The 98810-nt window shown below is 67.7% G+C and carries 92 protein-coding genes, 3 tRNA genes, 2 pseudogenes and 1 riboswitch (1 of these 98 only partly in view); of the genes and pseudogenes, 50 read left to right on the top strand and 47 right to left on the bottom strand.

Going from position 1 to position 98810, the window contains the following annotated elements:
* Window positions 1-117 precede the first annotated feature (117 nt).
* On the bottom strand, window positions 118-984 hold the full coding sequence (locus tag AC3A84_RS04795) for a SirB1 family protein (protein ID WP_487968504.1): 867 nt from the start codon (window positions 982-984) through the stop codon (window positions 118-120).
* Window positions 985-1038: 54 nt separating this feature from the next.
* A complete protein-coding gene (murJ, locus tag AC3A84_RS04790) occupies window positions 1039-2604 on the bottom strand; it encodes a murein biosynthesis integral membrane protein MurJ (protein WP_487968503.1) in 1566 nt (521 codons plus the stop codon).
* 120 nt (window positions 2605-2724) lie between these two features.
* Here murJ and rpsT point away from each other — a divergent pair, with 120 nt between their 5' ends.
* Entirely contained in the window at window positions 2725-3024 is a 300-nt protein-coding gene (rpsT, locus tag AC3A84_RS04785) for a 30S ribosomal protein S20 (RefSeq protein WP_092940402.1), read from the top strand.
* 320 nt (window positions 3025-3344) lie between these two features.
* On the top strand, window positions 3345-5051 hold the full coding sequence (gene mqo, locus AC3A84_RS04780) for a malate dehydrogenase (quinone) (RefSeq protein ID WP_487968502.1): 1707 nt from the start codon (window positions 3345-3347) through the stop codon (window positions 5049-5051).
* A gap of 97 nt (window positions 5052-5148) precedes the next feature.
* On the opposite strand, the gene AC3A84_RS04775 is transcribed toward mqo, so the two are convergent.
* From AC3A84_RS04775 to budC, 4 genes are all read right to left on the bottom strand, one after another.
* Entirely contained in the window at window positions 5149-5637 is a 489-nt protein-coding gene (locus AC3A84_RS04775; protein ID WP_487968501.1) for a DUF4174 domain-containing protein, read from the bottom strand.
* A gap of 145 nt (window positions 5638-5782) precedes the next feature.
* Entirely contained in the window at window positions 5783-6835 is a 1053-nt protein-coding gene (gene cobT / locus AC3A84_RS04770) for a nicotinate-nucleotide--dimethylbenzimidazole phosphoribosyltransferase (protein ID WP_487968500.1), read from the bottom strand.
* An 82-nt stretch (window positions 6836-6917) separates the two neighbouring features.
* A complete protein-coding gene (locus AC3A84_RS04765; RefSeq protein WP_487968499.1) occupies window positions 6918-8432 on the bottom strand; it encodes a cobyric acid synthase in 1515 nt (504 codons plus the stop codon).
* Window positions 8433-8601: 169 nt separating this feature from the next.
* Entirely contained in the window at window positions 8602-9429 is an 828-nt protein-coding gene (budC, locus tag AC3A84_RS04760; RefSeq protein WP_487968498.1) for a meso-2,3-butanediol dehydrogenase, read from the bottom strand.
* Between the two features lie 370 nt (window positions 9430-9799).
* Here budC and AC3A84_RS04755 point away from each other — a divergent pair, with 370 nt between their 5' ends.
* Window positions 9800-10945 carry a porin gene (locus AC3A84_RS04755; RefSeq protein WP_487968497.1) on the top strand — a complete coding sequence of 382 codons (1146 nt, stop codon included), beginning with the start codon at window positions 9800-9802 and terminating at the stop codon, window positions 10943-10945.
* Window positions 10946-10954: 9 nt separating this feature from the next.
* Here the strand turns inward: AC3A84_RS04755 and AC3A84_RS04750 are convergent, their stop codons facing one another.
* The 10 genes from AC3A84_RS04750 to AC3A84_RS04705 form a co-directional block, all read right to left on the bottom strand.
* Window positions 10955-12004 carry an aminotransferase class I/II-fold pyridoxal phosphate-dependent enzyme gene (locus AC3A84_RS04750; RefSeq protein ID WP_487968496.1) on the bottom strand — a complete coding sequence of 350 codons (1050 nt, stop codon included), beginning with the start codon at window positions 12002-12004 and terminating at the stop codon, window positions 10955-10957.
* A gap of 5 nt (window positions 12005-12009) precedes the next feature.
* On the bottom strand, window positions 12010-13002 hold the full coding sequence (gene cbiB / locus AC3A84_RS04745; RefSeq protein ID WP_487968495.1) for an adenosylcobinamide-phosphate synthase CbiB: 993 nt from the start codon (window positions 13000-13002) through the stop codon (window positions 12010-12012).
* Window positions 12995-13747 carry a 5,6-dimethylbenzimidazole synthase gene (gene bluB / locus AC3A84_RS04740; protein ID WP_487968508.1) on the bottom strand — a complete coding sequence of 251 codons (753 nt, stop codon included), beginning with the start codon at window positions 13745-13747 and terminating at the stop codon, window positions 12995-12997. The genes cbiB and bluB overlap by 8 nt, the downstream gene beginning before the upstream one ends.
* A 35-nt stretch (window positions 13748-13782) precedes the next feature.
* A complete protein-coding gene (gene cobO / locus AC3A84_RS04735) occupies window positions 13783-14352 on the bottom strand; it encodes a cob(I)yrinic acid a,c-diamide adenosyltransferase (protein WP_487968494.1) in 570 nt (189 codons plus the stop codon).
* Window positions 14353-14419: 67 nt separating this feature from the next.
* On the bottom strand, window positions 14420-15214 hold the full coding sequence (locus tag AC3A84_RS04730) for an ABC transporter ATP-binding protein (RefSeq protein WP_487968493.1): 795 nt from the start codon (window positions 15212-15214) through the stop codon (window positions 14420-14422).
* Window positions 15211-16248: a FecCD family ABC transporter permease gene (locus tag AC3A84_RS04725; RefSeq protein WP_487968492.1), complete on the bottom strand. Its 1038-nt coding sequence runs from the start codon at window positions 16246-16248 to the stop codon at window positions 15211-15213. The genes AC3A84_RS04730 and AC3A84_RS04725 overlap by 4 nt, the downstream gene beginning before the upstream one ends.
* Complete coding sequence (locus AC3A84_RS04720; RefSeq protein WP_487968491.1) at window positions 16245-17129, bottom strand: ABC transporter substrate-binding protein; 885 nt, start codon at window positions 17127-17129, stop codon at window positions 16245-16247. Before AC3A84_RS04720 ends, AC3A84_RS04725 begins: the two co-directional genes overlap by 4 nt.
* A gap of 598 nt (window positions 17130-17727) precedes the next feature.
* Window positions 17728-18327 carry a bifunctional adenosylcobinamide kinase/adenosylcobinamide-phosphate guanylyltransferase gene (locus AC3A84_RS04715; protein WP_487968490.1) on the bottom strand — a complete coding sequence of 200 codons (600 nt, stop codon included), beginning with the start codon at window positions 18325-18327 and terminating at the stop codon, window positions 17728-17730.
* Window positions 18324-19769, bottom strand: a complete 1446-nt coding sequence (locus AC3A84_RS04710; protein ID WP_487968489.1) for a cobyrinic acid a,c-diamide synthase CobB — start codon at window positions 19767-19769, stop codon at window positions 18324-18326. Before AC3A84_RS04710 ends, AC3A84_RS04715 begins: the two co-directional genes overlap by 4 nt.
* Window positions 19754-21619, bottom strand: coding sequence for a TonB-dependent receptor domain-containing protein (locus AC3A84_RS04705; protein ID WP_487968488.1), 1866 nt, complete (start codon window positions 21617-21619; stop codon window positions 19754-19756). The genes AC3A84_RS04710 and AC3A84_RS04705 overlap by 16 nt, the downstream gene beginning before the upstream one ends.
* A gap of 94 nt (window positions 21620-21713) precedes the next feature.
* Window positions 21714-22000, bottom strand: a riboswitch (cobalamin riboswitch).
* Window positions 22001-22034: 34 nt separating this feature from the next.
* Here AC3A84_RS04705 and AC3A84_RS04700 point away from each other — a divergent pair.
* Entirely contained in the window at window positions 22035-22256 is a 222-nt protein-coding gene (locus tag AC3A84_RS04700; RefSeq protein WP_487968487.1) for a DUF904 domain-containing protein, read from the top strand.
* Window positions 22253-22648, top strand: coding sequence for a cell division protein ZapA (locus AC3A84_RS04695; RefSeq protein ID WP_487968486.1), 396 nt, complete (start codon window positions 22253-22255; stop codon window positions 22646-22648). Before AC3A84_RS04700 ends, AC3A84_RS04695 begins: the two co-directional genes overlap by 4 nt.
* A gap of 364 nt (window positions 22649-23012) precedes the next feature.
* On the opposite strand, the pseudogene AC3A84_RS04690 reads toward AC3A84_RS04695, so the two are convergent.
* The 4 genes and pseudogenes from AC3A84_RS04690 to hemN form a co-directional block, all read right to left on the bottom strand.
* Window positions 23013-25480 (bottom strand): annotated as a pseudogene (locus tag AC3A84_RS04690) (EAL domain-containing protein).
* A gap of 5 nt (window positions 25481-25485) precedes the next feature.
* Window positions 25486-26886, bottom strand: coding sequence for a cyclic di-GMP phosphodiesterase (locus tag AC3A84_RS04685; protein ID WP_487968485.1), 1401 nt, complete (start codon window positions 26884-26886; stop codon window positions 25486-25488).
* A 74-nt stretch (window positions 26887-26960) separates the two neighbouring features.
* The gene (locus tag AC3A84_RS04680) at window positions 26961-27692 is read right to left on the bottom strand and encodes a sulfite exporter TauE/SafE family protein (RefSeq protein WP_487968484.1); all 732 of its coding nucleotides are present in this window, start codon (window positions 27690-27692) and stop codon (window positions 26961-26963) included.
* Between the two features lie 13 nt (window positions 27693-27705).
* Window positions 27706-29088 (bottom strand): oxygen-independent coproporphyrinogen III oxidase, encoded by a 1383-nt coding sequence (gene hemN / locus AC3A84_RS04675; protein ID WP_487968483.1) that lies wholly within the window; start codon window positions 29086-29088, stop codon window positions 27706-27708.
* A 211-nt stretch (window positions 29089-29299) separates the two neighbouring features.
* Between hemN and fnr the strand changes: the two genes are divergently transcribed.
* On the top strand, window positions 29300-30025 hold the full coding sequence (gene fnr, locus AC3A84_RS04670; RefSeq protein WP_487968482.1) for a fumarate/nitrate reduction transcriptional regulator Fnr: 726 nt from the start codon (window positions 29300-29302) through the stop codon (window positions 30023-30025).
* 53 nt (window positions 30026-30078) lie between these two features.
* Here the strand turns inward: fnr and AC3A84_RS04665 are convergent, their stop codons facing one another.
* From AC3A84_RS04665 to AC3A84_RS04625, 9 genes are all read right to left on the bottom strand, one after another.
* Window positions 30079-30366: a hypothetical protein gene (locus tag AC3A84_RS04665; protein WP_092940412.1), complete on the bottom strand. Its 288-nt coding sequence runs from the start codon at window positions 30364-30366 to the stop codon at window positions 30079-30081.
* 28 nt (window positions 30367-30394) lie between these two features.
* Window positions 30395-30679: a FixH family protein gene (locus AC3A84_RS04660; RefSeq protein WP_487968481.1), complete on the bottom strand. Its 285-nt coding sequence runs from the start codon at window positions 30677-30679 to the stop codon at window positions 30395-30397.
* 78 nt (window positions 30680-30757) lie between these two features.
* Window positions 30758-32188, bottom strand: coding sequence for a cytochrome c oxidase accessory protein CcoG (gene ccoG / locus AC3A84_RS04655; RefSeq protein WP_487968480.1), 1431 nt, complete (start codon window positions 32186-32188; stop codon window positions 30758-30760).
* 141 nt (window positions 32189-32329) lie between these two features.
* Window positions 32330-33250, bottom strand: a complete 921-nt coding sequence (ccoP, locus tag AC3A84_RS04650; protein ID WP_487968479.1) for a cytochrome-c oxidase, cbb3-type subunit III — start codon at window positions 33248-33250, stop codon at window positions 32330-32332.
* Window positions 33251-33325: 75 nt separating this feature from the next.
* On the bottom strand, window positions 33326-33463 hold the full coding sequence (locus tag AC3A84_RS04645) for a cbb3-type cytochrome oxidase subunit 3 (RefSeq protein ID WP_092940380.1): 138 nt from the start codon (window positions 33461-33463) through the stop codon (window positions 33326-33328).
* Window positions 33464-33497: 34 nt separating this feature from the next.
* Window positions 33498-34130, bottom strand: coding sequence for a cytochrome-c oxidase, cbb3-type subunit II (ccoO, locus tag AC3A84_RS04640; RefSeq protein ID WP_487968478.1), 633 nt, complete (start codon window positions 34128-34130; stop codon window positions 33498-33500).
* 18 nt (window positions 34131-34148) lie between these two features.
* Complete coding sequence (gene ccoN / locus AC3A84_RS04635) at window positions 34149-35588, bottom strand: cytochrome-c oxidase, cbb3-type subunit I (protein ID WP_487968477.1); 1440 nt, start codon at window positions 35586-35588, stop codon at window positions 34149-34151.
* Window positions 35589-35791: 203 nt separating this feature from the next.
* Window positions 35792-35935: a cbb3-type cytochrome oxidase assembly protein CcoS gene (ccoS, locus tag AC3A84_RS04630; RefSeq protein ID WP_487968476.1), complete on the bottom strand. Its 144-nt coding sequence runs from the start codon at window positions 35933-35935 to the stop codon at window positions 35792-35794.
* Window position 35936: 1 nt separating this feature from the next.
* Window positions 35937-38330 carry a heavy metal translocating P-type ATPase gene (locus AC3A84_RS04625; RefSeq protein WP_487968475.1) on the bottom strand — a complete coding sequence of 798 codons (2394 nt, stop codon included), beginning with the start codon at window positions 38328-38330 and terminating at the stop codon, window positions 35937-35939.
* A gap of 126 nt (window positions 38331-38456) precedes the next feature.
* Here AC3A84_RS04625 and AC3A84_RS04620 point away from each other — a divergent pair, with 126 nt between their 5' ends.
* Window positions 38457-38900, top strand: a complete 444-nt coding sequence (locus tag AC3A84_RS04620) for a universal stress protein (RefSeq protein ID WP_487968474.1) — start codon at window positions 38457-38459, stop codon at window positions 38898-38900.
* A 290-nt stretch (window positions 38901-39190) separates the two neighbouring features.
* On the opposite strand, the gene AC3A84_RS04615 is transcribed toward AC3A84_RS04620, so the two are convergent.
* From AC3A84_RS04615 to AC3A84_RS04585, 7 genes are all read right to left on the bottom strand, one after another.
* On the bottom strand, window positions 39191-40789 hold the full coding sequence (locus tag AC3A84_RS04615; RefSeq protein ID WP_487968473.1) for a malonate--CoA ligase: 1599 nt from the start codon (window positions 40787-40789) through the stop codon (window positions 39191-39193).
* A gap of 66 nt (window positions 40790-40855) precedes the next feature.
* On the bottom strand, window positions 40856-41719 hold the full coding sequence (locus AC3A84_RS04610) for an enoyl-CoA hydratase/isomerase family protein (RefSeq protein WP_487968472.1): 864 nt from the start codon (window positions 41717-41719) through the stop codon (window positions 40856-40858).
* Between the two features lie 29 nt (window positions 41720-41748).
* Window positions 41749-42819 (bottom strand): Bug family tripartite tricarboxylate transporter substrate binding protein, encoded by a 1071-nt coding sequence (locus tag AC3A84_RS04605; protein ID WP_487968471.1) that lies wholly within the window; start codon window positions 42817-42819, stop codon window positions 41749-41751.
* A 123-nt stretch (window positions 42820-42942) separates the two neighbouring features.
* Window positions 42943-44409 (bottom strand): malonyl-CoA decarboxylase, encoded by a 1467-nt coding sequence (locus AC3A84_RS04600; RefSeq protein WP_487968470.1) that lies wholly within the window; start codon window positions 44407-44409, stop codon window positions 42943-42945.
* Entirely contained in the window at window positions 44406-45098 is a 693-nt protein-coding gene (locus AC3A84_RS04595; protein WP_487968468.1) for a GntR family transcriptional regulator, read from the bottom strand. Before AC3A84_RS04595 ends, AC3A84_RS04600 begins: the two co-directional genes overlap by 4 nt.
* A gap of 489 nt (window positions 45099-45587) precedes the next feature.
* On the bottom strand, window positions 45588-46421 hold the full coding sequence (gene lgt, locus AC3A84_RS04590) for a prolipoprotein diacylglyceryl transferase (RefSeq protein WP_487968467.1): 834 nt from the start codon (window positions 46419-46421) through the stop codon (window positions 45588-45590).
* A gap of 79 nt (window positions 46422-46500) precedes the next feature.
* Window positions 46501-47217 carry an MgtC/SapB family protein gene (locus tag AC3A84_RS04585; RefSeq protein WP_487968466.1) on the bottom strand — a complete coding sequence of 239 codons (717 nt, stop codon included), beginning with the start codon at window positions 47215-47217 and terminating at the stop codon, window positions 46501-46503.
* 313 nt (window positions 47218-47530) lie between these two features.
* Here AC3A84_RS04585 and bfr point away from each other — a divergent pair, with 313 nt between their 5' ends.
* Window positions 47531-48013: a bacterioferritin gene (gene bfr / locus AC3A84_RS04580; RefSeq protein ID WP_487968465.1), complete on the top strand. Its 483-nt coding sequence runs from the start codon at window positions 47531-47533 to the stop codon at window positions 48011-48013.
* A 215-nt stretch (window positions 48014-48228) separates the two neighbouring features.
* Here the strand turns inward: bfr and ilvD are convergent, their stop codons facing one another.
* Window positions 48229-50088 carry a dihydroxy-acid dehydratase gene (ilvD, locus tag AC3A84_RS04575; protein ID WP_487968464.1) on the bottom strand — a complete coding sequence of 620 codons (1860 nt, stop codon included), beginning with the start codon at window positions 50086-50088 and terminating at the stop codon, window positions 48229-48231.
* A gap of 209 nt (window positions 50089-50297) precedes the next feature.
* Window positions 50298-50540: a TIGR04438 family Trp-rich protein gene (locus tag AC3A84_RS04570; protein ID WP_487968463.1), complete on the bottom strand. Its 243-nt coding sequence runs from the start codon at window positions 50538-50540 to the stop codon at window positions 50298-50300.
* Between the two features lie 111 nt (window positions 50541-50651).
* On the opposite strand from AC3A84_RS04570, the gene AC3A84_RS04565 reads away from it, so the two are divergent.
* A complete protein-coding gene (locus AC3A84_RS04565) occupies window positions 50652-50957 on the top strand; it encodes a c-type cytochrome (protein WP_487968462.1) in 306 nt (101 codons plus the stop codon).
* A 121-nt stretch (window positions 50958-51078) separates the two neighbouring features.
* Here AC3A84_RS04565 and AC3A84_RS04560 read toward each other — a convergent pair whose 3' ends face one another.
* Window positions 51079-51597 (bottom strand): LapA family protein, encoded by a 519-nt coding sequence (locus AC3A84_RS04560; RefSeq protein ID WP_487968461.1) that lies wholly within the window; start codon window positions 51595-51597, stop codon window positions 51079-51081.
* A 227-nt stretch (window positions 51598-51824) separates the two neighbouring features.
* Window positions 51825-53819, bottom strand: coding sequence for an acetate--CoA ligase (gene acs, locus AC3A84_RS04555; protein ID WP_487968460.1), 1995 nt, complete (start codon window positions 53817-53819; stop codon window positions 51825-51827).
* 264 nt (window positions 53820-54083) lie between these two features.
* On the opposite strand from acs, the gene AC3A84_RS04550 reads away from it, so the two are divergent.
* The 8 genes and pseudogenes from AC3A84_RS04550 to AC3A84_RS04515 all read left to right on the top strand — a co-directional run bounded on the left by AC3A84_RS04550 (window position 54084) and on the right by AC3A84_RS04515 (window position 63264).
* Window positions 54084-54689: a TIGR00645 family protein gene (locus AC3A84_RS04550; RefSeq protein ID WP_487968459.1), complete on the top strand. Its 606-nt coding sequence runs from the start codon at window positions 54084-54086 to the stop codon at window positions 54687-54689.
* Window positions 54690-55390: 701 nt separating this feature from the next.
* Window positions 55391-56683 (top strand): glycine betaine/L-proline ABC transporter ATP-binding protein ProV, encoded by a 1293-nt coding sequence (gene proV / locus AC3A84_RS04545; RefSeq protein ID WP_487968458.1) that lies wholly within the window; start codon window positions 55391-55393, stop codon window positions 56681-56683.
* Window positions 56680-57921 carry a glycine betaine/L-proline ABC transporter permease ProW gene (proW, locus tag AC3A84_RS04540; protein ID WP_487968457.1) on the top strand — a complete coding sequence of 414 codons (1242 nt, stop codon included), beginning with the start codon at window positions 56680-56682 and terminating at the stop codon, window positions 57919-57921. Before proV ends, proW begins: the two co-directional genes overlap by 4 nt.
* Window positions 57922-58060: 139 nt before the next feature.
* Window positions 58061-59053, top strand: a complete 993-nt coding sequence (gene proX / locus AC3A84_RS04535) for a glycine betaine/L-proline ABC transporter substrate-binding protein ProX (protein WP_487968507.1) — start codon at window positions 58061-58063, stop codon at window positions 59051-59053.
* A 335-nt stretch (window positions 59054-59388) separates the two neighbouring features.
* On the top strand, window positions 59389-59541 hold the full coding sequence (locus AC3A84_RS04530; RefSeq protein WP_487968456.1) for a hypothetical protein: 153 nt from the start codon (window positions 59389-59391) through the stop codon (window positions 59539-59541).
* Between the two features lie 67 nt (window positions 59542-59608).
* Window positions 59609-61195 carry an ATP-binding protein gene (locus AC3A84_RS04525; RefSeq protein ID WP_487968455.1) on the top strand — a complete coding sequence of 529 codons (1587 nt, stop codon included), beginning with the start codon at window positions 59609-59611 and terminating at the stop codon, window positions 61193-61195.
* Window positions 61192-61961: pseudogene (locus AC3A84_RS04520) on the top strand (response regulator). The gene AC3A84_RS04525 and the pseudogene AC3A84_RS04520 overlap by 4 nt, the downstream one beginning before the upstream one ends.
* Before the next feature lie 136 nt (window positions 61962-62097).
* The gene (locus AC3A84_RS04515) at window positions 62098-63264 is read left to right on the top strand and encodes a DNA topoisomerase IB (protein WP_487968454.1); all 1167 of its coding nucleotides are present in this window, start codon (window positions 62098-62100) and stop codon (window positions 63262-63264) included.
* A 24-nt stretch (window positions 63265-63288) separates the two neighbouring features.
* Here the strand turns inward: AC3A84_RS04515 and fumC are convergent, their stop codons facing one another.
* Window positions 63289-64674 (bottom strand): class II fumarate hydratase, encoded by a 1386-nt coding sequence (gene fumC / locus AC3A84_RS04510; RefSeq protein WP_487968453.1) that lies wholly within the window; start codon window positions 64672-64674, stop codon window positions 63289-63291.
* A 218-nt stretch (window positions 64675-64892) separates the two neighbouring features.
* Here fumC and AC3A84_RS04505 point away from each other — a divergent pair, with 218 nt between their 5' ends.
* From AC3A84_RS04505 to murI, 3 genes are all read left to right on the top strand, one after another.
* Complete coding sequence (locus AC3A84_RS04505; protein ID WP_487968452.1) at window positions 64893-67073, top strand: putative bifunctional diguanylate cyclase/phosphodiesterase; 2181 nt, start codon at window positions 64893-64895, stop codon at window positions 67071-67073.
* A gap of 134 nt (window positions 67074-67207) precedes the next feature.
* Entirely contained in the window at window positions 67208-68767 is a 1560-nt protein-coding gene (locus AC3A84_RS04500) for a fumarate hydratase (protein WP_487968451.1), read from the top strand.
* Between the two features lie 161 nt (window positions 68768-68928).
* Entirely contained in the window at window positions 68929-69798 is an 870-nt protein-coding gene (gene murI, locus AC3A84_RS04495) for a glutamate racemase (RefSeq protein ID WP_487968450.1), read from the top strand.
* A gap of 69 nt (window positions 69799-69867) precedes the next feature.
* Here murI and AC3A84_RS04490 read toward each other — a convergent pair whose 3' ends face one another.
* The 6 genes from AC3A84_RS04490 to AC3A84_RS04465 form a co-directional block, all read right to left on the bottom strand.
* A complete protein-coding gene (locus tag AC3A84_RS04490; protein WP_487968449.1) occupies window positions 69868-70395 on the bottom strand; it encodes a M48 metallopeptidase family protein in 528 nt (175 codons plus the stop codon).
* Window positions 70396-70575: 180 nt separating this feature from the next.
* On the bottom strand, window positions 70576-71214 hold the full coding sequence (locus AC3A84_RS04485) for a DUF6806 family protein (protein WP_487968448.1): 639 nt from the start codon (window positions 71212-71214) through the stop codon (window positions 70576-70578).
* Between the two features lie 13 nt (window positions 71215-71227).
* Window positions 71228-71319 (bottom strand) — tRNA-Leu (locus AC3A84_RS04480).
* 141 nt (window positions 71320-71460) lie between these two features.
* Window positions 71461-71536 (bottom strand) — tRNA-Gly (locus tag AC3A84_RS04475).
* A gap of 114 nt (window positions 71537-71650) precedes the next feature.
* Window positions 71651-71724: transfer RNA gene (locus tag AC3A84_RS04470), tRNA-Cys, on the bottom strand.
* Between the two features lie 668 nt (window positions 71725-72392).
* A complete protein-coding gene (locus tag AC3A84_RS04465) occupies window positions 72393-72551 on the bottom strand; it encodes a hypothetical protein (protein WP_023095533.1) in 159 nt (52 codons plus the stop codon).
* A gap of 29 nt (window positions 72552-72580) precedes the next feature.
* On the opposite strand from AC3A84_RS04465, the gene AC3A84_RS04460 reads away from it, so the two are divergent.
* From AC3A84_RS04460 to pilL2, 30 genes are all read left to right on the top strand, one after another.
* Entirely contained in the window at window positions 72581-73336 is a 756-nt protein-coding gene (locus tag AC3A84_RS04460; protein ID WP_023095532.1) for a hypothetical protein, read from the top strand.
* Between the two features lie 119 nt (window positions 73337-73455).
* Window positions 73456-73668, top strand: coding sequence for an AlpA family transcriptional regulator (locus AC3A84_RS04455; protein WP_023095531.1), 213 nt, complete (start codon window positions 73456-73458; stop codon window positions 73666-73668).
* A gap of 42 nt (window positions 73669-73710) precedes the next feature.
* A complete protein-coding gene (locus tag AC3A84_RS04450; protein WP_023095530.1) occupies window positions 73711-74586 on the top strand; it encodes a ParA family protein in 876 nt (291 codons plus the stop codon).
* Entirely contained in the window at window positions 74570-74818 is a 249-nt protein-coding gene (locus tag AC3A84_RS04445; protein WP_023095529.1) for a hypothetical protein, read from the top strand. The genes AC3A84_RS04450 and AC3A84_RS04445 overlap by 17 nt, the downstream gene beginning before the upstream one ends.
* On the top strand, window positions 74811-76445 hold the full coding sequence (locus tag AC3A84_RS04440) for a ParB family protein (protein ID WP_023095528.1): 1635 nt from the start codon (window positions 74811-74813) through the stop codon (window positions 76443-76445). The genes AC3A84_RS04445 and AC3A84_RS04440 overlap by 8 nt, the downstream gene beginning before the upstream one ends.
* 15 nt (window positions 76446-76460) lie before the next feature.
* Window positions 76461-77021, top strand: coding sequence for a DUF2857 domain-containing protein (locus AC3A84_RS04435; RefSeq protein WP_023095527.1), 561 nt, complete (start codon window positions 76461-76463; stop codon window positions 77019-77021).
* Between the two features lie 3 nt (window positions 77022-77024).
* Entirely contained in the window at window positions 77025-78287 is a 1263-nt protein-coding gene (locus tag AC3A84_RS04430; protein ID WP_023095526.1) for an STY4528 family pathogenicity island replication protein, read from the top strand.
* 445 nt (window positions 78288-78732) lie between these two features.
* Complete coding sequence (locus AC3A84_RS04425) at window positions 78733-79515, top strand: PFL_4669 family integrating conjugative element protein (protein WP_023095525.1); 783 nt, start codon at window positions 78733-78735, stop codon at window positions 79513-79515.
* Window positions 79512-80039 carry a DUF3158 family protein gene (locus tag AC3A84_RS04420; protein WP_023095524.1) on the top strand — a complete coding sequence of 176 codons (528 nt, stop codon included), beginning with the start codon at window positions 79512-79514 and terminating at the stop codon, window positions 80037-80039. The genes AC3A84_RS04425 and AC3A84_RS04420 overlap by 4 nt, the downstream gene beginning before the upstream one ends.
* 73 nt (window positions 80040-80112) lie before the next feature.
* Window positions 80113-80565 (top strand): single-stranded DNA-binding protein, encoded by a 453-nt coding sequence (locus AC3A84_RS04415; protein ID WP_023095523.1) that lies wholly within the window; start codon window positions 80113-80115, stop codon window positions 80563-80565.
* Between the two features lie 273 nt (window positions 80566-80838).
* Window positions 80839-82860, top strand: coding sequence for a DNA topoisomerase III (locus AC3A84_RS04410; RefSeq protein WP_023095522.1), 2022 nt, complete (start codon window positions 80839-80841; stop codon window positions 82858-82860).
* Window positions 82861-83391: 531 nt separating this feature from the next.
* Window positions 83392-84000 carry a DNA cytosine methyltransferase gene (locus tag AC3A84_RS04405; RefSeq protein WP_023095521.1) on the top strand — a complete coding sequence of 203 codons (609 nt, stop codon included), beginning with the start codon at window positions 83392-83394 and terminating at the stop codon, window positions 83998-84000.
* Entirely contained in the window at window positions 83984-84541 is a 558-nt protein-coding gene (locus AC3A84_RS04400; protein WP_023095520.1) for a hypothetical protein, read from the top strand. Before AC3A84_RS04405 ends, AC3A84_RS04400 begins: the two co-directional genes overlap by 17 nt.
* A gap of 329 nt (window positions 84542-84870) precedes the next feature.
* Complete coding sequence (locus AC3A84_RS04395; protein WP_023095519.1) at window positions 84871-85083, top strand: hypothetical protein; 213 nt, start codon at window positions 84871-84873, stop codon at window positions 85081-85083.
* Window positions 85084-85104: 21 nt separating this feature from the next.
* The gene (locus tag AC3A84_RS04390; protein ID WP_023095518.1) at window positions 85105-85497 is read left to right on the top strand and encodes a hypothetical protein; all 393 of its coding nucleotides are present in this window, start codon (window positions 85105-85107) and stop codon (window positions 85495-85497) included.
* Window positions 85498-85707: 210 nt separating this feature from the next.
* Window positions 85708-86445 carry a DUF5983 family protein gene (locus tag AC3A84_RS04385; protein WP_023095517.1) on the top strand — a complete coding sequence of 246 codons (738 nt, stop codon included), beginning with the start codon at window positions 85708-85710 and terminating at the stop codon, window positions 86443-86445.
* Between the two features lie 92 nt (window positions 86446-86537).
* On the top strand, window positions 86538-86816 hold the full coding sequence (locus tag AC3A84_RS04380) for a hypothetical protein (RefSeq protein WP_023095516.1): 279 nt from the start codon (window positions 86538-86540) through the stop codon (window positions 86814-86816).
* A gap of 435 nt (window positions 86817-87251) precedes the next feature.
* Window positions 87252-88619, top strand: a complete 1368-nt coding sequence (gene ltrA, locus AC3A84_RS04375) for a group II intron reverse transcriptase/maturase (RefSeq protein WP_108233196.1) — start codon at window positions 87252-87254, stop codon at window positions 88617-88619.
* A gap of 392 nt (window positions 88620-89011) precedes the next feature.
* Entirely contained in the window at window positions 89012-89926 is a 915-nt protein-coding gene (locus tag AC3A84_RS04370; RefSeq protein WP_033999126.1) for a DUF3577 domain-containing protein, read from the top strand.
* Window positions 89927-90074: 148 nt separating this feature from the next.
* On the top strand, window positions 90075-90902 hold the full coding sequence (locus AC3A84_RS04365) for a DUF932 domain-containing protein (RefSeq protein WP_023095514.1): 828 nt from the start codon (window positions 90075-90077) through the stop codon (window positions 90900-90902).
* Between the two features lie 95 nt (window positions 90903-90997).
* Window positions 90998-91687 carry a DUF3275 family protein gene (locus AC3A84_RS04360; protein WP_023095513.1) on the top strand — a complete coding sequence of 230 codons (690 nt, stop codon included), beginning with the start codon at window positions 90998-91000 and terminating at the stop codon, window positions 91685-91687.
* 94 nt (window positions 91688-91781) lie between these two features.
* Window positions 91782-92123: a hypothetical protein gene (locus AC3A84_RS04355; RefSeq protein ID WP_023095512.1), complete on the top strand. Its 342-nt coding sequence runs from the start codon at window positions 91782-91784 to the stop codon at window positions 92121-92123.
* 103 nt (window positions 92124-92226) lie between these two features.
* On the top strand, window positions 92227-92634 hold the full coding sequence (locus AC3A84_RS04350) for a hypothetical protein (protein ID WP_018715756.1): 408 nt from the start codon (window positions 92227-92229) through the stop codon (window positions 92632-92634).
* A gap of 16 nt (window positions 92635-92650) precedes the next feature.
* The gene (locus AC3A84_RS04345; RefSeq protein WP_018715755.1) at window positions 92651-92911 is read left to right on the top strand and encodes a hypothetical protein; all 261 of its coding nucleotides are present in this window, start codon (window positions 92651-92653) and stop codon (window positions 92909-92911) included.
* A 77-nt stretch (window positions 92912-92988) separates the two neighbouring features.
* Entirely contained in the window at window positions 92989-93636 is a 648-nt protein-coding gene (locus AC3A84_RS04340; protein ID WP_054667822.1) for a hypothetical protein, read from the top strand.
* A gap of 25 nt (window positions 93637-93661) precedes the next feature.
* On the top strand, window positions 93662-94810 hold the full coding sequence (locus AC3A84_RS04335; protein WP_256959041.1) for a DUF6094 domain-containing protein: 1149 nt from the start codon (window positions 93662-93664) through the stop codon (window positions 94808-94810).
* Between the two features lie 49 nt (window positions 94811-94859).
* Window positions 94860-95180, top strand: coding sequence for a hypothetical protein (locus AC3A84_RS04330; protein WP_003050315.1), 321 nt, complete (start codon window positions 94860-94862; stop codon window positions 95178-95180).
* An 89-nt stretch (window positions 95181-95269) separates the two neighbouring features.
* A complete protein-coding gene (locus AC3A84_RS04325; protein WP_013520771.1) occupies window positions 95270-95575 on the top strand; it encodes a hypothetical protein in 306 nt (101 codons plus the stop codon).
* Window positions 95576-95707: 132 nt separating this feature from the next.
* Complete coding sequence (locus AC3A84_RS04320) at window positions 95708-97987, top strand: helicase-related protein (protein ID WP_247723500.1); 2280 nt, start codon at window positions 95708-95710, stop codon at window positions 97985-97987.
* 227 nt (window positions 97988-98214) lie between these two features.
* Window positions 98215-98810: the 5' portion of a PFGI-1 class ICE element type IV pilus protein PilL2 gene (gene pilL2, locus AC3A84_RS04315; protein WP_023095504.1), read on the top strand. The gene runs 4 nt beyond the window's last position; the window shows 596 of its 600 coding nt (coding positions 1-596); the start codon lies at window positions 98215-98217; the stop codon falls past the right edge of the window.

The following is a 98810-nucleotide window of genomic DNA, read 5'->3' as shown; positions in this document are numbered from 1 at the left end:
CTGCGCTGGCTTCGGCTGCGCCCCCGCGTGCCGCCGCCCCCGCGGCAAAGAGCGAGGACGACTGGGAAACGTTCTGACGCGCCCGCGCCCGGATGCCTCGGCCCGGCCCCGTGAACTTCAGTGGGACCCGGGTTGGCCGCGGCGCAGCATGCCGACCCGCTCGGCGATGCGATCGGTGTCCGTCCCGTGCTCCGCGCGTGCCAGATAGGTTTCCAGATCGTCCAGCGCCTGCCGGGTGTTGCCCTGCTCCGCATGGGCCAGGCCCCGGTCGCGCCATTCGGCCCAGGCCTCGGGCAGCAGCAACAGCAGGCGGTTCTGCACGGCGATCAGCCGCGCCCAGTCCTGCTGGGAACGGTGGATTTCCTTGAGATTGCGCAACATGCGCGCCAGGATGTCGCGCGCCGGCGCCGCCTGCAGGTAAAGGCCCAGCGGCACCTCGTCGTCCGCATCGCGCTGAGGCCCGCCATTGCGCTGGAAAGGTTCGAGCCGCTCGCTCAGGTCTTCACGCGATAGCGACTGCCCTGTCATCGGGTCCATCACCACCTGGCCGTTGGGCAGCAGCACCTTGAGCATGAAATGGCCCGGAAACGCGACGCCGTACGCCTGCAGGCCCAGGCCCTGGGCGAGCTCCAGCCAGAGCACGGCCAGCGAGATGGGAATGCCTCGCCGCGTGCGCAGCACGGCATTCAGATAGCTGTTGTCGGGGTCGTAGTAGTTGTTGAGATTGCCGGCGAAGCCCAGGTCGCTGAAGAAGAACTGGTTGAGCGTGCGCAGGCGCTGCAGCGCGGATGCATCAGCTGGCAGGCGCCGCTGCACGCGGGCCTGGAGCTGATCGACGTCGCCCAGCAGCTGCTGCACGTCCAGCTCGGGGTATTCGTCGTGCGCAATCGCGGCGGCGGCCTCCAGCAGCGGAATCTCTTCGCCCTCCTGCACCAGGGCAGCGAAATATTCGAGCGGGGTCGGAAGGTCGTAGCGAAGGGGCATGGCGAGGGTTGTACGGTCAGCGCAGCGGCAGCGTCAAGCCCGACGGGGCCTGCGTCATCGCCGCAGGAGTTCCTTCAGCCGCAGGCCCGAAGCAGCCAGCGCGCCGAAATACAGCACCGCCGCCCCCGCCAGCCAGAGTGCAAGCAGGCCAGCGCGCCGCCCCCCCTGGGCTCGCAGGGCCAGCCAGTCGAAATGCTGGGAGCCCCAGGCGAGGAAGATCGCCAGCAGCGCACTGGCGGCCACGACCTGCAGCGAGAACTTGTACCAGCCCGGCGCGGGCCGGTAGCTGCCGCGCCGGCGCAGCCCTATCAACAGCCACAGCGCGTTCAGCAACGCCCCCAGGCCGATCGACAGCGCCAGCCCAGCGTGCGCGAGCCAGGGCACGAAGGCCAGATTGAGCAGCTGCGTACAGATCAGCACCGCGATGGCGATGCGCACCGGCGTGCGGATATCCTGGCTGGCGTAGTAACCCGGCGCCAGTACCTTGATGGCCACCAGCCCCAGCAGGCCCACGCCATAGCCGGCCAGCGCCAGCGCGATCTGGCCCACGTCGCGATCCTGCAGCGCGCCGTGGTGGAACAGCGTGGCCACCAGCGGTTCGGCGAAGGTAAGCAGCGCCACGCCGCTGGGCACGGCCAGCAGCACGACGATGCGCAAGCCCCAGTCGAGCATGGAGGAATAGCGTTCGGCATCGCCCGCCGCCTTGGCGGCCGACAGCTGCGGCGTGAGCACCACGCCCAGGGCCACGCCCAGCAGCGCGGTCGGGAACTCCATCAGCCGGTCGGCATAGAACAGCCAGGTGACGCTGCCCGGCGCCAGGTACGAGGCGATCTGCGTATTGATCATGAGCGAGATCTGCGCCACACCCACGCCCAGCAGGGCCGGCGCCATGAGGCGCAGGATCTGCCGCACGGCCGGATCGGCCAGCGCGACGCGCACACCGCTCCAGGTGACGGCGATGCGCGGCAGCAGCCTGAGCCGGTGCAGCGCGGGCAGCTGCAGCGCCAGCTGCAGCACGCCACCGGCCATCACGCCGGCCGCCATGGCGTAGATGGGTTCGATGCCGCGCGCGGCGAACTGCGGCGCCACGAACCACGCCGCCAGGATCATGCAGACATTGAGCAGCACCGGCGTGGCGGCCGGCACCGCGAAACGCTTCCAGGTGTTGAGCACGCCGGCTGACAAGGCCACCAACGACATGAAGCCGATATAGGGGAACATCCAGCGCGTCATCAGGACCGCCGCGTCGTAGGCGCCGCCATCCTGCCGCAGGCCGCTGGCCAGCAGCCACACCAGGAGCGGCGCGCCCAGCACGCCCAGCACGCAGGTCAGCAACAGGGCCCAGAAGAGCACTGTGGCCACGTGCGCGACGAGCGCGCGCGTGGGCTCTTCGCCCAGGCGTGCCTTGTGGCCGGCGAGCACCGGCACGAAGGCCTGGCTGAATGCGCCCTCGGCGAACAGACGGCGGAACAGGTTGGGGATGCGGAAGGCGACGTTGAAGGCGTCGGTGAGCGCGTTGGCACCGAACATCGACGCCATGAGCAGGTCGCGCGCCAGGCCCGTCACGCGGGAGGCCAGGGTCAGCAGCGAAACGGTGGAGGCAGATTTGAGCAGGGACACAGGGCGCGAGTGTATGCGCTCAAAGGCTCAGCCCGAGGGCGGGCAGCCCTCCGCCGGTGGGCTGGGCTATAATCGCCGGCTTTGCTGACAACATCCGCAGACATTTAAGGAATCCATACCATGGCATCTGCCAAGCCCAAGAAAAAGAACCCCCGTCTGGCGTCTGGCCGCAAGCGCGCCCGCCAGGACGTCAAGCTGAACGCCGCCAACACCTCGCTGCGTTCCAAGTACCGCACCGCCGTCAAGAATGTCGAGAAGGCCGTCGTGGCCGGCGACAAGACGAAGGCCACCGAACTGTTTGCGAAGATGCAAGCCGTTGTCGACACCATCGCCGACAAGGGCATCTTCCACAAGAACAAGGCTGCTCGCGACAAGAGCCGCCTGTCCGCCAAGGTGAAAGCCCTGGCCCTGGCCGCCTGACCCTTCAGGCAAACAGCCCGGGCGGCCCTGCCGCCCGCCGTTTGTAACGGGTGCGCTGTCAGCAAAGAAAAACGGAAAACCGCCTTCGGGCGGTTTTTTCGTTGGTGCCTCCTTTCACCCCCGGGGGGGAGGAAAGTGCGAACCCCAGTCAACTGCCGAAAAAAATCACGGGCAAGCTCCGCATTAGTACCAATTGACTATCGTCAAAACTTCGTCGTTTAGGCAAAATCGCGCGCTCACAAAGGCTCGTGTTGTCGCGCCTCCGAAGAAGCCTGCACGCGCTGCCTGCAGGCTTTTTTTCACTTTGCCTGGAAGAAGTCATGAAGAAGTCGATCAAAGCCGTACTGGCCGCCCTGGGCGTGCTGGTTCTGGCCACGGTACTGTTTTTGTTTTGGCCGCTATTCCCCCGCTCCGTGCCGGCCGCGGAGAACGACAAGCCCGTCGATGTCGTGATGATCGGCGCGGGCGTGATGAGCACGACGCTCGCCACCTACCTGCAAGAGTTGCAGCCGGACTGGAAGATCGAAGTCTTCGAACGCCTGGACGGTGTGGCGCTGGAAAGCTCCAACGGATGGAACAATGCCGGCACAGGCCATTCGGGCTTCGCCGAGCTGAACTACACGCCTGAACTGCCCGACGGCTCCATTGAAACCAAGCGTGCCGTGGGCATCGCGGAGCAATTCGAAGTGACGCGCCAGTTCTGGGCCCACCAGATCGCTCGCGGCCACATGCAGCAGCCCCAGACCTTCGTGAACCCCACGCCGCACATGAGCTTCGTGTGGGGCGACGCGAACATCGAATACCTGAAGAAGCGCCATGCCGCGCTGACCAAGAATCCTCTCTTCTACGGCATGGAGTTCTCACAGGACCAGGCCAAGATCAAGGAATGGGCGCCGCTGCTCATCGAAGGGCGCGACCCCGCCCAGAAGGTGGCTGCCACGTACATGCCCATCGGCACCGACGTGAACTACGGCGTGGTGACCAACCAGCTGATGCAGAGCCTGCAAAAGAGCTCCAACTTCACGCTGAAGCTGCAGCATGAAGTGCGCGCGCTGCGCCAGAACGACGACAAGACCTGGAACGTGACCGTAGCCGACCTGGCCGACGGCGCCAAGGAAAAGACCGTGAAGGCGAAGTTCGTCTTCGTCGGCGCGGGCGGTGCGGCACTGAAGATGCTGCAGGCCTCGGGCATCCCCGAGTCGCGCAACTACGCCGGCTTCCCGGTGGGCGGTGAATGGCTGGCCATCGAAAACCCCGCCATCACCGCGCGCCACGATGTCAAGGCCTACGGCAAGGCGGCCGAAGGCTCGCCGCCGATGTCGGTGCCCCACCTGGACGCCCGCAAGCTCGACGGCAAGGACGTGGTGCTGTTCGGCCCCTTTGCGCTGCAATCCACCAAGTTCCTCAAGCAGGGCTCCTGGTTCGACCTGTTCTCCTCGATCAACCACGACAACATCGGCGGCATGCTGCGCGTGGGCATCCACAACCTGGATCTGGTGAAGTATCTGGTGCAGCAGGCAGCGCTCACCGACGAAGACCGCCAGCAGGCAGTGAAGGAGTACTTCCCGAACATCAAGCGCGAAGACTGGCGCCTGGCCGTGGCCGGCCAGCGCGTGCAGGTCATCAAGCGCGACCCCAAGGAAGGCGCCGTGCTGCAGTTCGGCACCGAGATCGTGACCGACAAGGACGGCACCATCGCGGCGCTGCTGGGCGCATCTCCGGGCGCCTCCACCGCGCCGCACATCATGATCAACCTGCTGACCAAGGCATTCCCGGCGCAGATGACCGACGCGGGCTGGAAGCCGCGCCTGAAGGAAATCGTGCCCTCCTACGGCCGCAAGATCAACGAGTCGCCCGAGGTGACCAACGAGATTCGCCGCATGACCAGCACGGCGCTGCATCTGCCCTACCTCGAAGTGCCGGCCGACGTGGCCACGCGCGCACCGGCCATCGCCGCCCCGGCCAAGGCACCGGCCGCGCCCGCAGCCAACGGCGGTGCGCTGAACAAGGAAATGCAGGCACTTTGATGGCTTGAGAGGCGGGCCCTCCAAGCTCGCCGCGCCAAAGAAACGACGCCCCGCCCTGCCTCATGGCAGCGCGGGGCGTCGTGTTTTGGGCCCCAGTTCAGTCCTGCCGCTGGCTGCGGCGCATGGGCATGCGGTCGATCTCCTCGAAGACGGCCTGCAGATCGACACCGGCGCCCTCGCGCAGCTTCACGCCGCCGTCCTTGCCCACCAGCACGAAGGCCGCCGGGCCCCGCGCATCGAGTGCCAGCGCCTGCAGCAGCGCGCGGGTCTCGCCCGCCGCCAGCGGCACGCCGTTGCGTGCTCCATTCCCGGCCACCACGGTGTAGAGCGCCATGTCGCGCTCGCGGAAGGCCTCGCGCGTGGCGGTTTCATCCAGCGCGCCGCGCAGCCGGGCCAGCAGTGGGTCACCCTCCTGCGGCACGACGACGATCACCGGGCGCGTCTTCCAGCGCTCGCCCTCCAGCGGGTTGGCGCGGGACTGCGGCGGGCCGCCTGCGAAGGCGCTGCAGGCTAAGGCGGCCAGGCCCAGAGCCGCAGCAGCGGCGGCCGCGGTACGAATCAAGGAAGGACGGTGCAGAAAGCTCATGCCGCCAGTGTCTTCAGGCGGCGGCATGGCAGACGTCGGACATCTTCCGCAAAGCGGCGGACGAACGGCAGACGAGCGGCGGCATTCCGCTACTGATTTGATAGCCACATACCCACATCGCGCCTGCGCAGCGGGCGGTTTTTCCTCAAACCGGGCCGGCCACGCCCGCCGATTCGAAGCTCGCCATCTCGCGCAGCACGGCGCAGGCCGAGACCAGCAGCGGCCAGGCCAGCGCAGCACCGGAGCCTTCGCCCAACCGCAGGCCCAGGTCCAGCAGCGGATCGGCCTGCAGGTGCTGCAGCATCAGCGCATGGCCGCGCTCGCCCGAGCGGTGCGAGAACACGCAGCGCTGCAGCACACGCGGCTGCAGCCGGCTCGCGACCAGCACGGCGGCGCTGGTGATGAAGCCGTCCACCACGATGACGCGGCGCTGGGCCGCGGCCTCCAGCACGGCGCCGGCCAGCGTGGCGATCTCCAGGCCGCCCAGGGCCGCGAGCGCGTCCATGGGTTCCGTGGCGCCGGCGTTCGCGTCCAGCGCCTGCTGCAGCACGGCGCGCTTGCGGGCGATGCCGGCATCGTCCAGGCCGGTCCCCGCGCCCGTGCATTCGTCCAGGCCCACGCCGCACAGGCGCGCCAGCAGCAGCGCGGCGGCCGAGGTGTTGCCGATGCCCATCTCGCCCAGCAGCAGCGCGTTACCGGGCAGCGAGCGCACCACGGCGCGGCCGTTGGCGATGGCTTGGGCGCACTGCGTGGCCGTCATGGCGGGGCCGGCCGATGCATCGGCCGTACCGGCCGCCACACGGCAGGCGATCAGGCGCGGCTCGCCCGGCACGTGGCGGCGCGGTGCGAATTCACGCGCCACGCCGCAGTCGGCCACCGTCAGTGCCAGGCCGTGCTGGCGCGCCAGCACGCTCACCGCCGCGCCGCCGGAGAGGAAGTTGGCGACCATCTGCCAGGTCACGTCGCTGGGGTAGGCCGAAACGCCGCGCGCCGCCAGGCCATGGTCGGCCGCGCAGACCAGCATCTGCGGCTGGTCGAGCACGGGCGCTTCGGTGCCCAGGATGAGGCCGATGCGCAGGGCCAGGGCCTCCAGCCGGCCCAGGGAGCCCAGCGGCTTGGTCTTCTGGTCGAGGCGGTGCTGCAGGCGGGCGGCGAGCGCCGCATCGTCGATGTCTGCGAGGGTGTCGGTGGAACGCATATCGTGGGGGTAGGAGAAGGTGAAAGCGGCAGCGCAGGCAGGGGGCGGCGCTACCGAAAACGAAACTGCATGCCCTGAAGGATCACGCGCGGCTGCCCTTGGTTCCGGGTGCGGCGAGGCAGTCCAGCACGCCCGGCGCGAACCAGTCGTCCAGACCCGCAGCCAGGCGGTCGAAGACCGTGTCCAGCGTGGGCGCCGCGGCACCGAACAGGGCGCGCAGGGCCTGCGGATCTTCGAAGAGGCCGTGCAGGTAGAGGCCCAGCACGTTGCCCTGGGTGTTCTGCCAGGCGAGACCCGGGATGACCTCCCGCGCCACATCGCCCGCCGCCGCCATGGCCGGGTGCTGCGCCGTCTGGCCGTGGTGGATTTCATAGCCCGCCACCGCCACGCCGGCCAGCGCCTGCCAGGCGCCCTGCACGGCACCGAAGGCCGTGCGCGTGTGTCGCACGGTCTTGTCGGCAGCGAAGGCGGTGACCAGGGGCAGGAGGCCAAGGCCGGGGGCGTTGCCGTCCACGCCATGCGTGTCGATCAGCGCCTCGCCCAGCATCTGCAGGCCGCCGCACACGCCCAGCACGCGGCCGCCGCGCGCCGCATGGGCGGCGATGGCCGCATCCAGGCCCTGGGCGCGCAGCCAGGCCAGGTCGGCCGCCGTGGCCTTGGAGCCGGGCAGCACGACCCAGTCGGCGCCGCCCAGGTCGGCCGGGGAGCGCGCCCAGAGCAGGCGCACACCGGGCACGCCCTTGAGCGGCTGGAATTCATCGAGGTTGCTGAGGCGCGGATAGGCCACCACCGCCACCGTGGTGTGCAGCGCGCCCTGGGCGCCGGCGGCCGGGGTGTGGCGGGCGGCATCGTCGAACACGCCGTCTTCCTCGGGCAGGCCGTGGCCCCACTGCATGGGCACGGTGGCCACCACGGGCACGCCGGTGCGCTCACGCAGCATCTCGGGCGCGGGCGCGAGCAGGGCCGCGTCGCCCCGGAACTTGTTGAGCACGAAGCCGTGGATCAGCGCCTGCTCTTCGGGCGGCAGCAGCGCCCAGGTGCCGTAGAGGTGGGCAAAAGCGCCGCCACGGTCGATGTCGGCCACCAGCAGGCAGCGGGCGCCGGAATGCCGGGCCACGCGCATGTTGACCACGTCGCTGGCATGCAGGTTGATCTCGGCCGGCGAACCCGCACCCTCGATCACCACCACGTCGTTCTCCGCGCGCAGCGCGTCCAGCGCGGCGGCGATCTGCGGCCACACGCGGGCGCTGCGGCCGCGCCACGGCAGGGCCGACAGTTCGGCACTGACCTGGCCCAGCAGCACGACCTGGCTGCGCGTGTCGGCCTCGGGCTTGAGCAGCAGCGGGTTCATGCGCACCTCGGGCGCGGTGCGCGCGGCCAGTGCCTGGAAGTACTGCGCGCTGCCGATCTCGCCCCAGGTGCCGGCGGCCGCTCCATCGCTGGAGGCCACTACGCGGGCGTTGTTGCTCATGTTCTGCGCCTTGAACGGCGCGACCTTCAGCCCCTGGTTGCTGTACCAGCGGCAGAGCGCCGTGGTGAGCCAGCTCTTGCCCGCTCCGCTGGACGTGCCCAGCACCATCACGCAACGCGCGGCCATGTCAGAAAGCCCCGGCGCGGCGCAAGGCCCGCGTTGAAAGGGAAGGAAGCGAGGGGTCGGCGGGCAGGCAGGCGTTCACGGGCGATGTTCAGGAGGCGCGCAGGCAGAGCCCGCCATTGTCACTGCTGGCGGCCCTACGCCTCGCTGCCCGCGCCCCGAACGTGCCGGCTCAGGCTTGGGAGGGCTGGCCGTTGGAGGCCGACACGCCGCCATCGACCGGCAGGACGACTCCGGTGACGAAGCGCGCATCCTCGCGCGCCAGGAAGACGATGACGGCGGCGATCTCTTCGGGCTCCGCGCCCCGGCCCAGCGGAATGCGCTCGGCGAACTTGGCCAGCAGTTCGGGGTTGCTCTTGATGTCTTGCGTCATGCCGGTGAAGGTGAGGCTGGGCGCCACCGCGTTCACGCGCACGCCGTCCTTGCCGTGGTCCAGCGCCAGGGCGCGAGTGAAGTTGGAGACCGCGCCCTTGGAGGTGTTGTAGAAGCTCATATCCCAGTCACCGCCCAGGCCCGACACCGACGAGGTGTTGACGATGCAGCCGCGCGAGCGGATGAGGTGCGGCAGCGCGGCGCGCGCGCCGTGGAACACGCCCGACACGTTGGTGGCCAGCACGCGGTGCCAGTCCTCGAGGCTGGCCTCGGTGGCCTTGCCCTGCACGGCGATGCCGGCGTTGTTGACCATCACGTCGAGCCGGCCGAAGCGCTTGACGGTGGCCTCGATCAGCGCCTGCACGGCCTCCCACTGCGACACGTCGGCCGGGTGGGCCAGCGTGCGGTCTTCGGGCAGATCGGCGCGGGTGGCGGCGAGCTTGTCGTCGCTCAGGTCGGCGATGGCGACCATCGCGCCTTCCTGCGAAAAGCGCCGCGCGGTGGCCGCGCCGATGCCGGAGCCCGCGCCGGTCACGATGACGACCTTGCCGGCGAAGCGCTGCGCGGCCAGCAGTGCCGCGGACGGGAAATCGGTGGGGTGGGTGGACGAGGTGGATGCAGAGCTCATGGTGGCGGTTCCTGTCGAAAAACGGTGGGACGGGTGCCGGCCAGGGCGGCGCCTTGGCGGGCGTGGACGCTCCATCCTCTGCGGGCCATGCCCCGCCATGCGGCCGACAGCTCCTCATCGGGCTGTCAGCCACCGCGCCATGGCGGCGTGCGCGCGGGCAGCGCTGCTGGGCGCCGCACGCCTTCGCCCCACCCTCGCGCATACCCTGAAAGCATTCGATCAGCGAACGACCACGCGCGATCATCGTTCGCAACGGCTGCGCGCTGGATTGTGGGCAGATGTATCCGGCTGTTAGCTTCCCGACCCGGGCGGCCCGGCCCTGCCCGGCATGCCGACATCCATAACGACATCACAACGCAAGGAGCACCGAATGACACCCTTTTCCCCCCGGCCCGCACGCCGCCTGCCCTGGATCGCCCTGGCCGCGCTGGGCGCCGCCTGCAGCGCCCACGCCCAGCAGGCCGCCAGCTCCAGCGTCACGCTCTACGGCAGCATCGACCAGTACCTGAACTACATGCACAGCAGCTCCGGCGCCACGGTCAAGAGCCTGGAAGACGGCGCCCTGCTGCGCAGCCGCATCGGCGTGCGCGGCAGCGAAGACCTGGGCGGCGGCTATGCGGCCAAGTTCAACCTGGAAGGCGGCCTCAGCGCCGACACCGGCGCCAGCGCCGACAGTTCGCGCTTCTTCGACCGGCAGTCGTGGGTGGGCGTAGCCACGCCCGTAGGCGAATTCCGCCTCGGCCGCCAGAACGGCCCCATCCTCACGCGCGGCGGCTACATCGACTTCACCACGCGCACGCTGGGCTCCATGGTCAACAACTTCGGCGTGCCCTCGCGCTACGACAACGACATCGCCTACCTCTCGCCGCGCATCGGCGGCGTGGCCGGCGAGGTGCACTTCGCGCTGCCCGAAGTGCCGGGCAGCGTGGCGCGCCAGTCGGTGATCCAGGGTGCCGTGGACTACATCAACGACTACATGCGCCTGGGCTACATCGGCCTGCGCGGCAGCGCCCCCGCCAACGCGCCCTTCCCGCGCGACGTGGTGTACGACAACCTGTTCGCCAACTGGATGTACGGCAAGGGCACGGTCTATCTGACCTACGTGCGCAGCAACAACAGCACGGCCAACGCCGTCAGCAACAACGCCGGCAGCATCCTGGGCAACGTGGGCGGCGTGGTCGCGGGCACCAACCCCGACGTGAACCGCTTCTACCGCATCTGGCAGGTCTCGGCCGACTACCAGGTCACCGCCAAGCTGCGCGTGGGCGCGCTCTGGGGCCGCATCGAAGACACCTCCGGCAGCGGCCGCAACGCCAACGGCGGCGCCATCGGCGCCTACTACGACCTCTCCAAGCGCACCACGCTGATCGCCCTGGTGGACACGCTGCGCAACGGCGCCAACGGCGGCTTCCGCCCCTCTGGCTCGGCAGGGCTCAAGACCAACTTCGGCACGCCGAACGACGTCAACGGCCGCAGCATCAACGGCGTGCAGCTGGGTGTGCTGCACCGGTTCTGATCGCAGCGATCAGCGGGCGGCCACCAGCCACGCCGCCCGCAGCGCCGCCTGCGATGCCGCCCGCAGCGCCGCCTGCGATGCCGGCGGCAGCACGCCCAGCCGCACGCAGCCGGGCAGTCCGAAAGATGCACAGTCGCGCAGCTTGATGCCCTGGGCGCGCAGGGCGGCCAGCAGCGCCGGCACGTCGTGCGCGCAGGCCTGCGGCAGGCGGGCGGTGAAGTAGTTGGCCAGGCTGCCGGGCAGCACGGCCCAGCCGAGTGCTGCGCAGAGCGCGGCCTGCGCGGCCTTCCATTCCCCCAGCGTGCTGCGGGTGGCGGCCAGCCATTGCTGGGTGGCCGGATCGGCCCAGGCCTGGAGCAGCGCGACGCCATGCGCGCCCAGCGGCCACGAGGGGGCCAGGCGCTGCAGCGCCGCGGCATCGGCCGCTGCGGCATCGCCTTCCGGCGCGATGGCATAGGCGGCGCGCACGCCCGTGAGGCCCAGGGCCTTGTTGGGCGTCCAGAGCTGCCAGGCGCGGGGCGGACAGGGGCGCGGGGTGGCGTGCAGGCTCAAGGGGCGGTAGGCGCAGTCGATCACCTGCCAGCCTGCGGCAGGGGTACCGCCATCGGCATCCAGCGCCGGATCGGTGCGGCCCAGCGGGCTGGAGGGCTCGCAGGCCCAGTGCAACACGGGGCCGGCATTCCGTTGCGCGTCGCCCTGCCCCGCACGCTCCACGCGCAGCCCCCAGGCCTGGGCGGCGCGGGCGTAGTCGCCATAGCTGTGCGCGGGCAGCAGCGCGGCCTGCACGCCGCGCTGGGCCGCCAGGGCCGTGACGCGGTGGATGAATTCGCTGGCGCTGGCGGCGATCACGATGCGTTCTGGCGCCACGCCGTGGAAGGCGCCCAGGCGCTCGCGCAGCGCGGTATAGGCCGGATCGGGGTAGCGCACGGCATCGGCCGCCTGCAGCGCGGCCAGGGCCTGCGGACTGGGGCCGCACGCGTTGGCGTTGGTGGAAAAGTCGTGCAGCGGCACGCCCAGGGCGTCGGGGCCGCCGTGTTCGGGGGACGTATCTGGCGTCACCGTTTTCACAGAAATCTCGCTATCAAGAAGATAGCTATCAGCGCAAGCGGGACAAGCGCCAGCACCACATTCGACGCCCAATGCGCGGCCTGGTGCGTGTCGGTGGGGCCGGCAGCGCGGCCGGCCGCGTTCAGCACATAGGCGCCGGGCTTGCCCAGCCGCACGCCCAGCGCCAGCGCCATGGCGGCCATGGGCCAGCCGCTGTTGGGCGAGGGGGTCTGGCGCGCCTGCTCCGCCAGCTGCGGCCAGCGGGCGCGCGGCAGCGGGCTGCGTGCCAGCGCCCACAGCAACGCAGCGGTGAGCCGGGCGGGCAGCCACGAGAGCACGTCGTCGGCCCGCGCTGCCCATTTGCCGGCCCATTGCCACCAGCGCCCGCCGCGCTGGCCGGGGTAGCCCCACATGGCGTCGGCGGTGTTGGCGAAGCGGTAAAGCGCAGCGCCTGGCAGGCCCAACAGCGCGAACCAGAAGAGCGGCGCGACCACGGAATCGTTGAGGTTCTCGGCCAGCGACTCGATGGCGGATTCGCGCACCTGCACCGCGTCCAGCGCGGCCACGTCGCGGCTGACCAGGCGCGAGAGGCGCAGGCGGCCCGCGTCGAGCGATTGCGCGAGTGCCGCCTCCACGGCCAGCACCTCGCCACGCAGCATGCGCCAGGCCAGCAAAGGCTTGAGCAGCAGGCCGATGAGCAGCGCCGCACCCCAGGCCGGCGCATGGCGCAGCAGGGCCCATTGCAGGCCCCAGGCCGCTATGGTCACGATAGCGGCCAGCGCGCACCAGGCCATGGCTGCGAGCCCAAAAGCCTTCAAGTCACGGCCCGGCGGCGCGTGGGCGGCCTCGGGCGCCACGCGCTCGCCGGCCCACTGCAGCGCGTTGCCCATCCAGACGACGGGGTGGCAGCGCACGGGCGGCTCGCCCAGCAGGCGGTCGATCAGCAGGGCCACGGGCACGGCGGCGGCCAGCGCCCAGGCGGTGTGGGCGGCGTAACCCGCGTCAGCCATGGCCGGCACCCTCCTCCTGGGCCGGCGCGGCTTCTTCGCCGGGGCCGGCCTGCAGCCAGGGCGCAGGCGCGCCCCAGGTGCCCTCGAACACCACCGAGGCCAGCGGCGCGCGGCGCGCCCAGCGTTCGCGCTGCAGCATGGGCTCTTCGTAGAAGCCCTGCACCGGCCCCAGCGAGATCAGCGCCACGGCCTGCGCGCCGGCCGGCAGGCCCAGCAGCGTGCCGACCTCATCCGGGTCGAACATGGAGACCCAGCCCATGCCCAGCCCCTCGGCGCGGGCGGCCAGCCACAGGTTCTGGATGGCGCAGGAGACCGAAGCCAGGTCCATCTGCGGCAACGTGCGCCGGCCGAAGACATGGGCCTCGCGCCCATCGGCCAGGGCCACGGCCAGCAGCTCGGCTGCGTCGCACAGGCCCTCGACCTTCAGGCGCATGAAGGCATCGCGCCGCTGGCCCAGGGCGTCGGCGGTGCGCTGGCGCTCCGCTTCCACGGCCGCCTGCAGGCGCCTACGCAGCGCCGCATCGGCCACGCGGATGAAGCGCCAGGGCTGCATGAAGCCCACGCTGGGCGCGTGGTGCGCGGCGGCCAGCAGGCGCGAGAGCACCTCGGGCGCGACCTGCCCGCCCGCGAAGTGGCGCATGTCGCGCCGCTCGCGGATGGCACGGTAGATGGCGGCGCGGTCGGCGGCGCTGTAGGCCGTGCTGGCGGTGGCGTCTGCAGGGGTGGTCGGTTCAGGCATGGGCATCAAGGTGCGCTCGGGCACGCGGTCGTTGGTCTCCATCAGTCCTCGATGCCGCGCTGAGCGGGGACGCCGGCCTGATAGGCATGCTTGACGAGCGCCATTTCGGTCACGGTGTCGGCCAGGTCGATCACTTCCTGCGGGCAGCGCCGGCCGGTGAGCATGACGTGGACATGCCCAGGGCGGGAGCGCAGCGTCTCCAGCACCTCTTCGAGCGGCACCCAGCCGTAGATGAGCGGATAGGTCACCTCGTCGAGCACCACGAGGAAGAAGTCGCCGCCCAGGATGGCCTCGCGCGCGCGCTGCCAGCCGGCGCGGGCCAGGTCGGCGGAATGGTCCAGGTCGCGGCTCTTCCAGGTGAAGCCGTCGCCCAGGCCTTCGATGGGAATGCCGATCTGCTCGAACATGCGGTGTTCGCCGAAGCGCGCCGTGGGCACCTTCATGAACTGGAAGATCTTCACCGCCTTGCCGCGCCCGTGCGCGCGCAGCGCCAGGCCGAAGGCCGACGTGCTCTTGCCCTTGCCGTTGCCGGTGTTGACCAGCACCAGGCCGCGGCGCTCGCCTTCGGGCTTGGCGGATCGTTTTTCGGCGGGTGGGGTTTCGATGTCCATGGGATGGGTCCGGAGTCGGTTGAAGAGAGAGAGAGAAGAGGAAAAAAGGAGCAGACGGAAAGCCGGGCTAGATGCAGGGCAGCGCGATCCACTGCCCTTCCACCTGCCGCACGCGGATGCGATGGTCGAACACGGCCTCCAGCGCGGCATGCGTGGCGGGGTCGGCGCAGTCGCCCTGGTGGCGCACGCGGCCGTCCGCGACGATGACCAGCGCATCGGCCTGCAGCGCCATGGTCACCTCGTGCAGCACGCTGACCACGGTGGCGCCGCCGGCGACGAGCGCGCGCACGATGCGCAGCCAGTCGGCCTGATGCGGCGGGTCCAGGTTGGCCAGGGGCTCGTCCATGAGCAGCACGCCGGCCTGCACGGCCAGCGCCCGCGCCAGCAGCACGCGCTGGCGTTCGCCGCCCGAAAGCTGGGCCAGCGGCCGGTGGCGCCAGTCCCAGGCCTGGGTGGCGCGCAGCGCCCATTCGGTGGCGGCATGGTCGGCAGCGGAAGGCGGCGCCAGCCAGCCCTGGTGCGGCAGGCGGCCCAGCAGGGCCACTTCATAGGCGGGCAGGCCGTCGGCGGCGGCCTCTTCGTTCTGACCCAGCCAGGCCAGCTGGCGGGCACGGGCGCGCGCGGGCAGCTGCGCGATGGGGCGGCCGGCCAGCAGCACCTGGCCTTGCACCTGCACGCCGCCGGCCCCGCTGCGCAGCACGCCGGCCAGCACCTTGAGCAGGGTGGACTTGCCAGCGCCGTTGGGGCCGACCACGGCCGTCCAGCGGCCCGCGGGCAGGTTCAGGTCGATGCCCTGCAGCACCGGGGTGCTGCCGATGCGCACGCCGATCTGGCGGGCGCTGAGAGCGATGGGGTCCTTCATGGCCTTCCGCCCCCCGCCATGGCGCGGCCGCGGTGCATGAGCCACAGCAGATAGCTGCCGCCCAGCGCGGCCGTGAGCACGCCGACGGGCAGCTCCTGCGGCGCCAGCAGCCAGCGCGCCAGGATGTCGGCCGCCAGCAGCAGCACGGCGCCCATCAGCGCCGAGAGCAGCACGTGCCCCCGGTGCGTCACGCGCACCAGGGATCGCACCAGGTGCGGCGAGGCCAGCCCCACGAAGGCGATCAACCCGGTCTGCGCCACGGCCGCGCCGGTCGCCAGCGCCAGCGCGGCGATCAGCCCGGCGCGCAGCGGCACAAGCGGCAGGCCCAGGCTGGCGGCGGTGGCCTCGCCCAGCGTGAGGCCGTCGAGCGCGCGCGCCAGCGACCAGGCGGCGAGCGCGCACACGGCCAGGGCGGCGCCCATCAGCGCGCAGCCCGTCCAGCCGACGAAGCTGGTGCTGCCCAGCGTGAAGGCCTGCATGGCCTGCAGGATGTCGGGCGAAGCCAGCTCCACCAGATCACGCACCGCGCCCAGCACCACGCCCACGATCACGCCGGCCAGCAACAGCCGCAGCGTGTGCTGCACGCCCCGCGCCAGTGCCAGCGTGAGCAGCACCGCCCCGGCCGCGCCGATGAAAGCCATGCCGGTCACGCCCAGCCGCGCCAGCCATGTGGCGCCCGCCGCAGCGGAGGCGCCCATCAGCACCATAGCCAGCGCCCCGCCCAGCGCCGCGCCCGAGGCGCTGCCCAGCAGGTACGGGTCGGCCAGCGGATTGCGAAAGAGCCCTTGCGCGAGGGCGCCCGCCAGCCCCAGCAGCGCGCCAGCCAGCCAGGCGCCCAGCGTGCGCGGCAGGCGGATCTGCGCCACGATCTGCAGCGCCACCGGGTCAGCGTCACGCAGGCGCAGCACGCTGTCGAAGCCGGTGCTGCCCACGCTCGTGCCCAGCAGCGCGAGCACCAGACTGGCGGCCACCAGCGCGCAGGCCAGCAGCCAGGCGCGGCGCCCATTGCCGAACGAGACACCGGCAGCGTTCACGGCGCCTTCTCCGCCAGGCAGCGAGCCATGATGCGCGCCGCATCGGCCATGCGCGGGCCGGGGCGCACCAGTACGTCGGCCTCGTCGGGCCCGAAGACGCAGATGCGGTGGTCGCGCACGGCAGGCAGGCCCTCCCAGCCCGGGTACGGCGTCATCGCCTGCATGCTGCGGTTGCCGATGAGGATCACGTCGGGCCGCGCCCGCACGACGAATTCAGGATTGAGCCGCGGGAATGGCCCCAGGGCCGCCGGCACCACGTTGCGCGCGCCCAGGCGCTGCAGCGTCTCGCCGATGAAGGAGGTCTCGCCCGCCGCATAGGGGCCCCGGCTGACCTCGAAATACACGCGCACGCCGCGCGCCCGCGCCGGCAGCGACTGCGCGGCGGCCTGCACGCCGGCCTCGATCACGCGCCAGAGCCGCTCGGCGCCCTGCTCTGGCGGCACGCCGAGCAGTTGCCCCAGCGTGCCCAGAACGCGGCGCACGTCGGCCTGCGTCTTGGGCTCGAGCGCGACGACCTTGATGCCCAGCGCTTCCAGCCGATCACTGGCGCGCGAGCTGGTGGCCAGCAGCACCACGTCGGGCTTCAGGGCGACGATGGCCTCGATGTTCGGATCGATGCCGCCGCCCACCTGCGGCAGGCGCTGCACGGCGGCGGGCCAGTTGGAATAGCGGTCCACGCCGACGAGGCGCTGGCATTGGTCCAGGGCGCAGACGCTTTCGGTGAGCGAGGGCAGGAGGCTGACGATGCGTTCGGGGGGGCGGGGGAAGGTTTGGGTGCGGCCGCGGGCGTCGGTGATCTGGAGGGGGGCTGCTGCTGCGGGGAGGGAGGCGGCGGCCAGGAGGATCAGGGTGGTCAGAAGGTGGATGAATTTGCGGGGCATGGGGTTCAGGCCTTCTGGATGTTGGTGGGGCTGGCGGTGCGGGCTTCGGCTAGGAGGTTGTTTCCCGGGGATCGGGATGTGCGCCCGACAGCGCACTCACTTTCTTTTGCTTCGCCAAAAGAAAGTAAGCAAAGAAAAGGCGCAGCCAGCAGGGGTGGGAACCCGCACACGGGCCATTGCTTCGCTCGGCCCGCATCGCGCGCGCTTCGCGCTGCGGAGCCTGCAATGCGCAGTGCGCTCCCAGGACTGGGCCGAGCGCAGCGACGGCCCGGCTGTTTCCCCCAACCCTTCTGTGCGTGCCGAGAAGCGCAGGGCGGCGGGTGTGTGCGTGTGCCGAAGGACACACGCACTTCGTGCTCTGACTTGCCGCAGCATGTTTGAACGGAGCGCACGCAGTGCGCGCAGTGAGTTCTGCGGCAGCACCCGCCGACCGAGCATCGCAGGTTGCCCGTAGCGCAGCGGAGGGACACGCACAGTAGGGTCGCCTTTCTTTGGGGTACTTTTCTTTGGCGAAGCAAAGAAAAGTACCTCGCCCGCCGGGGCGAGACCCGGCCCCGGAAAGCAACCACCCAGCACATGCCAAAGCAGCCACCAAGCATCAGGCACCCTTCAAACACAACCCCACACCCGCAACCACCAAAGTCACCCGCTCACACACCTCAGCCACCCGCTGATTCACCCCCCCCAACGCATCCACAAACGCCCTCACCTCCCGCCCCAGCGGAATCACCCCCAAGCCGATCTCATTGCCCACCACGACCACAGGCCCGTCAGCCTGCTGGATCGCTCCTGAAAAGAGAGCGCACTGCCCTTGAAAATCAAGGGCCAGCGTCCGATTCACTTCTACATCAGACAAATCAGCGCCCAACGGCATCAGCCAGTTGGTCACCCAGAGCGTGAGGCAATCCACCACGATCAGCGTGCGCGCATCCGAATGCCTTGCCAGCGCGCCTGCCAGATCGCGGGGCTCTTCCAGCGTGGCCAGGCCCGGCACACGCTCGGCGCGGTCGCGCTGGTGGCGGGCGATGCGTTCGCGCATCTCGTCGTCCCAGGGCTGGCCCGTGGCGATCAACAGGGCCCGGTGATCGGGCGAGTCCTGCAACCACTGGCGGGCCAGCAGTTCGGCGCGGCGCGACTTCCCGCTCTTCTGGCCGCCCAGGATGAATTCGCTGCGGGCGATCGGGGTCTGGGGCGTCATGCGTCAACCGCCGCGCCCAGCAGCCGCGCCGTGGCGCACGGGCTGGAGGCGAACCAGGCGTGGAAATAGCTCGCGTGGATGCTCCCGTGGCGATAGAGCGCCTCGCCCGCGTTCTCGGCCGGCAACTGGCCCGGCCGCGCCGTGCGGGCGATGACCTCGGCCGGGCTGCGGCTGGTGGAGTAGTGGAAGGTGTGGCCGCGCAGCACATCGCCACCTTGGCCGCCTTCGCCTTCCCCTTCACCCCCCGGCAGCTCCAGCTGCTGCGGGCCCAGCGCCGCCAGGCGCGGCTGCATGGTGACCTCGCCGGGCAGCAGGCCCCAGAGCGGCACGCTGCGGCCATCGCGCAGGGTGATCGATTCGAACAAGGCCATCATGCCGCCGCACTCCGCCCACACGGCCCGGCCGGCGGCGACGTGATCGCGCAGGCTCTGCGCCATGCCCTGGTTGGCTGCCAGCGCCTCGGCATGCAGCTCCGGGTACCCGCCGGGCAGCCAGACGGCATCGCAAGCGGGCAGCGCGGCGTCGTGCAGCGGCGAAAAGCGCACCACCCGCGCGCCCATTTCGGCCAGGGTCTGCAGGTTGGCGTGATAGACGAAGCAGAACGCCTCGTCGCCCCCCACGGCCACGGTGCGGCCGGCCAGCAGCGGCGCCGCGATGGCCGCAGTACCGGCCACTTCGGCCGGCACGGAGAAATCGACGCACCAGCGCTCCCAATCGGCGGGCCCCATGCGGCCCAGCGGCGTGTGGCTGGCCAGCGCGTCGGCAGCGGCATCCAGGCGTTGCAGGGCGTCTTCCAGTTCCTGCGCGACGACTAGGCCCAGATGGCGCTCGGGCAGCAGGCGCGGGCCGCTTTCGCCGGCCAGCGTCACGCGCGGCAGCGCGCCCAGCCAGTCGGCCGGGTCGGCGATGCCGCTGCGCAGCAAGCTGGCGTGGCGTTCGGTGGCCACGCGGTTGGCGAGCACGCCGGCCCATGGCAGGCCGGGGCGGTAGTGGCGCAAGCCGTGGGCGATGGCGCCCAGCGTGCCGCCCATGGCCGATGCATCGACCACCGCCAGCACCGGAATGCCGAAGCGCTGGGCCAGGTCGGCCACCGGCCGCTCGCCGTCGAACAGGCCCATCACGCCCTCGATGAGCAGCAGGTCGGCCTCTTGCGCGGCGGCATGCAGGCGGCGCGCGCAGTCGGCCTCGCCGGTCATCCACAGGTCGAGCTGCTGCACCGGCGCGCCACTGGCCAGCTGCAGCCAGTGGGGGTCGAGGAAATCCGGCCCGCACTTGAAGACGCGCACACGCCGGCCCTGGCGCGCATGCAGGCGTGCCAGGGCGGCGGTGACGGTGGTCTTGCCCTGGCCCGAGGCCGGCGCGGCGATGACGATGGCCGGGCAGGAAGCCGTGGCCGCAACGGCATCGCCGGTGATCTCACGCAGGCTCATTGAGGCGCCCATTTCAGTGCCACGTACAGCGTGCGGCCGGCCGTGGCATAGGTGCTGGCCGTCTCGTAGCGCTTGTCGTTCAGGTTGTCCACGCGGGCCAGCAGGGTGAAGTCGCGCGCCACGCGGGTGCTAGCGTAGAGGTTGACCAGCCCGTAGCCGCCCAGCACCTGGACGGCACCACCCGTGTAGTCGTAGCGGCGGCCCGAGGCCTGCAGCTCGGCACCCCAGGCCCAGCCGGCGAACTGCGTGTCGGCCCCCAGCACGGCGTGGTGTTTGGCCCGGCGTGCGAGCTGGCGGTCGCGGGTCAGGTCACGCGGGTCCTGCCAGTCGAAGGAACCGCGCAGGTTGACGGCGGCCAGGCGGTGCGTGGCGGACAGGGTGACGCCGCTGTATTCGGCCCGGCCCACGCTCTCGTAGCAGCCGAAGGCGCTGGCGCAGGTGCCGGTCGCGCCGAAGTTGATGAGGTTGCGCACGCGGTTGCGGTAGGCCACCACGCCCACGCTGCTCGCGCCCTCGGTCCAGCGCAGGCCGGCCTCGACGTTGCGGCCGCTTTCGGGCTGCAGCGTGGCCACGCCGTATTCGCTGAAGCGCTGGTAGAGCGTGGGCGCGCGGAACGAGGTGCCGGCCGACACGGTGGCGCGCCACTGCGGCGTGACGGCGAAGCCGTAGGCCAGGCTACCGGTGGTCTTGCCGCCGAATTCGCTGTCGTCGTCGCGGCGCAGGTGGGCCTGCAGCGAATGCGCCCCCGCGCTGACGCCGTATCCCAGGGCCAGCGCGTTCTGCGAGCGCTTGCCGCGCAGGTCGGTGGTGAAGTCGGTGGCGGGGTTGTGCAGTTCGTCCTCCCGGCGCTCCAGCGCGGCGGTGAAGGTCTGCGTGCCCACGCGCCATTCGTTCTGGAAGAGGTAGTTGCGCAGTGTGGTGTCGGTGAGGTACTGATCCGGTTCCGTGGCATAGCTGCTGCGGGACGCTGTGGCCTGAACACGTGTGGTGTAGGCATCGCTCCAGCGCGCCGTCCAGGTCAGGCCGCCGGTGCGCAGCTGGTGGCGGCTGACGTCGTCGCCCCCCGGCGTGAAGCCGTCGTACTGCGACCACAGGTTGCTGGCCAGGAGCGTGCCGTCGATGCGGTGGCGCGCATCGATCTGCAGCCCCACGCGGGCGTTGCCCGAGGTGCGGCGGTAGCCGTCGTCGTCAGGGTTGGCGGTGGGGATGGGGCCGGCGTTGAAGCCGTCGCTGCGCTCATGCGAGATGCCGAGCGAATAGTCCAGCGCGCCCGCGCCGCCGCTCACGCCGGCCTGGGCCGTGCGTGTGCCGTGGCTGCCCAGGCCGACCTGGGCGTAGGGCGCGGCCGGGCCTTCGCCCTTCTTGGTGAAGAGCTGCACCACGCCGCCGACGGCGTCGGAGCCATAGACGGCGGCCGCCGGGCCGCGCAGCACTTCGATGCGGTCAATCTGCGCCAGCGGGATCTGCTCCCACGGCGAGCCGCCGGTGGTCTGCGTATCGACCCGCACGCCGTCGATATAGACGGCCGTGAAGCGGCTCTCCGCCCCGCGCAGGAAAACGCTGGTGGTGCCGCCGATGCCGCCGCTGCGGGCGAACTCCACCCCCGGCAGGCGTGCCAGCAGGTCGGCCACGCCCACGGCGCCGCTGCGCTCGATGGCGTCACGGTCGAGCACGGAAACGTCGGCCACCAGGTCGGCGAGCGGGCGTTCGGTGCGCGTGGCGGTCACCACGGTCTCGCGCAGCTGGGCGGTGGTGGCGGCTTGCGCCAGCAGGGTCTGGGCAAACGAAAGCGCAGGCCAGGCGGCGCCCAGCAGCAAGGGCAGCGCGGCCAGGCGCGCAGGGATCGAACGATGGGTTTTCATGGGACAAGGGCACAGAGGGAATCACCCTGACCGGCCTCCCCGCCGGTCCTTGGGCATCACGGCCACCCGTACGCCGCCCAGGGGCAGACGATGTGGGGTGGCCACCGTGTTGGCCGGTATCCGGGCTGGCGGCACACATTCCACACGCCTTCCCAGGCGCTTGTTCAACGCGCCCAGTGGCTTCGTGCGTGGATTGGGAAGCGCCCTGTGCCGCTTCGTCGCTGCCGCAGGGCGATTCGTCCGCTGACCGTTGCGGGGGCAGCGCAGGCACGGCGGGCCTGGCGGGAGACGTCTTCACGATCCCGGCGGCGCACCTCCCTGCTTCCCGTTGAACTGCGTCATGCGAACCACGCCGCGAGCACCAACGGCGCGGATTTTACGGCCCTGGCGGCCCAACCCTACAATCCGAGGCTCTATGGCACACACCACCTCCATCGATGAGATCGCCGAGCGGGTCGAGCGGCTGCTGCAGCGGCACGCCGAACTCCAGCGCACCAACACGCTGCTGACGCAGCAGGTGACGGAGCTCACGCGCGAGCGCGACTCGCTCAGGTCGAGACTCAGCGCGGCGCGCGCGCGCGTCGATGCCCTGCTCGACCGCCTGCCCCCTGCCACCGACGCGAAGGACGCCCCATGAAGCAGATCGAGGTCCGCATCCTGCAGCAGAGCTATCTGCTGGTTTGCCCCGAAGGCCACGAGCCGCGCCTGATGGCCGCGGTGGATCGCGTGGACGCGGCCATGACACGCATCCGCGACGCCGGCAAAGTGCGGGCGCGCGAGCGCATTGCCGTGCTGGCCGCAGTGAACATGGCTTTCGAGCTGGGCGACCGCGAGGCCGCAGATCAGGCTGCCGCCAATGAGCGCCCGCCCGCCCCCGGCCAAGGCACGCTGGCGCTCGACGATGCGCAGGCGGGCATCCCAGGCGCCTCGGGCCAGGCGCCGGAACACGCCGCGCAGCAGCAAGAGCGCCTGCAGTCCCTCCTGCAGCGGCTCGACGCAGCGCTGCACGGAGCGCAGCAGCCGGCTTGATCGGCGCCGGGCGGCACGGTCACGCACGCAACGGGCTGCGCGCGCCTTATCGCGCCAATTGCATGCGCATGCAAGCCCTGGCGCTTCGCCAATACAGCCCGATGGGTTTTGCGCCGCCGGCCCATCGCGGCAGGCCTACAATCAAAGCGTCTGCGGTGCTGCTGGGCCTTATATTTCCTTGAACCAATGCTCTCTGAGCAAGGGCTTGGTACATTGCCCGGTGAGCGTGATCATCTCGCGTCAGATGAACCCAACGCCTGGCTGCCCTCGCCCCCCTGAACCCCCGGTTCAGGATGACGGCTCGGTGGCATTCGCAGACACCTTATTCCTCCACCACGCCACCCACTGAACCTGCTCGCGGAGATCAGCTGATCGACGGCTCAGATGTCGCTGGCGATGCCAAGCCGACCGCCGGAGCGGGCGTCCAGGTGCCCTCCGGCAGGCCGTCGAGCCAGGTGCGCATCTCGGTCGCAGGCAGGGCCGGCGCGCAGAGAAACCCCTGGAAGTACTGGCAGCCCATGCGCTCGAGCGCCGCGCGCTGCTCCAATGTCTCCACCCCTTCGGCGATCACCTCGATGTGCAGCGCACGCCCCATGCTGATGATGGCGGTGACGATGCCGCAGTCGCCCTCGTCGTCCGGCAGCCCGCGCACGAACGACTGGTCGATCTTGAGCTTGTGGATGGTGAGCTTCTTCAAATAGGCCAGGCTCGAATAGCCGGTGCCGAAGTCGTCGATGGAAAGTCCCGCTCCGAGCTGTGCCAGCGCGCTCACGCGCTGCTCCATCTCGCGCGCGTCCTGCAGCAGGATGGTCTCGGTCAGCTCCAGCTCCAGCAACGTGGCCGGCAGACCGTGCCGCTCCAACAGCATGGTCAGCCGCTCGACGAAGTCGGGCTGGCGAAATTCGAGCGCCGAAACGTTCACCGCCATCACCAGCGGCGTGCCGGCCCGCATCCAGCGGGCCGCCTCTTCGATGGCGCGTTCGAGCACCCACGCGCCCAGCGTGACGATGAAGCCGGACTCCTCGGCCAGCGGAATGAAGACGCCCGGCGAGACCGCCCCGAACTCAGGACTGGTCCAGCGCACGAGTGCCTCGGCCCCCACGATGCGGCCGGTGGCCATGCAGACCTGCGGCTGGTAATGCACCGCCATCTCGCCCAGGCCCAAGGCCTGGCGCATGCCGTGCTCCATCTGCATGCGTGAGAGCAGGTTGGCGTTCATCTGCGGCTGGTAGAAGCCGTAGCTGCCGCGCCCCCGATCCTTCACGCGGTACATGGCGGTGTCGGCCTGCTTGATGAGTTCGTCCAGCGTGCTGCCGTCCTGCGGGTAGAGCGCCACACCAATGCTGCACTGGATGGAAAACGCCATGCCGTCGAGCACGAAGGAGCGCAGCATGTCGTCGAGGATACGGCGCGCCACGCTCTGGGCTATCGAGGCCTCGCTGGCGTGCAGATAGATGACGAACTCGTCGCCGCCCAGCCGGCAAAGCATGTCGGTCGCGCGCAGGCTGGACTGCAGCCGCTCGGCCACCAGCTTGAGCACGCGGTCGCCGAAGGGATGGCCCAGCGAGTCGTTGATGATCTTGAAGCGGTCCAGGTCGAGGAACAGGATCGCGAAGCGCGTATCGGGTTGCTGCTCGGCCACGGCGACGGCGGATTCCACCCGGCGTGCCAGCAGCAGCCGGTTGGGCAGGCCGGTCAGTACGTCGCTGAAGGCCAGTTGCTCGATGCGCTTTTGCGCGGCGCGCTCGGAAGTGAGGTCGCGCATGAAGCCGATGCTCTGCACGATCGCCCCAGCGTCATCGCGCAGCGCCACCCAGGACAGGTGGACCGCACAGGGCTCGCCCTGGCTGCGCAGCAGGTCCAGATCTCCCTCCCAAAACCCCTCGTGCTCCCAGCCGGCATGCACCTGCCGCATCAGTGCGGCACCGTCGTCTTCGCTGTGGAAAAGGGCCTGGGCGGGCAGTTCCAGGCGCAGGCGGGGACCCACGCCCACCAGCCGCTCGCAACCCGGGTTCATGCGGACAATGTGGTGGCGATGGTCGGCGATGAAGATCGCGTCCAGGCTCGACTCGAAGACACCCGCCGCCAGGCGAAGGCCGGCCTGTGTTTCGGACTGGCGCGTGATATCGCGGAACGAAAAGACCCGCCCCGTCGGCCGGCCATGCACGCGCTGCGGCACCGAACGGCGCTCCATCAGCAAGCCGCTGCGCAGGCGGATCACGTCGCTGGTTTCCTCCAGCGGTCGCCGGGCGATGGAGGCCAGCCTCGCGCGGTAGGCCGGCAGGTCTGAAACCTGCGATTCGAGGTGCGCGCGGACCGCACCAGCAGTTCGCGCGGCAGGTTCCAGAGCAGCGCCAGCCGCTGGTTGAAGGCGCGCACCTGGCCCTGCAAGTCACACACCATGATGCCGTCGGCAGCAGAATCGAGCGTGGCCCGCAGTTCCGCCAGCAGGTTTTCCAGCTCGTGCTCCACGGCGGTTTCCCGGGAGCGGTTCACCATGGTGAGCAGCAGGAGCCGCTCGCCCAAAGGCAGCGTGACCGCCACGGCACGCCGGTCCACCGGCAGCAGCCGGCCGTCGCGATGCAGCACCTGGGTGCGCGAGTCCACGCCCTCCAGGATGGCTTCCACCGGCTGGCTCCAGAAGACCTGGTCTTCGGGCGTGACGGCTAGCTGCAGCACGGACTGGCCCACCATGGCCGCAACGGGCATGCCCGTCAGCTCTGCGGCGGCCTGGTTGGCATGCAGCACACGCTGCGTCGCAGGGTCCACCAGCCATACGGCTTCGGCCAGACCATCGGTGATGGCAAACCAGCCGTCCGTGGCGCGTGGCAGCCCCGTCACGGCGCGGCCTCGCCAGACGAGGGCTCTGCCGCTCGCTCAAAGAAGTAGCAGATGCGCTGGCGCGGCGCGAGGTAGTCGAGGGCGTCGCGCGGCAGCTGCGAGGGCCTGAGGCTGCGGCGAATGCCCAGTTCGGGCAGTGTTTCGAGGTCGATCACCAGCGCCTCGTCCTTGGGCACGTGGGGGTCATGCACCAGCACCCTGGGGCGCAGCGGGCGCGACGAATTGACCGACATGACGAGCGCGTAACGATCGTTCGCCAGTTGCACGACCGACCCGGGGGGATAGACACCCATCATGCGGATGAAGGCCCCGAGGACGACGGCGTCGAACCGCATCTTGTGCTGGGCGTAAATGACCGACAGCGCCTCGTGCGGAGTCAGGGCGGGGGCGCCGTGCAAGGGGTTGCAGGCCCGCTCGTAATGATTGACCAGCGCCACGATCTGACCGGCACGGCTGAGATCCTCAGCGCGCAGGCCCAGAGGGAAGCCGCTGCCGTCGGCCATTTCATGATGCTGAGCAATCGCCACCTGCACGGCGCCCGGCAGCCCCATGCGCCGAACCGCGTTGACGGATTCCGCGACATGGCTGCGGTAGCGCTGGACGTCGGGCGGTGAAAGAGGGGTGCCCGGCTCCGCCACATGCAACGGCAACGCATGTTTTCCCACATCGTGGAGCAGTGCCGCCTTGCCGATGTCGAGCAAGTCGTCGCGCTGCAAGCCGAGCGCACGGCCCAGCAGCAAGGACAGGACCATCACGTTGACCGAGTGCATCTCAGGCTGCACCCCCACCCCCTGCGACAGCAACTGGATGGCAGAGTCGCGGTTGTCCAGCACTTCGGCCACTCTGCTGCCAACCAGGGAATCGGCCAGCGACCGCGCCTCGCGCGGGTCCGAAGGCAGCTTGGCCATGAGTTGCTGATAGCCCCGGGTGACCTCGGAAAAGCGCTGGTCGCAGCGCTCCACGGCAACCCGCTGGGCATTGACCAGCGCCAGGGCCGCCAGCCGGCGAGCGCGCAGCGCGGAAATCCCCGTCAGCGCAACCGGCGCCTCGCCGGAAAGCGGCGGCTCCATTGGAGAAGACGGCGCCGGCACCGGACTGCCATCCCGAGGTTGCGCGTCGGTCTGGCGTACCAGCTCGTCCTCATAGGGGTCGCTTTTGGCCGGAACGTAACGGATCTGCGGAACGCCCAGCGATCGCAGCTGGTGGATCTGGTCGGCGCTGGTCAACTTGAAGCTGCTGGTCGGAAAAGGATGCCGCAGCCAGCCCACATCGAGCTGAATGTACATACCGACCCGTAGCTGACGGATGTCGATGAGGACGCTGCTGTTGTTCACGAGATAAGCGGGACCGCGCAACGCGTCGCGTTGAAGGAGACCGCCGAATATATCGTCAGCCACGAACTCGGGTTGGCAACATGCCCACTACGCCTCTTCAGACAACCACACCCAGACCGAAATCCGATAGCCAAACGCTATGGAAGGCACCACAATCCGGGCGACGAATGGCTCAGATCCAGCCACAGCGCCCACGCCGCGACCCCACACAGCAGCAGCCCCGACAGGCGCGTGCCCCAACCGCCGCGGGCCTGGTCGATCCGGCTGCGCAACCGCCCCCAGGCCCAGGGCCCGGCCAGCAGCCACACGGTGCCGCCCAGACCAAAGAGCGCCATGGTGGCCGCCCCGGCCCCCACGCTGCCGGAGAGCGCAGCCACGAGCAGCGCCGAGTACAGCAAGCCGCAGGGCATGAGCGCCCACGCACCGCCTGCGGCCAGCGCCCCGCCCCGCCGCCCTACCGCCGGAGCCACCCGACGCCACGCGCCGCGCCCAGCCCGCTCGATCCAGGCCGGCTGACGCGCCTGCAGCAGCATCAACAGCCCCCAGGCCAGCACGGCGACATGCAGCAGCGTCCAAGCCGGCTTGAGCGCAGAGGTCTGCTGAGTCAGCCAAGCGAGCCGGTCCATGGCCGTCGCGGCCAGCGCGCCAGCCGTCGCATAGCCCGCGATGCGTCCGGCATGGAAAAGCGCGGTGCGCGAGAGCGATGGCCGCTCCAGGCGCCTCAGCACGTGCTCTGCCGCAGGGGCCTCAGCGGCCCCACTCACTGACGAGCGGGTGATCGCCCCGCACGGCGCGGCACACATGGCCAGGCAGTGCGGCCCGCCCAGAAGGCCCATGGCCAGGGCGGTCCAGGCGGTAGTTGCCAGCATGGGTGGGTGGCCGTCAGATGATGCGAGAGAACCGCGCGCGGTTGCGGTCCACCTGCAGATGGCGGTCGAACACCATGGCCACGCCGCGCACGAAGAACCAGCCCATGGGCGTGACCGTGATGGCGTCGTCTGTCACCGTCGCCAGCCCCTGCTCCTGCAGATCGTGCAGTTGCTCGATCTCGGCGGCGAAATACCGGCGGAAATCGATCAGCCAGGATTGCTCCATGGGCTCGAACAGCACCTCGCCCTGGCACATCAGCGCCATGATGACGGCACGGCGTACCAGGTCGTCGCGGGTGAGTGCGAGCCCCCGCACCACCGGCAGCCGGCCCTGGTCGAGGAAGTCGTAGTACTCGTCCAGCGTCTTGGCGTTCTGGCTGTAGGTGGCACCCACGCGGCCGATGGCCGAGACGCCGAGGCCAATCAGGTCGCAGTCGGGCTGGGTGCTGTAGCCTTGGAAATTGCGATGCAGCCGGCCCTGGCGCTTGGCCACGGCCAAAGGATCGTGCGGCAAAGCGAAATGGTCCATGCCTACATACACATAGCCTGCGTCGCCCAAGGACTGGAGCGAGCGCGAGAGCATGGACACCTTGGCAGAAGCCTGCGGCAGCTCGGCCGTGACGATGCGCCGCTGCGGCTTGAAGCGCTCCGGCAGGTGGGCATAGGCGTAGAGGGCGATGCGGTCTGGCCGCAGCAGCGCGATCTGCTCCAGCGTACGGTCGAAGGACTCGGGCGTCTGGCGGGGCAGGCCGTAGATCAGATCGACATTGATCGACTCGAAGCCGAGGCGCCGGGCGGCCTCCACGAGGCTGAACACCTGGGCAGAGGGCTGTACCCGGTGGACGGCCTTCTGCACTTCGGGGTCGAAGTCCTGCACGCCGAAGCTCAGGCGGTTGAAGCCCAGCTCGGCCAGCACGGCCAGGCGCTCCTCGGTCACGGTGCGCGGATCCACCTCGATCGAGTATTCACCGCCCGGCACCAGCGCGAAGCTGCGCCGCAAAATGGCCATGAGTTCGCGCAGCGCCGCATCCGGCAGGAAGGTGGGGCTGCCGCCGCCCAGGTGCAGCTGGCTTACGGGCTGCCCCACCCCGCACTGCGCGGTGTGCAGGTCAATCTCGCGGCTCAAATAGCGCAAGTAGGTGGTGGCGCGCTCGGGGTGGCGCGTGATGATCTTGTTGCAAGCGCAGTAATAGCAGAGCGATTCGCAGAACGGAATATGCACATAAAGGGAGAGCGGAAGCGCCATCGAGGCTGCTCCGGCGCGCCGCTGCTGCAACGCGAGGACATACTCGTCCTGCCCGAATGCCTCGACGAACCGGTCCGCCGTCGGATAGGAGGTGTAGCGTGGCCCTGGCACGTCGAAGCGACGCAGTAGCTCGGGAGTGACAGCATTCATGAGGAATTCCTTGGGGTCCGGCTCCGAACTTTGCCGCAGGGCCCCTCGGCCGTCCTTGATGTGCATCAAGCGATGTCTGCAAGCGCGCTGAGACAATCAGCAGAGACGTCAATGAATTGAAACCTCTTGTGCGATAGGGCCCCTGGGCCGTACCGCACGACCGTCGCCGGTTCGCCCGATGCGACGAAGCCACTACAGGAGCTCCGTGCATATGAATCCGCAAACCATCAAAGTGGCCTGCTCCAACTGCAACCTGCGCGAACTGTGCATGCCCATGGGCCTGAACGAGCAGCAGCTGCAACGGATCGACGAGATCGTCGCCGTGCGCCGCAAGGTCAAGCGCGGGGGAACTCTGTTCCGCAATGGCGAGGCCTTCACTTCGCTCTTCGCCATCCGCACCGGCTTCTTCAAGACCTGCGTGGCCACGGAGGACGGCCGCGACCAGGTGACAGGCTTCCAGATGGCCGGCGAGATCATTGGCCTGGACGGCATCGTGAACGACCACCATAGCTGCGACGCCGTCGCGCTGGAAGATGCCGAGGTCTGCGTCATGCCCTTCGACCGCATCGAAGAACTGTCGCGCGAGGTCACGGCCCTGCAGAACCATGTGCACAAGATCATGAGCCGCGAGATCGTGCGCGAGCACGGCGTGATGCTCCTGCTGGGCAGCATGCGCGCCGAGGAGCGGTTGGCGGCCTTCCTGCTGAACCTGGTGCAGCGTCTGCATGCCCGCGGCTTCTCGCAGTCCGAACTGGTGCTGCGCATGACGCGCGAGGAAATCGGCAGCTACCTGGGCCTGAAGCTCGAGACCGTGAGCCGCACCTTCTCGAAGTTCGTCGAGGAAGGCATCGTCGAGGTGAAGCAGCGCCATGTGCGCATCCTCGACACAGAGGCGCTCAAGCGCATCGTCAACAGCCAGAACCAGGCCTGCCACTGAAGCGACACCCCTCCTAACACCCACTGGGCGCCAGGTGCGCGCGCGCTGCCGTGCTAGCGCGGGTATTTCGCGCAGTCTGCGGGCCGCTCGCATTCCGGCACCGGGCAACGGTTGATCTCGAAGGGCGAGAGCGACAGCAAGGTGGTGAGTGCGCCGGACAGCATGATGATGGCCCAGAACACGAAGAACGCCAGGGTATAGACCCCTTCGCGCGAGAGCGCGAGCGGCTGGTCCGCCCAGTGCAGCGCCTGCGGATCCACACAGGCAAAGACGACCATCTCCATCACGCCCGCCATCAAAAAGGCGGGCCAGGCGATCCACATCAGTCGCTGTTTCAGCATGGTGTCTTCTCCTTCGCGCGAGACGTGCTCAGGGCCGATCCTGCACAGGCGTGGCCGCATGGTTGCGGCCCTTGAGGGCCGGCACCATGGCGGCGGCGTCCTGGCGCAGCGTCTTGTTGATGTCGAGCCCGCGCTGGTAGTAGTCCTCTGCCAGCACCGGATCGGGTCGACTCAGTGCCAGCCAGAGCGTCACCAGGCCTGCGACCACCACGATGGCCGGCCCCGCGATGATGAGCCACACATGGCCGTAGCGCCACCAGGGCTGGGACACGGGCCCGGCTGGCTGCCCGGCGGATGAAACGATGGGGGTCATGCTCACACTCCTTCGCGGCGCACAGTCCGCTTCACCAAGAACCTTGTACCTATTGACGATCGCTTGGGGGCACGGCCATCAGCGCGGCACCAGAAACACCGACTTTTCGGACACCTGCGCCGCTGCTCCCTGGGCGCGCACCTCGAAATACACCGGGTGCGACCCCGGCTCGGCCGAGCCGTAGGGCACCTGCAGCCGCACGGCCACCCAGCGCGCCTCGGCCGGGCCCACCTCCACCTCGGGCTCGGAGGCGACCTCCAGCCCTGTCAGGCCTCGCGCGCCGATACGGTAACGCTGGGGCCCCTCGGTGGCATTCATGATCTGCAGACGGTAAACGTTCTCCAGCCGGCCGCCGGCCACGATGCGCGAGAGCGCGGCGCGGTCGCGCACCACGTCCACCTTGAGCGGCGTACGCCCCACCAGGCTGGCCAGCATGCCGATGCACAGCAGCACCAGCACCGCACTGTAGATCAGCACGCGCGGGCGCAGCACGCGACGCAGTATCTGCGGCTGGCTCCAGCGGCGCTCCACGCCGTTCTGGGTCGAAAAGCGGATCAGGCCCGGCGCATAGCGCATCTTGTCCATCACGGTATTGCAGGCATCCACGCACAGGCCGCAGCCGATGCACTCGTACTGCAGGCCGTTGCGGATGTCGATCCCCACCGGGCAGACCTGCACGCACAGGGTGCAGTCGATGCAGTCGCCGAGCCCCTGCGCCCGAGGGTCGGCCACCGACTTGTTGCGCGGGCCGCGCGGCTCGCCGCGGGCCTGGTCATAGGTCACGATCAGCGTGTCGCTGTCGAACATGGCGCTCTGAAAGCGCGCATAGGGGCACATGTACTTGCACACCTGCTCGCGCATGAAACCGGCGTTGCCGTAGGTGGCAAGGGCGTAGAACGCCACCCAGAAGATCTGCCACGAGCCCTGCAGTGCCAACAGCTCCGCCCCCAGCAGGCGGATGGGCACGAAGTAGCCCACGAAGCTGAAGCCTGTCCAGCCCGCGATGGCGATCCACAGCAACTGCTTGGTGCTCTTCTTGGCGATCTTCTCTGCCGTCCAGCCGCTGCGGTCCAGCCGCAGGCGTGCGCTGCGATCACCTTCCACACGGTGCTCGATCCACATGAAGATCTCGGTATAGACCGTTTGCGGACAGGCGAAGCCGCACCACAGCCGCCCCGCCACCGCAGTGAAGAGGAACAGCGACAGCGCCGAGATGACAAGCAGGCCGGTGAGGTAGATGAAGTCCTGCGGATAGAGCACCAGGCCAAACAGGTAGAACCGGCGTGCGCCCAGGTCGAACAGCACCATCTGCCGCCCACCCCACTGCAGCCACGGCAAGCCGTAGAACACCAGCTGCGTGAGCACGACCATGAGCCAGCGCCAGCGCGCGAAGACGCCACTGATCGCGCGCGGGTAGATCTTCTGCTGCGCCTCGTAGAGCGACTGGCTTTCTGCGGGGACGGGAGTGATCGGTATGACCTTGGCCGGAGGGCCTTCGGCGGGCTTCATGGTGGGTGCCTGTGGCGGGGGCCCGGATGGGTTCCGAGTCGCATGGAAAAAAGGAAAGGAGAAAGCAATGCAGCCGGCGCCGAGGCGCCGGCTCAGGACGTGGACACGGCGGTTGCGTGTGACACGTGCTTCGGGGCTCGCTCAGCGCACGGCGGCGCCGGGCTTGCCGTTCGAAAGACCCCAGACATAGGCCGTCAGCACGTTGATCTGGCTGTCGGTGAGCTTGCCAGCCTGCGCTGGCATCTGGTTGGTCTTGCCGTTGTTGATCATCGCGGTGATCGCGGCCTCACCCCAGCCGTGCAGCCAGATGTCATCGGTGAGGTTGGGCGCGCCCAGCGCCGTGTTGCCCTTGCCATCCATGCCATGGCATGCCGCGCAGGCCGTGAACTTGGACTTGCCCAGCGATGCGCGCAGCGAATCGTGCGGGCTGCCAGAGAGGCTCAGCACGTACTGCGCGAGGTTGCGCACGTCTTCGGGCGATCCCACGGCGGCGGCCATCGGCGGCATCACGCCAATGCGGCCGGCATGGATGGTCTGGTGGATCTGCTCGGGCGCGCCGCCATGCAGCCAGTCGCCATCGGTGAGGTTGGGAAAGCCCTTGCTACCGCGCGCATCGGAGCCGTGGCACTGCGCGCAGTTATTGAGAAAGAGGCGTTCGCCGATGGCCATGGCCTGCGGATCGCGCGCCATGTCTTCAGGCTTCATTTGCGCGAAGCGGGCGTAGAGCGGCTGCAGCTCGGCATCGGCCTTGGCCATCTCGGCCTCGTACTCGCCGCGCTGCGTCCAGCCCAGACGGCCGGAGAAGGCCCCCAGGCCCGGGTAGGCCACCAGATAGGCCACGCCAAAGACCATGGTGATGATGAACAGCCACATCCACCATCGCGGCAGCGGGTTGTTCATCTCGCGCAGGTCTTCGTCCCAGACGTGGCCGGTGGTGTTGTCGGCCGTGGCCTCGACCTTCTTGCGCGAGGTGATCCACAGCAGCAGGGCGCAGGCCAGGATGCCGGCCAGCGTGAGCCCGGCCACATAGAGGGACCAGAAATGGTTGGTGAAATCGCTCATGGGTTCTCTCGTTTCTTGTGCGTGCGGCCGTTCGATCGGTCGGAAAGACCGGCGGAAAGGCCGGCAGTGAGTCCGTCAGTCCTGCACGAAGGGCAGCTGCGCCGCCTCTTCGAAGCGGGCCTGGTTGCGGCGCAGGAACGCCCAGACCCAGATGCCCAGAAAGCACGCCAGCGATGCCAGCGTGGCCACGATGCGCATGGTGGTGATATCCATAGCAGGCTCCTTGGTTGCGGTGTGCGGCGCGGGCTTACTTGAGCGCGCGGCCCATGACCTGCAGGTAGGCGACAAGCGCGTCCAGCTCGGTCTTGCCCTTGACCTCGTCGGCTCCGCCGGCGATCTCCGCATCGGTGTAAGGCACGCCCACGATGCGCAGCGCCTTCATGCGGGGTTCGACCACGCTGGGATCGACCTGGGTCTTCGCCAACCACGGGTAGGCGGGCATGTTCGATTCGGGCACCACGTCGCGCGGGTTGTTCAGGTGGATGCGGTGCCACTCGTCGCTGTACTTGCCGCCCACGCGCTGCAGGTCAGGGCCCGTGCGCTTGCTGCCCCACTGGAAGGGGTGGTCGTAGACGAACTCGCCCGCCACGGAGTAGTGGCCATAGCGCAGCGTCTCGGCGCGGAAGGGGCGGATCATCTGCGAGTGGCAGTTGTAGCAGCCCTCACGCAGATAGATGTCGCGGCCGATCAACTGCACCGCGGTATAGGGCTTGACGCCGTCCACAGCCTCGGTGGTGGACTTCTGGAAGAAGAGCGGCACGATCTCGACCAGGCCGCCCACGGCCACGACGAGCAGGATCAGCACGATCATCAGGAAGTTGCTGGTCTCCACCTTTTCGTGGGTGAAGCCGGCAGATGCGGTGCGGGGGGTATCAGACATTCAATCGCTCCTTCAAGCTCAGGCGTGGGCCGGCTGGACCATGGGGATGGCCACCTTGACCGAACGCCCGCCGACGGCCGTCATCCACACGTTCCAGGCCATCACGGCCATGCCGCCCAGATACATCAGGCCGCCCACAAAGCGGATCACGTAGAACGGATAGGTCGCCTTCACGCCTTCGACGAAGGTGTAGGTCAGCGTGCCGTCCGGGTTGATGGCGCGCCACATCAGGCCTTGCATGACGCCGGCGATCCACATGGCGGCGATGTAGAGCACGATGCCCACGGTGGCCATCCAGAAGTGCAGCTCGATGGCGGGCACCGAATGCATCTTGTCCTTGCCGAAGAGGCGCGGAATCAGGTAGTAGAGCGAGCCCATGGTGATGAGGCCCACCCAGCCCAGCGCACCGGAATGCACGTGGCCGATCGTCCAGTCGGTGTAGTGGCTCAGCGCGTTGACGGTCTTGATAGACATCATCGGACCCTCGAACGTCGACATGCCGTAGAACGAGAGCGACACGATCAGGAAACGCAGGATAGGGTCGGTGCGCAGCTTGTGCCAGGCGCCCGAGAGGGTCATGATCCCGTTGATCATCCCGCCCCAGCTGGGGGCCAGCAGGATCAGCGAGAACACCATGCCCACCGACTGCGTCCAGTCCGGCAGCGCCGTGTAGTGCAGATGGTGGGGGCCGGCCCACATGTAGGTGAAGATCAGCGCCCAGAAGTGCACGATGGACAGGCGATAGCTGTACACCGGGCGGCCGGCCTGCTTGGGGATGAAGTAATACATCATCCCCAAAAAGCCCGTGGTGAGGTAGAAGCCCACGGCGTTATGGCCGTACCACCACTGCACCATCGCGTCCTGCACACCGGCATAGGCCGAATAGCTCTTCATCCAGCCTGCAGGCACAGCGGCGCTGTTGACGATGTGCAGCAGCGCCACAGCGATGATGAACGCGCCGAAGAACCAGTTGGCCACGTAGATGTGGCGCACGCGCCGCTTGCCCACCGTGCCGAAGAACACGATGGCGTAGGACACCCACACCACCGCGATCAGGATGTCGATGGGCCACTCCAGCTCGGCGTATTCCTTGCCGGAGGTGTAGCCCAGCGGCAGGCTGATGGCCGCGGCCAGGATGACCAGCTGCCAGCCCCAGAACGTGAACTTGGCCAGCGGGCCGGCAAAGAGCCGCGTCTGGCAGGTGCGCTGCACCACGTAGTAGCTGGTGGCGAAAAGGCCGCAACCGCCGAAGGCGAAGATCACCGCATTGGTATGCAGCGGCCGCAAGCGGCCGTAGCTGAGCCACGGAATGCCTAAGTTGAGTTCGGGCCAGGCCAGCTGCGCGGCGATCACCACGCCCACCAGCATGCCGACCACGCCCCACACCACTGCCATGATCGAGAACTGCCGCACGACCGAATCGTCGTAATGCGCAGCACGGGTTTGAGAAGAATCCATCGGGCACCTCTTGTATTGCGGGGCCAGTGTGTTGCAGGTACCGCCCCGGGCCGTTGACGCACATCAACAGGGTTTCAGAAGGCTTGCAGGAAGGTGCGCGGCATCACTGCGGGGCCGCGCGCGCGGCGATTCAGGCTGAGCGCACGCACTGATCCAGGCGCGGCCGAAGCACCTCACGGGCGGTGCGGGCGTGCCCGCAGCGCTCAGGGCTTCTCGTCGTCGAGGATGCGCTCGCCCTCTTGCTCCACGTTCTCGAACTGGCCACGGTCCACGGCCCACCACAGGCCCGCGAGCACGGCCAGCACCAGCACCACCGAGAGAGGGATCAGCAAGTAGAGGATGTCCATGTCACACGGCCTCCAGCATCGCAGCGGGCGCTGGCGGCATTGCCGAGGCCGATGCGGCGGCCCAGGTCTGGGCCTCGCAAGGCCAGCGCGCCAGCCGTGCGGCGTTCATCACCACCATCAGGGAGCTGGCCGCCATGCCCAGCCCCGCGAGCCACGCAGGCATCCAGCCCGCCACCGCGAGCGGCACGCACAGCGCGTTGTACGCCGCGGCCCAGGCCAGGTTCTGGCGCACCACGCGCATCGTGCGCCGGGCCAGCAGCAAAGCCTGCGGCACACGGATGAGCCGCTCGCCCAGCACCGCAAAATCCGATTGCGCCTGCGCCAGCGGCACGGCGCGGCCAAAGGCGAACGAGACATGCGCCCCGGCCAGCACGGGCCCGTCGTTGAGGCCATCGCCCACCATCGCCACGTGTCGGCCCTGCGCCTGGAGCGCCTGCAGCCGAAGCCACTTGTCCTGAGGCGCGCAGTCGCCTGCCGCATCCGCAATGCCGGCCAGCGCTGCCACGCGCTGCGCAGCGGCATCGCGATCGCCCGACAGTAGCAGCACCTGCACGCCTGCATCGCGCAATTGCGCGATGGCTGCGGCGGCATCGGGCCGCAGGGCCTCGCTGAGCGCGAAGCGCGCCAGGCACTGCGGCACGCCGGGCATGCCCTGCCCGCTCTGATCGATCTGGCGCGACAGCACCACCACAGGCCCGCTGTCCTCACCCGGCTCGGGCGCCACGCCGGCGAAGCGCGCCGAGCCCAGCCGCAGCACGGCGCCATCGGGCGCCCGCGCCTGCAGGCCGCTACCGGGCAGTTCCCGCACGTCGGCCAGCTCAGGCACCGCGCCCATCGCCTGGGTACCCGCCGCCTGCACGATGGCCTGCGATGCCGGATGCAGCGAATGCCGTGCCAGCGAGCCCGCCAGCGCCAACGCGCCGGCTGCGTCCAGGCCGCTGCCGGGCGTGGGCCGCACGGCATCCAGCCCTAGTCCGCCTTCGGTCAGCGTGCCGGTCTTGTCGAAGACGATGGTGTCCACCCCGGCCAGCGCTTCCAGCCCCTGCAAGTTGCGCACCAGCACGCCCTGGCGCGCAAGCGTGCCGGCAGCCGTGAGCATGGCCACGGGCGTGGCGAGCGACAGCGCGCACGGGCAGGTGACGATGAGCACGGCCACCGCCACCATCAGCGCGTGGCCGGGGTCCGTGGGCCACCACCAGGCGGCGGCCAGGCCCGCAGCCAGCAGAACGGCCAGGAGGAACGGCCGGGCGATGCGGTCGGCCAGCTGGGCCAGGCGAGGCTTTTGCAGTGCAGCGCTCTCCATGAGCGCCACGATCTCGCCGAACCGCGTCTGCGGGCCCAGCCGCTCGATCAGCACATCCACCGTGGCCAGCAGGTTGTGACTGCCCGCCGCCACGGGGCTGCCTTCGGCGCGCAGCACGGGCGTGGATTCTCCCGTCAGCAGCGCTTCGTCGGCCTGCGTGCTGCCACGCACGATGCGGCCGTCGCCCGGGAATGCCTCGCCAGGCAGCACGCGCACGATGTCCCCCAGGGCCAGGCGGCGCGCGGCGATGCGCGCGAAGACGCCATCGGCGCCACGCCGCAACACGCTGTCGGGCAGGCGGTTCATGACCGACTCCAGCGCGCCGGCAGTGCGGCTGCGCAGCCGCAGCTCCAGCCAACGGCCGGTGAGCAGGAAGAAGACGAACATCGTCAGCGAGTCGTAGTACACCTCGCGCCCGAAGGGGCCGGCCGCATCGAAGGTGCCCGCCGTGCTGACCGCGAAGCTGATGCCAATGCCCAGAGCCACCGGCAAGTCCATGCTGATGCGGCCGTGGCGCACGTCGCGCAGCGCGCTGGAAAAGAACGGCCCGCAGGCGAACAGCATCACCGGCAGGCTGATGACCCACGAGGCCCACCGCAGCAACTGCTCCATCTCGGGGGTGAGATCGCCCGGCATGGCGTGATAGGCAGGCCACGCATACATCATCACCTGCATCATGCAAAAGCCCGCCACCAGCCAGCGCCACAGGGCGCGGCGCTGCTCGCGCTGACGCTGCTCGCGCGCGAAGGCGTCGAGCGCGGGCACCGCCCGATAGCCCGCGCGCAGCACCGCCGCCATCCACTGCGAAGGCTGCACCTGACCGGCATGCCACACCACCCGGGCGCGCCGGGCGGCGGCGCTCACATCGGCCTCGGCCACGCCGGGCACGCTGCGCAGGGCTGCTTCGATCGCGAGCGCGCAGGCCGCGCAGTGCATGCCTTCGAGCACGACATGCGACTCCCAGCAGGCGTCCTCTTCAGCGCCCACGGGCCGGCTGAAGGCCTGCCACTCCTGCGGATCGTCGATCAGGGCGGCGGCATCCTGGGCCCGGGCGGGTTCCGGCGGCGCGGAGGGAGGTAGGGACGACAACATGCCGCCAAGGCTAGGTCCCCTGTCCCGCGCGCGCATTGACCTGCATCAAGCCCGCGGCCGGCGCCGCTCCGTAAGCTGCAAGCTCGGGCCAGGCATGCAGCCAAAGCCCATCCAAGGAGGTGTTCCATGTACCAACGCATCCTGATCGCCACCGACGGCTCCCCGCTTTCGGACAAGGCCATCGAACACGGACTGGGCCTGGCGGCGCTGTGCGGCGCCACCGTGGTCGCCCTGCACGTCGTGCCGCGCTACCCGCGCAGCTATTTCGAGGGTGGCCTCTCGATCGACAACGCCGAAGTCAAGCGCATCGAGGGGCAATGGACGGCCTCTGCCAAGGCAATGGTCGATGGCGTCAAGGCGCTGGGGGCCGCACGCGGCGTCACGGTCAAACCCGTGGTCAGCAAGTCCGACCTGGTCGCTGAAACGGTGATCGCCGCCGCCGCAAAGCACCATTGCGACCTGATCGTCATGGCCTCGCGCGGGCGCAAAAGCCTGCAGCGCCTGCTGCTGGGCAGCGAAACGCAGTACGTGCTGACGCACTCGAAGATTCCGGTGCTGGTGCTGCGCTGAACGGATGGTCCGGCCGGCGCAACGGCACCGCCCGGAGCCGCGGGAAGCCCTTGCAGAAAGGGCGCTCCACGCGACAGAAACAAGAGCATCAAACACCCACGCCTGGGGCATCGCCTCAGTGGGTGCTCAGGTCGGAGCGCGCCATGCGTGGGCCCAGGACGTCGCCCCGCCGAGGCTGATGGCGAGCATCTGGCCGCATCGCTGCTGCAGCCACGTTCCGGCGGCGCCAGCCGCTACCCTGGTGCCTCTTTGGCGCCGGCGGGCGAAAGCGGGCCTGAGCGCCGCCGGCCTCAGGCGAAGAGGCCCTTGTGCTGCTCGCGCAGCAGGTTCTTCTGCACCTTGCCCATGGTGTTGCGCGGCAGTTCGGTCGCGACGAAGCAGCGCTTGGGAATCTTGAAGTTGGCCAGCTGGGTCTTGAGCTTCGCCACGATGGCGTCGCCATCGAGCTGCGCGCCGGGCTTGGCGATCACCACGGCCACGCCCACTTCGCCGAAGTCCGGGTGGGGCACGCCGACCAGGGCGCTTTCGGCCACGCCGGGCATGTCGTTGATGTAGCCCTCGATCTCGGCGGGATAGACGTTGTAGCCGCCGCTGATGATCAGGTCCTTGCTGCGGCCCACGATGGTGACGTAGCCACGCTCGTCCACGCGGCCCACGTCGCCGGTCTTGAACCAGCGGCCGCCCTGCGCGTCGATGCTGAATTCTTCCGCCGTCTTCTCCGGCATGCGCCAGTAGCCCTGGAACACGTTCGGGCCCTGCACCTGGATGTTGCCGATCTCGCTGGCAGGCACGGGCTGGCCCGCGTCATCGACCACGCGCAGGCTCACGCCGGGCAACGGAAAGCCCACCGTGCCGCCGCGCCGCTCGTCCTGCCCACCGTGGCGCGCATCGGCCACATAGGGGTTGCTGGTGAGCATGATGGTCTCGCTCATGCCGTAGCGTTCCAGGATGGTGTGGCCGGTGCGCTGCTGCCATTCCTTGAAGGTCTCGATCAGCAGCGGCGCGGAGCCGGAGATGAAAAGGCGCATGGAACGCGCCGCTTCCTTGGTGAGCCCGGCATCGGCCAGCAGGCGCACGTAGAGCGTGGGCACGCCCATGAACACGGTGGCGCGCGGCAGCGCGGCGATGACGGCCTTGGGATCGAACTTGTTCAGCCAGATCATCTTGCTGCCGTTGATGAGCGCGCCGTGGATGGCGACGAAGAGGCCATGCACGTGGAAGATGGGCAGCGCGTGGATCAGCACGTCGCCCCGGCCTTCGGGGCCGCCGCTGGCCGTCCAGCCCCAGTAGTCCTTGAGCACCTGCGCGTTCGACAGCAGGTTGCCGTGCGTGAGCATCGCGCCCTTGCTGCGGCCGGTGGTGCCGCTGGTGTAGAGGATGGCGGCCAGGTCATCGGCAGTGCGCGCGACGGGCGTGTGCTCGTCGCCGTGGTGCGCGGCGCGGTCCAGCAGGCTGCCGGTGCGGTCGTCGCCCAGGGTGAATACATGCTGCGTGCCGGCCGTGAAGGCGATTTTCGACACCCAGCCGAAATTGCCCGGCGTGCAGACCACAACGGCCGGCTCGGCATTGCCGACGAAGTATTCGATCTCCGCGCTCTGGTAGGCGGTATTGAGCGGCAAGAAAACGTAGCCTGCGCGCAGTGTGGCCAGGTAGAGCATCAGCGCTTCGACCGACTTTTCCACCTGCACGGCGACGCGGCTGCCCTCGGGCAGCTGCAGCGACGCAAGCAGGTTGGCCATGCGGGCGCTGGCGTGCTCCAAGTCGCGCCACGTGTAGTGAAGCGGCGAGCCATCGGCCGCATGCGCCTCGATGGCGACGGCGTCCAGATCGGCGGGGAAGGCGGCGCGCAGCGCGGCGAAGAGGTTCTGGCGGGAAGAGGTGGCACTCATGGCGAAACGTGTCGAAGGAAAGGGTGAAGGAAGAATCCAGAAGAGAACGAAGGGGAAAGAGGCTGGTCAGAAAACCGGCTTGCGCTTTGCCAGGAAGGCGGCGATGCCTTCGCGGTGCTCGGCGCTGTCGGCATAGGCATACGGGTCAAAGCCGATTCCCGCTATGGAATCGATAGCTGAATGCGCGCTCCCATCCTGGGCTGCAGGCCGTTTCTCTCCAAGGCCGCCAGCGGAGATCGCGCGCAGCGTGCGCTTGTTGAGCCGCGCAGCCTGGGGGGCCAGCGCGGCGATGCGCAGCGCCGTGGCCAGCACCTGGGCCTGCAGTTCAGCGGCCGGCACCACGCAGCTGAGAAAGCCGCGCTGGGCCATGTCGTGCGCGTCGAAGGTGGCGGCCTCCAGCAGCATCTGGCGCGCCGTCATGGCGCCCACGGCGCCGGCCACGAGCTGCGCCTCGCGCGGCGCCATCGGAAAGCCGAGCCGGGCGATGGGCGCCCCGAAGCGCGCGGACGGCTCGGCAATGCGCAGGTCGCAGCAGCTGGCGATCTCCACACCCGCGCCCATGCAGGCGCCCGCGATGCCCGCGACGATGGGAACGTCGCAAGCCTGCATGGCGGCAAGGCCGCCCCAGACATCGCCTTCGTGGAAATCGCGCAGCTGGTCCGGGTCGAAGCGAAAACGCGGGTATTCGGAGATGTCGCCGCCCGCGCAGAAGGCGGCCGGCGCGCCCGGCATGCTGCCAGCGCCTTCCACGATCACGCAACGCACATCGGCGCGGGCCTGCATCTCCTCAAAGACGGCGCGCAGCTGACGCCACATGGCGCGCGACATGGCGTTGAGCCGCCCCGGGTGGCTGAGGGCCACGCGCCACACGCCGGCTGCGCCGGCATCGCCTGCGGCCGGGGCCGCGATCACTTGCGCTGCGGCCGTCATCGGCGCCCTTTCCTTCGGTTCTGAACCGTTCATTCCAGCGTGGCGCCCGAAGCCTTGACCACCTGCGCCCAGCGCTTGACCTCGGCGCTCACGAAGGCGGCGTATTGGGGCTGCGTGAGGGTGCCGAACTCGGCGCCGTTGCCCGCCCAGGCGGTCTTGATCTCATCGGCTGCGCCCAGCTTGCGCACCTCATCCACGATGCGCGCCTGCATGTCGACCGGCGTGCCCTTGGGCGCCCAGAGGCCGTACCAGGTGGTGACGTTGTAGTCGCGCAGGCCCACCTCGGCCGCGCAGGGCACGTCGGGAAAGGCCGGGTTGCGGCGCCCGCCGGCCACCATCAGCGCCCGGATGCGGCCGGCCTTGATGTGCGCGGCCGACGAGCCCAGGCCGTCGAACATCATGTCCACATTGCCACCGATCAGGTCCTGCAGCGCCGGACCCGCGCCCCGGTAGGGAATGTGCGTGATGAAGGTGCCGGTCTGCAGCTTGAACAGCTCGCCCGCCAGATGGTGGGCCGAGCCCGAACCGGCCGAGGCGTAGTTGAGCTTGCCCGGATTGGCGCGCAGGTAGTCGAGGAACTGCCCCATGGTGGAGGCCTTGACCACGCGCGGGTTCACCACCACCACTTGAGGCACGCTGGCCAGCAGGGCGAGCGGGATGAAGTCGCGCTCGATGTCGTAGTCGAGCCTGGGGTACATGGCCGGCGCGATGGCGTGGTGCGTGCCGCCCATGAAGAGCGTATAGCCGTCGCCAGCCGCCTTGGCTGCGTAGCTCGCGCCCACGGTGCCACCCGCGCCGCCCCGGTTGTCGATGATCAGACTCTTGCCGGTGGACTTGCTGAACTGAGCCGCCAGTGGCCGGGCGAAGGCATCGGTGCCGCCGCCGGCCGGAAAAGGCACGACCAGCGTGACCGGTTTGGCGGGCCAGCCGGCCGCGCCCGGCTGCCCTTGCGCCCGGACGCTGGGCACCGCGCCGGTGGCGGCCAGGCCCGCGGCGCCGGCTGCCTGCAGCCAGGCGCGGCGGGAAAGCGGTAACGCGGGCGGGCCCGCCTGGGCCGCGGAAGAGTCCGCCAGGCCGATGCTTGCGAGAGATGGCTTCATTTCCTTTTGTCTCCTGTCGTCGTGGTTGTAGTGAACGCTCTGGAAGGAATGGAATGGAACGGAACGGAGAAGGCGCGCGACGGCCATCCGCCGCGCGCCGCACCGGCGGGCCGAAGCCTGGGCTCAGCCCCGGCACAGGCTTTCGATGTCACCGGACACGGGCACGCGCCCATCGGCCAGCAGGCTGCGGTGCTTGTCGATGCGTTTGAGATCGTAGAGGTAGTTGACCATGAGCCCGAAGGACTGCTTGACGCCCTTGGCCGATGGGTCGCCCGCCCAGTTCAGGCGCTCCACGCGCGCACCGTTGCCCAGGTGGAAGCGCGCCACCGCATCCAGCGGCTTGCCGTCCTGCAGTTCGCGCCCCAGGTACTGCGCGGCGCAATGCAGCAGCAGCTGGCGCACGGGCGATTTGGGCGGCAGGTCCAGCGCCTTGTCGGCCGCGGCCAGCACGTGCGCGGCCTGCGGCGGCTCGAAGCCCACGGCGCGGCCCAGCTCGGCGCGGCGCTTGTCGTCCAGACTCTCGATGGCGGCCGCGCACTGCTTGTTGAACCAGGCGCGAAAGCCCGGGATGGGCGAGAGCGTGGCGAAGGTGCGCAGGCGCGGGAACTCTTCGGCCAGCGTCTCCACCACGTTCTTGATGAGCGAATCTCCGAAGCTCACGCCGCGCAGGCCCGTCTGGGTGTTGCTGATCGAATAGAAGATGGCGGTGGTGGCGCGGGCGAGGTCGGCCGGCGCGGCGGATTCGTCCAGCAGCGGCGTGATGCTGCTGGAAAGGTCGGCCAGCAGGGCCACCTCCACGAAGATCAGCGGCTCATTGGGCAGACGCGGGTGGAAGAAGCCGTAGCAGCGGCGGTCGCTGTCCAGCCGGTTCTTCAGATCGGCCCAGCTGCGGATGTCGTGGACGGCCTCGTACTTGATGAGCTTTTCCAGCAGCGAAGCGGGCGAATCCCAGGATAGGCGCTTGAGCTCCAGAAAAGCCACGTCGAACCAGGTGGAAAAGAGGTGCTCCAGCTCGGCGTCGAGCGGCAAGAGGCGCTTGTCGGCCTTGAGGTGCGGCAGCAGCTCGGCGCGCAGATCCACCAGAAAGCGCATGCCCTGCGGGAATACGGCGAAGCGCTGCAGCAGGCGCGTGCGCGGCGAGACCAGCGCGCGGCGCAGGTGCATCTCGGCCTGCTGCTCATCGGCCGTGCCGGCAGCGGCTTCATGGCGCTGACGGGCGCTCTTGACGCGCTCGGCATCGGCGGCGAACTGCTCGCACATCAGCAGCCACATGTCGCGGCGCTCCTCCGGCTGGGCCTGGGCATACCAGCCGGCCACGGCCTCGGCGCGGCGGCCGCCTTCCACCTCGCTCACGCGGGGCGCCACGACCTCCTGCAGATCGGCCAGAAGGCGCCGCAATGCGCGCGGCGACAGCGCTTCGTTGCCACGGCGCAGCGTGGCGGCCAGCCGCTCGGCGGTGGTGCGCGGCACGGCGGCCTTCGCGGGTTTGGGCGCCGCGCCGCTGCCGCCGCCATCAATGGCCTCCGCCTTCGGGTCGATGGGGCTCAGGCGCGAGACCTTGCGCGAGATCCAGGTGGTGGCTGCGTTCATGGTGCGATCCGTGAATGGTGGTTGCGGGCGATGTCGCGCAGCGCGTCGCGCTGGGCGAGGACGTGTCGGCGCATGGTCTCTTCGGCGGCGGCGGCGTCGCGGCGCTGCAAGGCGGCGAAAACAGCCTGGTGCTCGTGCAGGCTCTGCTGCAGCCGGCCGGGCACATGCAGCGTCTGGTGGCGCGCCAGGCGCAGGATGCGGCGCAGGTCGCCGATCACCTGGGCCAGCCAGCGGTTGTCGGCCAGGGTGATGAAGGCCTCGTGGATGGCGTAGTTGGCCTCGTAGTAGGCGTCGATGCGGCCGGCCTCGGCATGTTCCTGAAGGCGCTGGTGCAATACCTGCAGCGCGGCGATGTCTGCGCTGCCGGCACGCTCGGCGGCCTCGTGGGCGGCGCGGCCTTCCAGCAGCGCGATCACGGGGAAGATCTCATCCAGGTCGCGCTGGGTCACCTCCGCCACGAAGCAGCCGCGCCGCGGCTCGTGGCGCAGCAGCCCTTCAGCCACCAGCACCTTCAGGGCCTCGCGCAGCGGCGTGCGCGAGATAGCCAGGCGCTCGCAAAGTGCCACTTCGTCCAGAAAGCTGCCGGGCGGCAGCGCACCCGAGAAGATATGCGCACGCAGCCGCTCGGCCACCTCGGCATGCAGCGAGGGGGACGGGGAACGCGGGGCGGCAGCAAGCGCAGGTGGCATGGCAGTCCTTGGAACAGCGAATGACGGGCCAGCGGGCCGAACGGTGGGTCTTGTCCCCGTTCAAACCCACCACGGCAAGGCCTCGGAACGAGCCCTAAGCGGCCATCATTTCGCATGATTTTGCGTAATTATGGACGTCCACTCTTCTGGATGATGTCCGCAACAACCCGAACGTCGAAGGCTTCAGCGGCGAGCCAGATTCGGGGGGGGTGCTCGCGGAAAAGGCACGGGTCCCGGCAAGGTGCGGGGCGAGCCCCAAGTGCGTATCGGGCGCCCTCCTCCATCCCCCCCAAGGGGGCTGAAGGGGTGCGGCCTTCGGCATTGCAGTGGGTTGGCGGCGTTGCCGGGTCCGCCGCTTACGGCCAGCCCTGCGATGCGCTTTCCACACCATTCACCGGAGCCTATCGGGCGATGCCCGCCCGGCGATGGCTGGCGCTCGGGGCGGTGACACTGCGGCCCCCAGCAACGCCGAGCGTCAAGGCGGCCCTCCTACGCGGGCCGCCGGGCCTGCGGCGCGGGGCTGCGCCCGTGCGCCCAGACCCAGAGCGCCACGCCGCCGGCGATCATGGGCAGGCAAAGCCACTGGCCCATGCTCATGCCCAGCGACAGCAGGCCCAGGAAGGCGTCGGGCTCGCGGAAGTATTCGGCGATGAAGCGGAAGCACCCGTAGCCCACCAGGAAGGCCGCCGCCACTTCGCCCTGGCGCCGTTCGCGGCGTGCGTAGAGCCAGAGCAGCACGAAGAGCAGCAGCCCTTCCAGCAGGAACTGGTAGATCTGCGAGGGGTGGCGCGGCTGCATGGAGCCGCTTTGCGGGAACACCATGGCCCAGGGCAGCGACGGGTCGGCAAAGCGCCCCCACAGCTCGCCGTTGATGAAGTTGCCGATGCGACCGGCCGCCAGCCCCGTGGGCACGCAGGGAGCCACGAAATCCGCCACCTGCAGCCAGGGGCGGTGGCGCGAACGGGCGAACCAGAGCATCGCCAGGATCACGCCCAGCAGGCCGCCGTGAAAGCTCATCCCACCTTGCCAGATGTAGAAGATCTCGAGCGGATGCGAGAGGTAGTAGCCCGGCTTGTAGAAGAGACAGTAGCCCAGCCGGCCGCCGACGACCACGCCGAGCACGCCCAAAAAGAGGATGTCCTCCACGTCGCGCCGGCTCCAGGCCTGCGTGCCGGTCATCGAGGCATAGGGCTGGTGCCGAAGGCGCAGCGTGCCCAACAGCATGAAGAGGCCGAAGGCGGCCAGATAGGTCAGGCCATACCAGTGAATGGCGAGCGGCCCGATTTGGAGGGCGATGGGGTCGATATGCGGGTACATGAGCATGGTGCGGCTATTGTGCCCGCCCCCCGTGACCGTCCCCCGCAAAGGCCGCAGATCGGCGCAGGCTGCGCCAGCCACCTCCTCACTCGGTCGTGCTGGGGCTCCAGAAGGCCTGGCGCACCTCGGCCATGGCCACCATGCGGTTGATGAGCTGGTCCAGCGTCTCGCTGTCCACCGAGGTGGTGGCCAGGGTCAGCTCGATCTCCACTTCCTCGGGGCCGAAGGCATGTACCTTCACGTCCTGCGCGGGCTGGCTCAGGCGCTCCAGCTCCTTTTCGAGCTGCGCCATCACGACCTTCTGCCGCGTGCGGTCGGCGATCACATAGACCATGTGCGTGACTTCGGCCGAATGCACGTCCAGCGGCTGGCGGTTGATCGCGTTCACGATGGGCCGCAGCAGCGTGTTGGCCGCCAGCACGAAGACCGCGCCGAGCGCCGCCTCCAGGATCAGGTCGGAACCGCAGGCCGCGCCCACGGCCGCCGAGCACCACAGCGTGGCGGCGGTGTTGAGGCCGCGCACGTTGCCCTCCTCGCGCATGATCACACCCGCGCCCAGAAAGCCGATGCCCGAGACCACATAGGCGATCACCCGCACCGCGCCGTCGGCACCGTGCAGGCGGTTGGCCATGTCCACGAACATGGCCGCGCCCAGGGCGACCAGCACATTGGTGCGCAGCCCTGCCGTACGCTGGCGGTGCTGGCGTTCGAAGCCGATCATGCCGCCCAGCACGAAGGCCGCGGCCAGGCTGACCAGCGTGTTGGCCAGCGAAGCGAGGTTGATGTTGATGATGGCGTCCATGGCGCGCTCCCTCGATGGTGCTCTCGTTGTGCTCTTGCGGCGGCCCGTGGGGCTGCGGCTGCGGTCATGCGCGGGCAGGCGGTCGAGAATCGCTGCGGCGCATGGGACCGGCGATTCTCTCCGCTGCGCGCAGCGCCGGCAGCGAAACGCCCGCATTCATGAAAAATGAGCCCACGTTATCGCAGACTCCAATTGCGAACGCTTCTGATCCACGTATGCATGCAGAGCGGCGCGAGGGGGGCTTGGCGCGCGAACGACGACAAACCCGCATGTGAAGACGATACTTACGCACTCACAAAAACAAGGAACGCCCATGCAGGGAAACCCACAAGTCGTCGAATACCTCCGGGATCTGCTGCGCGGCGAGCTGGCCGCACGCGACCAGTATTTCGCCCACTCGCGCTTCTATGAAGACATGGGCCTGGAACGGCTCTACGCGCGGCTGAACCACGAGATGGAAGAGGAAACGCAGCATGCCGATGCGCTGCTGCGCCGCATCATCTTCCTGGGTGGCCGCCCCGACATGCGGCCCAAGGAATTCACGCCCGGCGAAACCGTGCCCGACATGCTGCGCAAGGACCTGGACACGGAATACGAAGTGCGCGCCGCGCTGCAGAACGGCATGGCCCTGTGCGAGAGCGTGGGTGACTACGTGAGCCGCGACATCCTACTCACCCAGCTCAAGGACACCGAAGAAGACCACGCCTACTGGCTCGAAAAGCAGCTGGGCCTGATCGACAAGATCGGCCTGCCGAACTACCTGCAGTCCCAGATGGGCCACGGCCCTTCGGCCTGAAAACCCCACCAGCGCCCGCAGCAAGGGCACTGCAAGCTATCAAGAAGATAGCAAGATTCGAGAGAGTGGCTCCACGATGGAAAGTACGCGTCTGACGTACTGCGATGCAAAGCCCCAGAAAGAAGAAAGCCGCACCCTGTCACGGGGTGCGGCTTTTCTTTTGGCTGCCTTGCTCGGGTGGCGCTGCCTCGTGAAGGCAACGCCCGCCCGATGGCTCAGTCGTCCAGCAGGGACAGGTCGCGCACGGCGCCCTTGTCGGCCGACATCACCAGCTTGGCATAGGCCTTGAGCGCGGCCGACACCTTGCGCGGGCGCGGCTTCGCAGGCTTCCAGCCCTTGGCGTCCTGCTCCGCGCGGCGGCGGGCCAGTTCTTCGTCGCTCAGCAGCACGTTGATCGTGCGGTTGGGAATGTCGATGCGGATGCGGTCGCCGTTCTGCACCAGGCCGATGGCCCCGCCCGCAGCGGCTTCGGGCGAGCAGTGGCCGATCGACAGGCCCGAGGTGCCGCCCGAGAAGCGCCCGTCGGTCAGCAGCGCGCAGGCCTTGCCCAGGCCCTTGGACTTGATATAGCTGGTCGGGTAGAGCATTTCCTGCATGCCCGGGCCGCCCTTGGGACCTTCGTAGCGCACGATGACGATGTCGCCGGCCTTGACCTTGTCGGCCAGGATGTTCTCCACCGCCTCATCCTGCGATTCGGTCACGTGGGCCGTGCCCTCGAACACGTGGATGGATTCGTCCACGCCCGCCGTCTTGACCACGCAACCGTCCAGCGCGATGTTGCCGCGCAGCACGGCGAGGCCACCTTCTTTGGAAAAAGCATGCTCGACGGAGCGGATGCAGCCCTCGGCGCGGTCCAGGTCCAGGCTGGGCCAGCGCGTGTTCTGACTGAACGCCACCTGGGTGGGAATGCCGGCCGGGCCCGCCATGTAGAAGTGGCGCACGGCCTCGTCCTGCGTGCGGGTGATGTCCCACTGCGCCAGCGCGTCGCCCAGCGTGGGGGCATGCACGGTGGGCGCATCGGTGTGCAGGCGGCCGGCACGGTCCAGCTCACCGAGGATGGCCATGATGCCGCCGGCGCGGTGCACGTCCTCGATGTGGTACTTGTTGGTATTGGGCGCGACCTTGCACAGCTGTGGCACCACGCGCGAAAGGCGGTCGATGTCGGCCATGGTGAAGTCGATCTCCGCCTCGCGGGCGATGGCCAGCAGGTGCAGGATGGTGTTGGTGGAGCCACCCATGGCGATGTCCAGCGTCATCGCGTTCTCGAAGGCCTGGAAGCCCACCGAGCGCGGCAGCACGCGCTCGTTGTCTTGCTCGTAGTACTCGCGGGCCAGCTCGACGATGCGGCGGCCGGCGCGCTTGAAGAGCTGTTCGCGGTCGGCGTGCGTGGCCACCACGGTGCCGTTGCCGGGCAGCGACAGGCCCAGGGCCTCGGTCAGGCAGTTCATGGAGTTGGCCGTGAACATGCCCGAGCAGGAGCCGCAGGTGGGGCAGGCGGAGCGTTCCACCTCTGCCACGTCGGCGTCGGAATAGTTCTGGTCGGCGGCAATCACCATGGCGTCCACTAGGTCGAGCTTCTTGAACTCGATGGTCTTGGTGATGGGGTTGGCCAGGCGCGTCTTGCCGGCTTCCATGGGGCCGCCAGAGACAAACACCACGGGGATGTTCAGGCGCATGGCGGCCATCAGCATGCCGGGCGTGATCTTGTCGCAGTTGGAGATGCAGACCATCGCGTCGGCGCAGTGCGCGTTCACCATGTACTCGACCGAGTCCGCGATGATGTCGCGGCTGGGCAGCGAATACAGCATGCCGTCGTGGCCCATGGCGATGCCGTCATCGACGGCGATGGTGTTGAATTCCTTGGCCACGCCGCCGGCGGCCTCGATCTCGCGGGCGACCAATTGGCCCAGGTCCTTCAAGTGGACGTGGCCGGGCACGAACTGGGTAAACGAGTTGACCACCGCGATGATCGGCTTGCTGAAGTCTTCGTCCTTCATGCCGGTGGCGCGCCAGAGGGAGCGGGCGCCGGCCATGTTGCGGCCGGCGGTGGAAGTTTTGGAACGGTATGCGGGCATCGTGGTGGGCTCGGAAGAGAGAAACGAGAAACGCGGGATGTGTGATGGAAAAGGGCCGCGAATGGCGGCCGCGCACGCCCATGCGAACAACCTCTTGAGCCGCGCCCTGGGCAGACGGGAAAGTGCCTGGGATTATCTACGAGGCCTACTGCGGGCCGGGCGCCGGCGCGGCCATCCCCACGGCGGGGGCAATGGCGTTCTCCAGCCGGTCAGCGCGGCTTGCGAGGGCGCACCCCCAGCGCATCCTTCTGGCGCTCCAGGCGCTTTTGCTTGCGCTCATCCATGGACTGCATGGCTTTGCGGGCCGTGCGGCCGGAATAATCGGACCAGCCCCACCAGCCCACGGCCACGGCGAAGGGCGACAGCACCCACCACCAAGGCCAGTTGGCGACGAAGCCGACCTCCAGGCTCTTGAGCAGCACCAGCAACAGACCCACACCCAACGCGTACATGGCGGATTCCCCCAGGCGGTGCGACCGGCCGGCTGGAGAACCCCTGCCAGAGCGCCGTCAACCGCAAGCCCTACAATTTCATTGAACCCAATATAACCCCAAGGACACACGATGAAGCGCTCCATGATGACTTTGGCCATTGCCCTGTTGGCCAGCGTGCCCGCGCTGGCCGACCAGGCGCTCGCCACGTCCAAGAACTGCATGGCCTGCCATGCCGTGGACAAGAAGCTGGTCGGCCCCGCCTTCAAGGACGTGGCTGCCAAGTACGCGGGCCAGGCCGGCGCGGCCGACAAGCTGGCCACCAAGATCATCAAGGGCGGCTCGGGGGTGTGGGGGCCGGTGCCGATGCCGGCCAACGCTCAGGTCAACGAAGCAGAAGCCAAGAAGCTGGCCGCCTGGGTGCTGAGCCTGAAGTAAGGGCCTTGCCTTGACGCCACGAACCTTCGCGGCGCACGAAAAAGCCGCGGGATGCTGCAAGGCACCCGGCGGCTTTTTTGCGTCATGGCCCGCAGCTGGACCGGCGCTTACGCTTGTGCGGTCAGATCCGTAGTTCGGGGTCGGCGCGCAGCGTCGGGTCGGCATAGGCCGGCACTCCCGGCGTGCCCACGCCGCGCTGACGCAGCTGGTCTTCCAGCTGGCCGACATAGGCGGCAGTCGTGTTGTCGGATTCCTGGGCGCGGGCAGCGAGGCGCGACTCCAGCGTATCGATGCGCGAGATCAACGCGTCGTGCCCGTGGCGGTGCTGGCCTTCCAAGAAGGCGCGCAGCTCGGTGAATCGCGAAGCCTCGGCCTTGTCGGCCAGTTCGCGCTGCGCAGCCATTTCCTTGGCGTGTCGGCGCGTTTCCAGCAGCACCGAGCCCTGCAGAGACAGCACGTAGGCAATGAAGAACACGCCCAGCAGGATGGTCAGCGCCAGCATGATCACGCCCAGCGGCGCCTGGATCGAGGTGATGCCCAGCGAGATCAGCGTCGGCGTGGCCAGCGCGGGCCAGTTGAGCGCTGCCAGCGCGGCGATGGCGGCCACGATGACGGCGAGGATGATGGTTCGGAAATTCATGGTTGTCGGACTTTCATGCTTTTGATGCCAAAAACTGCGCCATCTGTCGCCAAAAGGCTTCACAGCGGCTGATGGATGGGAGTTGTACTCCAGCCACGAGCCAATCCACGGATCGGCGAGACCGTTCCCGATGCCGTCCTACAGGGGCGAAAGGTTCCGAAATGCCAGCAGCCGCCCGAAGGCGGCTGCTGGGGAACGCAGAGCTCAGCGCCTGCGGCGCTGCCGGATCAATTGGCTTCGGCCAATTGATCCAGGATGGCAGGATTTTCCAGGGTGCTGGTGTCCTGGGTGATGGCTTCGCCCTTGGCGATAGAGCGCAGCAGACGGCGCATGATCTTGCCGCTGCGGGTCTTGGGCAGGTTGTCGCCGAAGCGGATGTCCTTGGGCTTGGCGATGGGGCCGATCTCCTTGGCCACCCAGTCGCGCAGTTCCTTGGCGATGGCCTTGGCCTCGTCGCCGGTGGGACGCGGGCGCTTGAGGACCACGAAGGCGCAGATGGCCTCGCCGGTCAGGTCGTCGGGGCGGCCCACCACGGCGGCTTCGGCCACCAGGTCGGTCTTGGCGACCAGGGCGGATTCGATCTCCATCGTGCCCATGCGGTGGCCCGAGACGTTGAGCACGTCGTCGATGCGGCCGGTGATGCGGAAGTAGCCGCGGTCGGCCGAGCGCACCGCGCCGTCGCCGGCGAGGTAATAGCCCTTGAGCTCTTCGGGGAAGTAGCTCTTCTTGAAGCGCTCCGGATCGTTCCAGATGGTGCGGATCATGCTGGGCCAGGGTCGCTTGACGACCAGGATGCCGCCCGTGCCGTTGGGCATGTCGTTACCGGCCTCATCGACGATGGCGGCGGTGATGCCCGGCAGCGGCAGCGTGCAGGAGCCCGGCACCAGCGGCGTGGCGCCCGGCAGCGGCGTGATGACGTGGCCGCCGGTCTCGGTCTGCCAGAAGGTATCGACGATGGGGCAGCGCTCGCCGCCCACGTTCTTGTGGTACCACATCCAGGCTTCGGGGTTGATGGGCTCGCCCACGCTGCCCAGGATGCGCAGGCTCGAAAGATCCGAGCTGCTCGGGTGCACGGCCTTATCGGCTTCGGCCGCCTTGATGAGCGAGCGGATGGCCGTAGGCGCCGTGTAGAAGATCGAGACCTTGTGGCGCTCGATCATCTGCCAGAAGCGGCCGGCGTTCGGATAGGTGGGCACGCCCTCGAAAACGACCTGCGTCGCGCCCGCAGCGAGCGGACCGTAGGCCACGTACGTGTGGCCGGTGATCCAGCCGATGTCGGCCGTGCACCAGAAGACGTCTTCGGGCTTGAGGTCGAAGGTCCAGTCCATGGTGAGCTTGGCCCACAGCAGGTAGCCTCCCGTGGAGTGCTGCACGCCCTTGGGCTTGCCGGTGGAGCCACTGGTGTAGAGGATGAAGAGGGGATGCTCGGCGCCCACGGGCACCGGCGCGCAGTCGGCGCTCTGGCCGGCCAGCGCTTCATCGAAGGTCTTGTCGCGGCCCGCCACCATGTTGCAGGGCGTGGCGGTGCGCTGGAAGACGAGGATGCTGCGGATCGATTCGCAGCCGCCCATGGCGATGCCTTCATCGACGATGGCCTTGAGCGGCAGTTCCTTGCCGCCGCGCATCTGGTAGTTGGCGGTGACGACGGCTACCGCGCCCGCGTCGATGATGCGTTCCTGCAGCGCCTTGGCCGAAAAGCCGCCGAAGACCACGCTGTGCGTGGCGCCGATGCGCGCGCAGGCCTGCATGGCGACCACGCCCTCGATGGTCATGGGCATGTAGATCAGAACCCGGTCGCCCTTCTTCACGCCCTCGGCCTTGAGCGCGTTGGCGAAGCGGCCCACGCGCTCCAGCAGTTCCTTGTACGTCACCTTCGTCACGGCGCCGTCGTCGGCTTCGAAGATGATCGCGGTCTTGTTCTCGACCGGCGTGCCGATGTGGCGGTCCAGGCAGTTGGCGCTGGCGTTCAGCTCGCCGTCGGCGAACCATTCGAAGAACGGGGCCTTGGATTCGTCCAGCGTGCGGGTGAAAGGCTTGGTCCACTGCACGTTGTCGCGCGCCAGGCGGCCCCAGAAGCCTTCGAAGTCGCGCTCGGCCTCGGCGCAGAGGGCCTCGTACCCGGCCATGCCGGAGATGCGCGCCGAGCCGGCCAGCGCTGCGGGGGGGGGAAAGACGCGGTTTTCGACCAGTACGGATTCGATCGCGGACGTAGGCGCATTCATGGTTTTGTCTCCTGGGATTCGATCAATGGGAATCTTCTGGCCCGTACTGTCGATTGCGGCACTTACAGGCCACTGACGCAACGTCCACGAGCTTACCCACAAATCAAGGGCCCTCTGCAACGCGCCAGACCAGCGCGGTGACGAGCCGCGCGGCCCCAGCGCCGCTTTGCCCCCGGGCGCTGCCCGCGTCATGGCCAGCCCCTAGAATCCGGCGACTTTTCGCCCCGCGGCTTTCATTTTTTTCCATCGCATCTCTTCATCCCTATGGCCCAACTTCCTCCCGTCGAGCGCTCCAATGCGCCCCTGCGCCCCCTGCCGGCGCTGATCTTCGCCAGCCGCTGGCTGCAGTTGCCGCTCTACCTGGGGCTGATCGCCGCGCAGGGCGTCTATGTCTGGCATTTCCTGGTCGAACTGTGGCACCTGGTCGAGGCTGCCTTCGGCCACAAGGAGGCGCTCCAGGCTCTGGTGACCAGCATCGGCTACAAGCCCGACGTGGAAGTCACCGCGTTGAACGAGACGGTGATCATGCTGGTGGTGCTGGCGCTGATCGACGTGGTGATGATCTCCAACCTGCTCATCATGGTGATCGTGGGCGGCTACGAGACGTTCGTGAGCCGCCTGGGCCTGGACCGGCACCCGGACCAGCCCGAATGGCTGGGCCACGTCAACGCGTCGGTGCTGAAAGTGAAGCTGGGGCTGTCGATCATCGGCATCAGCTCCATCCATCTGCTCAAGACTTTCATCAACGCGGCCAATTACGACGTGAAGGTGCTGATGTGGCAGACGATCATCCACGTCGTCTTCCTACTCTCCGCCATCGCGATCGCCTACACGGACCGGCTGCTCAACATCTCTCACGAGCGTCACTGAGACCCGTTTCCGGCGCGGAAGGGCCGCAGGGGGGTCGCGCGGGCTACGCGCCCCCTGGACTCCTTGGGGCCGCCAGCCCTCCTGCAGCCTGGACTCTAAGCTATTCATTCGATAGCAAAACAGCTTGCCTTCGGCGGGCTACGCCCGTGCCGCACGCGTCAATAGCACAGGTTACAAAAACCCGGCTTTTGACTCAAAAGAACTGAATTCCTATACTTTTTCGGTGTTTTACAACCTGCCAAGCAGGTAATCCGACCGTCGCGACAGGCGCCGGAAAGGATGATTGGCCGGGCACCCGCCCACCCGCCCGCTGCGCTTTCGCGGCCGGCACGGTGCAGATGCGGCGCCCGCCACCACGGCCGGCAACTCGGCCCTGATGCCTCATCGCGGACAGCGCAAGTCCTCTGACCAGACCTCTTGCCCGCTCCGCACACCCCAGGCCCTTGCGCACCGATTCCGCGTGCCATTCGGGCCGATGGACACCGCCCCGGCGCCGTGTCCGCCCTTGTTCCGCCGACCGGCCTGGCGCCGGCGCCCGCCATGCGCAGCAGCGTCTTCGGGCCGAATGCCAGCCGGCCGGGCTGCCGCATCAGGGTGCGCCTTCGTTTTCGTTCCGAGTCCTGCCCGGCTCCGCCGAGCCCCGCGCCCCCGTGCGCCGGGGCGTGTTCAACCCATTCCAACCAACGAGGGAGGACCACTACATGGCCAAGCAAATCATCATCGACAGCGTCTTCAAGGTGTTCGGCGATTCGCCGGAAGAAGCGCTCAAGCTGCTCGACCAGGGCAAGACCAAGCAGGAGATCCTGGCCGCCACCGGCAACTCCATCGGCGTCTTCGACGCCAGCTTCACCATCGAGGCCGGCGAGATTTTCGTCGTCATGGGCCTGTCGGGCTCGGGCAAATCGACCCTGGTGCGCATGCTCAACCGCCTGATCGAGCCCACGGCCGGCCGCATCGTGGTGGACGGCCAGGACATCAACGCCCTGAGCGACCGCCAGCTGCGCGCCCTGCGCCGCAAGGACATCAGCATGGTGTTCCAGTCCTTCGCGCTGATGCCACACATGACGGTGCTGGACAACACGGCCTTCGGCCTGGAGCTGGCCGGCGTGGACCGCGAAGAGCGCCGCCAGCAGGCCGCGCTGGCGCTGGAGCAGGTGGGCCTGGCCGGCTGGGCCGAGAGCTATCCCGACGAGCTCTCCGGCGGCATGCAGCAGCGCGTGGGCCTGGCCCGGGCGCTGGCCTCGGACCCGTCCATCCTGCTGATGGACGAGGCCTTCTCGGCGCTGGACCCGATCATCCGCACCGAGATGCAGAGCGAACTGCTGCGGCTGCAGGAGGTCAAGCGCCGCACCATCGTCTTCATCTCGCACGACCTGGACGAGGCCATGCGCATCGGTGACCGCATCGCCATCATGAAGGACGGCCACGTGGTGCAGGTGGGCACGCCCGACGACATCCTGCGCAACCCGGCCAACGACTACGTGCGCAACTTCGTGCGCGGCGTGGACGCCGCTGCCGTGTTCAAGGCCGGCGACATCGCCCGCAAGCGGCTGACCGTGGTGCGCGAGCACGCCGACCGCGGCTGCCGCCCCGCGCTGCAGCTCATCGAAGGGCACGACGACAACTTCGCCTATGTGGTCACGCCATCGCAGCGCTACCTGGGCACCGTCTCGGCCGATTCGCTGCGCGCCGCGTTGCACGGCCACTCGGGCCCGCTGGGGCTGCAGCACGCCTTCATCCCCGAAGTGACCACCATCCCCGCCGACGCGCCGGTGGCCGACCTCTTCGGTCAGGTGGCCCAGGCGCCCTGCGCGCTGCCGGTGGTGGAGCCCAACGGCCGCTTCCGCGGCGTGGTCAGCAAGACCACGCTGCTGCGCTTTCTGGACCGCGACACGCCGCCCGTGCCGCCCAGCCCGCCGCAGGCTGATGACGCCGCCGCCCTCGCCACCACGACCTCTGCCGCCACCGCCACGACCGAAAGGAGCCCCGCATGAAGCACCACGACACCAGCCTGCTGCACACACCGGTCACCCTGATCGCTCAGGCCGACACGGCCACGCCCGACCTGGCGAGCGCCACCCAGGCGACCCAGGCTGCCGCCACCGCCGCCACCGCCGCCAGCACGCCGGCGGCCGACCCCATGGCAGACCCCTGGGCCTCGGCCACCGATGCCAGCGACGCGAGCAGCTGGCTCTCGCTGCCGCACGACGCCGCTGCAGGCGCTGACCCGTCGGCCGCTGCCGGTGGCCTGCACCTGAGCCAGCTCTGGGATGGCACCCTGCCGGTCGAAGCCTGGATCAACCACGGCCTGGGCTGGGCCGTGGAGCACCTGCGCCCCTTCTTCCAGACCGTGCGCGCGCCCATCGACGGCACGCTGCGCTGGGTCGAGGGCCTGCTCACCAGCCTGCCCACCCTGGCCATGATCGCCCTGGTCGGCCTGCTGGCCTGGCAATTCGCCGGCCGCATGCTGGCGCTGGGCGCCGTGGTGTCCCTGTTGGTCGTCGCCATGCTGGGCATCTGGCCCGAGGCCATGGTCACGCTGTCGCTGGTGCTCACTTCCTTGGCCTTCTGCGTACTGATCGGCCTGCCGCTCGGCATCCTGCTGGCCAGCAGCGACCGGGCGCAGCGCATCATGCGCCCCCTGCTGGACGCCATGCAGACCACGCCGGCCTTTGTCTATCTGGTGCCGGTAGTGATGCTGTTCGGCATCGGCAACGTGCCGGGCGTGGTTGTCACCATCGTCTTTGCGCTGCCGCCGCTGGTGCGCCTGACCAACCTGGGCCTGCGCCAGGTGCGGCCCGATCTGATCGAGGCCTCGCGCGCCTACGGCGCTTCGCCCGCGCAGATGCTTTTCAAGGTACAGCTGCCGCTGGCCATGCCGTCCATCATGGCCGGCATCAACCAGGCGCTGATGCTGTCGCTGTCGATGGTGGTGATCGCCTCGATGATCGCCGTAGGCGGCCTGGGCCAGATGGTGCTGCGCGGCATCGGCCGGCTGGACATGGGCCTGGCCACCGTGGGCGGCTTGGGGATCGTGCTGCTGGCCATCACGCTGGACCGCCTGACCCAGTCGCTGGGCAAGCCCAGCCGCGGCGCCCGCCGCTGGTGGCAGACCGGCCCCGCGGGCCTGGTGACGCGCCTCTTGCCCGCACGGCGGGGCCGCGCCGCCCAGCCCGCCCCGGCGGCAGCTGCGGCCGAGATGCCCAGCTCGCTGGCCAGCGCTACGCGCTGATCAGCCCAGACCCACCCGCCCCATTTCCGCGACAAGGAGTCCCGATTTGACGAACCGCACCGTGACCACGACATCCACCCACTCGCTCCACCCGACCCGCCGCACGGCCCGCATCCTGCTGGCCGGCGCCGTGCTGGCGCTGAGCTTCGGCCTGGGCGCCACCGCCGCACGCGCCCAGGCGCCGACCGCAGGCGAGGCGCTGCCCGGCAGGGGCATCAGCGTGCAGCCCCTGCAAAGCTCGCTGGCCGAAGAGACCTTCCAGACCGTGCTGGTCGGCCGGGCGCTGGAGCGCCTGGGCTACGACGTCCAGCCGATCAAGGAGATCGAATACGCCACCGCGCATGTCGCCATCGCCAACGGCGACGCGACCTTCATGGCGGACCACTGGGACCCGCTGCATGCCGAGTTCTACAAGAACGCCGGCGGCGACGCCAAGCTGTTCCGCAAGGGGGTCTATTCCAGCAACGCCGTGCAGGGCTACTTGATCGACCGCAAGACGGCCGAGGCCCATCACATCACCCGCATCGACCAGCTCAAGGACCCGAAGATCGCGGCCCTGTTCGACACCAACGGCGACGGCCGGGCCGACATGACCGGCTGCAACCCCGGTTGGGGCTGCGAAGGCGTGATCGAGCACCAGCTCACCGCCTACGGGCTGCGGAACACCGTCACCCACGTGCAGGGCAGCTATGCCGCGCTGATGGCCGACACCATCGCCCGCTTCAAGCAGGGCCAGCCCATCCTCTACTACACCTGGACGCCCTATTGGGTCAGCAGCGTGCTGCGCCCGGGCAAGGACGTGGTGTGGCTGCAAGTGCCGTTCTCGGCGCTGCCGGGCCAGCAGGCGGGCACCGACACGCAGCTGCCCAACGGCAAGAACTACGGCTTCATCCCCAACCACCAGCGCATTGTGGCGAACAAGCGGTTCACCGACGCCAACCCGGCCGCGGCGCGCCTGTTCGAGGTGATGCAGTTGCCGGTGGCGGACATCAACGCGCAGAACCTGGCCATGCGCGAAGGCCAGAACAGCATGGCCGACGTGCAGCGCCATGCCGACGGCTGGATTCGCGCCCACCAGAGCACTTTCGACGGCTGGATCGCGCGGGCCCTGGCAGCCGCGGGGCAGAAGTAGCCGCACCGGTCGCCTGCCGGGGCGCGCCCATCGGCAGCCCGGTAGCCCGAATGGCCCGCAGCGCCCTTTCCATGGTCGCACGACGCTATCATCTTGATAGCCGATCGAGCGGCTGACGCTGCGGCGCCGCTTCCGATTTTTCTCCCGGATTGGCCATCACACTGGCACGCAATCCCTCCAGGAGAACGCCGTGCCCCCATCGAGACACACCGCTGCCAAGGCCCTTGCGGCCACGAACTCCGGCCCCGTGGCCGCGCTCATTTCCGGGCCGCTGCGCCATTGAAGCCGCGCCGCCCGCGCCCACCGAAGCCACGAAGACTACGGCAGCCCCACCCATGTCCACCTTCCGCATCACCCTGCTCACCCTCTGGCTCAGCTTGACGCTCATCGCACTGGCCACCGCCAGCGCCATGGCCCAGCCCCTGTCCGGCCTCGGCGCAGCGCCGGATGCGGCGATGGCCGCTGCGTCCGGCGTCCCGCTACGATAGGCGCGCCCCCTCCAATGCAGGCTGGCCCGGTCGCCCGCCGCCTTGAGCCTGCCGACACGCCGCCCGCATGAACCGACAACTGACCCTGCAAAGCAAGGCCTTCCTCGCGCTGTCCACGCTGATGCTGGTCATGCTGCTGATGTTCGTCGGCCTCTCGCGCCTGGGCCTGCAGCGCGGCATGGGCCCCTATGTGGCCGAAATCGAGCTGGGCCGCCTGGATTGGTTCGCCAACAGGCTGCAGAACGTCTATGCGCAGCACGGCGGCTGGAAGACCCTGCAATCCCAGCCCGGCCTGTGGCACGAACTGCGGCGCCCGGAAGCGCAGGGCAACACCGCCTCGGCCTCGCCAGGTTCATCCGCCCCCTATGCACACGCCTACAACCGCCCGCTGCCGGGCGACTGGGGCGGCGAGTTCCACCCGAGCGGCAAGGACGGCACGCACAAGCCCCCCTATGGACCGCTTCCGCCCCCCTGGATGGAGCACGGCGGGCACACGGGGCTGCGCCCCTTCTCCGACGGCCTCTCGCAGCGCCTGGGGCTTCTGGACAACGACCTGCGGCTCATCGCCGGCAGCCCGCCGCAGCCCGGCTATGCGCGCACCGTGCTGCGCAACCCCACGGGCCAGCCCATCGGCCAGCTGGTTCTTTCGCCGCCGCTGGTGCTGGAACGCGAGGCGGACCACGCCTTCGTGGGGCAGCAGCTGGTCTTCGTGGTCTGGACCGGCGCCGTGGGGCTGGCCATCGCGATGGTGCTGTCTTGGTGGCTCGCGCGGCGCTGGCTCGCGCCGGTGGGGGCGTTGGTGGCCGGAGCGCGCAGCATCGCCGCAGGGCAGCTGGAAACCCGCGTGCCGCCCCAGGGTGGCCAGGAGCTCAGCCTGCTGGTGGACACCTTCAACCACATGGCCGAGAGGCTGGCGAGTGTCGAGGCGTCGCGCCGCCAGTGGATCGGCGACATGGCCCACGAACTGCGCACGCCGCTGGCCGCCATGCGCGCCGAGATCGAGGCACTGCAGGACGGGGTGCGCCCGTTCGACGGCACCACCGCAGGCCGGCTGCACCGCCAGGTCATGCGCCTGACCCAGCTGGTGGGCGACCTGCGCGCCAGCCTGGATGCGGGCGAGAGCGGTGGGCAACCCGCCCTGCTGGAGCCGGTGCAGCCCCTGCCCGTGCTGGCCGAGGCCATGGCCTCCATGCTGCCGCGCTTCGAGCAAGCCCGCGTGGCGCTGGCGCCGCTTGCCAGCCGGGTGCCCGGCGGCAACCCGCCCCTGGTGCGCGGCGACGCCCAGCAACTGCACCGCGTCTTCCTCAACCTCCTGGAAAACAGCCTGCGCTACACCGACGCCGGTGGCCGCCTGGAGATCAGCGCGGCCATCGAGCGCGGCCCGGCCGGCGCCGAACCCGTGCTGGCCCTGCGCTTCGACGACACCGCCCCCGGCGTGTGCCCGACCGACCTGCCGCGCATCTTCGAGCGGCTCTACCGCGCCGAAGCCTCGCGCGCCCGCACCCAGGGAGACCCCGGCGGATCGGGCCTGGGCCTGGCCATCTGCCGCGCCATCGTGCAGGCCCACGGCGGCCACATCGGCGCAGAAGCCTCGCCCCTGGGCGGCCTGCGCATCCATCTCACCCTGCCTCTGCTGGAGACACCCACCGCATGACGACGAGCCCTACCCGCATCCTGGTGGTCGAAGACGACCAAGACATCGCCGACATCCTGCTCGACTACCTGCGCCACGCCGGCTACGAGGCCGAGCACGTGGCCGACGGCACCGAGGCCCTCACCCGCCTGACCACCGGCCGCACGCCCGACCTGACGCTGCTGGACGTGATGCTGCCCGGCACCGACGGACTGAACGTGCTGCGCGAGACCCGCCGCTTCACCCAGGCCCCCGTCATCCTGCTGACGGCCCGGGTGGAAGAAGTGGACCGCCTGATCGGCTTGGAACTGGGCGCAGACGACTACATCTGCAAGCCCTTCTCCCCCGCGAGGTCATGGCCCGCATCAAGACGGTGCTGCGCCGCACGGCCCAGCAGCCGCCCGAGGCCGCCCACAACCACGCCCTGGTGCTCGACGAGGCCCAGTGGCAAGCGCACCTGCGCGGCGTTCCGGTGCCGCTCACGCTGCGCGAATTCCGCCTGCTGCAGGCGCTGATGCGGCAGAGCGGGCGCATCTTCTCGCGCGCGCAGCTGCTGGACCTGGCCTACGACGACACGCTGGACGTGAACGAGCGCGCCGTGGACAGCCACATCAAGAACCTGCGCCGCAAGCTCAAGACCGCCGACGGGCGCGACCACGACTGGATCCGCTCGGTCTATGGCGTGGGCTTCGCGTTCGAGCCGCCGCCGGACACGCCCGATGCCAGCCCGGAGCCGGCCCCTGCCGCACCGGCCTCGATGCCGGCCCCGGTCGCCCCGCGCCCCTGAGCTGGCGAGCTGGCGGAGCGCACCACGCAGTGCCGCCGCCTTCCCACCATCGCTGCGGGCAGGTTCCTACAGCCCCGCGCGCATGGCCGCGTTGTGATCGAGCACAGCCCTTTCGCTGCCTCGCACACCGCCCCGCATGCCCGCTGCCGCCGCCCCTGCTACCGTCCCCACGCCCCGCCCCGGCAGCCGCCTGCCCGGCGGGCTGATCTACGTCACCGCCGGCATGCCGGGCCTGCAGCGCCTCAAGCGCGGCAAATCCTTCGCCTACCGCAGGCCCGACGGCAGCTGGGAGCGCAGCGAGGACGAGATCGACCGCATCCGCAAGCTGGCCATTCCGCCCGCCTACACCGACGTGTGGATCTGCCCCCGCCCCAACGGCCATCTGCAGGCCACGGGCCTGGACGCGCGGGGTCGCCGCCAGTACCGCTACCACGCCGAATGGCGGCGGCTGCGCGACGAGCACAAGTTCGAGCGCATGCGCGCCTTCGGCCAGGCCCTGCCCCGCATCCGCGCCCGCGTCGCGCGCGACCTCCAGCCCCGGCGCGGCGCGCCGGCGCTCTCGCGCACCGTGGTGCTCGCCACCATCGTGCGGCTGCTGGACACGACCTTTATGCGCGTGGGCAACGAGGAATACGCCACCACCAACCAGTCCTACGGCCTCACGACCCTGCGCCGCCGCCATGCGGGCGTGCGCGGCGGCCAGATCACCCTGCGTTTTCGCGGCAAGAGCGGCGTGGAGCAGCACGCCACGCTGGACGATCCGCGCGTGGCCCGCGTCGTGCGCCGCTGCCAGCAGCTGCCCGGGCAGGAGCTGTTCCAGTACGAAGACGAAGACGGCACGCGCCGCACCGTGGGCTCCGGCGACGTGAACGACTACCTGCGCGAGATCACCGAGGGTGCCCGCCACGGGCCCGTGGCGGGCGATGGCGATGCCGAACTGCATTTCACGGCCAAGGACTTCCGCACCTGGCACGGCACGGCGCAGGCGCTGGAGCTGACGCGCCTGGCCTGCAGCGGCGCGGGCGACAACGAGGCAGAGCCCGCAAAGTACAGCGCCCAGTCCATCCTGGCCGAGGTCGCGCGCCAGCTGGGCAATACGCCCGCGGTGTGCAAGAAGTCCTATATCCACCCGGCCGTGCTGGAGCTGGGCTCGCATCTGGCTTCGGACAGCGGGCCGGGCATGCAGCGGGTGTGGGCGCGACTGGGCGCCAGCGCGGCGCCGCGGGGCCTGAGCGCCGCCGAGCGGCGGCTGCTCGCCTTTCTGCGCAAGCCGCCCCGCCTGCCTGCACCCCTCAAGCGCTGAGGGCTCCGGGGCCTAGCCTGCGCCTCAGCGCCCGACCATGTGGCCGGGCACCACCCAGGCGTCGAACTGCTCGGCGCTGACGTGGCCCGAAGCGATCGCTGCCTCACGCAGCGACGTGCCTTCCTTGTGCGCCTTCTTGGCGATGAAGGCAGCCTTGTCGTAGCCGATATGGGTGTTGAGCGCGGTCACCAGCATCAGCGAGCGGCCCACCAGCTCGGCGATGCGCTCGCGGTTGGGTTCGATACCCACGGCGCAGTGGTCGTTGAAACTGACCATGCCATCGGCCAGCAGGCGCACGCTCTGCAGGAAGTTGTGCGCCACCATCGGGCGGAACACGTTCAGCTCGAAATTGCCCGAGGCGCCGCCGAAGTTGATGGCCACGTCGTTGCCAAAGACCTGCGCGGCGAGCATGGTCACCGCCTCGCTCTGCGTGGGGTTCACCTTGCCCGGCATGATGGAGGAGCCCGGCTCGTTCTCCGGAATGGAGATCTCGCCGATGCCGCTGCGCGGGCCGCTGGCCAGCCAGCGCACGTCGTTGGCGATCTTCATCATGCTGGCGGCAAGCGTCTTGAGTGCGCCATGGGCATGCACCAGCGCATCGACCGAAGCCAGCGCCTCGAACTTGCTGGGCGCGGTGACGAAGGGCAGCCCCGTCAGCTCGGCCAGCTCGCGCGCCACGCCTTCGGCATAGCCCTTGGGCGCGTTCAGGCCCGTGCCCACGGCCGTGCCGCCCAGCGCCAGCTCATAGAGGTGCGGCAGCGCGTCGCGCACGTGCCGCTCGCCGTGCGCGAGCTGCGCCACCCAGCCCGAAATCTCCTGGCCCAGCGTGAGCGGGGTGGCGTCCTGCAAATGGGTGCGGCCGATCTTGACGATGTCGTCGAACGCATCCGCCTTGGCCTGCAGCGTGGTGCGCAGCTTGGCGATGGCAGGCAGGAGGCGGTGCGTGAGCGCGTCCACGGCCGCCACATGCATGGCGGTAGGAAATACGTCGTTACTGGACTGGCTGCGGTTCACATCGTCGTTCGGGTGGACCAGTCGCCCCTCGCCGCGCTGGCCGCCCAGGATCTCGCTGGCGCGGTTGGCCAGCACCTCGTTGACGTTCATGTTGGTCTGGGTGCCCGAGCCGGTCTGCCACACCACCAGCGGGAACTCGGTCGGGTGGTGGCCGGCAATCACCTCGTCGGCGGCGGCCACGATGGCTTCGGTCTTCTTCGCGTCCTGCAGGCCCAGGGCCTGGTTGACCCGCGCAGAGGCCCGCTTGACCTGCGCCAGCGCCTTGATGATCTCGCGCGGCTGCTGCTCGCCCGAGATGTCGAAGTTCTGCAGCGACCGCTGGGTCTGTGCGCCCCACAGCTGGTGGGCCGGCACGTCGATCGGGCCGAAAGTGTCGCGCTCAGTGCGGGTGCTCATGGCTGAAACTCCTGGAGAAGAACGAAAGGCGCCCCCCCGTAACGCGGCCAGGCCGTACACGGTCGGAATGCAGCGGCCAGCTCACATGAGGGACGAGACCCCTCAGGATAGAACAACAAAAACAAGGGCCACGTTGAAGGGACATACCGCGTACAGCACCAGAGTAGTTGACGAATAGATACACTTGTTCAACTTACCCGCCCCGCCCCATCCATCCAATGGCCGATTTCCACACCCTCGCCAGTGCCGAGTTCATGCCCTCGCACCATGACTACTGGGTGGTGGCTGCGTCATTCGCCATTGCGGTGCTGTCGAGCTACGTCCCCCTGGATCTGGCCCGGCGCGTGCGTCGCTCGCGCCGGGCTGTCGGCAGCATCTGGTGGCTAGCCAGCTCCACGGTGATGGGCACCGGCATCTGGTCGATGCATTTCGTGGGCATGCAGGCCTTCGAGCTCCCCATCGCGCTGGGTTTCACCGGCGGGCTGACCTTCCTCTCCTGGCTCGCCGCGGTGTCCGCATCGGCTGTCGCCCTGGGTGTGGCGAGCCTGCCGCGCTTCGGCCTTGCGCAGATCCTGCTGGGCGCGGCGTTCATGGGCACCGGCATCAGCGGAATGCACTACCTGGGCATGCGCGCCATGCAGATGTCGCTGCCCATCGTCTGGGATCCGGTGTTGGTGGGGCTGTCCATCGCCGTCGCGGTGGCGGCTTCCGCCATCGGGCTGGCCATCTTCCGCTGGGTCATACCCATGGAGCAGGGCCGCCGCCGCATGCAGATCCAGATCCTGGCGGCCGTCGTCATCGGGTTGGCCATCTGCGGTATGCACTATCTGGGCATGGCGGCGGCGTCCTTTCCTGAAGGCGCGGTCTGCCTGAGCGCCAATCAGCTGAACGGCCCGGGGCTCACCACCATGGTCCTGCTCTCCACAGGCATGCTGCTCCTGGGCACCTTGTTCACCTCCGTGCTGGATGCCCGCCTGCAAAGCACCGCGCGGCGACTCAACGACTCACTGAAGGACAGCAATTCACGCCTCATGGCAGCCAACGCCCAACTGCAGAAGCAGGCTTTTACCGATGTGCTCACACGGCTGCCGAACCGGCTGCTCTTTGAGGAGCGCCTCGCGCAGGCCCTGGAGCAGCTGGGCACCTCAGATGGCGAAGGCGGCGTGCAGCGCCTGGCTGTGATGTTCGTGGACCTGGACGGCTTCAAGCCGATCAACGACTCCTTCGGCCACGCCGTGGGCGACTCACTGCTGCGTAATGCCGCCCGCCGGCTGCAGTTGCAGGTGCGGGCCAACGACACCCTGGCCCGCGTGGGGGGCGACGAGTTCCTGATCCTGCTGGTGAACCCCGCCAACATCGACGAATGCGCAGCCATCGCGCAGCGGATGCTGGAGGCTATCGGCAAGCCGTTTGATGCCGGCGGCAAGACCGTGCAGATTGCCTGCTCCATCGGCATCGTGGCGTATCCGGAGCACGGCCACCCCGACAAGCTGATAGCGCATGCCGATGCCGCCATGTACGCGGCCAAGCGTCTTGGGGGCAACCACTATGTCGTCTTCGCGCCCCACATGACCATCGACGCCGCCGCGCAAGTGGCGCTGCAGCAGGACTTGCGCCAGGCCATCCACAACAACGAACTGAGTCTGCACTACCAGCCCAAGATCGACGTCCAGCGCAACTGCATCACGGGCGTGGAAGCGTTGCTGCGCTGGAACCATCCGGACCACGGCAACGTGAGCCCGGCCGAGTTCATCCCCCTGGCGGAGCGCTTCGGCATCATCGGGCAATTGGGCAACTGGGTGATCGAAGAGGCCTGCCGGCAAATGGCTGAATGGAAGTGGGAGGGGCTGAATATCCGCGTGGCCATCAACCTCTCGGCCCATCAGATGCGCGTAAGCGGTCTGGCAGAGCGCATCCGCATCGCGCTCTTCACCCACGGCATACCCGCGTCGTTCCTGCTGTGCGAGATCACCGAGTCCGTCGCCATGGAAGACACGCACGCCACGCAGCGCACCATCGAAGAACTGCAGCGTATCGGGGTGTACCTGTCCATCGACGACTTTGGCACTGGCTATTCCAGCCTGAGCTACCTGCGCCGGCTGCCGGCACGCCAGCTCAAGATCGACCAGAGCTTCGTGCGCGACCTGGAGGAAGAAGACGATGCACGTGCCGTCGTCCATGCGGTCGTACGCCTGGCCCACGCACTGGGCCTCAAGGTGGTGGCAGAAGGCGTGGAAACGAAAGGCCAGCGCGACATCCTGCTGGCGATGCAGTGCGACGAACTGCAGGGCTATTTCTTTGCGCGGCCGATGCCGGCAGAAGCCCTGGGCGCCTGGGCCCGTGGCAACAAGCCCGAGGGCACTGCCGACTTCAGCCCGTCGACCCTCGGGACCATCTGAGCGGGGGCGTCGAGCCCGCACGCCCTGCGCGCAAGCCACGACCGCCGTGGTCGCTGCAGCGCGTGGAAGGCCTGAGACAGGCTCGGCGCGATAATCCTCGCCGTCAGTTCATCCCACTCGAAAACTCACCCACCATGAGCACCACCATCCGGTACCACGACCTCGTGGAATCCGTCGCAGCGTCCCTGCAGTACATCAGCTACTACCACCCCGCCGACTTCATCGCCCATCTGGCACGCGCCTACGAGCGCGAACAGAGCCCGGCGGCCCGGGATGCGATGGCGCAGATCCTCACCAACAGCAAGATGAGTGCCACGGGCCAGCGCCCCATCTGCCAGGACACCGGCATCGTCAACGTGTTCCTGAAGATCGGCATGGACGTGCGCTGGGAAGGCTTTCCCGCCGGCCAGGGCTTGGAAGACGCCGTCAACGAAGGCGTGCGCCGCGGCTACAACCACCCCGACAACATGTTGCGCGCCAGCGTGGTGGCCGATCCGCAGTTCCTGCGCAAGAACACCAAGGACAACACGCCCGCCGTCATCTTCACGCAGATTGTGCCGGGCAACACCGTGGACATCACCGTCGCGGCCAAGGGCGGCGGCAGCGAGAACAAGTCCAAGATGATCATGATGAACCCCAGCGACAACCTGGTGGACTGGGTGCTCAAGACCGTGCCCACCATGGGCGCCGGCTGGTGCCCGCCGGGCATGCTGGGCATCGGCATCGGCGGCACGGCGGAAAAGGCCGTGCTGCTGGCCAAGGAAAGCCTGATGGACGACCTGAACATGTACGAGCTGCAGGCCAAGTCCGCCCGCGGCGAGAAGCTCGATCAGGTCGAAGAGCTGCGCCTGGAACTGTTCGAGAAGGTGAACGCCCTGGGCATCGGCGCGCAGGGCCTGGGCGGCCTCACCACCGTGCTGGACATCAAGATCAAGATGTACCCCACGCACGCGGCCTCCAAGCCCGTGGCCATGATCCCCAACTGCGCCGCCACGCGCCACGCGCACTTCGTGCTCGACGGCTCCGGCCCGGTCTATCTGGACGCACCTTCGCTCGACCTCTGGCCCAAGATCGACTGGGCGCCCGACTACAACAAGTCCAAGCGCGTCGACCTGAACCAGCTCACCAAGGAAGAGGTCGCCAGCTGGAAGCCCGGCGACACCCTGCTGCTCAACGGCAAGATGCTCACCGGCCGCGACGCCGCGCACAAGCGCATCCAGGACATGCTGGCCAAGGGCGAGCAGCTGCCGGTGGACTTCACCAACCGCGTCATCTACTACGTCGGCCCGGTCGATCCGGTGCGCGATGAAGTCGTCGGCCCCGCCGGCCCGACCACCGCCACGCGCATGGACAAGTTCACCGACATGATGCTGGCGCAGACCGGCCTCATCGCCATGATCGGCAAGTCCGAGCGCGGCCCGGTCGCCATCGAAGCCATCAAGAACCACAAGAGCGCCTACCTGATGGCGGTGGGCGGCGCCGCCTACCTCGTCAGCAAGGCCATCAAGCAGGCCAAGGTCGTGGGCTTCGCGGACCTCGGCATGGAAGCCATCTACGAGTTCGACGTGGTGGACATGCCCGTCACCGTCGCCGTGGATGCCGGCGGCACCAGCGCCCACATCACCGGCCCGGCCGAATGGCAAAAGCGCATCGCCACCGGCGAGTTCAAGTCCATCGACGTCGTGGCAGCCTGAACGATCCCGGCCGCGCCTCACACGGGGCAGGCAGGCCCACGCAGGGGCCGTGCGCATCAAAGCGCACGCCCTCGCGGGCCCTGCACTACCATCCAGGGCTTGCGGCGCACACCCCAGTGCGTCGCAAGCCCTTTTTCCTTCCTCAGCCGTCCCCTCGCGCCATGACATCAGCCAGCCCGCAAAGCCCCATCGGCGTGTTCGACAGCGGCATTGGCGGCCTCAGCGTGCTGCGCGCGCTGCGTGCCGAACTGCCGCACGAGCGCTTCATCTATCTGGCCGATAGCGGCAATGCGCCCTACGGCGAGCGCGGCGATGCCTACGTGGCCGCGCGCACCCACGCCATCGCGCAGTATCTGCAGCAGACCCATGGCATCAAGGCCCTGGTCGTGGCCTGCAACACCGCGACGGCCGCGGCCATCCATGAAGTCCGCAGTCACTACCCGCAGCTGCCCTCCGTGGGACTGGAGCCGGCCCTCAAGCCCGCCGCAGCCCTGAGCCGCACCGGCCGCATCGGCGTGATCGCCACGCGGGGCACGCTGGCCAGCGCCAAGTTCGGGCGGCTGCTCGCCTCCCTCGGCGGTCAGGCCGAATTCGTGGTGCAACCCTGCGACGGACTGGCCTACGCCATCGAACGCAGCACCGAATCGACTGCAGACGGCACAGCGAGCGCTATGGAAGTCAGAGCGCTCTGCGCCCGTTACATAGGCGCCATGGGCCCTTTCGGTCCCGAAACCGGCGCCATCGACACGCTGGTGCTGGGCTGCACGCACTACGTCTTCGCGGAAGAGGTGCTGCGCGAACTGGTCGGCCCCGGCGTGCAGCTGGTGGATACCGGCCTGCCCGTCGCCCGCCACACGCGGCGACTGCTGGAAGCCGCGGGGCAGCTGGCGCCGTCGCCCGCCCCAAGCCCCCAGGTGCAATTGCTGACCACCGGCGAGATCGGCCCGCTGCAGGCCGCGGCCAGCCGCTGGCTGGGCCTGCCCGCCAGCTGCTGCGGCCGGGCCGACATGCCCCTGCCTCTCGCGGCCTGAAATTACTGGGGAAACCCGCTGCAGCGCCCGTCAATCAGGCGCAGTCAGCTATTAATTTAATAGCAAAACTCAGTCCAACCAGAGGCGCTGGCCGGAATGCTCGATGTGCGTGAGATACAGGCGCGTATCGAACTCGTACTGGTGGTAGCGCGGCTCCATGTGCTCGCAGAGCTGATAGAAGGCCTTGTCGTGCGACTTCTCGCGCAGGTGCGCCAGTTCATGCACCACGATCATCCGCAGGAACTCCTCGGGCGCCTGCTTGAACATCGACGCGATGCGGATCTCATGCCGCGCCGACAGCCGCCCACCCTGCACCCGGGCCGAAGCGGTGTGCAGCCCCAGCGCATGGTTCACCACGTGGATCTTGCTGTCGAACACCACCTTCTGCACCGTGTCGGCATTGCGCAGATGGCGCGCCTTCAGCTCCGCCGCGTACTGGTAGAGCGCCTTGTCGGTCCGCACCGCATGGCCCCGTGGATAGCGGCCCAGCAGCAGGTCTGCGAGGCCCGTGGGCGACTCTGCCAGGCGCTCGCGCACCTGGTCCAGCAGCGAAGCGGGATAGGCCCGCAGATACGGCAGATCGACAGAAGAAGCCATAGCCAGGAATCCACAGCGAGGAGCCGGCCCCATCACCCTGCCGGGCAGGGGCCAAACCCATCAGAAAAACGAAACCCCGGCCGGGCGCAATGCCTGGACCGGGGCTGGGAGCGGGCACCGGGCCTGGAAGCGGCCCCTGCCCAGCGCATGGACGGCCGCCCTGGGAGGCGGCTCAGCGAATCAATGCAGATGGCGCGGGCGGCGACCGCCGCCACTGCCACTATGCCCACCATTGCCCGGGCCGCCGCTGCCGCGGGGAGGCTTGCCGATCTCCAGCGAATTCACCAGCGCATCGAAGCGCTGCGAGAACAGCTTGTCGATCTCCGCCACGACGCCGCCCAGTTCGGAGCCGTCGAAATGGCGCTCCATCAGGTTGATCGCATCCTGCACCAGCAGGTCACGCTGCACCTGCATGATGGCCGCTGGCGTGGGGCCCACGAAGAGCATCAGAAAGTCGTCGCGCGCTTCCGTGCCGTCGTCTTCCTCTTCCTCGTCGAAATCGGTGTCGTAGAAGGTGACTTCAAGGGCCGCGCCCTGCTCGGCCAGCTCGTTGAGGCTCATGCACATCTCGTCCAGCGACTGGCGGAAGTCCTCGTCGCCACGCACCGTCCAGCAGATCTGCAGCAGGTGGTCCTTGGCATCGAACTGAATGCCGGGCTCCTCTTCGTAGGCACTGGCAGCACCATCGGCCAGCGACCGCGCACCCGCATATTTCCACAGCGGCTTGAGCGCTTCCTGCAGCTGCTCGAACACCGTATCGGACCTCAGCTGCACCTGGCCGTGGACATGGATTTCAAAGGGAGCGTTGTAACTTGACATGATCGAATCGTAATGGTGCCCCGAGCCGGGGTCGAACCGGCACGCCCCTTTTCAGGAAGCGGCGGATTTTAAGTCCGCAGTGTCTACCAATTTCACCATCGGGGCGCCGGCCGCAGGGCATGAAGCCACGCATCTGGAACACCGGGCGATCCAGCGCCGTACCGAACGCATGGCGCACGCCGGCAATCTGAAGGTTCGATGCCGACGGCCAATAAAAAAGGGAAGCCGAAGCTTCCCTTGCAATACTGGAGCGGGAAAAGAGTCTCGAACTCTCGACCTCAACCTTGGCAAGGTTGCGCTCTACCAACTGAGCTATTCCCGCATTTCTCACCTCAGTGAATTAGCATCACTGCAGCAAGACTGTAATCATAACACCTTTTCCAAGCTCCTGGCACTCAAGATCAAAAATCTCTTGCTGCCATGCACTCGAAGGTGGTGGAGGCGCGGTCCGGAGTCGAACCGGACTAACCGGATTTGCAATCCGGGGCATAACCGCTTTGCTACCGCGCCAAACCGTCTTCTTTGGCAAAAAGGGGAAGCACAAGCTTCCCCTTTTTGGAAATTGGAGCGGGAAACGAGACTTGCACTAGGCGCGTAAGTCGTTGTTTCCCGAACAGTTTCTTCGCCGAGGTGCTCAGCGAGGACCTCAATTGTAGCCTTGTTTTTGGTCCCCGGCAACAAGATCGTCCAAAGACTTCCACTGACGGCCATAGACCCGTACTCAGCGCACCGGACCCACACCCAGCACTGCGTCGTCCGCGACAGTCTCGAACTGGTCGCCTACGCCTTGCCCTCTGCTTCCGCACACCATCAACACGATGACGACCGAGCCGATGCTCTTGGCGCCGGCCTATCGCGGATGCCGTCTAGGACCGTCTAGGACCCACACGCGCCGCGCATTGCCGGTCTGCTCAAGTTGCGCCGAAAGAACGCACACCCTAGCCGTGGCAAGCCGGCGCACGATTCTTTGTCGATATATCAGGATGCTCGGGCAAGCATGACAGGCGTGGATTCACTACGTCCGGCTGGACGTTGGACAGCGATTGCCATCCCCCTCGTGCCCGGTGAAACCGCTGGCATATCACGTCATACCTAGACGGTTTTGCAGGGACCGTAACTTCTTACGACCCTGATAGCGTGAGCGTAGCTGTCGAGTCTGCTTTCCGACGCTCGACCATCTAGCGATCGATGAATTTTTGCACATCGAGCACACGACGGCTACCAGTAGCGCGAACTGGTGAGAAGTACTCAAGCCCCATGACGAAGCGGGCATCGGAACTCGCTTCCTGCACAGGTAACAGGCCGACCATGAGGTCGGCGGCAAAGGAGTCGGCCATGTAGTTCTTCTCCTGGAAGGAGACCGAGCATGCACGAGAACAAGAATGATGCACCCACATCAAAGGTGTTCTACCGCCCGATCGAAGCGTCCATCCGCTGGGCTGGGCTGCTGCGATATGAGCAAGTGATCCTGGCCTCGGTTTCGTCGCCAAGGAATCTTCCGCAATCGCTGGACTGCCCGCGCTGGGGCGAACTGCGGCTGTACACCGATCGCATCTACGACGGCATCCTCAATGGGGAACTGCCCTTCGGGCAGAACGGCATCACCGCACGCGACATCGCGCTGATCGAATCCCCTGACCTGACGGTTCGTCACGTGGATCTGAAGCGTTGGATGCGCCAGCACTACCCCGAGCAGCGGCCCGGCTTTCTCTTCTGCCGCAGCGAACGCATCGCCCATCCCTTCATCTCGCTGGAGACCGGCCAAGCCATGCTCGTCGAGCGCTTGGCCCTCAAATCCGCCCTGGAGCAGTGCAAGCGTCAACTGCGCGAGTTGCAGGACCAGCACGACGCGCTGCTCAAGCAGTCCACGGTGATTCCTGCATGCGCCCAGTGCCCGATCAGCGACCGTGCCGAGGCCACGTACCTGCACATCATCGGCACGATGCTGGAACTGATGCTCGGCCAATCCCCGTCGGGCACACCGTACTCCAGCTTCAACAGCCAGGAATCCATCGCTACCGCGATGATCGCGCATCACGGCGAACTCATGGGCATTACGGATCGCACGCTGCAAGCCAAATTTGCGCAAGCCCGACGCAAGCTACGGGCCGCCGTTTCTTGATGTTTGCAAGCCCGTATCTGCGGTCGCGGAAACCGCATTTACGGTGGTCTGGGACAGAAGCCGACATTTGAATAGGTGTCACGCCAACAAACGCCACTGAGCGTTCAGGAGTGACCGCCATGTCGCAAGCACCTGTACTGCCGCCCAACGAGCGCCGCATCCTGCGCCTGGAAGAAGTCGAAGCGAAGTCCGGCTTCAAGCGCGCCCACCTCTACAACCTGATGCGCGCCGGCAAGTTTCCCAAAGCGTTGCGCCTGGGCGTGCGCGCCGTCGGCTGGGACTCCATCGAAATCGACCAGTGGATCGCCGAGCGCGTCAACAGCCGGGCCTGACCCGTTCTCCCGCGGACTTCCCATCCTCACACGGAGAACGCCATGCAGGTTGTATCCATTGTCTCGACCAAAGGGGGCGTCGGTAAAACGACCACGGCCGCCAACCTTGGCGGGCTCGCCGCCGACGCGGGGCTGCGCGTGCTGCTGCTCGATCTCGACGTGCAGCCCACCTTGTCCTCGTACTACGAGTTGGCCCACCGCGCGCCCGGCGGCATCTATGAATTGCTGGCCTTCAATGAGCGCGACCTCGGCCAGCTCGTGTCCCGCACGATCATCACAGGCCTGGACCTGGTGCTGTCCAACGACCACCGGGGCGAGCTGAACACCTTGTTGCTGCATGCGCCGGACGGACGCCTGCGACTACGGCACCTGCTGCCGGCACTGACTCCCCTCTACGACCTGGTGCTGATCGACACCCAGGGCGCACGCTCGGTGACGCTGGAGATGGCGGTGCTCGCCTCCGATCTCGCGTTGTCGCCCGTGACCCCGGAAATCCTCGCCGCCCGCGAACTGCGGCGCGGCACCATGCAGTTGCTGGAGGACATCGCCCCGTACCGGCACCTGGGCATCGAGCCGCCGCCGCTGCACCTGCTCATCAACCGGGTCCACCCGGTGTCGGCGAACGCCCGGCTGATCCAGCAGGCCCTGCGCGAGCTGTTCCAGCACCACACCGGCATCCGCGTGCTGGCCACCGACGTGCCGGCCATCGAAGCCTATCCGCGCGCCGCGACGCGCGGCCTGCCGGTGCATCGGGTCGAGTACCGCCAGCCACCGGGCAGAGTCGCCCCCGCCGCGCTCGACACCATGCGCGGCCTCGCTGGCGAACTGTTCCCGCAATGGCAGCACCGATTTGCCACGGTGTCCGGCCGCCCGCCATTTCCTCTTGATACCGGGAGGCCCCATGGCGAACGCACATGAACTGGCCCGAGGCCACAAGCGGCTACGCGCCCTGATCGAGTTCGCCGTCGGCGAGGGCTGGCACGTCAAGCGCACGCCAGGCGGCCACCTCAAATTCACCAAGGCCGGCTGCGCCGCGATCTACACCAGTTCGACCGCCAGCGACCACCGGGCGGCCCTCAATGCCCGGGCGCAGATCCGCCGCGCCGAGCGCGAGGCCCGATCCCCAGCGCAGGGAGGCCGCCATGGTTGAGATGACCTCCCAGCAGATGGCCGGCAAGCTGCTCGCGGCCGGGTTCGAGCGCAGCGGCCCATCCACCTCGGCCTTGAGCGACCCGATCGCCGACACGCCCATGGTCGTGACCCTGGACCAGTTGCGTCCCTACGACCACGACCCCAGGAAGAAGCGCAATCCGGCCTACGAGGACATCAAGGCGTCCATCCGCGAGCGCGGCCTTGATGCGGCGCCGGCGATCACCCGACGCCCGGGCGAGGGCCACTACATCATCCGCAACGGCGGCAACACACGCCTGGCGATCCTGCGCGAACTGTGGTCGGAGACCAAGGACGAGCGGTTCTTCCGCATATCGTGCCTGTTCCGGCCCTGGCCCAGCCGCGGCGAAGTCGTGATGCTGACCGGCCACCTGGCCGAGAACGAATTGCGTGGGGGCCTGACGTTCATCGAGCGCGCCCTCGGCGTCGAGAAGGCGCGCGAGTTCTACGAGCAGGAAAGCGGCGCCGCCCTGAGCCAATCCGAGCTGGCCCGCCGTCTCGCCGCTGATGGCTTCCCGGTCCAGCAGTCGCACATCAGCCGGATGAACGACGCGGTGCGCTACCTCCTGCCGGCGATCCCGACCGTGCTCTACGGCGGGCTCGGCCGCCACCAGGTCGAACGCCTGTCGGTCATGCGCAAGGCCTGCATGCTCGCGTGGGAGCGCTACGCCAAGGGCCGCACGCTGGTACAGGACTTCGACGACTTCTTTCAGGAGGTGCTGTCGCAGTTCGACACGCAGGCCGACGAGTTCGTCCCCCAGCGCGTGCAGGACGAGCTGATCGGCCAGATGTCCGAGCTGCTCGGCATCGACTACGACGTGCTGGCGCTCGACCTCACGGAATCCGAAAGCCGCCATCGCGCCCTGGTCAGCGATCCGACCCCGCCATCGGCACCGCCCGCACTTCCTGAGCCTGGCACCGTGGCCCGCCCGCCCGCCGCGCCGGCCCCATCGGCCCCGACGCCGGCGGCCATACCTGGGTCGCGCGAGCGCAAGGACAGCTCAGGGACGGACGGCTCGCCCGCAGGAAGCCCCGTGGCGGCTCCTGGTGATCTGCTGCAGGGGCACATCGTTTCGCCCGCACCTACGACGGAGCGGCTGCAATCCATTCAGCGGATGGTCGCCGACGAGCTGGGGGATGCGCTGCCCGATTTCTCGGCCAACGTCTTGCAGTCCATTCCTGTCCAGGCAGGCGGTCTCTACCCGATTTCCGACGTCTGGCACATCGACGCGGGCCTGGACACGCCCGATCGCCTGCGCATCCACATCGCGCAGTTCGCACGCGAGATCGCGGGTGAGGCAGGCCTTAATCAGTGCATCGAGGACCGCGCGGACGGCGTGGGCTTCGCATGCCATGCCAGCGCGCAGCCCCCATCACCCCAGGGCCGCGGCGTGCTGGCATTGCTGGCGAGCCTGGCAGGCCAGAGCTTCACCGATGCCGATCTGGACGGCGGGCAGCTTGCCGCCGAGCTGCCGGCGCTGCTGCACGGCCAAGGTGATGCGACACGCCGCTTGAGCGACACCGCGCTGGTCAAGCTGTTCCGATTGCTGCGCCTGGCCCGGCGCCTGCTGGACCTGGAATCCGGCGTCGCAGGCCCTGGGGCATGAAGGAAGGAGACCCGCATGTCCGCCCCGCACCCGCTCAATCAAGCCGTCATCGCCCAGGCGCTCTACGACCTGCGCAACGGCCAACTGCGCCGCTGCAAGGCGATGGGCTTCAGCGAGGCCGAGCTGGATGCGCTCAAGCATCCCGCCATGGTGAGCGTGCTGGCCAACGCCAATGTCTCGTGGTGTTCCGTGTCCGTGAACCGCGAGGTGCTCCGGCGTCTGCTCTCGCAGGCGCAGGACGTGGAGAAGGAAATCGCGACCGTCGATCGCATGTTGCGCCTGGGGGCCAGCACGGAGATGGTCAGCCGCTTCTATGGCCTGACCCATCAGGAAGTCGCCCTGCGCCGTGAGGTGCTGGGCCTGCCCAAGCGAAAGGGGCGTCACCCTGTCCTGGACGAGAAGCAGGACGTCGAACTGTGGCGGCGCTGGAAAGCGCTCACCAGCAGCAGGAATGTGGACTTGGAGGACGAGACCTCGATTCTCGACGCGGCCATGGACCTCGCCGAAGGCATGGATTTGCCGCTGTCGGTGGTCTGGGCCGCGATCAAGTCGTGGGTCGATCAGGGACTGGGTTGAGCCATGGCCGTGGACGACACCGCACCACGCCATGGCCCCGTCGCACTCGCTGACCTGTTCGACGCGGCGCTGAAAGACCTTGCGCCCAGGCCCAGCCCGCCCACGCCCACGCGCATGCCTATATCTGCGCCGTCACCTGCGACACCGGCTGCGTCCGGCGATGCGTTCCTCTTCAGCGGCAACCGGCATGAGACTGTACCGCGGCGGCTGTTCCTCGACCGCCGCCTGACGCCGCTGGAGCGCAACGCCTGGCAGGTGTTCCGGCTGATGCTCAACGACGACGGCGTGACCGCATTCCCCACCTATGAGCAGTTGCGGCCCTGGCTGGCCTCGATGCCCTGCGCCGGGCAGGCCTCGCACGAAACCGTGGCGCGAGCCCTGACGCTGCTGCGGCTGACCCGATGGCTGAGCCTGGTGCGGCGACGGCGCGACGCCAAGACCGGCCGCATTCTCGGCAATCTCTATGTCCTGCACGACGAGCCGCTGACCCCCTTTGAAGCGATGCAGCTCGACCCGGACTACCTGCAGCTCGTCAGCCAGGCGCTCGGCCATTCGGCCAAAGCCGTGCAGATCGTGGGCCTGCACACCCTCAAGGAAATCGGCGAAGACCCGATGCTGGCCGGGCGCACCCTGCCGTCGAGGCTGCAAGTCCTGGCCGAGCGCCTCGCCAGCCAGGGCGTCGGGGCGCACGAAAGTTATCCACAGGAGGATGCCGCACACGAATCCGAAGAAGGGCCGACGAGCCTTCTTCGGAATTCCGATGACCCCACTTCGGAATCCGAAGCAGGGTCGAAACCCGCGCCAGACGCCTCTCTTCGGAATCCGAAGCAGGCCCGTACAGTACGTAGTAGTCGTATCAATGAAGTACGTACTACCGCGCAGGCACAGGCGCAGGCGCGCGCGCTGGGCGACCTGCAATGGCCCAAACGCTTCGCGGAACTGAAGGCAGAGCAGCAAACAGGTGCGCGGGTGGCATTGCAGCAGGTCGATGCCGCGCTGAGGCAGGCCGTGCTGGACGAATGGGCCGCACGATGCAGCAGCCACGGCATCCGCAATCCTGCGGGGTATCTGTTCGGCATCATCCAGCGGGCCATCCATGGCGAGTTCAACGCCTGGGCCAAGAAAGACGCGCCATCGGCACACGCTCCGCCGAATGAGCGGCCACCACCAGCACCGCCACCATCCCAGCCGCAGGGCAAGCCGGTGCCGCCAGAAGTCGCCAGGCAGCACATCGAGCGGCTGCGCAACCTGCTCGCCAGCAAGTGAGCGGGCCTGCAAGGCGGTGAAGTGGATGCCAGTGGCTTCCCGTAGAGCTATCCCCAGGGGATAGTTCCACTGACGGCTACACGTCGAACCGCAGCACGCCAGGCCCCGATCGCCTGCGGCGGGATCGGCCCTGTCCGCGCTTGATCCGGGCGCGCAGCGTTCCTTGGCGCTCCATGGAACCATCCCCTGGGGATAGTTCCACTGACAGCTACGACGTCGAACCGCTGCACGCCAGGCCTCGATCGCCCGCCGTGGGATCGGCCCTGTCCACGCTGATCCAGGTGTGCAGCGTTCCTTGGCGCTCCATGGCGCTATCCCCTGGGGATAGCTCGCGCCGCATGCGCCCGCCGCGTGAACCGGGGACTGGCGGGTTTCGGTTTGTTGACTGACTGCCTTCCGCCACCTGCCGAAGCTGTCCGCTCTTTTCCAACAACGAGCGGACACCATGGCAACCACCAACGAACCCCTGCAACTGAATCTCGGCTCCCTGCGCAGCGCGATGTCGCTGACGCTGCACACGCACCACGCCTCGCGCATTTGGCACGGCCGCGCCGCCGCCGAGGGGCGACCGGGCATCGTCGGCCTGAACGGCTACATCGCCCAGATGAACAAGATGCGGCGCGGCTCGGAGCAGGACGACCCGTACAGCGACTTCTGGATGCTGCGCATCGAGGACAAGCTCGACCAGACGAAGGCCACGCTGCAATCGCTGCGCGAGCAGGTGGACCAGGCCCTGGCGAGCGTGCCGCCGGCACTCACCCTGGGCGAGAACCTCAACGTGCAGCCCGTCAAGCTGCCGCTGTTCGTCAATGCGCAGTTGGGCTTTGCCGCGGTGTATCTGCTGGCCGACTACGACGACATCGCCCGCAAGCTGATCCTCGCGCACCACACCGCGCTGATCGATCGCTCGACGCTCGAACGCTGGCTCAACGAAGGCGCCCATGCACTGCGCAGTCTTTTCAGCCTGGCGCAGCAGTACCGCTACTCGGGCTGCACCCGCGACGACTTCGCCGCCAAGAATGCCGCAGCACGGGCGGCGCTGGAGAAATTCGGCGAGTTGCCGCAGGACGTGCTGGAAGGCACGCGCCGCTCGAAGTTCGCGCCGCCGATCGTGCGCCGTGGCCTGCAGCAGCGCGGTGACGGTCCTGCCGCAGCCGCATTGCCCAGCGACGAGGCCACCACCACCGAGGCACCCGAGACTACCGCGGACGAGGACGCGCAGGCATGAGCGACCCGAACCGCGACACCCGCTACTTCCGCCCGCTGCAACAGACCGCCTTCATGCGGCTGGAACACGCAGGCTCTCTAAAGGGCCTTTTGAAGCCCTTTAAAGGTAAAGGGGACTTGGAGGTCTGGGCCAGCCAGTGCTTCGCCATGCGCGACGAGTTGATTGGCTTGGCGCAGCGACAGGTGCTGCCACAGGCGGTCGGGCATCCCTTCCACCTGCTGCCCATCGAGTTGGCCCAGCAGACCACTGGCGCAGGCACGGTGTTTTTGCGCTGGCGCAAGCACGACCGCTCGGCCATGGGCGTCGCCTTGTGGCAGGAGCTGATGGCGAGTACCAGCACGCCGGTCAACCTGCTGGTCGACCTGCACGCCATCGAGCTTCAGCGCATCACGCTGAACATGCAGATCAGCTTGTTGCACACCTTGGGCCGGCAGGCGCAGGAGTGCGCCAGCAAGGCCGCCGAGGCGGAAGACGCCTACCTGCGCCGGCTCAAGTCCATGCCATCCGCCATGCGTGATCGGTGATCGCGCCACGCACCCCAGCACGCGCCCGCCGCCAACCAGGTGCGGGTTTTTCAACCACCACGGAGATTGCAACATGAGCACGCACTTTTCTGGCGAGGGCAACATCGGTTCGCCCCCCGAGTACCGGGAGTTCCCCAACGGCAACGACGAGCCCAGCCGCCTTCTGCGCCTGAACGTCTATTTCGACAACCCCATTCCCAAGAAGGATGGCAGCTTCGAGGATCGCGGCGGCTTCTGGGCGCCGGTGGAAATCTGGCACCGCGACGCCGCGCACTGGAAGGACCTCTACCAGAAGGGCATGCGCGTGCTGGTCGTCGGCCGCATGGAGCGCGAACCCTGGACGGACAACGAGGATCAGCCGCGCGAGACCTGGCAGATCAACGCGCGCAGTGTCGGCATCCTGCCGTTCCGCATCGAGTCCGTGACCCTCAGCCCCAGGCAGCAGGAGACCACGCAGGACACGCAGCCGAATCCCCAGGCCGCCCAGGAACCGGCCGCGCCGAAGGAGCCGAAGCGCAGGAAGTGACCCGGCATGGGGCGGCGGCAGTCGTCCGTCGCCCCACGCCCTCGCGAGCTATCCCCAGGGGATAGCTCCATCAACGTCCACCGGCTTCCACGCGCTCCCGAAAACCGCGGCTCCCGAACCGCACCCTCCCGGCCGCACGCCACTCCCGTCCCCGCCATTCCATCCCGTGAAAGTGGTCGCCGCCGTGTGCGGCTTGTTTGCTGCTGCCCCTGGTGGTGCTCGGCATCCTCGATTCCAGCAACTCAATGAACCACGGAATTCGGATGGACGGACATGCGGCTGTTCTTGTGCGAGAAGCCCTCCCAGGGCAAAGACATTGGCCGAATTCTCGGCGCGACACAGCGCGGTGAAGGCTGTCTCAGCGGCTCCGGCGTCACCGTCACCTGGTGCATCGGCCATCTCGTAGAAGCGGCAGCTCCCGAGGTCTATGACGCGGCGCTCAAACGCTGGTCGCTGGAGCAGTTGCCCATCGTTCCCCAGCAGTGGCGGGTCGATGTCAAACCGAAGACCGCCACGCAGTTCAAGGTCGTCAAGGCGCTTCTGGCCAAGGCGACCCATCTGGTCATCGCCACCGATGCCGACCGCGAGGGCGAGCTGATCGCCCGCGAGATCATCGACCTGTGCGGCTACTGCGGCCCCATCGAGCGGTTATGGCTGTCGGCGCTCAACGATGCGTCGATCCGCACCGCGCTCGGCAAGCTGCGGCCCTCATCCGACACGCTGCCGATGTACTACTCGGCACTGGCGCGCTCACGCGCCGACTGGCTCGTGGGCATGAACCTCAGCCGGTTGTTCACGGTGCTCGGGCGCCAGGCCGGCTACGACGGCGTGCTGTCCGTCGGTCGCGTCCAGACGCCGACCTTGAAGCTCGTCGTGGACCGCGACCGCGAGATCGCGGCCTTCCAGTCGGTGCCGTTCTGGGCCATCGACGCGTCCCTTTCCGCAGGTGGACAGACTTTCAGCGCGCAGTGGGTTCCGCCCGATGGCTGCACCGACGACGCCGGCCGCTGCCTGCAGCAGCCTATCGCCCAGCAGGCCGCGCAGCAGATCCGCGCTGCAGGCAGCGCCCAGGTCGTATTGGTCGAGACCGAGCGCGTGCGCGAAGGTCCGCCGCTGCTGTTCGACCTGGGAACGCTTCAGGAGGTTTGTTCCAAGCAGCTTGGGCTGGACGTGCAGGAGACCCTGGAGATCGCCCAGGCCCTGTACGAGACGCACAAGGCCACGACGTATCCACGCTCCGATTCGGGCTACCTGCCCGAAAGCATGTTCGCGGAAGTGCCGACTGTCCTGGACAGCCTGCTCAAGACCGACCCCTCGCTGCATCCCATCATGGGCCAGCTCGACCGCTCCCAGCGCTCACGCGCCTGGAACGACGGCAAGGTCACGGCGCACCACGGCATCATCCCGACGCTCGAACCCGCGAACCTCTCTGCGATGAGCGAGAAGGAACTGGCGGTGTACCGGCTGATCCGCGCGCATTACCTCGCGCAGTTCCTCCCTCACCACGAGTTCGACCGCACCGTTGCCGAGCTTTCCTGCGGCCAGCAGAAGCTGGCGGCCACCGGAAAGCAGGTGGTCGTCAGAGGCTGGCGTCTGGTGCTGGCCGAGCCGCAAGCGGACGAGGATGGAGAAGCCACGGCGCGCAGCCAGGTGCTCCCTGCGCTGCGCGAGGGCATGGCGTGCCAGGTGGCCGAAGCCGAGATCAAGGCGCTCAAGACGATGCCGCCCAAGCCCTACACGCAGGGCGAACTGGTCAAGTCGATGAAAGGCGTGGCGCGCTTCGTGACCGACCCGCGCCTGAAACAGAAGTTGAAGGACACGACGGGCATCGGCACCGAAGCCACGCGCGCAAACATCATCACCGGCCTGCTGACGCGGGGCTATCTCGTGAAGAAGGGCCGTTCCATCCGTGCTTCGGATACGGCGTTCACACTGATCGACGCCGTGCCTGCGGCGATTGCTGACCCCGGAACTACCGCCGTGTGGGAGCAGGCGCTCGACATGATCGAAGCTGGACAGCTCACTCTGGACGTGTTCATCGGCAAGCAAGCCGCCTGGATTTCGCAGCTGATCGCGCAGTACGGCAGTACTTCGCTGTCCATCAAGATTCCCTCCGGGCCCGCTTGCCCGCAGTGCGGCGCACCCACGCGCCAGCGCACCGGCAAGACCGGCCCGTTCTGGTCGTGCAGTCGCTACCCCGACTGCAAAGGCACGCTGCCGGTCGAATCCGGTGCGTCCAAGCGTGGTGCCTCGCGCCCCCCAAGCAGGAACAGCAGCGGCCGCAAAGGCTCCTGACCAACCCCGTTCCCCGAGAGCCGTGCCCGCCATCGGCGGCGTGGCCCGTGTCCCGCACGCCCTGCGGGACGCCCAGCGCGCAACGCCTTCTCTTGTCCGTGTGCGCGTCCCGCCCAGCCGTTCCCGGCTGCGGGGCCTGAAGGTAGCTTCTCCGCGAACCGCCACCCGCGCGTTCTGCTGATCTGCATTTCTTCCGCCTCTGCGAAGGGTCCCCCGATGGCTTGCCAAGTAGCGCGAGCCACCCGGAGACCCTTCGTGGTCAGCGGTATTCGACGCCGTGCCCAACGGCGAAAAACTGGGCTCCTTTTGTGCGCGGATGTGCGCCAGAAGATGCCGGCGCCAACCACGATATGCGCCGGGTGTGATTGCTGACAGCAGACGGTTCTAGCGACGACCGGGCCTGCCAATCAGCCCACGGGTGGTTCTGTCCTCCCGAGCCGAAGGCCGCAGGGCCTTCGGCGCCTTTCTCCTGCCAATCAACGTCCCGGCCCGGCCACACGGTCCAGGGCCACACGAACAGGAGACCCGACTATGAACCCGCAACCTCGCACCTCACGCGGTGCGCCCCAGGCCGCGCCACTGCTGTACGGCAGCGTGTGCAGCGGCATCGAGGCCGTGAGCCTCGCCTGGCAACCCCTCGGCCTCGAAGCCGCGTGGTTCGCCGAAATCGAGCCGTTCACGAGCGCCGTGCTCGCCCACCGTTACCCCCGCGTGCCCAACCTGGGCGGCATGACCGCGATCGCCCGCCAGGTGCGCGCCGGCACCGTGCCGGCGCCCGACGTCCTGGTCGGCGGCATGCCGTGCCAGTCCGTGCATGACATGGCTGGGCCAGCGCCTGGTGCAGTACCTGAACAAGACGGGCTCGACCGCTTCGGATTGATCGGCGACGCAGCCTGCGGGCCGCGCCATTCTCCCTCCTGCATTGCCGATGTATCGGCAACAGCCCGCAGCCAGGGTGTCAAGGCTGCCGCGGGTTCGACCCGCGCCACCCGCCAGTTCGCCCCGGCATCTCACCGGCGAACGCTGCCCACCGGGGCATCGATGCCTCTTTTCTCCAACCCACGGGATGGCCGCCACGTCCCGCCAGGGGCATGTCGCCACCCGGTTGATTTCAGGACTTCCCATGGAAAACATCACTAAGCAAGACCGCATCACGCTGAAAGACCTCAGAGTGTCCGACTTCGCCAGCGACGAAACGCTGTGCTTCACCGCCATTGTCGTGTTCGACGGCACTCCCATTGCCGAGGCCCACAACGGCGGGAACGGCGGTTCGACATTCCTGCGTGCGCTCGATGGCAAGAAGGCGCTTCTGGCTCAGGCCGAAGCCTTCGCCAAGGGTCTGCCGCCTGCTCCGCTCGACCTCGGCCAGGAGGGCGAAGACCCTCACTACATCGACATGACGCTCGACTTCCTGGTCGATGAACTGGCCGAAGCCATGCACGGGGAACGCAAGTTGCGAGCCGCGTTCAAGCGCGACATCGGCAACAGGGTGCTGTTCATCAAGGACGGCAAACTTCTGTTCATCAAGGGCATCAAGCTCAAGGCCATCGCGGACCGCAAGGCGTACTTCGCTTCGCTGCGCGCTCGGCAGACCCAGCCCATCATCATCCTTGCCGAGCTTCCGCCCGAGCAGGCAATTGACCTGTGGAAGAAGCATATCCTGGGCGACACGCCCGACTGACCCAGGACCGACGCACCTTCCTGACAGCCCCGCACTCGATGCGGGGCTTCTTTTTTCTGCGCGCATCAATCGGGGCTGGCCCGGATGCCGTTTTCTAACTGACGCGGCGCGGGCCGCGCACGAAGCTGCCCGCATGTTCGCTGATTCGTCAGCACATGCCAGCAGCCAGGGTTCCAGGCTGCCGCGGGTCTCTCCCGCGTTGCCCACCAGTCCGCATCGCATCAGGTCTGCGGACGCGCGTCCCCGTGACGTCGATGCTTTTTATCAACCGCGTGCGGGAGCTGCCATCCCGTGAGGGACGAGGCCCCGCTTTTCCAAGGAGCCCGTCCATGTCCCAACAAGCCTCTTTCGGCCAATTGGCCTCGACCTACTGCGGCAAGTTCCTGCCGCTCGAAGTCCTGCAAAGCGCCGCCGGTCACTACATCGGCACGCGCGATACCGAAGGCCCCGTTTCGCGGGAATCCCGCGAGTACTTCCGCAGCTACGCCGCGGCTCAACGTGCCCTCGAAAGAGGCGGCTGGTCCCAGCTCGCCGTTCCTTGATCCAACTGGAGGAATCACGTCATGAACCAGCTACTGCCTCGGGAAGTCGTCGATCAGATCATGCGGGAAGAGCAGCATTTCGCTGCCGCGCCCCAAGCCTTTTTCGAGGCCTGGAAGCGCGGTGTCGAGATCGCTGGCCCCGAGTGGTTCGGCGACGGCACCCGTGAAGGTCTGAACCAGGCCAAGAGCAAGTGGGATCTGCGGCCCAACATGCTGCGGCTCAACGACGCCCTCGGCGTCCTGAGCAGCGGAGAACGCATGTTCCTGTCCGCCATGGTCAGCTTCTACAACGCGCGCGAGGGCGGTGCCATGCTCAAGCGCTGCCACTTCCACGGGCTGTCGGATTTCGACGGTCTCGACCTGCAACGCCGCAGGGTCATCGCCGACCTGCTGGTGAACTACAACGGTTGGTGAGCCGGTCTCCGGCACACCACCGCGTCTTCGTTCACTCCCCATGAGGGACATGCGCCCACGAGGCCATGTCCCTCAATTTATTTCCCGTCGTCCAGCGCATTGCTGACGCCGCCGTGGTCAGCGTTGTCTGACGCATCTTCCACTTTCAACCCACCGGGTCCAGTTCCCGGTGGCGGGAATTGGCTCCATTATTCAATCTGGAGAGTTCCCATGTCTCAGAAACCTAATCCCTTTCTTCGCGGCTACTGGAATCTGAAAATCATCCGCACGCTGTGCATCAGCTACGAGGACGGAAGCCCGCATGTCTGGCGCAACATCCACGCGAGCCAGCAACACCTCTCCGACGAGGAACTGGTTTCATCGTCCTGCATCGTCGCCAGCGATTTCGCCGTGGTCAGCAATGGCCGCGAAGCCGTGAGCGCCGAGGTACTGGCCGAATGCGATGCCGGTGAAGGCGTCAGCGGCGAAGGTGTGATCGGTGCCGTGGTCTATGCCATCCATGGCGAGGACTTCGACGGCCGCCCAGTCCACGTCGGTGACGCCTATTCGGCCGAGGCCGCGCGGGAAGTGATGCAGCGCCTGAGTTTCGAGACCGGCTATTACAGCCGATGCTGGGAGATCAGCCGTGAGCACATCACGGTCGATACCTGGCACTACCTCGCCAACCTGGCGGACCTCGCCACGCCGGAGGCCATGCTGTTCATCGCCTTCCGGGTGCCGTACAGCCCGGCGATCGGCGTCAAGCTGATTTCCACGCCCTGGACGGACCAGAACCTGGAGCACGCCGAAGGCATCACCGCGGAGCAGCTTCGACAGGAGCATCGGAACAAGGGCATGCCGGACGACCTGGCGAACATCCTTGACCTGGCTGGCCAGGCCGATGTGCGCATCCTGATCCTCGACGCCGACGCACCTGCGCTGCTGGGCCTGCCGCTGGCTGAGTCCTAGCAGCCGCACGACGCGCCAATCTTCCTCTTTGTCCCCCATGCCAGCCCGTCTCCCAAGGAGCCGGGCTGGTCCATTTTCATAGGAGCAACCTCATGTTCCCCGACCTCATCTCACGCGCACCCGACTTCGAGCACCAGCTTGGAGCCTGCGTCAACGCCATGGGCCAGGACGACGCCATCGGCCAGATTCTGGTATTCCAGCGCACGCACGGCACGCTGCACATGCGCCATATCGCCAGCGCCGACCTGATGGACACCGACATTGACGACTACGAAATGGTCGTGTTCGACGGCGGCAACACCAGCGGCGACACGTGGAAGCACGTCTTCTTCCCGCGTCCGCGCGAGCACTACTTCGTGTACGAAGCCTGACCCGACCAGCCCCTTTCGAGGGGCTTTTTCTTGTGCGCCCAGCATGGGCGCACTCTTGGAGGTGCAAGTCCTCCCGTGAGCTGGCCACAGTGAACGAAGCGAAGCGCAACTGCGTAAGGGTGACCGAGCGTGGGGAGGAAGCGTGGAGCGTAATCTGCGAGCCGATGGACAAGAATCGGATATGAGGCGCTGCCGAGCAGGGCGAGCGGGCAAGGAATCGCGAAGCTCTCGTGGCCAAGGCGAAGCGGCGTAAATCCGGCGGTTGTGCAGAGAAGGAGTGCGTTCTTACCTGGGGAGATCTCGCTTTACGCCTGAAAGGGCGACGGTGCTTGATCGGAGCGAGAAGTCAGCAGAGGCCGTAGTAGTCGAATAGCTGAGCCACTGTAGGCTCGAAACACCAGACGAAGGGCCGAACGAGAAGGAGCATCAAACGTCTTGTCGATGAGCCGTGCATTGCATCAGATGCCTGTGAGAACGGGGCGGGGCGTCCAGGATCGAGGTGAAGCCTCGATGCTACCGTCCAGCGATGAAGCACGCCTCCCGCGCCAAGGGTTGGGGGATGCAGGGCGATGCCTGTTGGAACAGGTTGTCGCACAGGAGAATATGCAGCGCGCCTGGAAGCGCGTGAAGGCGAACAAGGGAGGTGCTGGGGTGGATCGCCTGGACATAGTGCAGACCGAAGCCCACCTCAGGCAGGTATGGTCGAGTATCCGACGGCAACTGCTGGCGGGAACCTACCAGCCATTACCAGTACGGCGCGTATGCATACCGAAACCAGACGGAAGTGAACGAGAGCTGGGCATCCCCAGTGTGACCGACCGTCTGATCCAGCAAGCGCTGCTGCAAGTGCTGCAACCGCTGATTGATCCCACTTTCAGCGAGCATAGCCATGGATTCCGGCCAGGTCGCCGAGCCTGGGATGCGGTTTTGTCTGCCCAACGGTATGCCCAAGAAGGCTACTGCGTCGTGGTGGACGTTGATCTGTCCCAGTTCTTCGACCGGGTCAACCACGACATCCTGATAGAGCGTTTGAGTAGGCGCGTGAATGATGCTGGCGTGATCCGGCTGGTGCGGGCCTATCTAAATGCTGGAATCATGGATGGTGGTGTAGTGATCGAGCGATTGGAAGGCACGCCGCAAGGTGGGCCACTGTCGCCACTACTGGCTAACGTGCTGCTCGACGAGGTGGATAAAGAGCTTGAACGCAAAGGACATCGTTTTGCCCGTTACGCCGACGACTGTAACGTCTATGTGCGCAGCCAGAAGGCTGGCGAGCGGGTGATGGCCCTCCTCAAACGCTGCTACGACAAGCTGCGCCTGAAGATCAATGAATCGAAAAGTGCAGTGGCGAGCGTGTTTGAACGTAACTTCCTCGGATACTGCTTATGGCAAACCCACGATGGTGAGGTGCGTCGTGCCGTTTCGAAGAAGGCACTGGGGGTGTTCAAGCAGCAGATCAGGCAGCGTACTCGCCGTAATGGCGGGCGCAGCCTTGCCGAGGTGATCGAAAAGCTTTGCAGCTATCTGCCGGGATGGAAAGGCTACTTCAGCTTGGCGCAAACCCCGCGAGTCTGGCGAAGGCTGGATGAGTGGATGCGTCGAAGGCTACGAGCCCTTCAACTCAAACAGTGGCGACGCGGCAAGACGATCTACCGGGAACTGCTTCGTTTAGGGGGTACGCAGAGCGTGGCGCAATCGGTTGCGGCGCTGAGTCGCCGCTGGTGGCATAACAGCCTGACTGCCGGACACCAAGTATTGACGATCAGCTATTTCGATCGTCTGGGCATGCCAAGACTCTCCTGACCTCAACATCTCGAACCGCCCGGTGCGGACCCGCATGCCGGGTGGTGTGGGAGGGGAACGGCGGTAGCCGTCCCCTATCCCGATTCCACGGCGTGCTGGAAAGACGGGAGCGACCGAATGCGCATTGTTTGCTGTCGCGCGCGCGAGGCCCGGACATGCTGCCCCCCATGCCTGCTGACGTTGTCAGCGACATGCCAGGCAACCATCGGTCTTCGAGGTTGCCGCGCAGTTCCCACTGCGTGACCGAGCCAGCTCGCACCGCATCCATCCGCGAGCGGCCACCAGTCCTGGTGGCGGATGCTTTCGCCTTATCAACCCACCGCGGGGTTACGCACCTTTCCCCGCATGCGTGGGGCCGGTGTGTCTCCGCTTCATCCCAATGGAGATCCACCATGAGCACCACGTCCAACGAGAAATCGTATTTCGACCTCCACACCTCGGGCATCGGGTACATCCAGCGTGCCCGCGAGGTTCCCGTCCGGGGCGGCCGCCGTGCGCAGCCCTTCCTGGCATGCACCATCGCCGCACTGGTCGGTTCCGCCAAGGACCCCAGCTACCGCTACTTCGACGTCAAGGTCTCGGGTGCCGAGGCCAAGAAACTGGTCGAGCGCTACATCGGCGTTGACGATCCCAAGCAGCGGCCCCTGGTGCGCTTCCGCCTCGGCGACCTCTGGGGCGATGCGTACATCCGCGACAAGGGTGAGCACAAGGGCCAGGCCGCCGCGTCTCTGAAAGCACGACTGCTGAAGGCCGAGCCGCTTGACCGGGCCGAACTGGCTTCGATCAAGCAGCACGAGCTGATCACCCGCGGCATCGGCTACCTCAGCCGTCCGAAGGACGTCTCCCCCAAGGATGGCGATCCGTTCCTGTCGTGCTGCGTCGCGGCACTGGCCGGGCCTGTCGGTGAACCGGAATATCGGTACTTCGACACCATCGTCGCCACCCCTGAAGCCGAGCACCTGGTTCGCCGGTGCGTGCAGGCCATCGAAGGGGACCGCAAGGTGCTAATCGCCTTCCGTCTGAACGACATGAAGATCGATCCGTACATCCACACCAAGGGCGAGCGCGCCGGGGAACCGGGAGCGAGCCTGGAATCGACGCTGGTCCACATCGGTCTCATCAAGATCGACGGCACCCAGGTCTATCCGACGAGCCAGGCGCAAGCCGAGGCGCCGCAAGCCGAGGACACACCCGCGCCCGAAGCCGAGGTTGCCGCCGACACCGCTGCCGACCAGCCTGTCGAGCCCGCCGAGCGCGAGCCCGCAGGCGAAGTCGAGGAGGAGCCGGCATTGGCTGCTTCGTTCTGAACCGGCATGGCCCCTCACGGGGCCTTGCCGTTCTCATCCCCGCAACCGCTGCGCCCCTTGGCGCCCAGCGCGTCTGCGTTCTTCATCCCCCGAGTTCCGCGTGGTTTCAGGGCCGCGCGGTTGTCGCATTTCTCCAAGGAGAACAACCATGTCTCTGGCATCCCGTTTTGCCCCGCAGTCCCCGATCCTGCGTTCCGATCGCCCACTCTCGGATGACCGCATCCGTTCCGTTGCTCCATCGATCTTTGCCGACGCTCCGCATGGGAGCCGGTCCGAACGGTATGCCTACATACCGACCGCGACCGTGCTGACCAAGCTGCGCCAGGAGGGGTTCGAGCCCTTCATGGTGTGCCAGACCCGCGTGCGCAACGAAGACCGGCGCGAATACACCAAGCACCTCATCCGACTTCGCCATGCCAGCCAGATCAACGGCGACGAGGCGAACGAGATCATCCTGCTCAACAGCCACGACGGCACGAGCAGCTACCAGATGCTGGCAGGCATGTTCCGGTTCGTCTGCCACAACGGCCTGGTCTGCGGTGACACCACCGCCGACATCCGCGTGCCCCACAAGGGCGACGTGGCAAGCCAGGTGATCGAAGGTGCTTACGAAGTCCTCGAAGGCTTCGAGCGCGTGCAGAACTCGCGCGACGCGATGCGCACCATCACCCTCGATGAAGGCGAAGCGGAAATATTTGCGCATTCCGCCCTCGCACTCAAGTATGACGACCCGGCCAAGTCCACGCCTGTCACGGAAAGCCAGCTTCTGACCCCGCGACGGTGGGACGACCGCAAGGGCGACCTGTGGGCCGTCTTCAACCGCGTCCAGGAGAACCTCGTCAAAGGGGGGCTGAGTGGACGCTCGGCCAACGGCCGCCATCAACGCACCCGTCCGGTGCAAGGCATCGACCAGAACCTGCGCCTGAACCGGGCGCTGTGGCTCCTGGCCGAAGGTATGCGCCAACTCAAGGCGTGATGCCAAGCGGACCTCGCCCATCTCGGGCGAGGCCCATTCCCTCTCATCCACCGGGTGCCGTCGGCGGCCCGTCATTCATCATCAGGAGAACCATCATGGCAACCACATCGGCGCCCGAGAGATCGGTATCGCCCATCGTCGTTCCGGGCCAGCTCACGCTGCGCACCATCCGCGGCAAAAACGGCCCGTTCACGGTGGGTCGCCTCGCCACGCACCTCGGTGTGTTCGAGGTCAAGGACCCCGAGCTGGAGCAATATCCCGAAGGCAAGTACGACGGGGAGTTCATCATCCGCTACATCTTTCCGAGGTCCTATCCGGTCGGTGGCGGCATGCGGTTCGAAATCCGCGCCAGCCTCGACGGAATGACGCTCAACGGCATCGACAAACTGAGCCGTGACGAAGCACGCAGTTTCGCCACCCAGGATGTCGATCCCCTCGATGAAGAGCAAGGGACGCAGCCTGCGGCAACGCCGGCCAAGCCCGCCAAGGTGTCCAGGCCCGCCAAGCCCGCCCCCGAGCAGGTGTCTGCGGACCCTCTCGTCGATACCACGCCCTTCGGCGTGGATGCACCGACGCCCGCTGCGGCTGCTGCCCCCGGCGGCACCGAAGACGGCGACGCCGGACTGTTCGGCCTGCTCTGGCCGCTGGGCGAGTCCGTGAAACTGGATTCGACCATCGACCGCCGCACCTTGCGCGCGCAGATCGCCCGCCTGGGTGAACTGGGTTACGCGCTGGACTTCAAGACGCAGGAGTGGAGCCGCCAGGCCGAACTGCAACCTGCGTGATCGCAGACGCCGCATCCGCGGTGTTCTTCATCCACCCGCCGGGGTTACTTCCCCATGCGGGGGAGGCTCCGGCTTTCTTCTGGAGGTTTTCATCATGTCCACCATCGCTTGCGATGCACCTCATTCCACGCTGGACGAACCCGCGTGGCGCGCGGTCTGCAAGACGGCCGCCGAGCACGCCCAGCGTGGTTGCGGCCTGTCCTGGGATCACTGGGTCACGCTTTTCAGTTCTGAGATCGACACGCAAGCCAGTCGATTGCCGCAGGACCAGCGCACTCAAGCGCTGGAGATCGCAGCCCGGGAATGGGACTACGCAACGCCTGCCGAACGGCAGGAAACCCAGGACTGGAATGCGGAGCATGGTCACTGCTCGCATGGGATCGAGTTCGGCTACTGCCCGGCCGGTTGTGATCGCGACGATGACGACTGGGACTGAGGGCAAAGCATAGGTTCCTTCGTCGCACACGCGGCATTCCATCACCCGCTGGGGGTTCTCCCCCACGGGGAGGCTTCCGGCTCCATTCTTCAGGAGGCCTCTCATGGGCTGGTATTTCTCCCCCCAATCGCGGTCTGAATTGATCGCGGAACTGATCGCACCGCAAGTGACCGAGCGCGCCAGCGTCAAGGTCATCGCCCACGCGCTGCGCGGCAACGTCCTCTGGTCCGTCGCGGAAGTGACGGCCAGGGCCGAAGGCGTGCATCGTGATCTCGCACCGGGCCAGTCCCTGCGCTACATCCGTTGCGATCTGCTGGAACGCAGCGGCAACCAGTGGGGCTACAAGCCGCTGGACGAGTCCATGCACCCGTACTACTACTCGTGCCCGTTGAGCTACCTCGACATGGCGCCGGAGCAGTCCGCCGACTGGCGTGCAGGCGTTCGCGCCTACCACGCGCGGCGGCGCACCCCCACGGCATCCACGGCACCCGCCGCGGCGCTGTTGGCCTGAGCCAGGAGGAACCGACATGGACCCGATCCTGGCTGCGCTCCCCGCCTCGCTGTTGAAACTCGTTGAAGGCAGTTTGTCCAACGACGAAGTTTCCTCCGACGAGGAAATGCTGGGGTACTTCATCGACAACGGCCTCACCGAGGAGCAGGCACGGCAGGCACTGACCTACCGCGACCAGTACCTCAACAACATCTACCTGGACGGCTTCACGCCGATCACCGCGGTGGACGAGGCGCTTCACTTCAATCCGCACACCCGGCAGTTCGAGCCGGACTGAGCGACTTTCTCCCACCCCCTGGGGCAGTACTTGCCCCAGGGGGGCGGTGCTGTTCCCGTTCATCCGAGGACACCACCATGCCCGCAAACACTTCTTCCACGCTGTACCGCATCGACGAATGCCCGGACGTGATGGCCGACGCCTGCGTCGGCGATGACCAGGGCAACCTGATCTTCCTGTCCATCTGGGCACGCGACACCGCCGTCCAGCAGTTCCTCGCTCGCCTGACCCTCGGGCGCGACGAGCAAGGACTGGACCAGTTCCACGTCATCACCAACCAGGGCGGCAGCGTCCCGGTGTTCATCGGCAACGTCGATCGACTGGAAAAGCGCATCACGCGCGCCTACCGGCGAACGCTGTTCGGATCGCTCTCCAACGTGTGGCTGTTCGACCGGCGCTGCGTCAAGCCCGACAAGGCCAACGCCAGCGCGCTGGCATTGCTGCCACGCGATAGCGCCCACCGGCTTGACCGCCTGTGGATGCTGGTGCGGGACACCTGCCCGTTGCCGCTGCTCGACCACTGGCGCGAGACCGTGCTGGAACTGCTGCAAACCCGCGAGATGCTGGCCCGCCTTCCGTTCGCCCTCGGGCCACTGGAAGGCCATCGGCTCGCCATCGACGTGCCGGCGCTGACCCTGGCGCTGGGTTCCCTGATCCGCAGTGACGTGCTCACCGCCTATCCCTATCCGGCCAAGATCTGGACGCCGGAAGCGGTAGCGGCTTGACCCACCCTCGGAGGCACGCCTTGGCGTGCTTCCGCCATTCCTTCCCGCCAACCAGGAGACTTCCATGGCCCTCATGTTCCCGCGGCTCGCCCGCAATTTCGCCAAGAACGGTTACTACCCGACCGACGAACCCACGCTCGAAAGAGCCCTCAACGCACTGATGCCCAGCGACGGGCCGATGTGCATCCTCGATCCCTGCGCCGGCGAAGGCGTGGCGATCGCCGAAGCCGCCCATGCCCTCGGGCGCGAGCAGGCCAAGGCGTTCGCCGTCGAGTTCGACGCGGAGCGGGCACGCCATGCCCGCGGCCTGGTCGATCACTGCCTGCACGCGGACCTGATGGACACGATGGTCTCCAAGCAGTCGTTCGGGCTGCTCTGGCTCAACCCGCCGTATGGCGACCTGTCCAAGGACGTCAACGGCAACATCGGCTACCAAGGTCAGGGACGTGCCCGCCTCGAAAAGCTGTTCTATCAGCGCAGTCTGTCGTTGCTGCAATACGGCGGCGTTCTGGTCTTCATCGTCCCCGGCTACGTGCTCGACGCGGAACTGGTCGGCTGGCTGACACGCCACTACACGGACCTGCGCATCTACCGAGCGGTGGAGACGCAGTTCAAGCAGGTGGTGATCTTCGGACGCCGGGTGCGCCAGCGCGAGCTGGCGTCGGATTCGGGCAAGGCCGTGCGCAATCTGCTGCTGCAGATTGGGCTTGGCGAAGTCGAACCCGAGGAACTGCCGAGCGATTGGCCGTTCCTGCCGTACATCGTCCCCGCCAGTCCGGCCGAGCCGGAGTATTTCTTCCGCGTGACGATGGAGCCCGAGCAGTTCGCCGATGAAGTCGGCAGGCTGCAAGGCCTCTGGCCGTCGCTGGACACGCACCTGGGGGCCGCGCAGCAGTCGCTGCGTCCACCGGCGCGGGCCTTGTCCCACTGGCATCTCGCCCTGGCTCTGGCCGCGGGCGCGATCTCGGGGGTTGTGCGCTCCAAGACCGGGCGCGTGCTCGTCGTCAAAGGTGACACCCACAAGGACAAGACGCTCCAGCGGGAATTCACCGAACGGGAAGACGGCTCCATCGCCGAGACCCGCATCCTCACCGACAAGTTCGTGCCCGTCATCCGCGCATGGGACATGACGCCTGGCTCCCCGACACGGGGCGAGGTGCTGACCATCCGCTGATCCACCGGACGCCCGACGTCCCGCTGCACTTCATCGAAGGAGAAACACCATGTTCCCCAATCCGTTCAAGCGGCCCGCGCCGCACAAGCAACCCTTGTTCGCACCGGCCTCGTTGCAGTTGAGCGAGAAGGTGCATTGGCTGGCCCGCCGAGGTCTCATCGACCCCTTGTCCTATGTGCAGCGCCACGTGCGCGGCGACTGGGGCGAGATCGACGAGGCCACCCGCCAGGCCAACGATGTCGCACTCGATCAGGACAACCTGATGATCTCCCAGTACCGGATCACGCCGGAACTGGTGTTGATCGTGAAGACCAGCGAAGACCACCAGACCACGGTGGTCCAGCTTCCCGAAGAGCGCGACCTGATCTGAAGGCACCGCCTCGTCATCCCATCCACCTGACGGAGCCACTTCACTCCGCCAGGGGTGTCGTGGCTCAATAACCTTTCAAGGAGGAGCCCATGGCATCACATCGCATCGAAACCTACTGCCAGAGGCTGGCGTTCCCCATCGGGGCGCTTATCTTCAGCAGAGCCGTTGACCACCTGGTCCGCGCAGGTCGGCTCGACCCGATCCCGTACTTCAGGCGCCACACCCGTGGCGACTGGGGAGACGTCAACGTCCAGCAATGGCAGGCCAACAGCACCGCGCTTCAATCAGGTGCTTCGCTGGAGTCGCACTACGTGATCCACCCAGGGCTGGCCATTCGCATCGTTACCGACGCGCAGCGCAGCGCCACCGTCATCGTGTTGCCGTCCGAGGACTGAGCACGGTTCACCCGCAGGCCACCCAGGCCCGCACCTTCAACCTTCGGCCACGCGCCGATTCTCTTCCCACTCCGGGGCATGCCATTGCCCCGTTGGGGGTGGTGCATGCCCCATTTTCTTTGGAGCATCACCATGTCCCTCGATCTCGAAACCACTACCGCTGAAGCCACGCCCGTGCAGGGCGAACTGCTCGACGCGGAATCCAACCCTCTGACCCTGAGCCTTCAGGATTTCGTCGGCGAGTTCGGCGACGAACTGCTCGACGCCCTCAACAGCGCCAATCCGCCGGTCTATACCGGCCAACCGCAGGCGCACCGGCAAGTCATCGTCGCCAGCCTCAAGCGCAAGCTGTTCCCGGCCCAGGCCGAAGTCGTCCACGCTGCTGCCGAACTGCTGATCGACCGTGGCGAACGCGCCGCGATCGTCAACGGCGAGATGGGCTGCGGCAAGACGACCGTCGGCATCGCCACGGCCGCCGTCCTCAACGCCGAAGGCTACCGCCGCACCCTGGTGCTTTCGCCACCGCACCTTGTTTACAAGTGGCGGCGCGAGATCCAGGAGACGGTAGCGGGCGCCAAAGTGTGGGTGCTCAACGGGCCGGATACGCTCGTCAAGCTCATCAAGCTGCGTGAGCAGTTGGGTGTGCAGCCCACGGGTCAGGAGTTCTTCGTCCTGGGCCGCGTGAGGATGCGGATGGGCTTCCACTGGAAGCCCGTCTTCACCACGCGGCGCACCCGCCACGGCGACGTGGCAGCGTGCCCGGACTGCGGCACGGTCATCACCGACCTCGACGGCGAGCCGGTCAACCCGGTCGCGCTCGAAGCCGAGGAGTACCGCAGGAAGTGTGGCCATTGCGCTGCGCCCCTGTGGACGCTGATCCGCCCGAGAAGCCTGTCCGGCAGCGACCAATCCTCGGCCGTCCTCAAAGCCTTGAAGCGCATCCCGACCATCGGGGAAATCACCGCGCAGAAGCTCATGAAGCGCTTCGGTGATGGTTTCCTTGCCTCGATGTTGGGGGACAACGTGCATGAGTTCATCAACCTCATGGACGGCAACGGCGAGCTGGTGTTTTCCGACCGTCAGGCCACGCGCATGGAACGTGCGATGGCCAGCATGGAGTTTGGCTTCGGTGAGGGCGGCTACCAGCCGTCCGAGTTCATCAAGCGCTACCTGCCGCAAGGCACGTTCGACCTGTGCATAGCGGACGAGGCTCACGAGTACAAGAACGGTGGCAGTGCCCAGGGCCAGGCCATGGGCGTGCTGGCGGCGAAGGCTCGCAAGACCTTGCTGCTGACAGGCACGCTGATGGGCGGCTACGGGGACGACCTGTTCTACCTGCTGTTCCGAGCCCTGCCTGGGCGGATGATCGAAGACGGCTACCGCCCGACCACGAGCGGCAGCATGACCTCGGCGGCCATGGCGTTCATGAGGGACCACGGGGTCCTCAAGGACATCTACTCCGAAAGCACCGGCACGGCGCACAAGACGGCAAGGGGCACCAAGGTATCGGTGCGCACGGTCAAGGCTCCCGGCTTCGGGCCGAAGGGGGTCTTGCGGTGCATCCTGCCGTTCACGATCTTCCTCAAACTCAAGGACATCGGCGGCAACGTCCTGCCGCCGTATGACGAGGAGTTCCGTGAAGTCGCAATGGACACGGCGCAAGCCGCGGCCTACCGCGACCTGGCGGGTCGGCTGACCGCGGAGCTGAAACAGGCTCTGGCGCGACGCGATACGACGCTGCTGGGTGTGGTGCTCAACGTGCTGCTGGCCTGGCCGGACTGCTGCTTCCGGTCGGAAACCGTGGTGCATCCGCGCACGCGCAACACCTTGGCGTTCGTCCAGGCTCAGTTCAACGAGTTCGAGGTGACGCCGAAAGAGCGCGAGCTGATCGACATCTGCAAAGAGGAGAAGGCGCAGGGCCGCAAGGTTCTGGCCTACACGGTCTATACCGGCACGCGCGACACCACGTCGCGCTTGAAGGTATTGCTGGAGCAAGAAGGTTTTCGGGTGGCAGTGCTGCGCGCAAGCGTGGACGCCAGCCGCCGCGAAGACTGGATCGCCGAGCAACTGGACCGTGGCATCGACGTGCTCATCACCAACCCCGAGCTGGTCAAGACGGGCTTGGACCTGTTGGACTTCCCGACGATCGTTTTCATGCAGTCGGGCTACAACGTGTACTCGCTCCAGCAGGCGGCACGCCGCTCCTGGCGCATCGGACAGAAACAGCCGGTGCGCGTGATCTACCTCGGCTACGCCGGTTCCTCGCAGATGACCTGCCTGGAGCTGATGGCCAAGAAGATCATGGTCTCGCAGTCCACCTCCGGCGACGTGCCCGAATCGGGCCTGGATGTGCTCAACCAAGACGGTGATTCCGTCGAAGTCGCGCTGGCCCGGCAACTGGTCGCCGCCTGATCCCCACGCCAACGCCGGCCTCGCGCCGCCGGCTTTCCATTGTTCCCACCTTGCAGCCACGCCCACGGTCTCCGTGGACGTGGCTGCATCTTCACTGGCCCCTTCGGGGGCCTTTTTCTTTGGAGGGAGGCTTTCGGTAAATCGGGCGCTGCCTGGTTCGCATTGTTTGCTGCCGCTCGTGGCCCGAGCGGCGATGGTGAGGGCTCGATGTTTCAGGACGACGCGCCATGTGCCCCTCTCCACCCTGGTTTCACCATCCCGAACGCCGCCTGCTGGCGGGTTTTCTCGGCCTGCTTTGGTCGGTGCTGGCCGGTGGCTGCGCGACGACGACCGCGCCGGTCGCGCCCCACACCATCGAGGAAGTCTCGGCCGCGCCCGAACCCGAGGCGCCGGAGTACATCCCCGTCGTGCGCTACGGCCGCTATACCCTCGTGGAACTCGCACCCACGGCGGCGCAGCGCGACCTGCTTTTGCAGACCATCGATGTCGCCATGCCGGAAGACGCCCGCGCCACGGTCGGCGACGGGCTGCGGCATGTGCTCAGGCGCAGCGGTTACCGACTCTGCGAAACCGCGCATGCCGTGGTCGAGCTGTACGCACTGCCACTGCCGGCAGCGCACTTGCACCTCGGCCCCATGACCCTGCGCGATGCGCTGCTCACGCTGGCTGGCCCGGCCTGGGAACTGCATTCGGATGACCGCGCACGGCAAATCTGCTTCGAGCGGCCCGGCGACAGCATGGCCGCCGACAACGCCCACGCGCTGCCCGCCACCGAGGCGGCGCAGACCTTTCCGCTGGCGCCCGCGGCATCGGGAGGCCAGCC

Source organism: Paracidovorax sp., assembly GCF_057642795.1.
Note: the sequence above shows the minus strand (reverse complement) of the source record. Positions and strands in the feature narration are given on the sequence as shown.

Coding starts and splice junctions, on each gene's coding strand:
- AC3A84_RS04620 (WP_487968474.1), top strand. CDS start 38,457: ATGTACCAACGCATCCTGATCGCCACCGACGGCTCCCCGCTTTCGGAC.
- AC3A84_RS04775 (WP_487968501.1), bottom strand. CDS start 5,637: ATGAGCTTTCTGCACCGTCCTTCCTTGATTCGTACCGCGGCCGCCGCT.
- mqo (WP_487968502.1), top strand. CDS start 3,345: ATGAAGAAGTCGATCAAAGCCGTACTGGCCGCCCTGGGCGTGCTGGTT.
- cbiB (WP_487968495.1), bottom strand. CDS start 13,002: ATGGCTGACGCGGGTTACGCCGCCCACACCGCCTGGGCGCTGGCCGCC.
- cobT (WP_487968500.1), bottom strand. CDS start 6,835: ATGCGTTCCACCGACACCCTCGCAGACATCGACGATGCGGCGCTCGCC.
- cobO (WP_487968494.1), bottom strand. CDS start 14,352: ATGGACATCGAAACCCCACCCGCCGAAAAACGATCCGCCAAGCCCGAA.
- AC3A84_RS04530 (WP_487968456.1), top strand. CDS start 59,389: ATGTCCACCTTCCGCATCACCCTGCTCACCCTCTGGCTCAGCTTGACG.
- AC3A84_RS04485 (WP_487968448.1), bottom strand. CDS start 71,214: ATGTCAAGTTACAACGCTCCCTTTGAAATCCATGTCCACGGCCAGGTG.
- AC3A84_RS04565 (WP_487968462.1), top strand. CDS start 50,652: ATGAAGCGCTCCATGATGACTTTGGCCATTGCCCTGTTGGCCAGCGTG.
- AC3A84_RS04325 (WP_013520771.1), top strand. CDS start 95,270: ATGGCATCACATCGCATCGAAACCTACTGCCAGAGGCTGGCGTTCCCC.
- AC3A84_RS04625 (WP_487968475.1), bottom strand. CDS start 38,330: ATGTTGTCGTCCCTACCTCCCTCCGCGCCGCCGGAACCCGCCCGGGCC.
- AC3A84_RS04710 (WP_487968489.1), bottom strand. CDS start 19,769: ATGGGCGCCTCAATGAGCCTGCGTGAGATCACCGGCGATGCCGTTGCG.
- AC3A84_RS04350 (WP_018715756.1), top strand. CDS start 92,227: ATGGGCTGGTATTTCTCCCCCCAATCGCGGTCTGAATTGATCGCGGAA.
- hemN (WP_487968483.1), bottom strand. CDS start 29,088: ATGAATGCTGTCACTCCCGAGCTACTGCGTCGCTTCGACGTGCCAGGG.
- acs (WP_487968460.1), bottom strand. CDS start 53,819: ATGAATGCGCCTACGTCCGCGATCGAATCCGTACTGGTCGAAAACCGC.
- AC3A84_RS04490 (WP_487968449.1), bottom strand. CDS start 70,395: ATGGCTTCTTCTGTCGATCTGCCGTATCTGCGGGCCTATCCCGCTTCG.
- ccoS (WP_487968476.1), bottom strand. CDS start 35,935: ATGGACATCCTCTACTTGCTGATCCCTCTCTCGGTGGTGCTGGTGCTG.
- ccoN (WP_487968477.1), bottom strand. CDS start 35,588: ATGGATTCTTCTCAAACCCGTGCTGCGCATTACGACGATTCGGTCGTG.
- AC3A84_RS04610 (WP_487968472.1), bottom strand. CDS start 41,719: ATGACGGCCGCAGCGCAAGTGATCGCGGCCCCGGCCGCAGGCGATGCC.
- AC3A84_RS04360 (WP_023095513.1), top strand. CDS start 90,998: ATGGCAACCACATCGGCGCCCGAGAGATCGGTATCGCCCATCGTCGTT.
- AC3A84_RS04425 (WP_023095525.1), top strand. CDS start 78,733: ATGGCAACCACCAACGAACCCCTGCAACTGAATCTCGGCTCCCTGCGC.
- AC3A84_RS04430 (WP_023095526.1), top strand. CDS start 77,025: ATGGCCGTGGACGACACCGCACCACGCCATGGCCCCGTCGCACTCGCT.
- AC3A84_RS04455 (WP_023095531.1), top strand. CDS start 73,456: ATGTCGCAAGCACCTGTACTGCCGCCCAACGAGCGCCGCATCCTGCGC.
- fumC (WP_487968453.1), bottom strand. CDS start 64,674: ATGAGCACCCGCACTGAGCGCGACACTTTCGGCCCGATCGACGTGCCG.
- AC3A84_RS04615 (WP_487968473.1), bottom strand. CDS start 40,789: ATGAGTGCCACCTCTTCCCGCCAGAACCTCTTCGCCGCGCTGCGCGCC.
- AC3A84_RS04390 (WP_023095518.1), top strand. CDS start 85,105: ATGAACCAGCTACTGCCTCGGGAAGTCGTCGATCAGATCATGCGGGAA.
- AC3A84_RS04500 (WP_487968451.1), top strand. CDS start 67,208: ATGAGCACCACCATCCGGTACCACGACCTCGTGGAATCCGTCGCAGCG.
- AC3A84_RS04645 (WP_092940380.1), bottom strand. CDS start 33,463: ATGGATATCACCACCATGCGCATCGTGGCCACGCTGGCATCGCTGGCG.
- fnr (WP_487968482.1), top strand. CDS start 29,300: ATGAATCCGCAAACCATCAAAGTGGCCTGCTCCAACTGCAACCTGCGC.
- AC3A84_RS04345 (WP_018715755.1), top strand. CDS start 92,651: ATGGACCCGATCCTGGCTGCGCTCCCCGCCTCGCTGTTGAAACTCGTT.
- AC3A84_RS04730 (WP_487968493.1), bottom strand. CDS start 15,214: ATGAAGGACCCCATCGCTCTCAGCGCCCGCCAGATCGGCGTGCGCATC.
- AC3A84_RS04665 (WP_092940412.1), bottom strand. CDS start 30,366: ATGCTGAAACAGCGACTGATGTGGATCGCCTGGCCCGCCTTTTTGATG.
- AC3A84_RS04445 (WP_023095529.1), top strand. CDS start 74,570: ATGGCGAACGCACATGAACTGGCCCGAGGCCACAAGCGGCTACGCGCC.
- AC3A84_RS04395 (WP_023095519.1), top strand. CDS start 84,871: ATGTCCCAACAAGCCTCTTTCGGCCAATTGGCCTCGACCTACTGCGGC.
- AC3A84_RS04330 (WP_003050315.1), top strand. CDS start 94,860: ATGTTCCCCAATCCGTTCAAGCGGCCCGCGCCGCACAAGCAACCCTTG.
- AC3A84_RS04385 (WP_023095517.1), top strand. CDS start 85,708: ATGTCTCAGAAACCTAATCCCTTTCTTCGCGGCTACTGGAATCTGAAA.
- AC3A84_RS04595 (WP_487968468.1), bottom strand. CDS start 45,098: ATGCCACCTGCGCTTGCTGCCGCCCCGCGTTCCCCGTCCCCCTCGCTG.
- bfr (WP_487968465.1), top strand. CDS start 47,531: ATGCAGGGAAACCCACAAGTCGTCGAATACCTCCGGGATCTGCTGCGC.
- AC3A84_RS04450 (WP_023095530.1), top strand. CDS start 73,711: ATGCAGGTTGTATCCATTGTCTCGACCAAAGGGGGCGTCGGTAAAACG.
- AC3A84_RS04320 (WP_247723500.1), top strand. CDS start 95,708: ATGTCCCTCGATCTCGAAACCACTACCGCTGAAGCCACGCCCGTGCAG.
- AC3A84_RS04505 (WP_487968452.1), top strand. CDS start 64,893: ATGGCCGATTTCCACACCCTCGCCAGTGCCGAGTTCATGCCCTCGCAC.
- AC3A84_RS04420 (WP_023095524.1), top strand. CDS start 79,512: ATGAGCGACCCGAACCGCGACACCCGCTACTTCCGCCCGCTGCAACAG.
- AC3A84_RS04765 (WP_487968499.1), bottom strand. CDS start 8,432: ATGGCCGCGCGTTGCGTGATGGTGCTGGGCACGTCCAGCGGAGCGGGC.
- AC3A84_RS04755 (WP_487968497.1), top strand. CDS start 9,800: ATGACACCCTTTTCCCCCCGGCCCGCACGCCGCCTGCCCTGGATCGCC.
- AC3A84_RS04415 (WP_023095523.1), top strand. CDS start 80,113: ATGAGCACGCACTTTTCTGGCGAGGGCAACATCGGTTCGCCCCCCGAG.
- AC3A84_RS04515 (WP_487968454.1), top strand. CDS start 62,098: ATGCCCGCTGCCGCCGCCCCTGCTACCGTCCCCACGCCCCGCCCCGGC.
- AC3A84_RS04340 (WP_054667822.1), top strand. CDS start 92,989: ATGCCCGCAAACACTTCTTCCACGCTGTACCGCATCGACGAATGCCCG.
- AC3A84_RS04720 (WP_487968491.1), bottom strand. CDS start 17,129: ATGCCCCGCAAATTCATCCACCTTCTGACCACCCTGATCCTCCTGGCC.
- AC3A84_RS04355 (WP_023095512.1), top strand. CDS start 91,782: ATGTCCACCATCGCTTGCGATGCACCTCATTCCACGCTGGACGAACCC.
- AC3A84_RS04700 (WP_487968487.1), top strand. CDS start 22,035: ATGGCACACACCACCTCCATCGATGAGATCGCCGAGCGGGTCGAGCGG.
- AC3A84_RS04680 (WP_487968484.1), bottom strand. CDS start 27,692: ATGCTGGCAACTACCGCCTGGACCGCCCTGGCCATGGGCCTTCTGGGC.
- AC3A84_RS04440 (WP_023095528.1), top strand. CDS start 74,811: ATGGTTGAGATGACCTCCCAGCAGATGGCCGGCAAGCTGCTCGCGGCC.
- AC3A84_RS04550 (WP_487968459.1), top strand. CDS start 54,084: ATGGCCCAACTTCCTCCCGTCGAGCGCTCCAATGCGCCCCTGCGCCCC.
- proV (WP_487968458.1), top strand. CDS start 55,391: ATGGCCAAGCAAATCATCATCGACAGCGTCTTCAAGGTGTTCGGCGAT.
- proW (WP_487968457.1), top strand. CDS start 56,680: ATGAAGCACCACGACACCAGCCTGCTGCACACACCGGTCACCCTGATC.
- AC3A84_RS04795 (WP_487968504.1), bottom strand. CDS start 984: ATGCCCCTTCGCTACGACCTTCCGACCCCGCTCGAATATTTCGCTGCC.
- AC3A84_RS04370 (WP_033999126.1), top strand. CDS start 89,012: ATGAGCACCACGTCCAACGAGAAATCGTATTTCGACCTCCACACCTCG.
- AC3A84_RS04715 (WP_487968490.1), bottom strand. CDS start 18,327: ATGACGCCCCAGACCCCGATCGCCCGCAGCGAATTCATCCTGGGCGGC.
- AC3A84_RS04705 (WP_487968488.1), bottom strand. CDS start 21,619: ATGAAAACCCATCGTTCGATCCCTGCGCGCCTGGCCGCGCTGCCCTTG.
- AC3A84_RS04400 (WP_023095520.1), top strand. CDS start 83,984: ATGGAAAACATCACTAAGCAAGACCGCATCACGCTGAAAGACCTCAGA.
- ccoP (WP_487968479.1), bottom strand. CDS start 33,250: ATGAGCGATTTCACCAACCATTTCTGGTCCCTCTATGTGGCCGGGCTC.
- AC3A84_RS04465 (WP_023095533.1), bottom strand. CDS start 72,551: ATGGCCGACTCCTTTGCCGCCGACCTCATGGTCGGCCTGTTACCTGTG.
- murI (WP_487968450.1), top strand. CDS start 68,929: ATGACATCAGCCAGCCCGCAAAGCCCCATCGGCGTGTTCGACAGCGGC.
- AC3A84_RS04570 (WP_487968463.1), bottom strand. CDS start 50,540: ATGTACGCGTTGGGTGTGGGTCTGTTGCTGGTGCTGCTCAAGAGCCTG.
- AC3A84_RS04405 (WP_023095521.1), top strand. CDS start 83,392: ATGAACCCGCAACCTCGCACCTCACGCGGTGCGCCCCAGGCCGCGCCA.
- AC3A84_RS04365 (WP_023095514.1), top strand. CDS start 90,075: ATGTCTCTGGCATCCCGTTTTGCCCCGCAGTCCCCGATCCTGCGTTCC.
- AC3A84_RS04460 (WP_023095532.1), top strand. CDS start 72,581: ATGCACGAGAACAAGAATGATGCACCCACATCAAAGGTGTTCTACCGC.
- AC3A84_RS04560 (WP_487968461.1), bottom strand. CDS start 51,597: ATGAATTTCCGAACCATCATCCTCGCCGTCATCGTGGCCGCCATCGCC.
- bluB (WP_487968508.1), bottom strand. CDS start 13,747: ATGCCCATGCCTGAACCGACCACCCCTGCAGACGCCACCGCCAGCACG.
- ccoO (WP_487968478.1), bottom strand. CDS start 34,130: ATGTCTGATACCCCCCGCACCGCATCTGCCGGCTTCACCCACGAAAAG.
- AC3A84_RS04435 (WP_023095527.1), top strand. CDS start 76,461: ATGTCCGCCCCGCACCCGCTCAATCAAGCCGTCATCGCCCAGGCGCTC.
- AC3A84_RS04410 (WP_023095522.1), top strand. CDS start 80,839: ATGCGGCTGTTCTTGTGCGAGAAGCCCTCCCAGGGCAAAGACATTGGC.
- budC (WP_487968498.1), bottom strand. CDS start 9,429: ATGAGCTCTGCATCCACCTCGTCCACCCACCCCACCGATTTCCCGTCC.
- ccoG (WP_487968480.1), bottom strand. CDS start 32,188: ATGAAGCCCGCCGAAGGCCCTCCGGCCAAGGTCATACCGATCACTCCC.
- AC3A84_RS04525 (WP_487968455.1), top strand. CDS start 59,609: ATGAACCGACAACTGACCCTGCAAAGCAAGGCCTTCCTCGCGCTGTCC.
- rpsT (WP_092940402.1), top strand. CDS start 2,725: ATGGCATCTGCCAAGCCCAAGAAAAAGAACCCCCGTCTGGCGTCTGGC.
- AC3A84_RS04660 (WP_487968481.1), bottom strand. CDS start 30,679: ATGACCCCCATCGTTTCATCCGCCGGGCAGCCAGCCGGGCCCGTGTCC.
- ilvD (WP_487968464.1), bottom strand. CDS start 50,088: ATGCCCGCATACCGTTCCAAAACTTCCACCGCCGGCCGCAACATGGCC.
- AC3A84_RS04600 (WP_487968470.1), bottom strand. CDS start 44,409: ATGAACGCAGCCACCACCTGGATCTCGCGCAAGGTCTCGCGCCTGAGC.
- lgt (WP_487968467.1), bottom strand. CDS start 46,421: ATGCTCATGTACCCGCATATCGACCCCATCGCCCTCCAAATCGGGCCG.
- AC3A84_RS04605 (WP_487968471.1), bottom strand. CDS start 42,819: ATGAAGCCATCTCTCGCAAGCATCGGCCTGGCGGACTCTTCCGCGGCC.
- AC3A84_RS04380 (WP_023095516.1), top strand. CDS start 86,538: ATGTTCCCCGACCTCATCTCACGCGCACCCGACTTCGAGCACCAGCTT.
- AC3A84_RS04585 (WP_487968466.1), bottom strand. CDS start 47,217: ATGGACGCCATCATCAACATCAACCTCGCTTCGCTGGCCAACACGCTG.
- AC3A84_RS04695 (WP_487968486.1), top strand. CDS start 22,253: ATGAAGCAGATCGAGGTCCGCATCCTGCAGCAGAGCTATCTGCTGGTT.